102 protein-coding genes, 1 tRNA gene and 1 riboswitch (1 of these 104 cut by a window edge) are annotated in these 103,992 nt (G+C 48.8%); of the genes, 23 read left to right on the forward strand and 80 right to left on the reverse strand.

Translation table 11 applies throughout. From position 1 onward, the window contains the following. The 6 genes from AC50Y3_RS15100 to AC50Y3_RS15125 all read right to left on the reverse strand — a co-directional run. On the reverse strand, positions 1-442 hold the 5' end (the start) of the coding sequence (locus AC50Y3_RS15100) for a DUF4430 domain-containing protein (protein ID WP_494819540.1). The gene continues 533 nt to the left of window position 1, outside the view; 442 of the gene's 975 nt are visible here — the first part of the coding sequence; it begins with the start codon at positions 440-442; its stop codon lies beyond the left edge, outside the window. 127 nt (positions 443-569) lie between these two features. Beyond that, positions 570-764: riboswitch (cobalamin riboswitch) on the reverse strand. Positions 765-855: 91 nt separating this feature from the next. After that, a complete protein-coding gene (locus tag AC50Y3_RS15105) occupies positions 856-2,418 on the reverse strand; it encodes a tetratricopeptide repeat protein (protein WP_494819541.1) in 1,563 nt (520 codons plus the stop codon). Positions 2,419-2,677: 259 nt separating this feature from the next. Then, complete coding sequence (locus AC50Y3_RS15110) at positions 2,678-3,910, reverse strand: MFS transporter (protein ID WP_494819542.1); 1,233 nt, start codon at positions 3,908-3,910, stop codon at positions 2,678-2,680. Positions 3,911-3,952: 42 nt separating this feature from the next. After that, positions 3,953-5,914, reverse strand: a complete 1,962-nt coding sequence (locus tag AC50Y3_RS15115; protein WP_494819543.1) for a GTP-binding protein — start codon at positions 5,912-5,914, stop codon at positions 3,953-3,955. Between the two features lie 180 nt (positions 5,915-6,094). Continuing rightward, positions 6,095-6,691 carry an ankyrin repeat domain-containing protein gene (locus tag AC50Y3_RS15120; protein WP_494819544.1) on the reverse strand — a complete coding sequence of 199 codons (597 nt, stop codon included), beginning with the start codon at positions 6,689-6,691 and terminating at the stop codon, positions 6,095-6,097. Next, on the reverse strand, positions 6,688-7,050 hold the full coding sequence (locus AC50Y3_RS15125) for a winged helix-turn-helix transcriptional regulator (protein WP_494819545.1): 363 nt from the start codon (positions 7,048-7,050) through the stop codon (positions 6,688-6,690). Before AC50Y3_RS15125 ends, AC50Y3_RS15120 begins: the two co-directional genes overlap by 4 nt. A gap of 145 nt (positions 7,051-7,195) precedes the next feature. Here AC50Y3_RS15125 and AC50Y3_RS15130 point away from each other — a divergent pair, with 145 nt between their 5' ends. Together AC50Y3_RS15130 and AC50Y3_RS15135 are read left to right on the forward strand one after the other, a co-directional pair. After that, on the forward strand, positions 7,196-7,837 hold the full coding sequence (locus AC50Y3_RS15130; RefSeq protein WP_494819546.1) for an NAD(P)-dependent oxidoreductase: 642 nt from the start codon (positions 7,196-7,198) through the stop codon (positions 7,835-7,837). 32 nt (positions 7,838-7,869) lie between these two features. After that, complete coding sequence (locus AC50Y3_RS15135; RefSeq protein WP_494819547.1) at positions 7,870-8,577, forward strand: DsbA family oxidoreductase; 708 nt, start codon at positions 7,870-7,872, stop codon at positions 8,575-8,577. Positions 8,578-8,776: 199 nt separating this feature from the next. Here AC50Y3_RS15135 and AC50Y3_RS15140 read toward each other — a convergent pair whose 3' ends face one another. The 23 genes from AC50Y3_RS15140 to katG form a co-directional block, all read right to left on the reverse strand. Continuing rightward, positions 8,777-9,163, reverse strand: a complete 387-nt coding sequence (locus AC50Y3_RS15140) for a hypothetical protein (RefSeq protein WP_494819548.1) — start codon at positions 9,161-9,163, stop codon at positions 8,777-8,779. Positions 9,164-9,190: 27 nt separating this feature from the next. Beyond that, a complete protein-coding gene (locus tag AC50Y3_RS15145) occupies positions 9,191-10,387 on the reverse strand; it encodes a ParM/StbA family protein (RefSeq protein WP_494819549.1) in 1,197 nt (398 codons plus the stop codon). A gap of 233 nt (positions 10,388-10,620) precedes the next feature. Beyond that, positions 10,621-11,487, reverse strand: coding sequence for a DUF5666 domain-containing protein (locus AC50Y3_RS15150; protein ID WP_494819550.1), 867 nt, complete (start codon positions 11,485-11,487; stop codon positions 10,621-10,623). After that, positions 11,468-11,965, reverse strand: coding sequence for an RNA polymerase sigma factor (locus AC50Y3_RS15155; RefSeq protein WP_494819551.1), 498 nt, complete (start codon positions 11,963-11,965; stop codon positions 11,468-11,470). Before AC50Y3_RS15155 ends, AC50Y3_RS15150 begins: the two co-directional genes overlap by 20 nt. Positions 11,966-12,119: 154 nt before the next feature. After that, on the reverse strand, positions 12,120-12,923 hold the full coding sequence (locus AC50Y3_RS15160) for a histidinol-phosphatase HisJ family protein (RefSeq protein WP_494819552.1): 804 nt from the start codon (positions 12,921-12,923) through the stop codon (positions 12,120-12,122). Between the two features lie 43 nt (positions 12,924-12,966). After that, entirely contained in the window at positions 12,967-13,725 is a 759-nt protein-coding gene (locus AC50Y3_RS15165; RefSeq protein WP_494819553.1) for a DeoR/GlpR family DNA-binding transcription regulator, read from the reverse strand. Positions 13,726-13,823: 98 nt separating this feature from the next. Further along, complete coding sequence (locus AC50Y3_RS15170; protein ID WP_494819554.1) at positions 13,824-14,774, reverse strand: CehA/McbA family metallohydrolase domain-containing protein; 951 nt, start codon at positions 14,772-14,774, stop codon at positions 13,824-13,826. A gap of 31 nt (positions 14,775-14,805) precedes the next feature. After that, positions 14,806-16,146, reverse strand: a complete 1,341-nt coding sequence (locus AC50Y3_RS15175) for an ABC transporter substrate-binding protein (protein WP_494819555.1) — start codon at positions 16,144-16,146, stop codon at positions 14,806-14,808. 36 nt (positions 16,147-16,182) lie between these two features. Next, the gene (locus tag AC50Y3_RS15180) at positions 16,183-17,001 is read right to left on the reverse strand and encodes a carbohydrate ABC transporter permease (protein ID WP_494819556.1); all 819 of its coding nucleotides are present in this window, start codon (positions 16,999-17,001) and stop codon (positions 16,183-16,185) included. 17 nt (positions 17,002-17,018) lie between these two features. Continuing rightward, the gene (locus tag AC50Y3_RS15185; RefSeq protein ID WP_494819557.1) at positions 17,019-17,891 is read right to left on the reverse strand and encodes a carbohydrate ABC transporter permease; all 873 of its coding nucleotides are present in this window, start codon (positions 17,889-17,891) and stop codon (positions 17,019-17,021) included. Continuing rightward, on the reverse strand, positions 17,884-18,969 hold the full coding sequence (locus tag AC50Y3_RS15190; protein ID WP_494819558.1) for an ABC transporter ATP-binding protein: 1,086 nt from the start codon (positions 18,967-18,969) through the stop codon (positions 17,884-17,886). Before AC50Y3_RS15190 ends, AC50Y3_RS15185 begins: the two co-directional genes overlap by 8 nt. Before the next feature lie 252 nt (positions 18,970-19,221). Continuing rightward, entirely contained in the window at positions 19,222-20,850 is a 1,629-nt protein-coding gene (locus AC50Y3_RS15195) for an ATP-binding protein (RefSeq protein ID WP_494819559.1), read from the reverse strand. A 150-nt stretch (positions 20,851-21,000) separates the two neighbouring features. Next, entirely contained in the window at positions 21,001-22,524 is a 1,524-nt protein-coding gene (locus AC50Y3_RS15200; protein ID WP_494819560.1) for an ABC transporter substrate-binding protein, read from the reverse strand. A gap of 7 nt (positions 22,525-22,531) precedes the next feature. Continuing rightward, positions 22,532-23,293 (reverse strand): response regulator transcription factor, encoded by a 762-nt coding sequence (locus AC50Y3_RS15205; RefSeq protein WP_494819561.1) that lies wholly within the window; start codon positions 23,291-23,293, stop codon positions 22,532-22,534. Beyond that, on the reverse strand, positions 23,268-25,028 hold the full coding sequence (locus tag AC50Y3_RS15210; RefSeq protein WP_494819562.1) for a sensor histidine kinase: 1,761 nt from the start codon (positions 25,026-25,028) through the stop codon (positions 23,268-23,270). Before AC50Y3_RS15210 ends, AC50Y3_RS15205 begins: the two co-directional genes overlap by 26 nt. 160 nt (positions 25,029-25,188) lie before the next feature. Then, entirely contained in the window at positions 25,189-26,703 is a 1,515-nt protein-coding gene (locus AC50Y3_RS15215; protein WP_494819563.1) for an ABC transporter substrate-binding protein, read from the reverse strand. 85 nt (positions 26,704-26,788) lie between these two features. Then, the gene (locus tag AC50Y3_RS15220) at positions 26,789-27,718 is read right to left on the reverse strand and encodes a carbohydrate ABC transporter permease (protein WP_210663901.1); all 930 of its coding nucleotides are present in this window, start codon (positions 27,716-27,718) and stop codon (positions 26,789-26,791) included. A gap of 14 nt (positions 27,719-27,732) precedes the next feature. Further along, a complete protein-coding gene (locus AC50Y3_RS15225; RefSeq protein ID WP_475783238.1) occupies positions 27,733-28,677 on the reverse strand; it encodes an ABC transporter permease in 945 nt (314 codons plus the stop codon). A 222-nt stretch (positions 28,678-28,899) separates the two neighbouring features. After that, positions 28,900-29,262, reverse strand: coding sequence for a DUF1304 domain-containing protein (locus tag AC50Y3_RS15230; RefSeq protein ID WP_494819564.1), 363 nt, complete (start codon positions 29,260-29,262; stop codon positions 28,900-28,902). Positions 29,263-29,429: 167 nt separating this feature from the next. Next, on the reverse strand, positions 29,430-30,905 hold the full coding sequence (locus tag AC50Y3_RS15235; protein ID WP_494819565.1) for an S-layer homology domain-containing protein: 1,476 nt from the start codon (positions 30,903-30,905) through the stop codon (positions 29,430-29,432). Positions 30,906-31,135: 230 nt separating this feature from the next. Then, the gene (gene helD, locus AC50Y3_RS15240) at positions 31,136-33,550 is read right to left on the reverse strand and encodes an RNA polymerase recycling motor HelD (RefSeq protein WP_494819566.1); all 2,415 of its coding nucleotides are present in this window, start codon (positions 33,548-33,550) and stop codon (positions 31,136-31,138) included. A 274-nt stretch (positions 33,551-33,824) separates the two neighbouring features. After that, complete coding sequence (locus AC50Y3_RS15245) at positions 33,825-35,168, reverse strand: sensor histidine kinase (protein ID WP_494819567.1); 1,344 nt, start codon at positions 35,166-35,168, stop codon at positions 33,825-33,827. Positions 35,169-35,401: 233 nt separating this feature from the next. Continuing rightward, positions 35,402-37,576: a catalase/peroxidase HPI gene (gene katG / locus AC50Y3_RS15250; protein ID WP_494819645.1), complete on the reverse strand. Its 2,175-nt coding sequence runs from the start codon at positions 37,574-37,576 to the stop codon at positions 35,402-35,404. 319 nt (positions 37,577-37,895) lie between these two features. On the opposite strand from katG, the gene AC50Y3_RS15255 reads away from it, so the two are divergent. The 5 genes from AC50Y3_RS15255 (at position 37,896) to AC50Y3_RS15275 (ending at position 41,967) form a co-directional block, all read left to right on the forward strand. Continuing rightward, on the forward strand, positions 37,896-38,249 hold the full coding sequence (locus AC50Y3_RS15255; RefSeq protein WP_494819568.1) for a DoxX family protein: 354 nt from the start codon (positions 37,896-37,898) through the stop codon (positions 38,247-38,249). Between the two features lie 182 nt (positions 38,250-38,431). After that, positions 38,432-39,496, forward strand: coding sequence for a zinc-dependent alcohol dehydrogenase (locus tag AC50Y3_RS15260; RefSeq protein WP_494819569.1), 1,065 nt, complete (start codon positions 38,432-38,434; stop codon positions 39,494-39,496). A 26-nt stretch (positions 39,497-39,522) separates the two neighbouring features. Further along, the gene (locus AC50Y3_RS15265) at positions 39,523-40,362 is read left to right on the forward strand and encodes a helix-turn-helix domain-containing protein (RefSeq protein WP_494819570.1); all 840 of its coding nucleotides are present in this window, start codon (positions 39,523-39,525) and stop codon (positions 40,360-40,362) included. Between the two features lie 40 nt (positions 40,363-40,402). Then, positions 40,403-41,176, forward strand: coding sequence for a hydroxypyruvate isomerase family protein (locus tag AC50Y3_RS15270; protein WP_494819571.1), 774 nt, complete (start codon positions 40,403-40,405; stop codon positions 41,174-41,176). Between the two features lie 161 nt (positions 41,177-41,337). Next, entirely contained in the window at positions 41,338-41,967 is a 630-nt protein-coding gene (locus AC50Y3_RS15275; RefSeq protein WP_494819572.1) for a YfbR-like 5'-deoxynucleotidase, read from the forward strand. Between the two features lie 91 nt (positions 41,968-42,058). On the opposite strand, the gene AC50Y3_RS15280 is transcribed toward AC50Y3_RS15275, so the two are convergent. From AC50Y3_RS15280 to AC50Y3_RS15305, 6 genes are all read right to left on the reverse strand, one after another. Then, positions 42,059-42,415 carry a VOC family protein gene (locus tag AC50Y3_RS15280; RefSeq protein ID WP_494819573.1) on the reverse strand — a complete coding sequence of 119 codons (357 nt, stop codon included), beginning with the start codon at positions 42,413-42,415 and terminating at the stop codon, positions 42,059-42,061. Positions 42,416-42,615: 200 nt separating this feature from the next. Beyond that, positions 42,616-43,191, reverse strand: a complete 576-nt coding sequence (locus AC50Y3_RS15285; protein ID WP_494819574.1) for a metal-dependent hydrolase — start codon at positions 43,189-43,191, stop codon at positions 42,616-42,618. 221 nt (positions 43,192-43,412) lie between these two features. After that, on the reverse strand, positions 43,413-43,877 hold the full coding sequence (locus AC50Y3_RS15290; protein WP_494819575.1) for a DUF8821 family protein: 465 nt from the start codon (positions 43,875-43,877) through the stop codon (positions 43,413-43,415). A 108-nt stretch (positions 43,878-43,985) separates the two neighbouring features. Further along, positions 43,986-45,296, reverse strand: a complete 1,311-nt coding sequence (locus AC50Y3_RS15295) for an ankyrin repeat domain-containing protein (protein WP_494819646.1) — start codon at positions 45,294-45,296, stop codon at positions 43,986-43,988. Positions 45,297-45,331: 35 nt separating this feature from the next. Continuing rightward, positions 45,332-45,598, reverse strand: coding sequence for a metal-sensitive transcriptional regulator (locus AC50Y3_RS15300; protein WP_494819576.1), 267 nt, complete (start codon positions 45,596-45,598; stop codon positions 45,332-45,334). A gap of 35 nt (positions 45,599-45,633) precedes the next feature. Further along, a complete protein-coding gene (locus AC50Y3_RS15305; protein ID WP_494819577.1) occupies positions 45,634-46,317 on the reverse strand; it encodes a TetR/AcrR family transcriptional regulator in 684 nt (227 codons plus the stop codon). A 140-nt stretch (positions 46,318-46,457) separates the two neighbouring features. On the opposite strand from AC50Y3_RS15305, the gene AC50Y3_RS15310 reads away from it, so the two are divergent. Continuing rightward, positions 46,458-47,810 carry an MATE family efflux transporter gene (locus AC50Y3_RS15310; RefSeq protein WP_494819578.1) on the forward strand — a complete coding sequence of 451 codons (1,353 nt, stop codon included), beginning with the start codon at positions 46,458-46,460 and terminating at the stop codon, positions 47,808-47,810. A gap of 66 nt (positions 47,811-47,876) precedes the next feature. On the opposite strand, the gene AC50Y3_RS15315 is transcribed toward AC50Y3_RS15310, so the two are convergent. Together AC50Y3_RS15315 and AC50Y3_RS15320 are read right to left on the reverse strand one after the other, a co-directional pair. After that, positions 47,877-49,202: an aminoglycoside phosphotransferase family protein gene (locus AC50Y3_RS15315; protein WP_494819579.1), complete on the reverse strand. Its 1,326-nt coding sequence runs from the start codon at positions 49,200-49,202 to the stop codon at positions 47,877-47,879. Positions 49,203-49,353: 151 nt separating this feature from the next. Next, complete coding sequence (locus tag AC50Y3_RS15320; RefSeq protein WP_494819580.1) at positions 49,354-49,830, reverse strand: DUF8821 family protein; 477 nt, start codon at positions 49,828-49,830, stop codon at positions 49,354-49,356. A gap of 217 nt (positions 49,831-50,047) precedes the next feature. On the opposite strand from AC50Y3_RS15320, the gene AC50Y3_RS15325 reads away from it, so the two are divergent. Continuing rightward, positions 50,048-50,779, forward strand: coding sequence for a YheC/YheD family protein (locus tag AC50Y3_RS15325; protein ID WP_494819581.1), 732 nt, complete (start codon positions 50,048-50,050; stop codon positions 50,777-50,779). An 87-nt stretch (positions 50,780-50,866) separates the two neighbouring features. Here AC50Y3_RS15325 and AC50Y3_RS15330 read toward each other — a convergent pair whose 3' ends face one another. Continuing rightward, on the reverse strand, positions 50,867-51,025 hold the full coding sequence (locus tag AC50Y3_RS15330) for a hypothetical protein (protein ID WP_494819582.1): 159 nt from the start codon (positions 51,023-51,025) through the stop codon (positions 50,867-50,869). A 313-nt stretch (positions 51,026-51,338) separates the two neighbouring features. Next, the gene (locus AC50Y3_RS15335; protein WP_494819583.1) at positions 51,339-51,959 is read right to left on the reverse strand and encodes an NADPH-dependent FMN reductase; all 621 of its coding nucleotides are present in this window, start codon (positions 51,957-51,959) and stop codon (positions 51,339-51,341) included. 362 nt (positions 51,960-52,321) lie between these two features. Here AC50Y3_RS15335 and AC50Y3_RS15340 point away from each other — a divergent pair, with 362 nt between their 5' ends. Beyond that, the gene (locus AC50Y3_RS15340; RefSeq protein ID WP_494819584.1) at positions 52,322-52,765 is read left to right on the forward strand and encodes a MarR family winged helix-turn-helix transcriptional regulator; all 444 of its coding nucleotides are present in this window, start codon (positions 52,322-52,324) and stop codon (positions 52,763-52,765) included. A gap of 109 nt (positions 52,766-52,874) precedes the next feature. Then, positions 52,875-53,963, forward strand: coding sequence for a sensor domain-containing diguanylate cyclase (locus AC50Y3_RS15345; RefSeq protein WP_494819585.1), 1,089 nt, complete (start codon positions 52,875-52,877; stop codon positions 53,961-53,963). A gap of 135 nt (positions 53,964-54,098) precedes the next feature. Here AC50Y3_RS15345 and AC50Y3_RS15350 read toward each other — a convergent pair whose 3' ends face one another. The 7 genes from AC50Y3_RS15350 to AC50Y3_RS15380 all read right to left on the reverse strand — a co-directional run bounded on the left by AC50Y3_RS15350 (position 54,099) and on the right by AC50Y3_RS15380 (position 59,911). Then, a complete protein-coding gene (locus tag AC50Y3_RS15350; protein ID WP_494819586.1) occupies positions 54,099-54,503 on the reverse strand; it encodes a YflT domain-containing protein in 405 nt (134 codons plus the stop codon). A gap of 64 nt (positions 54,504-54,567) precedes the next feature. After that, positions 54,568-54,729 carry a DUF1328 domain-containing protein gene (locus tag AC50Y3_RS15355; protein ID WP_494819587.1) on the reverse strand — a complete coding sequence of 54 codons (162 nt, stop codon included), beginning with the start codon at positions 54,727-54,729 and terminating at the stop codon, positions 54,568-54,570. A 286-nt stretch (positions 54,730-55,015) separates the two neighbouring features. After that, a complete protein-coding gene (locus AC50Y3_RS15360) occupies positions 55,016-56,755 on the reverse strand; it encodes an ABC-F family ATP-binding cassette domain-containing protein (protein ID WP_494819588.1) in 1,740 nt (579 codons plus the stop codon). A 211-nt stretch (positions 56,756-56,966) separates the two neighbouring features. Further along, positions 56,967-57,686: an SDR family NAD(P)-dependent oxidoreductase gene (locus AC50Y3_RS15365; protein ID WP_494819589.1), complete on the reverse strand. Its 720-nt coding sequence runs from the start codon at positions 57,684-57,686 to the stop codon at positions 56,967-56,969. A gap of 21 nt (positions 57,687-57,707) precedes the next feature. Beyond that, positions 57,708-58,187, reverse strand: a complete 480-nt coding sequence (rlmH, locus tag AC50Y3_RS15370) for a 23S rRNA (pseudouridine(1915)-N(3))-methyltransferase RlmH (RefSeq protein WP_494819590.1) — start codon at positions 58,185-58,187, stop codon at positions 57,708-57,710. Between the two features lie 3 nt (positions 58,188-58,190). Beyond that, positions 58,191-58,358, reverse strand: a complete 168-nt coding sequence (locus AC50Y3_RS15375) for a CxxH/CxxC protein (protein ID WP_090980575.1) — start codon at positions 58,356-58,358, stop codon at positions 58,191-58,193. Positions 58,359-58,504: 146 nt separating this feature from the next. After that, positions 58,505-59,911, reverse strand: a complete 1,407-nt coding sequence (locus tag AC50Y3_RS15380) for a S1C family serine protease (protein ID WP_494819591.1) — start codon at positions 59,909-59,911, stop codon at positions 58,505-58,507. A gap of 183 nt (positions 59,912-60,094) precedes the next feature. On the opposite strand from AC50Y3_RS15380, the gene AC50Y3_RS15385 reads away from it, so the two are divergent. After that, the gene (locus tag AC50Y3_RS15385; protein WP_494819592.1) at positions 60,095-60,316 is read left to right on the forward strand and encodes a hypothetical protein; all 222 of its coding nucleotides are present in this window, start codon (positions 60,095-60,097) and stop codon (positions 60,314-60,316) included. Here AC50Y3_RS15385 and AC50Y3_RS15390 read toward each other — a convergent pair. The 14 genes from AC50Y3_RS15390 to AC50Y3_RS15455 form a co-directional block, all read right to left on the reverse strand. Then, complete coding sequence (locus AC50Y3_RS15390) at positions 60,285-61,091, reverse strand: MBL fold metallo-hydrolase (RefSeq protein ID WP_494819593.1); 807 nt, start codon at positions 61,089-61,091, stop codon at positions 60,285-60,287. The genes AC50Y3_RS15385 and AC50Y3_RS15390 overlap by 32 nt on opposite strands. Before the next feature lie 74 nt (positions 61,092-61,165). Next, a complete protein-coding gene (yycI, locus tag AC50Y3_RS15395; RefSeq protein WP_494819594.1) occupies positions 61,166-61,882 on the reverse strand; it encodes a two-component system regulatory protein YycI in 717 nt (238 codons plus the stop codon). Positions 61,883-61,939: 57 nt separating this feature from the next. Continuing rightward, positions 61,940-63,610 (reverse strand): YycH family regulatory protein, encoded by a 1,671-nt coding sequence (locus AC50Y3_RS15400; RefSeq protein ID WP_494819595.1) that lies wholly within the window; start codon positions 63,608-63,610, stop codon positions 61,940-61,942. Continuing rightward, positions 63,607-65,442, reverse strand: coding sequence for a cell wall metabolism sensor histidine kinase WalK (gene walK, locus AC50Y3_RS15405; RefSeq protein ID WP_494819596.1), 1,836 nt, complete (start codon positions 65,440-65,442; stop codon positions 63,607-63,609). The genes AC50Y3_RS15400 and walK overlap by 4 nt, the downstream gene beginning before the upstream one ends. Further along, the gene (yycF, locus tag AC50Y3_RS15410; RefSeq protein ID WP_494819597.1) at positions 65,439-66,194 is read right to left on the reverse strand and encodes a response regulator YycF; all 756 of its coding nucleotides are present in this window, start codon (positions 66,192-66,194) and stop codon (positions 65,439-65,441) included. The genes walK and yycF overlap by 4 nt, the downstream gene beginning before the upstream one ends. A 194-nt stretch (positions 66,195-66,388) precedes the next feature. Then, positions 66,389-67,894: a peptidoglycan DD-metalloendopeptidase family protein gene (locus AC50Y3_RS15415; RefSeq protein ID WP_494819598.1), complete on the reverse strand. Its 1,506-nt coding sequence runs from the start codon at positions 67,892-67,894 to the stop codon at positions 66,389-66,391. 134 nt (positions 67,895-68,028) lie between these two features. After that, positions 68,029-68,727, reverse strand: a complete 699-nt coding sequence (locus tag AC50Y3_RS15420; RefSeq protein WP_494819599.1) for a hypothetical protein — start codon at positions 68,725-68,727, stop codon at positions 68,029-68,031. Between the two features lie 146 nt (positions 68,728-68,873). Further along, positions 68,874-70,160: an adenylosuccinate synthase gene (locus AC50Y3_RS15425; protein WP_494819600.1), complete on the reverse strand. Its 1,287-nt coding sequence runs from the start codon at positions 70,158-70,160 to the stop codon at positions 68,874-68,876. A gap of 183 nt (positions 70,161-70,343) precedes the next feature. Then, positions 70,344-71,705 carry a replicative DNA helicase gene (dnaB, locus tag AC50Y3_RS15430; RefSeq protein ID WP_494819601.1) on the reverse strand — a complete coding sequence of 454 codons (1,362 nt, stop codon included), beginning with the start codon at positions 71,703-71,705 and terminating at the stop codon, positions 70,344-70,346. A 30-nt stretch (positions 71,706-71,735) separates the two neighbouring features. Next, a complete protein-coding gene (rplI, locus tag AC50Y3_RS15435; RefSeq protein ID WP_494819602.1) occupies positions 71,736-72,179 on the reverse strand; it encodes a 50S ribosomal protein L9 in 444 nt (147 codons plus the stop codon). After that, the gene (locus AC50Y3_RS15440) at positions 72,176-74,137 is read right to left on the reverse strand and encodes a DHH family phosphoesterase (protein ID WP_494819603.1); all 1,962 of its coding nucleotides are present in this window, start codon (positions 74,135-74,137) and stop codon (positions 72,176-72,178) included. Before AC50Y3_RS15440 ends, rplI begins: the two co-directional genes overlap by 4 nt. A 19-nt stretch (positions 74,138-74,156) precedes the next feature. Continuing rightward, a complete protein-coding gene (locus AC50Y3_RS15445; protein ID WP_494819604.1) occupies positions 74,157-75,059 on the reverse strand; it encodes a DUF2232 domain-containing protein in 903 nt (300 codons plus the stop codon). A 166-nt stretch (positions 75,060-75,225) separates the two neighbouring features. Further along, complete coding sequence (locus AC50Y3_RS15450) at positions 75,226-75,666, reverse strand: CBS domain-containing protein (RefSeq protein WP_494819605.1); 441 nt, start codon at positions 75,664-75,666, stop codon at positions 75,226-75,228. 108 nt (positions 75,667-75,774) lie between these two features. Next, the gene (locus tag AC50Y3_RS15455) at positions 75,775-76,860 is read right to left on the reverse strand and encodes an LCP family protein (RefSeq protein ID WP_494819606.1); all 1,086 of its coding nucleotides are present in this window, start codon (positions 76,858-76,860) and stop codon (positions 75,775-75,777) included. Positions 76,861-77,040: 180 nt separating this feature from the next. Between AC50Y3_RS15455 and AC50Y3_RS15460 the strand changes: the two genes are divergently transcribed. Beyond that, positions 77,041-77,394 carry a DUF4870 domain-containing protein gene (locus AC50Y3_RS15460; RefSeq protein WP_494819607.1) on the forward strand — a complete coding sequence of 118 codons (354 nt, stop codon included), beginning with the start codon at positions 77,041-77,043 and terminating at the stop codon, positions 77,392-77,394. 62 nt (positions 77,395-77,456) lie between these two features. On the opposite strand, the gene rpsR is transcribed toward AC50Y3_RS15460, so the two are convergent. From rpsR to rpsF, 3 genes are read right to left on the reverse strand one after another with little or no spacing between them, the layout of a single operon-like run. Further along, a complete protein-coding gene (gene rpsR / locus AC50Y3_RS15465) occupies positions 77,457-77,735 on the reverse strand; it encodes a 30S ribosomal protein S18 (protein ID WP_090574546.1) in 279 nt (92 codons plus the stop codon). 18 nt (positions 77,736-77,753) lie between these two features. Continuing rightward, a complete protein-coding gene (locus AC50Y3_RS15470) occupies positions 77,754-78,287 on the reverse strand; it encodes a single-stranded DNA-binding protein (protein WP_091224676.1) in 534 nt (177 codons plus the stop codon). 41 nt (positions 78,288-78,328) lie between these two features. Continuing rightward, positions 78,329-78,613, reverse strand: a complete 285-nt coding sequence (rpsF, locus tag AC50Y3_RS15475; protein ID WP_210664068.1) for a 30S ribosomal protein S6 — start codon at positions 78,611-78,613, stop codon at positions 78,329-78,331. Between the two features lie 239 nt (positions 78,614-78,852). On the opposite strand from rpsF, the gene AC50Y3_RS15480 reads away from it, so the two are divergent. Continuing rightward, positions 78,853-79,032 (forward strand): YjzC family protein, encoded by a 180-nt coding sequence (locus AC50Y3_RS15480; protein ID WP_494819608.1) that lies wholly within the window; start codon positions 78,853-78,855, stop codon positions 79,030-79,032. A 490-nt stretch (positions 79,033-79,522) separates the two neighbouring features. On the opposite strand, the gene AC50Y3_RS15485 is transcribed toward AC50Y3_RS15480, so the two are convergent. The 3 genes from AC50Y3_RS15485 to AC50Y3_RS15495 form a co-directional block, all read right to left on the reverse strand. Next, a tRNA-Ser gene (locus AC50Y3_RS15485) sits at positions 79,523-79,613 on the reverse strand. 60 nt (positions 79,614-79,673) lie between these two features. Continuing rightward, positions 79,674-79,916 carry a DUF951 domain-containing protein gene (locus AC50Y3_RS15490; protein ID WP_494819609.1) on the reverse strand — a complete coding sequence of 81 codons (243 nt, stop codon included), beginning with the start codon at positions 79,914-79,916 and terminating at the stop codon, positions 79,674-79,676. Positions 79,917-79,975: 59 nt separating this feature from the next. Then, the gene (locus AC50Y3_RS15495; protein WP_494819610.1) at positions 79,976-80,215 is read right to left on the reverse strand and encodes a putative Se/S carrier protein; all 240 of its coding nucleotides are present in this window, start codon (positions 80,213-80,215) and stop codon (positions 79,976-79,978) included. A 152-nt stretch (positions 80,216-80,367) separates the two neighbouring features. Between AC50Y3_RS15495 and yyaC the strand changes: the two genes are divergently transcribed. After that, positions 80,368-80,961, forward strand: a complete 594-nt coding sequence (yyaC, locus tag AC50Y3_RS15500; RefSeq protein ID WP_494819611.1) for a spore protease YyaC — start codon at positions 80,368-80,370, stop codon at positions 80,959-80,961. On the opposite strand, the gene AC50Y3_RS15505 is transcribed toward yyaC, so the two are convergent. The 12 genes from AC50Y3_RS15505 to rpmH all read right to left on the reverse strand — a co-directional run bounded on the left by AC50Y3_RS15505 (position 80,930) and on the right by rpmH (position 91,789). Next, positions 80,930-81,427: a DUF4446 family protein gene (locus AC50Y3_RS15505; protein ID WP_494819612.1), complete on the reverse strand. Its 498-nt coding sequence runs from the start codon at positions 81,425-81,427 to the stop codon at positions 80,930-80,932. The two genes, yyaC and AC50Y3_RS15505, sit on opposite strands and share 32 nt — an antisense overlap. A 30-nt stretch (positions 81,428-81,457) precedes the next feature. After that, on the reverse strand, positions 81,458-82,630 hold the full coding sequence (locus tag AC50Y3_RS15510) for an aminotransferase class V-fold PLP-dependent enzyme (protein ID WP_494819647.1): 1,173 nt from the start codon (positions 82,628-82,630) through the stop codon (positions 81,458-81,460). Positions 82,631-82,751: 121 nt separating this feature from the next. Further along, positions 82,752-83,603, reverse strand: coding sequence for a ParB/RepB/Spo0J family partition protein (locus AC50Y3_RS15515; protein WP_494819613.1), 852 nt, complete (start codon positions 83,601-83,603; stop codon positions 82,752-82,754). Further along, positions 83,584-84,357 (reverse strand): ParA family protein, encoded by a 774-nt coding sequence (locus AC50Y3_RS15520; RefSeq protein WP_091224667.1) that lies wholly within the window; start codon positions 84,355-84,357, stop codon positions 83,584-83,586. Before AC50Y3_RS15520 ends, AC50Y3_RS15515 begins: the two co-directional genes overlap by 20 nt. Positions 84,358-84,457: 100 nt before the next feature. Next, the gene (gene noc / locus AC50Y3_RS15525) at positions 84,458-85,279 is read right to left on the reverse strand and encodes a nucleoid occlusion protein (protein WP_494819614.1); all 822 of its coding nucleotides are present in this window, start codon (positions 85,277-85,279) and stop codon (positions 84,458-84,460) included. A 158-nt stretch (positions 85,280-85,437) separates the two neighbouring features. Continuing rightward, on the reverse strand, positions 85,438-86,160 hold the full coding sequence (gene rsmG / locus AC50Y3_RS15530; protein ID WP_494819615.1) for a 16S rRNA (guanine(527)-N(7))-methyltransferase RsmG: 723 nt from the start codon (positions 86,158-86,160) through the stop codon (positions 85,438-85,440). Positions 86,161-86,162: 2 nt separating this feature from the next. Then, positions 86,163-88,052 carry a tRNA uridine-5-carboxymethylaminomethyl(34) synthesis enzyme MnmG gene (mnmG, locus tag AC50Y3_RS15535; protein ID WP_494819616.1) on the reverse strand — a complete coding sequence of 630 codons (1,890 nt, stop codon included), beginning with the start codon at positions 88,050-88,052 and terminating at the stop codon, positions 86,163-86,165. 31 nt (positions 88,053-88,083) lie between these two features. Beyond that, positions 88,084-89,463 (reverse strand): tRNA uridine-5-carboxymethylaminomethyl(34) synthesis GTPase MnmE, encoded by a 1,380-nt coding sequence (gene mnmE, locus AC50Y3_RS15540; protein WP_494819648.1) that lies wholly within the window; start codon positions 89,461-89,463, stop codon positions 88,084-88,086. Between the two features lie 77 nt (positions 89,464-89,540). Beyond that, complete coding sequence (gene jag / locus AC50Y3_RS15545) at positions 89,541-90,209, reverse strand: RNA-binding cell elongation regulator Jag/EloR (RefSeq protein ID WP_494819617.1); 669 nt, start codon at positions 90,207-90,209, stop codon at positions 89,541-89,543. Continuing rightward, complete coding sequence (locus AC50Y3_RS15550; RefSeq protein WP_494819618.1) at positions 90,206-90,982, reverse strand: YidC/Oxa1 family membrane protein insertase; 777 nt, start codon at positions 90,980-90,982, stop codon at positions 90,206-90,208. The genes jag and AC50Y3_RS15550 overlap by 4 nt, the downstream gene beginning before the upstream one ends. A 138-nt stretch (positions 90,983-91,120) precedes the next feature. Beyond that, positions 91,121-91,468 (reverse strand): ribonuclease P protein component, encoded by a 348-nt coding sequence (gene rnpA / locus AC50Y3_RS15555; RefSeq protein WP_091224661.1) that lies wholly within the window; start codon positions 91,466-91,468, stop codon positions 91,121-91,123. Between the two features lie 186 nt (positions 91,469-91,654). After that, on the reverse strand, positions 91,655-91,789 hold the full coding sequence (rpmH, locus tag AC50Y3_RS15560) for a 50S ribosomal protein L34 (RefSeq protein WP_090574515.1): 135 nt from the start codon (positions 91,787-91,789) through the stop codon (positions 91,655-91,657). A 638-nt stretch (positions 91,790-92,427) separates the two neighbouring features. On the opposite strand from rpmH, the gene dnaA reads away from it, so the two are divergent. From dnaA to gyrB, 6 genes are all read left to right on the forward strand, one after another. After that, positions 92,428-93,780, forward strand: coding sequence for a chromosomal replication initiator protein DnaA (gene dnaA, locus AC50Y3_RS15565; protein ID WP_091224660.1), 1,353 nt, complete (start codon positions 92,428-92,430; stop codon positions 93,778-93,780). A 244-nt stretch (positions 93,781-94,024) separates the two neighbouring features. Further along, the gene (gene dnaN, locus AC50Y3_RS15570) at positions 94,025-95,167 is read left to right on the forward strand and encodes a DNA polymerase III subunit beta (protein WP_494819619.1); all 1,143 of its coding nucleotides are present in this window, start codon (positions 94,025-94,027) and stop codon (positions 95,165-95,167) included. 17 nt (positions 95,168-95,184) lie between these two features. Then, positions 95,185-95,400 (forward strand): S4 domain-containing protein YaaA, encoded by a 216-nt coding sequence (yaaA, locus tag AC50Y3_RS15575; protein WP_090980644.1) that lies wholly within the window; start codon positions 95,185-95,187, stop codon positions 95,398-95,400. Between the two features lie 46 nt (positions 95,401-95,446). Then, positions 95,447-96,556 (forward strand): DNA replication/repair protein RecF, encoded by a 1,110-nt coding sequence (gene recF / locus AC50Y3_RS15580; protein WP_494819620.1) that lies wholly within the window; start codon positions 95,447-95,449, stop codon positions 96,554-96,556. A gap of 33 nt (positions 96,557-96,589) precedes the next feature. After that, on the forward strand, positions 96,590-96,838 hold the full coding sequence (gene remB, locus AC50Y3_RS15585) for an extracellular matrix regulator RemB (protein ID WP_090980648.1): 249 nt from the start codon (positions 96,590-96,592) through the stop codon (positions 96,836-96,838). Positions 96,839-96,911: 73 nt separating this feature from the next. Further along, on the forward strand, positions 96,912-98,822 hold the full coding sequence (gene gyrB / locus AC50Y3_RS15590; RefSeq protein ID WP_494819621.1) for a DNA topoisomerase (ATP-hydrolyzing) subunit B: 1,911 nt from the start codon (positions 96,912-96,914) through the stop codon (positions 98,820-98,822). A 45-nt stretch (positions 98,823-98,867) separates the two neighbouring features. Here the strand turns inward: gyrB and AC50Y3_RS15595 are convergent, their stop codons facing one another. Then, positions 98,868-99,620: a YheC/YheD family protein gene (locus AC50Y3_RS15595; protein WP_494819622.1), complete on the reverse strand. Its 753-nt coding sequence runs from the start codon at positions 99,618-99,620 to the stop codon at positions 98,868-98,870. Positions 99,621-100,014: 394 nt separating this feature from the next. Here AC50Y3_RS15595 and gyrA point away from each other — a divergent pair, with 394 nt between their 5' ends. Further along, entirely contained in the window at positions 100,015-102,513 is a 2,499-nt protein-coding gene (gyrA, locus tag AC50Y3_RS15600; protein ID WP_494819623.1) for a DNA gyrase subunit A, read from the forward strand. Between the two features lie 37 nt (positions 102,514-102,550). Next, on the forward strand, positions 102,551-103,636 hold the full coding sequence (locus AC50Y3_RS15605) for an HD-GYP domain-containing protein (RefSeq protein ID WP_494819624.1): 1,086 nt from the start codon (positions 102,551-102,553) through the stop codon (positions 103,634-103,636). Positions 103,637-103,756: 120 nt separating this feature from the next. On the opposite strand, the gene AC50Y3_RS15610 is transcribed toward AC50Y3_RS15605, so the two are convergent. Next, a partial coding sequence (locus tag AC50Y3_RS15610; RefSeq protein ID WP_494819625.1) for a hypothetical protein occupies positions 103,757-103,992 on the reverse strand: 236 nt, incomplete at its 5' end.

Raw genomic sequence — 103,992 nt, forward strand, 5'->3', positions numbered from 1 at the left:
CCTTCGTGTCCGTTGAAGGAGGTTTGGCTGTTCCTTTTGCAGGCGTAGACGGCTTCGCCTGGGATGCGGTTGAGGAGGTGTTTGGCTTAGAAGGCTTCACCGATTGTTCGGTCTTAGGCGACGTTTCTATTCCTTCCTCGGAAGCAGCCGGCTCCTCCGATTCTTGTGCGGTCTCTTCGGAGATCGCGGGCGGCTTCCCCCCTGTCGAAGCTGGCTCTGACAGGTTCGCAGAAGGTCCTGTTGCAGGCTCGGATTCGGCGGTAGATGCCGGCGGTGCAAGCACGGGCGACTCCTCCGTAGTCTGATCCGTCACTTCCGCCGCTGTTTGCACGGTATTAGACTCACTCGTCTTGGTGGAAGTAGGCCCCCTGCTATAAAAAGCAATAATGAGGACGACTGCAACGATGGCTGCCGCTATAAATTTAGTCCTGATTGACTTCATGTCCATGCGTCTCCTTCTCTGTTCGGAACAACAAAAAGCCCCTGATTCATAAGAATCAAGGGGCAGCCGGCGTCGTCAACTACAAATAAAGACAACAAAAAAGCACCGCCTCCATCATCCGTAGAGTCTGTGAAATCCAATCAAGGCAGGTCTCCTGGCTATGCGTCAACGCTTCTCTATACCTTCCCGGCTCGTGGGGGCCAGTGGCAAATCCTAGATCAGCTCTTCATTTACAGTGGCGGGACCGCGCCGGATTCTCACCGGACTTCCCTATTAAGCAGCGCCTATCTACTAAGCGTGCACCTTGATTGTTCTATTCAATTGCTATTCATACTATAGAAGATCCATGCTTTTGTCCATCAAGCCAAACAAAAGGGCAACCGCAAGGGCTGCCCTTCTACTTTCAACTCGACTTACTCTTCTGCTGTCAGAGCTTGCAACAGCGCCAAGGCATCCTCATGCTCCGGCTCCAGAACGAGCGCCTCGCGCAAGTAGGTCATCGCCGCTTCCTTATCTCCCAGTTCATAGCTGCATATAGCCAGACAGAATAAGACAGTCGGGACAGACTCCTCTTCATCGGTCTCAATCGATAAGCTCAGGAACTCCTTCGCGTCATCGTAGAACTCCATCTCGAACAGCAACAACCCGGCATCAAGCGCCAAATCATAACGCTGCTCCATCACATAGAATGACGACCACATGATGTGTATGCCATTTTGAATATCCATCAGTTCTTCTTCGCCTGCCTCAGGCAGCAGAGCCGAAATCCGTTTCGTGCTCTGGATAAAGAACTCCGCGTCGTATCCGCCGAGCCGCCAGAAAGCCAAAATTTGCTGCAGCCCCATCGTGCCCAAATGCGGATCGACCCACTCCTTCAAGCTGAAGAACTCGTCCGGTCCAAAGCGATCAACAAACCGCCGAAAAGCCAATCTCGTATTGGCATACCGCGTTGGCGATTCCAGCATGAGAATACAGCCGACATTAATCGCGTTATAATGATGCTCCTTCGTAAAGAGCGACAATGCGCCTCGCTGCTCCAGCACATGTTGAATCGCATGATAGTTTGCCGTTAACGAGAAGCTGCCGTGATGAAAGAATTCCGGCGGCTCCGCAAGGTCCCAGTGCTCCAGCCGGTGATCGCCTTTATCCGCCGTGATCAGCAGAAACCCTGCCTGTGACAGCCGTTGGAGCCGATCCAAGCAGGTCAGACCGGCTACCGGGAACAGGATATATGAATCATCAAGCTCCTTCACGTACATCCGGATCAGATCGTGATACGGGTACGTTTCTGCTTGGTACTCCGGAGCCGGGCGATTCACGTAATTCAGCTTCATATGTTTGATGGTTTCTGACGTTGTAAGCTCTTTGAGATTATCCGGAAACTCGACACTGATATCGCACTCATAGACCTCGCCATCGCTGACATAAATCAACTCTTGCGGGATGACATCGAAGAAATAATTCGCGACGATCAGCAGCGGCTGCTTCAGGTCACCCGGACGTATCGTAGTTTGCGCTACAGCCAGATGCACCTCAGTATCCTGTACCGCGTCAAACCTTGCGAAGTCCAGCACGCCCTCTTGAATGAACGGCTGCATAGCGGGATGGTTCTGCCAAGCCAGTACGTTCTTCGCTGCCAGGTCGGTCATCACGTACCGGAAAGGCGGCAGCTCAATACCGGCATAATCGCGCAGCTCGCACAGTTTATGCAGGGTGTGAAATGCGAGGCGACCCGCACCCGCACCTAGTTCAATGATCGTAACCGGTTCAGTAAGATCCCCTGTGCCGGCCCGGTCTTGAAGAAAACCGAATATCATCTCCGCGTAAGAAGTAGCCATCATCGGATTACTCGATATATATTGCGGGACTTGGTCATTGTTCCAAGCCTTCATGCCTTCTTCTTCATAATAGTTGCGCTGCAGCTCCCATATCGGTGCTTCGCTGAAACGAAACTGTTGTCGTTTATTGTCTGCCATTCCGTGTAAACCTGCTTTCTGTGTCACCACTCGAGAATGATTATGGACGAAAGTATAGTCTCATTCACCTTGTCTCATCATAAGGCTTCCGAGGGAGGAGTACCAACAAATGTCGGATTTTAACCGGATACTAAGAAATTTGCTCCCATTACAATGCCCATACGCATGCGGAATATGTAGCTGCCCCTTACGAAATTAGCGAAAAGGACGCCGCAATAGGCGCCCTCCTCCCTGTAATCAGTATGTCGACGTAATGCCATTAGGCATGCAGCTTCTCGTCCTTCGGCAGGAAGATCGCGAGAATGCCGAGCAGCGGCAAGTACGCGCATAGCTTCATCATATATTCGATGCTCGTAGCATCGGCAATCCAGCCAAGAACGGCCGACCCCAAGCCACCGATACCAAACGCCAGCCCGAAGAACAATCCGGACACGAGACCCACTTTGCCGGGCAGCAGCTCCTGCGCGAACACGACAATGATGGAGAACGCCGATGACAGCACGAAGCCCGCACAGATACACATCACACAGGTCCAAAATAAGTCGCAATACGGCAGCAGGAGTGAGAACGGCGCCGTACCCAGAATCGAGAACCAAATGATATTTTTCCGGCCGTAGCGGTCGGCAAGCGGTCCGCCAAAGAATGTCCCTGCCGCAGCTGCGGCCAGAAATGCAAATAGAAATAACTGCGCATGCTGCACGGAAACCCCGAACGTATCCATGAGATAAAAGCTATAATAGCTGCTCAAGCTGGACATATAAATATGCTTCGATACCACCAGAAAAACAAGGATAACGATGGCCCACGTAATTTGTTTTTGCGATAATCCAATTCTCGAGGCAGCAGCTTTCTTCACGCTCGATGCCGCTTTCGACTTGGCTCCTGCGGGACGTAATTGCGGTGCATTATCCCTGTACCAACGCGCGACATAGCTCTGAATCAGAATGGCTGCGATTGCCGCGATGGAGAACCACAAGACGCTGATTTGTCCGAGCGGCACGAAGATCGCGGCACTCATAATCGGTCCAAGCGCACCGCCAATATTGCCGCCAACCTGGAAGATCGATTGTGCCAGCCCTCTTTGACCGCCTGCAGCCATATAGGCTACGCGCGAAGATTCGGGATGAAAGATAGCCGACCCGATACCAATCATCATAACCGCAAGCACAATATACGCATACTCAGGAGCTAATGCGAGCGCAACAACGCCCACCAGCGTAAAGCACACTCCGATCGGCAATATATAAGGCCGCGGGCGCTTATCCGCGTACATGCCGACCATTGGCTGGATAACCGCGGCTGTAATGTTCATCGCGAAGGCGATAAACCCGATCTGTTTATAGCTTAAATGCAGCGAGTCGCGCAAGATCGGAAACAGCGCCGTTACGGTGGATTGCATCGTATCGTTCAATAAGTGAACGATGCTGATCGCAAATATAATCGGAAAAACGGTAGCACCCACCGGAATCGCTTTGGTTAATGCTTTTGCCACGTTGAAGTCCCTCCCCTAATCAAGCTTAAGCCATCTAGCCGCTTATAATAAATGCATCTTCGCTTCTGCTTCATCCCAAGCGACCGTATACCCATGCCCCTTCGCGCAAAATATCGATGACGAGCTGTACAGCGGGTCCGCATCCTTGCGGTAATTCTTCCGCTCGATGACCGCTTGTTCATTATGACAACGATCATAACCGCCGAAGACGAAGTGCGCAATCCCTCTGCCATGCGTAAAAGAAGCCAGTTCCGTGCTGTAATCCATGAAAGTAGCGACGGGCACTCTGCCCGTTATGACCGCATGCGCAGCTGTTGTCACAGGCGGCTCGAACACGCCCGAAGCCCGCTGAATATCGGATAACACGCGGCCCATGTAGTCGATTTCCACTTTGATTTTATACTCGTAATAAGGCTCAAGCAGGATGTTCTCCGCCTTCTCCAAACCTTGCCTAAGGGCACGGAAGGTCGCCTCGCGAAAATCCCCGCCGTGCGTATGCTCATTATGGCCGGCGCCCGTCAGCAGCGTCACCCGTAAATCGGTGAGCGGCATGCCTGTTAACAGTCCATGGTGGTCGCGCTCATAGAGATGGGTTTTCACGAGATTTTGATTGCCGATGCTTAGATCGTTCGCATGACATTCGTTCATAAACGTCAATCCGCTGCCCCGCTCCCCCGGCTCCAGGCGCAAATGCACTTCGGCGTAATGCTTGAGCGGCTCGAAATGGCCATATCCGTTCACGGTCGACGTAATCGTCTCTTTATACAGAATCTCCGGACTGCCGAAGGAGACGGCGAATTGGAATCGTTCCTTAACGAGCTGCTCCAGCACTTCAAGCTGGATGAGCCCCATCACATGAATGTGGATCTCCTGCAAGCTTTCCTCCCAGATGACATTCAAGGACGGATCCTCGGCATTCAGCACCTGGAAGGCTTTGAGCACATCCTTCACATTCAACGACTCTGCCGCGAAAATCACCTTTGCCGTAAGCGTAGGTACCATATCATAGACCAGCTTATCCGAGTAGATGCCCAAGCCTTGCCCCGCCTCGGCGCTTGAAAGTCCGGTCACCGCAAACAAATCACCTGCCGAAATCTGGTCGACCGCTTGCGACTTGCTCCCGCTAATAAGAAGGAGCCGCGTCACTTTCTCGCAAATCTGATCTTCTCCATTCCCATAACAGAGCTCATCGCGCACCTTCAGCGTACCGCTCAAGGCCTTGATGTAAGTTAATCGCACGCCGTTAGGGTCATGACGGATTTTATAGACACGTCCCCCGAAAGGCGCTTGCTCATCATAATTCACTGTAGTCAGCTGATGCAGTTGATCCAGAAATTCGATAACGCCTGTGTCCTGCAAGGCCGATCCGCTTGCACATGGAAAAAGGCGGTGGCTGCCTATCTGATCCTGCAGCGTTCGCAGCCAGAATCCATTGTCCTCCGAACCGGCCAGGAACGTGTCCAATAACGTTTCATCCCGCTCCGCCATCCACTCCAGCAGGGATTCTCCGACTTGGCCGTCTTCCGCGAAATGCCCCGTGATCCTACACGCATCCGGCGTCAGATGCATGCGAATCTCCTCGAAGACGCGATCTACATCTGCGCCGACCCGATCGGTTTTGTTAATAAACAAGAACGTCGGAATGCGATGCTTATGAAGCAGCTGCCACACCGTTTCTGTATGGCCCTGAATGCCTTCAACCGCGCTGATGACGAGGATCGCAGCGTCCATTACCTGAACCGCCCGCTCCATCTCCGGCGAGAAATCGACATGCCCCGGCGTATCGATTAGGTAGTAGGTGGCGCCCTTGTAGGTCATGATCGCTTGGTCTGCGAACACCGTGATTCCTCTTGCCCGTTCGATGTCGTGGCTGTCGAGATAGGCATCCTTATGATCGACTCTGCCGCGCTCCCGAATGCTATGCGTATGGTACAGCAGCTGCTCGGCTAATGTGGTTTTGCCTGCATCCACGTGAGCGAACATACCGATTGTTTTTCGATTCATCGTATCTATCACCTTGATTTCACTGTGGGATTACTTCTTCCGGTCGGTCATGCCTGCCCATTATCATATCACACCACGCAAGGTGGCGAGCCGAATTTCGGTTGCTTTTGCAAAAGAAAAACCTCTAAGACCATTGGTCCTAGAGGTACTTTGCGCGCCATCACGATCGTATCGTAACGATTAACGCGCTCCCGCCTGCAGCAGCATCTGTTCAATTTCCTTAAAACGATGGTTATTTCTAGCGTGCTGCAGCGGCGTAATCCCGTCGCGGTCGGCGATATTTACGTCAGCTCCGTGATCGAGGAGCAGTCTCGCAATCTGCTGGTACTTCGGCCCGCCGTTTGTCAGAATGACCACTTCCAGCAGCGCAGTCCAGCCGAGATTGTTGATGTGGTTGACATTCGAATCCGTCGTCGTAAGCAGTACTCTTACATTCTCCACATGGCCTTTCTCTGAAGCAGGAATGAGTGCAATTCCGCCATATCGATTGGTCAGCTTGGTATCGGCACCAGCTGCAATCAGGAGCTTAAGAATCTCGAGCAGCCCTTCGGCGCCCGCATAGAGGAAGGGATTATCGCGCATATTGTCTTGCAGGTTTATATCCGCCCCGGCTTCAATCAATAATCGGACCACATCCGGCTTGTTCGCATGCGTCGCGGCCATTATCGCCGTTCTTCCTCTGCCATCCTGCTCATTGAGGTTCGCTCCTTCGCTTAGCAGCCGAGCTACCTTCGACGTATCGCCTCGTTCAGCAGCAACAATCATCTCTTTGCTCATATGCCGTCGCCTCTTCTCTTCCCTTTGGTGTATTTCTTGCCCCACTCGCCCATGCTCTCCAGAATCGGAATGAAGCTTTTCCCTGCTTCCGTCAGGGAATACTCCACTTTGGGAGGGACCTCCTGATACACTTTTCTGTGAATCATCTGATCTTTCTCGAGCTCCCTGAGCTGGTTGGTCAGAATGCCTTTGGAAATGCCGGGTACCAGACGCTGCAGCTCTCCGAAGCGCCTTGTCTCTCTCAGATGCCACAACATAATAATTTTCCATTTGCCCGCAATCACGTTCTGCGTCTCCGTTACCGGGCAAACCTCAATTTGTTCCTCGGGGATGCTTCCCTCGAATAAGGTCCGGGCCATTGTAAAACCCCCTCCGCTCTCATGGTCCTATTTATGTGACTAGGTTATATAAATGTGCCTACTACCGAAAATCGAATTATCCCTATAATATTGGACTATACAGCAAAACACAACTACTATTCGTGAGAAAGCGGAGGAATTACCCATGAAAATCGCCATCATCGGCGCCACAGGCAAGGCCGGAAGTCTTATTTTGAAAGAAGCAACGGATCGCGGCCATGAAGTTACGGCTATCGTAAGAAATGCTGCGAGAATCACCGACACGAACGTTAGCGTGTTAGAGAAAGACATTTTCGCCCTCACAGGGTCCGATCTGGTATCCTTCGACGTCGTAGTAAATACGTATAAAGCGCCGGATGGCGAGGAACATCTGTACATCGACGCCGGCAGAGCGTTGGTGCAAGCCCTTAAAGCAACGCCGAGCACCAAATTAATCGTCGTGGGCGGTGCCGGCAGCCTCTTCGTCGACGAGACGAACACAACTAAGCTTATGGACACGCCGGGCTTCCCGGATTTCGTGTATCCGACTGCTTCCAATGCGGGGAAACAGCTGGATGAATTAAGAAATACGGCTTCGATTACTTGGACGTATATCAGCCCCGCTGCTTTCTTCAATCCCGATGGTAAACGCACAGGCGCTTATACTTTAGGCAAAGATCATGTTATCTTAAATAGTCAGGGTCAAAGCTATATCAGCTACGCCGACTATGCCATCGCCGTGCTCGACGAAATCGAACAGCCGAAGCATGTAAACGAGCGATTTACGCTTGTAGGCGAAGCCGAATAAAGAATAATGAATTCCGATTGGAGGCAATTGTGATGCAAGTAGAAATTTGGTCGGACTTTGCATGTCCGTTCTGTTATATCGGTAAACGCCGCTTTGAGAAAGCGCTGGCCGCGTTCGAGCATCGCGATCAGGTTCAAGTGATCTATCGCAGCTTCGAATTGGACCCTCACTCGCCGAAACATGTGCCGCATGACGTGTACGACATGTTATCCGGCCGATACGGCATGAGCCGACAAGAAGCGATCAAGATGAATCGCAATTTGGCGCAGCAAGCAGCCGCAGATGGATTGGATTTTCGATTCGACGGCTTGGTGCTGACGAATACGTTCGATGCGCACCGTTTAAGACACTTCGCCGAGAAAGCCGGTAAAGGTGCCGAGGTATCCGAATTGTTATTCCGAGCTTATTTCAGCGACAATAAAAATGTAAGCCATCACGATACGCTCGCCGACATTGCGGCGGAAGTTGGTCTTGATCGTAATGAGACGCTGTCCATGCTAGCGGGAGAGCAGTTCTCCGACCGCGTACGCGCTGAAGAGGCGGATGGCCGCTCGCTCGGCATTCGCGGCGTGCCTTACTACATCATCGACCGCAAGCAGACGTTGTCCGGCGCCCAGCAGGAGACCATGTTTCTGCAAGCCCTGCAGCAAGCATGGGGCGACCGGCAGCCGCCCGAGGCTTCAGAGGTGGACGGCGACGGTTGCATCGATGGGATATGCGCCGTTCCGGACCACAAGTAACCTCGTTTAGCAAAATGTAGAGCCCCTTCCTCAGTTAATGGAAGGGGCTTTCTTCGTCGTACAAAGTATTACCCTGTAATGCTAAGTGTTATGCGGTAATACACGGTAATACTTCGCGTCACTCGGCGTTACCCCGATTACTCGGTATTGCTTATGGTGTTGCTCGGTAACACTCCGCATTGCTTCGTAATATCAGGCACTAACTCCACGCCTCGATATCTCCATCATCGATTTCTTCCATATCCATATCCGTCTCCGACTCCGACTCGGAAGAAGCATCGAGCTCAGAACTTCCTGCTTCCTCTTCCTCCTCCTCGATCGCCGCCGCAAGCTGCTGCCGATCTGTCGTAATCTGGCGATACATGCCTGCTGCCAGTGCCTCCGGAGAGTCCTGCAAATTCGTTCTCTCCATAGGGATATAGGCCTGCAAATTACGAACCCCGTTCAGCATGATTTCCTTCTCCACCAAGTAACGAAAGGAATCCATTAGGTTTGACTGCGCATTCAGCCACGCCATGACAAGCGGGTCCTCCGTCTTCTTCGTTTTGAGGCTGATATTGCCGCCGGGAAGCTTCGTTTTCTTCATCAAAGTCACCTCAATCGATCGGGCTCACTATGCCGGCTGCTCGGCTTTACTCTTCAGTGCTTCATAGATCTTGCCCCGTACGAAAGCATCCAGTCCCGCCGCATTGAGCTCAACCGCGTAGTCGGAAGGAATATAGAGCAGCTTGATCTCCCGCTCATCGCAAGCCTCTTTCAAATACGGATATAGGACAGTGCGCATCAGAATGCTGCCGCCGCCGTATACACAGATGAGATCGACCTCATTGCGCGCTTTGGTCAGCTGCTTCTTCACATGCTGCACGATTTGCTTCACTTGGCTTTCCAACGGCCTGCGTAACGTTTTGAGTGCCCGCGCATGGTACTTATGCTTCGGATTCTTGAGCACATCGCTGAAGAACTGCCTCGGACTATCCGGCAAATGAATCAGGCGGTTAAACTCCTGCAGCGCTTCCTCAATCGCATATCCCGCGCCATGATGGCTGCCGTGAATGAATTGGCGCAGAAACTTATTCCCCTCAGTAATCGGATATTCCGTCGAACCATCGCCAATATCGACATGAAGGATCCGTTTATCTTTGAAATAGCTGCCGTTGAATTTCTTCTCATTGCCATACGTCGCGGCGAAATCCGCAAAGATATCCCCTTCTCTCCAGTTGCCCGCCGCATCCTTCTGCAGCGTGAAGATAACCGGGGTCGCCTCGGGGACAACCTTCACGAATGCGAAGCTGATCTTCACCGCCACGCGCTGCACGCCTAAATGCACCGTCACATGATGCATGTCGGAAGTAAACCTTCTCTCGAACTTGGCTGAAGTCTCGTCCGTATGCTGCGTGACAGGCAGTGCGGTCGCCATATCGACTTCGACATCAATTTGCGCCGGTATTTTCTTCTCTTCCTCGAATGCCTTCTGCACGGCCAACGCGGCGATCTGAGCCAGCGTATTAATGATCGGCAAATCCATCTCGCTCTTCGAATCGATGCCAATCTGAATCGTATCAATAATTTCGCCGCTCTCCAGCGCAAACTTCCCGACGTAGTACATCCCCGGCCTTGCCGCAGGCGAATCCACCGTGACGACTAGTTGATCCTGCAGGTTCTTCACAAAGCTCTCCGGTGCTTGCTCCTCGCTCCATGGCAGCTCATCCACTCTACAATTCACATTAGGCTGCTGAATCAATTTGCCGTCAATGATCAGATCATGCTCACTGTTCCCGTTATCGTTGCCTACAAAGAAATGATAGTTCATTATCGATTTCCTCCTCAGGTGAAATGCATCCCTCGGTATTACTTTGACACACCAAGTAATAGTTAGCATCTAGCTAGAGTCCCAGCCTTCATTAGTCTTCTCTCATTTGAATTTGTCGGAAATTGGGGGCTGACGTATCCGCACTGCTCGTCGCCTTATCTAGGAGCATAAAAAAAAGCGCCTCTCCATTTCCGGAGAGGCGAAATATAGAATGGATGGCAAAGCCGGATCGCTTATTTCTGTGGAACCATGTTGTTGTAGATGCGTGTAGCGTTCACTTTGCCTGTGCTTACATCTTCGGATGTAAATCCGGATACGATATTACCGACTTTGAATTCTTTCGCCAGCAGCTCTTCAGATGGTGCGGCAGCAGTTGGGCCATCGATGCCCAGTTGCGTTTCCGGTGTTACGGTTACCCACAGATCGCCTACTTTGAAGCTTTTGCCGTCTGCGCTTACTTCGGTAATCACGCCATCGATATTCGCCATCATTTTGCCTGTAGTAGCCGGTTTTGTTGACCCTCCTGCCTCTCCTGTCTGCGGAGCCATGTTGTTGTAGATCACGGTTGCTTTCACTTTACCTGTGCTTACATCGTCGGATGTGAAGCCCGATACGATATTGCCGACTTTAAACTCTTTCGAAAGCAGATCCTCGGACGGCGCTGTAGCAGTAGGTTCATTGCTGCCCCATTGGGTTTGATCCGTTACTTCAACCCACAGATCGCCTACTTTGAAGCTTTTGCCGTCTGCGCTCACTTCAGAGATTACGCCATCGATATTCACTCTTACTTTGCCCATGATCGGCGGCTTCGCTGTATCTACAATTGCAGTCTGAGGAGGAGTAGTAGGTGTCGCATCATTGTTCAATGTGAAGATACTAACCGCCAACACCGCGCATGCTGCAATACCAACTGTCCAACCTGTTACTTTTTTCGTCATTACTTTTTCCATTTTCACTCGCCCCTTTGGGTTAATTGTATTGGTTTGTGTTTCCTTATCCATGTGCTGCATCTCTTGCATCAACTTCTTATATGTTGCTTCTTTGAAATCCTCGCTTGTTTTCACGTGGGACATCGCAGACTTATAAACAGATTTCTTCACTCTCCAGACCTCCAATCTTCTCTTTTAAGATTAAGCGTCCTCTTGCAAGCCAGGTTCCGACCGTCGCCGGCTTGGCTTGCATAATAGCTGCGATTTCCTGAATGGAATAGCCCTCGTAGTAATGCAGATGAATCGGAATACGGTACTTCTTGTCCAAAGCCAGAACAGCCATTAGAACGTCGTTTTCTTCCTTCGGGAGGTAGCTTAGGTCTTCTGGGACGGGATTCCTGTTTCTAAACCACCCTGCTTTAAGCATGTTCTTGCTTTTATTAATGGTTGTTCGAATCAGCCACGCCTTCTCATGTTCACTGGAATCAAATACAGGACGCTTTTGCAAATAGGTGAGAAACACCTCCTGCGTCACTTCTTCTGCATCCGCTATATTTTTCAAGTAGGCAAAAGCAATTTTGATCATGCTTTGCGAATATAGATCCAAGGCCTGTCGCACAGATTCATTGAGCTCATATGAATCGTACACCTCAGCACCTCCTTTCACTTGTAATACAACTGAGCACGCTCAAATTTTTCATTGGGGCGAATTTTTTTTTTAGCATGCGGCTAATTCGATAAAATAATGTCGAAAACCTAAACAAAAAAGGGCACCCTAATGGGTACCCTTTACTTATATAACTTTACAAAAGCACCAGCTGCGGAATGCGATTGCGGAACTGCACGACCTCATGAATATCATAGGATTTCAATAATGCGATCGCCTCGCCGAACCCTTGCTCCATGCTGCCGAGTCGATGCGCGTCAGAACCAAGCGAGAACAATGTACCGCCAAGCTCCAAGTACATTTCAATTAAATACGTATGCGGATGAATCCAGCCTTGCCGGAACAGTCCGGTCGTATTCAGCTCGAGCACTTTCTCCTTGCGAATGATCGTTTTCAACAAATCGTATAGAAGCGAGCTGCATCGCTCGTAATCCGCACGGCTTACCATGGACTTCGTATAACGGGCGACATAATCGAGATGGGCAACCACGTCGTAATTATCCATCCGATCGACGGCATCGCGTACATGCGTGAAATAATCCGTCAAAATCAAATCCATGGGCTGATTGTGAAAGGCCTCCTCGGCAAAATCGAGTACTCCGTTATTGTGCGCGGAAAGCAGCACCAAATCGAACGAGTAACCCTCCAGATAACGGTTGATTTCGTCATGATAATCTTTGCGATAGCCGACCTCGATACCCTTTCGAATCTCGATATCATACTGCTGACGCAGTGCATCAACTTCGCGTTCATAGCTGTCCATATCGATCAGAACATCTTTTTTAAAGTACTTGCAGTCATAATCAAAATGATCCGTCGTCACAACGGCCTGCTTGCCCCGCTTTACCGCGTTAACAACAATATGGTCCAGCGTTTCTTCTGAATCCGGTGAATAATAGGAGTGCACATGCTGATCCACAATCGTTTGGGGTACTTGCATACAGGTTAACCTTCCTTCGTGATTTCGTGATGACAGCCTCGAATTAGGCGATTACCCAGCCAACGCTTTCTTGGGCCAGCTTTTCTTTCCACTCTTGAGGCGGATCTTCATTGCATATCACAACATCGACATCATTATATTCCGCGTATTTGTACATGGATTTCACATTGATCTTCGAATGATCAATGACGACATGCACTTTATTGGAGCGTTGAAGCATCTTTTTCAGAAAATTGCCTTCATCAATGTCATAAGTCGTAATGCCATCGGCGATCGAATAGCCATTAGCCCCAATGAAGGCTTTATCGATATGGAATTTCTCCAGCAATTCGATGGTCAGCGAGCCGGAAGCAAACATTTGATCGGTATCGATTTCACCGCCGAGAAAAATCAGCTTACCCGTGAAATACCCGGACTTCTTGCGTTCGATAAGACTATTCAAGACTTGAATACAACCTGTGATGATGGTCAGGTTCTTTTTATTAAATAAGTGGTTGGCGATTTGAATGGTCGTCGTACCTACGCCAAGCGCAATCACATCGTAATCATGGATCAGCTCAACCGCCTTCACACCGACGCGCTGCTTCTCTTGAATATAGATCGAGTTGCGCTGGCTATAAGGCGCCTCGTACAGCGTGAAGTTTGGCTTGATGCCTCCCCCGTGTACGATGACCAGCTTGTTCTCTCGACTTAACGCATCCAAATCCCGGCGAATCGTCACCTTGGATACATTCAATTGCTCGGCCAGTTCATTGACCGTTACTCTGCCCTTCGCATTCAATTCCGCCACGATCATGCTCATTCTTTCAACCTGCAGCATCATGCTCCACCTACTCTATTCATATAATCAACCCGAAATACAGCCGATCTGCATTCCGGGTTGATCTACAGATCGAGCTATTAATCTAAGTAAATAGGATTGGTAAACGCGAATTTACCATACTTATCATAACATTCGATCCGAATAAATTTCTCGTCTCCGCGTAACTTTTTGCGAAGGGATGTGATGTCGTCGCCCAGTTCAATTTGATACTGACGAAGATCGCCATTCATATAAATGCGCTCTACCGGTGAGCACTCGAAGATCACTTCGCCGTCCTCGATGCGGAAATCATAAATTTCCGGTCCGGTCGAGGAGTAGAAGCTGCCTTCGACCAAGGCTTGGACAACGGCGTTACGCGTCAATTCAGCCGCTTTGACCACAACCCAACCGCCGAAGGAATCGCAGTACTTGGAATCAAGCGGATAGCGGTTGTGATTATCGTCGGTCGCGGTGCCCCACAGCTTCTTGCCTTTGCGCAGCAGCGTCTCCCACATCACGCGGGAATTTCCCATATTCTCCATCCACTCCGAGCAGTGATTGTAGACTTCGAGCGCGAACAGGTTCTCCAGCGCATAGACGTCCTCCCACTCTACCGTGGACCAATGCGGATGGTTGAACATGACGATATTGCCGCGTGCCACCATATCATCGATGAATGCCTGCGCCGTCTCGAAGCTTACGAAATCCGGCCAACGGATCGGTTCCATATGCTTAAATTGCTCTTTCGTTGCTGCAGCCAGGTGCGCATCCGTTCCCATGATGACATGGAGGTGGAAAATTCGGATATCGCCTGCCGGCATCGTAATCCCGACTTCGCTCGATGGCAGCGTGATGAAATTCGGCTCATTCTCGCTCTCGAAGTTCGAGAAGAAATCATGCTCCGAATGGGCAAAGAAGTGATAGCCTTTCTCCTTGTATGCTGCCCGCAGTTGATCTGTCGTCAGCGCACCGTCGGATAGTGTAGAGTGTCCGTGCAAGTTGCCTTTATACCAGCTGCCGCCATTCATGAAAATACTTTTCGTTACCATGTTCATTTATGCTCCTTTCGCGAATTCGCGCTTATTTGTTCTCGTCGATAATTTGCTGCGCTGCCAGTGCGGCATGATGCACGACTTCCTTCGGATCCTTGGACGTATCGATCAATGCGCCTTTCAGATCATCAAGAATAGCGGTGTACATGGCTTTCCAGTTCTTCTGCCAAGGGCGGCTGTGCGCGAATTGCAATTGATCGATCGCCACTTGGTATTGCGGCTTTTCTTGCAGCCATTGCTTCATTTCCGGTGTTTCGAGCGAAGACTTCGTCGTTGGCAAGTAACCTGTCGTTTGGAAGAAGTTTGTTACATTGTCGTCTTGCGCCAAGAAATCAAGGAACTTGCCTGCCGCTTTCTTCTGCGCTTCCGTCGCATTGTCGAGAACGATCATGTTCGCGCCGCCGGTTACGACGACATTCTTACCGCCTTCTTGCGGCTGGAAAGCCACTGCAACGTTGAACTTGGCGTTCTTGGTCAGCTCGCCCATGGATCCGATTGAATCCAAATCCATCGCAACCTTGCCGTCAAAGAAGTTTTGCTTGATGAGATCGGATTGATTGTCTTGCGCGCTATAGGCGTTGAGCATCGATTTATCATGGATCATATCTTGGAACAGCTTGATGATGCCGGTTCCCTTCTCGTTATCAAACACGACCTGCGTACCGTCTTTGTTCACCATTTCGCCGCCGTAGGAATATACCGCAGACTCCCAGTACCATGCATCTGAATCCCAATAGCCGGAGAAGCCATATACGCCTTTAGCCGGATCGCTTAGCTTTTTGGCATACTCATGCAGCTCTGTCCATGTTTTTGGCCCTTTCGGATCCAGTCCGGCTGCCTTCAACAAATCGGCATTCATATACAGAATCGGCGTACTGCGGTTCATAGGAGCTGCTTTGAACACGCCATCTACATAGCTGGAGCGAGTCAAGCCTTCGTTATAGTTCGCAATCGTATCTGCCGACATATATTTGCCTAAATCCGCCGCAATCGGATTGTAGCGAGCCAAGAAGGACTCTTCGATTTGGACGATAACCGGTGTATTCTTAGCGACGAGTGCAGCTTCCAGCTTCTCGGCTACGCCGTCATAGCCGCCTTGGCCCGACATGACGATTTCAATATCCGGGTTTTGCTCATTGAACTTCACAATTTCGTCTGCGATCAGCTTGCCGTTGCCATTGGTCGGATCCCAGATCGACCAGAAGTCGACTTTCACTTTCTCACCGGCTGCCGCGGTTTCATTCGTATTGGCATTGGTGCTTGCTTGTGCATTGATCGCGTTGTTCGTTGTGCTCGAAGAACAGCCAGTTACCGTGATTGTCGTTGCCAAGATCCCCATCATTGCAGCATGTTTCGCATTCCATTTCATTTGTCTCTAGCCTCCACTCGATTTTTATATTAAGGGTTACTTAATACCGTATACAAAAGCAGTCTTAATGAAGCGGTTCGCCGCCAGATAGAGCGCCAATACCGGGAGGATCAACATCATATTGCCTGCCATGACTTCATTCCAATGCGTTACGCCGCGGGTATCGGCAACCAAGGTTTTGACCGTCATCGGCAAGGTTCGCACCGCCTCCGAATTGGTTAAGACGAGCGGCCAGAAGTAGTCATTCCATTTGCCAATACAGGTAAACAATAGAGTAGTCAACAGGAATGGCTTCGAGATTGGCACCATGAGCCCGGTAATGATTTGCAGCTCCGAGGCTTGATCGAGCTTAGCGGCATCCAGCAATTCTTCTGGAATTTGCTTGAACGCCTGCGTCAGGAAGAAGATGGTGAAGGATGAGAAAACAAACGGAATGATTAGGCCCCAGTAGGTATCGAGCCAGTTCAAGTCGCTGATCAGCACGTACATCGGGACGAAGCTCACTTGGGTGGGCAGCACCAGGTCGACCAGCACCAGCGCGAAGAGAATCCCGGAAAACCTGAACTTCTTCTTGGCAAAAGCATAAGCAGCCGGCACGCAGACGAGCAATTGTCCGAATGCAACGGAGAGCGTAATAATGACCGAGTTCGTCGCATAGTGGAAGAAGTTAATATGTACCCATGCCGTCTTATAGTTGATAAATTGCGGGATGTTCGGAATCAGGTCCGGCGGGAATTGGATCGATTCCACGTACGTTTTCAACGACGTACTCACTACCCAAGCGAACGGGAAGGCAAACATGAGGACTAATGCAATGAGCAAGAGGATACGCATGACTTTGGCCGTATATCTCATCGTTCTATAATCCTCCTTTATTGATAGTGAACTTTCTTAGCGAAATAGTAATAGTTAGCCACGGCGATGATGCTCACGAGCAGCATGAATAGGACCGAACCCGCGCTTGCTTTGCCGATATTGAACTGCAGGAAGCCAATTTGATATATCCAATACACGACCAAATTCGTTGAATTCTCCGGTCCGCCCTTGGTCATCAAGCTCACGATATCGAATGAACTGAAGGACGCGATGGTCGCGGTAATGAACATGAAGAAGAGCGTCGGAGACAGCAGCGGAAGCGTAATGCGGAACAGCCTTGTCCATCTCCCTGCATTGTCAAGCTTAGCGGCTTCATAGATGTAGCCCGGTATGGACTGCAGACCGGCAATAACGATCATTACGCTATAGCCAAGCGCTTTCCAAATGGAGACGATAATGATAGACATCAGTGCCGTGTCAGCACTCATCATCCATTTCAATGTTGGCAGTCCAAGCTCATGCAGCACATAGTTGAGAATCCCCCTGCCCGGATCCATCAGCCACATCCACATCACGGTAATGGAGACGCTCGATAGAATATGCGGCGTAAAGATGATGCTCTGCACGAGATTATCGACCCACTTGTTCTCCTGAAAGAAAATCCCAAGCAGGAAAGCCAGTATGATCCCGATTACAACGGTAAAGAAGCTGTAGTAAAGCGTATTACGCAGCACCTTCCAGAACACGGGATCGTGAAAAATGTTGATGTAATTCTTAAATCCGACAAAGCTCTTTGTCCCTAACACGGTATCCCAGGTGAGGAAGCTGACCTTGATCGCGAAGAAGGCGGGATACAAGGAAAATACACATACGAGAATGACAGCCGGTGCAATAAGTACATAGGGGTTACGTAAGATTTTATTAACCATAGACATTGCCTACCAACTGATTATTCGTCATGGTGACACCATCCATCGCCTTGACCTGACTCATCACGGCATCGATGAGCGCTGCATCTGCTGTTCGCTGTTCCTTGCTGTCGAAGAAATATAAATCCTGTTCGGCTATGTAGAGCTGGACGGCATCGTCGACGCTTAAGTCCGCCTCTGTTTTCATAATGATTGTGCCAAGGCCGGTGGCCACATGATACAAGTGATCCATCCCCAGCATTTCCTTGGTCATGACCACCCCAGCCACCTTCGTGCCTTGAAAATCAGCCTGCATCGTTAATTTCACTTTCTGAGGACGGAAACCAATCGTACCGATTGTCGGCAAGTGAATCGTATTCATGCCCGGATCGCCGATAAATGTCGCCACGAACAGGTTGGCCGGATTCTCGTACACTTCCTTGGGTGTCCCCTGCTGCATAATACGTCCATGATTGAAAATGACAATATCCGTAGCCATCGTCATCGCCTCGATCTGATCATGGGTAACGAATACGAACGTTGACTTCAGACTGCGATGCAGCTCGATGAGCTCACTCCGCATTTGATTGCGCAGCTTGGCGTCCAAATTGGATAACGGTTCATCCATTAGAAACACTTCCGGTTTCTTCGAGATCGCCCGTGCCAGCGCAATTCGCTGCCGCTGCCCTCCGGATAAGGTTGAAGGCCTCGCATTCACATATTCCTGAAGCCCCACCATTCCCACCACTTGCTTAATACGCTTCTCGATCTCTTCCTTGAGATATTTCATATTCTTCAAACCAAATTCGATATTTCGGCGCACCGTCATATGAGGGTAGATCGCGTAGTTTTGGAAGACCATCGCGATGCCCCGTTCCCCCGGTTCCTTCTTTGTGACATTCTGCTCGCCAATGTACAGCTGCCCGGCACTAACCTCTTCAAGTCCCGCAATCATGCGTAAAGCCGTCGTTTTACCGCAGCCGGAAGGACCTAACAACACCGTGAAAGAACGATCTTTAATTTCCAGATTCAAGTTCTCGATAACGGTTTTTCCATTGGAATATGTTTTTGCGATGTCTTTCAAGTGAATTGCAGCCATAGCTCTCATTCCCTCCCATTCCCAAACACACCTTATCTTTACAACCTGTTCTACACTTCAAATCATAAGCATGCTATGTAAAATGGAGATCAATTACGAATGAATATATTGTTAATTTTATTTTTAGTAACCTTTTATGTTCTTTTATGTTCCTTTAGTCGGATATGGACAGCAAAAAAAGAGGCATATGCCCCATCTGCGTGCAGAATCGGGCATTGCCTCTATGTTTTAAAAACTATTCTTGAACCTTTCCTAACTTAACCTTCGGACCGGCAGCCTAATTTCAATCAAGGTTCCGTCATTGCCATTGCTCTGGTAGGCAATATTGCCTTGATGTTGTTTAATTATGCGATGACTGATCATAAGGCCGAGCCCTGTTCCCTTTTCCTTCAAGCTGTAGAAAGGCTGTCCCAATTGAGGCAATAGCTCCTCCGGAATCCCGCAGCCATGGTCTTTAATCGAAATGAGATACTCTTCTGCTGCTTCTACTCTTAAGTTGATGTGAATCTCACCGCCATTTGGCATGGATTCAATCGCGTTCTTTAATATATTGAGAAATACCTGCTTAAGCTGATTTTTCTCGCAGGTAATAGGAAAATGAGTGCCTTCATAGCCACGGATAAATTCAATATTGTTTAGAAGAGCTTGAGGAGAAAGAAACTCAACCGTATACTCAATCAGATCTTTGACGTCTGTATAGGCAAGCTGAATGGATTGCGGTTTGGCCAAAGAAAGAAATTCATTCGTGATGGTTTCGATCCGCTCCAGCTCACTTAAGAGCAAATCGCTATTCTTTATCAAAGGATTCTCTCTTTTGTAAATCTGCAGGAACCCTTTCATGGTTGTCAGCGGATTTCGGATTTCATGAGCCACGCCGGCAGCCAATTTCCCGACAACGGACAGCTTCTCCGATTGCAGAAGAAACTCCTCCGCTTTCTTTCGTTCGCTAATATCCCGGCTAATAATAACGACGTGATCAATACTTCCCGCCTCGCCCACCACGGGTCTGCAGCGGGACTCAAATTCGATCCATCGCCCTTCCTTGTGCCGCAGCCGAAATTCCATGGAATGTGACTCACTATGTTCAAACATCTTCTTGATCGCGCTTCGGAACATGACCACGTCGTCGGCATGCACGAACGAACACAGTTCAACCCCTTCTAATTCAGATCGTGCAAACCCTAAGATGTGCTCATGGGAGGGTGAGAAATAACTGACGGAATAATCCTTGTCCATCAGGGCAATGAGATCCGATGTGTTCTCCGCGATTAACCGGTATTGGGTTTCACTGACTTCCAGTGTTTTCTCCATATATTCCTTCTCTGCAATGATTCTACGGAGTCTCTCATTGGATTCAATAAGCAGCCCTCCAATAACTACGCCTAAAAACACAAATAACAAATACTGCAGGTGAAAGAGAGGTAAAGCGACGAGAATTTGAAAAGTGAACACGGTGCACAAATAGCCGACAATATAGCCCCCGAATAACACCGCGCTTTTCTTAAGCGGCGTAAGGCGAGGCATATACAGATATAACCCGGTAAAAATCGCGATGTTAATCAACCAGCCTATGATGGCCGGCATCCAATTGCCACCGGATAGCAGTCTTGTAATTAATGAAAATGAGCCTGCAATGATACCCGGCACAGGCCCAAGATAGGCATATACCAGCATTACAGGCGCATATCGGATGTCGTAGGAATAGCCTTGTTGTTTGACAGAGAGGATGACGAGAATCACAGATACAAGCCCTGCATATACACCGATCCACAGGCGCAGCTGCTTCAGCGATCGACGAATAATAAACGAACGGATGACTAAGGGAGTACTGACCATGAGTGAGAAAATAGAAAGATTAACAAAGTAATCAAAAACGATCAATTCGCACCACCCTTATTGTGTCATTGATGTCCGTGACATGATGGCTGCTTGCTCTAGCATTCTCGTAATCCATACCTAAATTTTTACATAGCGTTGCTCTTCCTGAAGTATAAACAATCTCAAAATCAGAATCAACACCTTATATTCGGGCTAGGAATGGGCAGCTCTCCACGCATCAAGCTGCCTTTGCACTTCCAACCGTACCTCCTCAATTCCTGCTTGCCGAAGCTCCTGATTGAATTTGGGCAGCACCGCATCCACGTTCACACTGCCGGTCATCAGGCTGGGAAAGTACTTTTCCCACACCATCTGGATGTTCTGCACTTGAATCGGCACGCGGGACAAATCCGGGGTAAAGCCGAGCGTGCTCGAATTGACGGCTTCCTTGTTGCTGGCGCGGAACTGACTCCATTTATCCAAGGGATCCGGGTATTCCCCGCCCATCGTTTTCAAAATAAACCAATTGCCCTGGGTGTACTGCACGCCTCCATAGCTTGGCTGCGCGCCCGGAATCGGCGTACCGTCGCTGTCCTCGGGAGGCTTCGGTACGACTTGGCCGTTGCTATCCAGCGTGTAGTGGACACCTTCAATGCCGAAGTTAAACAGGTTGCGCACCTCGGGATCCGTGTTCAGCAGATTGAGAAATTTCACGCTCTCGACGGGATGTTTCGTATCCCTACTTACGGCCATGACTCCGCCGCGCATGGACTCCGTTGTGATCAGCGCCGGTGTTACCGGGTAAGCCACAAGCTTGTAACCCCGATCCTTGCTCCAGCTATTCTCGGACAGCGGTCCGCCTCCGGCCTCTTTCCAGAATACCTTGACGCCCCGCTTCAACCCTTGGCTCTCGCGCATGGCGGCATCTTCATTGATATACCCCTTCACATAATAACGCCGAAGAATATCGAGCACGTTCCGGGCTTCCTTCGTTTCGAAAATATTCACAACCGGGGAGCTGGGATCCAGCACGCGCACCATTAGCGGCAGCGTCTTCTCCGATACGTATTCATAGCCGTCTAAGGCAAAGAAGTTCTGTGAGTCCTTGTCGAGCTCCATCGGCTGATAGTCGGGCTCCTTCTCCTTGATCATCTGGAACAACGGTTCAAGAGAAGCCAGCGTGGTGTATTTGGAAATATCAATGTTGTACTTCTTCACCAGCGCATCCGGGTACATCCACTGGTCCCGCACCGCTAATTCCTTATTGGTCGGCACGCCGTAGATGCTGCCGTCATCCATCCGCACGCCTTGCCAGAATTTCGAATCAATGGCATCATACATATCCTTACCCACATTTGATAAATAATCATTCAGCTTCAGCCATGCGCCGCGCTGCGCATAGGTCGTGTATTCGGGCGCAAAAGCAATATCAAACGGCGTGCCTGCAGACACGAGCGTATTCAGCCGATCTTCATACTCCTGCCAGCCCACCTTAATATAGGTGATCGTAACGCCGATTTTCTTGGCCAGCACTTCGTTGATCTTATCGTTGACCATCTGAAGGTCCGCATCCGGATCGCCGATTGTGTAATAAATCAAATTCACCGTGTTACCGGGTAATGCCGCATTCTTGCCATTGCCGGATGTGGAGAAACAGCCGGATACAAGAAGCGTCAGCATGATGACGAGCACAAAGGTTGCAACGTAGCGACTTGGATTCCGTTGTTGTCGGCGCATCGCGGCACTATTCCTTTCTGCGCAAATCCGACGGAGATTTGTCGAAATAAGCGTGAAAATGGGAGTAGAAATAGTTCAGGTTCGGATATCCGACAGAAAGCGCGATGCTGACAATTTTCTCGTCCGTAGACTGAATGCGCTCCTGGGCGCGAAGCATCCGATAGGCCATCAGATACTCCGAGAACTTCTTCTGCGTCTCCTTAAGAAACAGCTGCCCCAGATACGTGCCATTCATGCGAAAACGTTCTGCAACCGATTTCAAATTCAGGTTCTGCGCATACTCCGCCTTGACGATCAACAGGATACGATTCGTCAGCTTGGACAAGCTATCATAGCGCACGCCGAGCACGGGATCGATATCCAGATCGTCGCGATCCGACCCTTCGATCGTTCCGTGCAGGTCCTCTACAATAATCTTCTCGACCAATTGCTGCAGCTTCGTACGGTCGACAGGTTTGAGCAGATAATCCTTCGCGCCGCAGCGGATGGCCTCCAGTGCATACTGAAATTCGCCATAGCCGCTCATCATAATATATTTTGAAGGAAGACGCAGTTCATTGAGCTTGTGGATCGCATCATAACCACGCTGTTTGCCGATGCATACATCGAAAATAGCCAGGTCAGGTAAGAAATCCACTGCTTTCGAGATTGCGCCTTCATACGTTTCGCTTGTCTCTATTTGGCCAAAGCCGTACTTCTCCCAATCCAGCGTTCGTTTCACGCCCTCCAGAATCTGCGGCTCGTCATCTACGATCAGTAGCTTGTACATCGAAAGTAGCCTCCTTGGATAGGAATACACATATTTTAACGCCGGCTTCCTCATTGTTGTCGATAGTCATCGAGAATCCAACCCCATAGAAGAAGTGCAGTCTTGTATACACGTTACGTAAGCCAATATGGTCCGTCTCGGCGTCATCGCCTCTGGCGAGCTTATTTCGGATTTCAGCCAAACGCTCCTCCGGGATCTTGTTGCCATTGTCCATGATCTCCAGCACGAAACGCTCCTCTTCCTCCCAGCCATTCACGATTAGCAGGTTGAACTCGCTCTCGGGGTTGAAGCCATGGATGAAGAAGTTTTCTGCCAGCGGCTGCAGCCAGAATTTCACGGTAGGTAAAGCTAATAGCGGCGGTTCCACATTAAGCTGATAATAGAAACGCTCCGGGTATTTAAATTCCATGATTTTCAAATACTTCTGAAGCAAGTTTAGCTCGCTGCCGAGCGGAATGATATTCTCGTTCTTCACAATATCCCGGTACAGCGCCCCCAAAGTGGCGATAGCATCGGAGGTGTGGTCCGCACGATTCATTAGTGCAGAAGAACGGATAACCTCGAGCGTATTATAGAGAAAATGCGGATTGATTTGATGCTGAAGCGCTTTCATTTCGGTTTCTTGCTGCTTAAGCTTGAGCAAATAATTCGTTTGGATATGTCGATCGAGCTGTTGGATCATATCGTCCAATTCTCGTGCAATCATACCATATTCGTTCCTTCGGTAACGCGCCGGGTTAACGAGCGTAAAGTCCGCCGTCTTCGCGCGTCCGATGGACAGAATAATCCGCCGCAGGAAGTTCGCATCCTCGCGCAGATTATAAACGATGAGCAGCAATACGCTGATCATCGCAACGAGCACGATCAGAAACACAATGAGCAATACGCTTGCTTTCTGCCGAATCAGCGGCGCCATATCTACTATACTGACAAACCGATAATCGAACTCCGTGGAATTGAAGGATATGAAGTACACCGCATCTGCAAATCCCGTCTTCAGAAAACCATGGCTGCGTCCGTCCGCCACGATTCTGCGAACGAGCTCCTCTGTGTTTCGGCCGCTGCCGGCGATCTGGTAGACGTCTCCGGATGCGCTGACTGCCGCAGCCTCGCTCAGATGATAGTTCTGCACCGTCTTAAATATGCGGTTGCTGCTGACCAAGAAGCGGAATTCGCCCAGCTGGCGAGCGATCTGGTTCGGATCGGAAAGCTTCTTATGATAGACAAACCCTCTTTGGATGGTCTCGCGGAACATCGGGTCCGTATTGGGCAGACGGAATTGAAAACTCGTATTGCCGTTGCTGTCGAAGCTCACCACATTGCCCTCTAGTGCGGTATGCAGGCTAATTTGAGTGATGTCGCCCTTTCCCCCGTTGCTCAGAAAGGACTTAATATCCTCGGGAAAGGAGACGAGCGGTCGATTATAATGGCTGTTCTGCAGCCTGCTCGTTAGATAACCTTCTGCGGTATTTCCTAAGAAGCTGCGCACATCCGATACCAGCCCGCTATTGGAATAAACCCGCTGCATGAAGGCTTCGATTCGGTCGGCATCATTTTGAAGGGTGTTTTCCACGCGGGTAAACGCGCCATCCGCTTCATTTTGAGCATTTTTCACCCATTGATCCAGCAGTACCGCGCAAGTGAGCGCGCCGATCGTCAGGCCAATGAACACCACAAACACCGCATATGCAATGAATTTGCCGCGATAGATCTTAATTTGCATAAATGAAAGCATGCGGCATCTCCTTTGCAAGTAGGCTTTTGTCGTACCCTACTCTCAACCTTATAACGTTGTTGCCTTGAAAAGCAATCAGGTATTTCGTGGCAGAAAACCCGAACGGCTATCTCCGTTCGGGTTTTCTGTATGCCTTTTACCATAGATTACTTGCTGTGGCTTATTTGAAGTAGCTGTCGATTTGTTCTTGCGCGGCAGCCGTAATGGCATCCAGTCCGGCAGCTTTTAATTCCGCCACGATCTTCGGTACCATCACTTCAGGATCGGAAGCACCCGTCATCAGCTCATAACGATATTTGTCCCATACCGCTTTCGTGTTGGACACTTCCGTGCCAAGCTTGCTGATGTCCAGAGCAAAGCCCAGGTTCGTGGACGAAGTTGCTTGATCGTTCAGTTTGCGTACTTGATCCCATTGATCAACAGGAGCGCCTTTGGTTACAGCCAGGTCGAAGAACGTACCTTGTGTATAGGCAGCCAGCGGCCAAGTATCTGTTTTACGCTCAACCACTTTCTCGCCGTCTACGTTGTCGTAGTCGACGCCCAGCTCACCAAACGCCAGCATGTTGCGCAGCTTTGGATCTGTATTCACCAATTGCAAATATTTCAAAGCTTCTGCTTTGTATTTGGAGTTGGCCGAAATGGCATTCAGAGAGCCTTGGATCGTGCTCGTTGTGTAAATTGGGCCGAAGATTTGGAACATGTCGTACTTCGCAACGCCCTCTGTGATCTGCCAGCCTGCTTCCGCACCCGGGAATGCCTGGGCCGCGAAGAATGGACGCGCCTTGTCCGCTTCCGTCTTCGTTGGTGCATCCGGATTGATGATGCCGTCCTTGTACCATGCGTGCAGCTGCTTCAGACCTTCCATAACGTCCGGCTGCTCGAGCACGGAGACAACTTTGCGGGAAGCATCGTCAACTTTAACGCCGATTGGCGGAAGACCCAGCGTCATATCATCGTAGCCGTTGAAGAATCCGTTAAATCCGTCGCCTTGCGTGAGTGACAGCGGGTAGAAGCTTTTGCCTTCACCGGCCTTCATGTCATGGAAAGGTTTGTCGAGATCTTTCAACGTCTTGATGCTGGCGCCGTCGATTTTATATTTCTGTACATACTTATCGTCGAACACCCAGTATTGAGTCAAAGAAGAGTCCTTATACGTCGGCACGGCATAAATTTTGCCGCCGATCTTCGTTCCATCCCAAACTTTCTCAGGGATGAGCTTGTAGAGATCAGCCGAATCGCTCTGTACGGAATCGGTCAGATCGGCAAATGCACCTAAGTTAACTTGCTGACTGTACTTGCTGTTGTTCGTAAACATAATATCGAACGGTTCGCCGGTGTTTACGATTGTGTTGATTTTCGTATCCCAGTCGCCCCAGCTTGCTACCTTGATGTCGACCTTCACACCGATTTTCTCAGCCGTGTATTCGTTCATCGCATCGAGCGCTTTGTCGAAATTGGCAGGCGTTTGTCCACCAATTGTCCACCATACCAGTGTAGGCACTTCCCCTGATTCAGCAGGTTTGTTGGCCTCCGTTTGTGTGTTTGTAGCTGTGTTAGAAGGCGTGTTGTTACTCGACTCGGAATTGGAATTCGAGTTTCCGCAGCCCGCTAGTGCGGTTGTAGTCAAGACCGCCGCGGCCCCGATTGCAAGCAATTGCTTCTTTGTCTTTTTCATACCCATTTCCTCCTTTTGATATCTTTCTCTTGCCCACCGGAATGGTGGATATAATAAACCGGAGCAATCCAGGTTTATTGCCTTATTAGCCTTTAACGGCGCCTACGGTCAGACCGGAAATAAAATATTTCTGGAAAAACGGATAGGCAACGGCCACGGGAACCACAATGACGATGGCCACGGCCATGCGCGCGGATTCCTTAGGCATGGTGGCGACAAGCTCCGCATAGCTGATGCCCATGCTGGAAGCATTCTTCGCCAGGGCGTCTACGTTACTCATCAAGCTGTTCAGCAGCGCTTGCAGCGAGTACAAGTTCTGATTGTTGATGTACAGCATGGATTGGAACCAATCGTTCCAATAAGAGAAGCACAGGAACAATCCGATGGTGGCCAGAACCGGCAGCGAAATCGGCAGCACGATGGAGAAGAAGATGCGCAGCTGGCTCGAGCCGTCGATCTCGGCGGATTCAATCAGAGCGTCCGGAATGGTGCTTCTGAAGAACGTTTTGCAAATAATAACGTTGAAGGAGGAGACGGCCAAGGGCAGAATGAGCGCCCACACCGTATCTTTCAGGCCCAGCAAATTCGAGTTGATATAGTAACTGGATACCAAACCTCCGTTGAACACCATCGGGATAAATACGATCCAAGTCAACAGCCCGTTAAGCTTGTAATTCGGCCTCGAAAGAACATACCCCATCGAAGTCGTAAGCATCACGCCAAGCACCGTACCGACGACGGTAACGAGCACGGAGATGCCGAGCGCCTGACTAATCATCTTCCCTTGCTTCACGATATAGTGATAAGCCTCTCCGGAAAAAGCGGTCGGAATGAGATGATAACCATCGTTGCGGATGGAATCCTCGCTGGCCAGCGATACGGACAGCACCACTAGGACAGGCACGAGGCAAACCAGCGCCAATACAATAAAAATCAAATTGAAACTTATGTTAGTGGCGGTCCCGATTCGGTTAAACTTGTCGAGACCGCTTTCATATTTCACTCTTGTTTTCATTTCCCGCTCCTCCTTTACATCATTGCGCTCTCTCGGTCTACACGACGAACGACCCAGTTGGCAATCAGAATGGTCACACAACCCATCACGGATTGTACGAAAGCGGAAGCAGAAGCCATACCTACCGTAGCGGTCTTAAGCTGCTTATAGACGAGAACGTCGATGGTAGTCGCTACATTGAAGAGCGAGTTGGAATCCCGCGGTACCTGGAAGAACAATCCGAAATCCGTATAGAAGATTCGCCCTACAGCCAGAATGAACATCATCACGATAACAAGCTTCATAAGCGGCAAAGTAATAAATCGCGCTTGCTGCCATTTGGATGCTCCATCGATTACGGCGGCCTCATAATACGTGCTGTCAATGCCGGTGATCGTGGCCAAGTAGACAACCATGCCGTAGCCCAGACCCTTCCACACATTCATGAAAACGAGGAAGTACGGCCAATATTTAGGCTCCATATACCAGTTCACGGGATCCTTGCCGAGGTCCGCCAGGAATTGATTGGCGATCCCTTTATCGAAGCTTAGAAACGCCCAAACAATGGCGGATACAACGACCCAAGATAAGAAATAAGGCAAGAACATCATCGTTTGATAGATTTTGCCGGCCTTGCTGCTGTGCAGTTGACCGATCATGAGCGCCAAAGTGACGGGTACCGCAATGCTCAGGATGATGAATATCAAATTGTATCCCAGCGTATTGCGCATCACGACCCAAGCATCGTTCGACTTGAACAGAAACTCAAAGTTTTTGAAACCGGACCAATCACTGTTTATGACGTTGCTGAGAAAGCCACCGTGTATCTTGAAATCTTTAAAGGCAATAATGAGACCGAACATCGGCAAGAAACAAAACAAGATATACCAAATGGTCGTCGGCAGAGCCAGAAACGTCAGTTCCGTATCCTGCGTGCGCCAGCGTGTTCGTAAGCGTTTACGCCCGCTTTTCATGTCCATGTTAGCCACTCCTTCCGTTTGTTCATGTTCAGCGTGAACGCGCTTTCAAACTAACTGATGTCATTGTATAGAATATTGGAGGCCCCATTCCAGACAACAAACATGAGACCGCAGTCAACAAACGTTAGTTTTTGGGGGGAATGTGCCAAAATAAAAAAAGCCTTCAACCGTCGCGATGCTGCGGATTGAAAGCTTCTTCATATTTTGGTAAGACTAGCTAACTTAAGACATGAGCACGAACACCAGCGCTGCAGCTGCAGGTAACCCTTGTATAAGTAAGATGGATTTCTTGGCCGTTATGCCTCCATAGATAGCGGCAACGAGTACGCAGCAGAGAAAGAAAAGTTGGATTTGGTGACCTACCGCGGCATCGGGATGGAACAAACCCCAGAACAGACCCGCCGCCAAAAATCCGTTGTACAGCCCTTGGTTGGCGGCCAGGGATTTCGATGCTTCCGCGAACACCTTCGTTGTACCGAATGCCTTCATTGCTCTAGATGTAGTCCACATAAACATCTCCAGGATTAAGATATAAATGTGCTCCACGGCGACAAGTGCGACCAGTACAGCAGCTATAATTGTCATTGCAATCTCTCCTCAGCCCTTATGGCGTTTATACCCTATATATACATCTTACCGCACTGGGGAACAAGCTTTAAATTGCAAGAAGCCACGGCCCGTTACACTTCCCGTGCAACATGAAAAGAGCGCCACCTAAAAAGGTGCGCGCTCTTTCTGCATCATCAAATAAATTAAGCGACTACGTTCCAAGTGAACGTGAGCGTAACGGTACGGGAATTGCCCGCAGCGTCTGTTAATGTACCCGATACAACCAGTTGATTCGGATCGCCGGCGAGAAGCTTCAAATAGCTGACGGATACCCCGTCACCTTGTTGATCCAAGCTGCCCAGGCGCGTGATCAGATTCAAGGATGCCTCAGTTCCTCCGGTGAGCTGCTGCGAGAAGTTCAGCGACGGATAGCTCGCCAAGTTTACGTTTTGAACGGAAGTGACTGTCAATGTAGCGTCTTCGTCCGATGTGATTGTACCCGAAGTCAGGTAACCGCCGAGTATCGTGATATTGCCATTGCTGCTCGCGATAGTTACAGGATTACCGTTGACAGTAGCTGCTGTCAAACTCGGCGCAGTATCGTCTGCTTTAATTGTTAATTGAACAGTGCGGGAGTTGCTTGAACCATCGCGGAGTGTACCAGTAATGACTAGTCCATCATGGTTCGTATCCAGCTGACTGAGCAGCGACACGGATACACCGTCATGTTGGGAATCGAGCACGCCAAGCTTGCTAATCAGATCAAGCGTGTTCGAACCGGAAGTGAGCGACTGCGTGAACGATAAGGACGGGTAATCAGACAGCGTAATGCCTTCAATTGCAGTGATGGACAATGTCGAAGCTTCGCTTACGCTAAGCGTTCCCGCTGTCAGATATGCACTGCTCTTAAAGCTAATTGTACCTGTCGCGCCACCGGATACCGTTACGTCCCTGCCGTTAACTGTAGCTGCGGTGATGCTCGGTGCGGTCGTATCGCCGGACGGCGTTGGTGACGTTGGTGTTGTTGGCTTATTCGCTTCTTCAGCCGCTTTCTTAATCACTTCAAAAGCTTGCTGTCCGCCAAATGCACCTACTACTAGATCAGAACGGGTAGCGAGGTCCTTTCCATTGCTTCCTGCCGGAAGGATCTTATTGGCCACTGCTTTGCTAATGGCATCCGCATACCAAGGTGTACCGGTTGTGCTTACAGGTAGACCTAAACCTTTCACTAAACCTGTAGCTAATTGCCCCAAGGTCGCATTACCGGCGGGAGAGAAGGTGTTGTCTCCCATTCCCTCGAGTATTCCGGCTTTCTTCGCTGCTTCAATAAAGGGAATAGCCCACCCGTTCGTACCATTGTCCCCGCCCACGTCACTAAAAGACGAAGTATGGACACTGTTATCAACCGGGATATTATAAATTTTAGTCAACACTTTGGCGAATTGCGCCCGCGTCATGTTCTGATCGATTCCAAAGGTATCATTACCAACACCATCAAATATACCTTTAGCCAATAACGCGTCGATTTTAGCCTGGAGAGCTGCATCCAATCCCGCCAAATCCGTAAAATCTTTCGACGTCTTTGGAGCTGGACTCTCTGCTGCATGAGCAGCTACACCCGGCACAAGCAAGCTTATTCCAAGTGGAAGAAGCAGCCATTTCGAAACCTTCTTTTTCATTAACAAACGCTCCTTTTAATAATAATTAGTAAATTATTCTAGAAATTATTTCGGCAAATAGACCTATTTTGTTTAGCTTAAATACAAAGATTGATTACAAAAGATGGAGTATCTTTTGAACTAGAATGGAATTAAATAAAATGGAAATAAAAAAGACACGGCACCCAAACCGGATACCGTGTCTTTTGTGCTTATTAATTGGACATACCGCCTCTTCCGTTCCAGCCCGCTTACACCTCATACATAGAAGCGTCCAACGCCTGAATATAGGGTGTCCATTCTCCAGTCGTATAAATCAGAAGCCGGTGCATGGCGCGTGTACATGCCGTATAGAACAGCTTGCGCTCGCTTTCCCGATGGTACACCGAGGCTGAAGCATCATAGATAAGCACGGCTTCGAATTCCACGCCCTTCGCGAGGTAAGAAGGAATCACCATAATGCCCTTCTCGAAGATAGGCGTCTCCTTCGTCACAAGCCGCAGCCCCTGACAGCCAAGCGAAGCAAGGCGCTCGTAGGCTTCCCTGCTCTCGGCTGCTGTCTTCGTAATAATGGCAATGGAGCCGAAGTCCTCCGCTTGAAGAGCTGCCAGATCAGCTGCAATTCGCAGCGACCTTGCCTCCTCGCTGCCCAGCTGAACAAGAAGAGGCTTGTTTCCTCTCCTTTCGAAAGGCACAATGCCCTCTTCTCCGCCCGGCAGCAGCGACCTCGTGAACTCCACAATTTCGCGCGTTGAACGGTAACTGCGGGACAGCAGAATTCGGCTCGTTTCGCCATCTCCGTAAAGCCTGCGCAGCGGCGATTCGGCAGCATGTAAATTCGTTGCCTGCGTGAAGATCGCCTGACCGAAATCGCCAAGCACCGTCATGCGGGCACGCGGGAACAGGTTCTTGAGAAACTGATATTGGAACATCGAGTAATCTTGACCTTCGTCAATGAAGATATACCGAACCAACGTGTTCACCCGAGAACCCTCGATGAGCTCTTTTAAATACAAATACGGTGTCGCATCTTCATAATACAGCTCATACCGACTCAGCTTCTCCATCGTCTGCTCACAGATTTGCGGCCAATACTCGGGGACTTCGGCCGTATTCGTCATTTCAAGGTAATCAGCCTGCTCGCGGAACAATTGGGTGTATATGCCCAGCACATCGATAAATGACATACTCTTGACGCTCCGTCTTAGCGGCTTGAAGGACTCCTTCACGACCATGCGGCAGAGCAGCTCTTCCTCTTGTTCGGCGAAGTTAAAGTCAGCCTCGTCTCCACGGCGCTTCTTCGTTACGAATTCTTGCACCACAGCATATTGCTCGGCAAAGTCAAACACGCCGCGATCCTTATGCAGCTCACTAAAAGCCTCCGCATACTGCTCATTGTCGAGATAGTTCAGTTCCTCCTGAACCCACGCAGCAGCCTGCTCTATTTTCTCCAACCGGTTCAGTTCCTTCATTAACCATTCCTGCAGCAATGCAATGCGATTGGTCAGGCGAATCGAGACGTCGTAACTATAAAATTTCGCTTTGATTTGATCCCCGGTAATTAAATCCCGATCGCGGAATCGAATACTGTTAAACAGCATCCCTTTCTGCCCTAACCTTAACGCATAGCCGTGGAGAGCTTGAAGGAACATTTCCGACGACTTATATTGAATGCCGCTCAGGCGGGACGCATAGCCGGGAGCCGAAGCTTCCGAAAGCACATACTCCAGCTGGTCGAACGGATCCTCCAGTTGAAATTTCGATCCCAGCCAATAATCGAGATATTCTTGGAAGGTCGTCTGCTGCATGTTCTCCTCGCCAAGCTCGGGAAGAACCGTGGATACATAGCTGTTAAACATCGGATTAGGCGAGAAGAGGACAATCTGATCGGCCGTCAACTTATCGCGATGTTTGTACAGTAAGTACGCCACCCGCTGCAGGGCCGCAGAGGTTTTTCCGCTTCCGGCCACCCCTTGGACAATGAGCATCCGGCTTTTATCGTCACGTATGATGGCGTTTTGCTCCTTCTGGATCGTCGCCACGATACTCTTCATCTGATTATCCGCTCCCTTGCCGAGCACCTGCTGCAGCAATTCGTCGCCGATCGTAATGCTGGAGTCGAACAAGTTCTGAATCCGCCCGTCACGGATCTGGTATTGCCGCTTCTGCGTCATCGCTCCCGTAATCGAGCCCCCTGGCGTTTCAAAGGCAACTTCGCCGGGAGAGTAATCGTAATACAAACTCGCAATTGGCGTACGCCAGTCATACACCAAGAAATTCATGCCATCCGGTTCTACGAATGAGGACACACCTATATAAACCTGCTCGATCAGATCCTGACCAGCCTCTTGAAAATCAATACGCCCGAAATACGGAGATTGCAGCAGTCGTTTCACGCTATTCCATTTCTGCTGCAGCTGCCGGTGGCTGCGCTCCCGTTCGGATAACACGGCTGCCTGCTGCTGAATGGTGAAGAAGGTCTCTTCGAAATCTTCATGGGTACTCGTATTTACCGTAACTTCTTCCCAGAATCGCTTACGGATGTCCGCCGCTTGATGACCCAACTGATCCACTTTAGGCTCCAGCTCAACGATTGCTTCTTTGAGCTTATTCATCGTCAGTTCCAATCGCCCTTGTTCGTTCTCCCATTCCTTTGCGTGTATCATCCTTCTTAACACACTCCTTTTAAAAATATAAATTTGGAGAAGCAAAAGAACATTTGACAACCCGCAATCCCCTGTGCTAAAATTAAGGTATAATTAAGATGCAATAACTTTGACTTAATACATAAATTCGCAGAGAATTCTTTCATTATAGCATGCTGGTTTTTCGAGCACAATTGGTATTTACGAAAAACACCCCGGGAATTTTTCCCGGGGTGTTTTTTTATTTTTACTATCATTACCAGCGCCCCATATAACAATACTGGGCTGCGGCGCCTTAGCCTGTCACGAACTGATCATAATCAACAAATGGAATGGAAACTTTAATTTCCGTTCCGGACTCATCGCTTTTCAGTAGTTCAATATATCCACCGTGTGAATTTAAAATTCGCTGCGAAATCGATAATCCGAGCCCCATGCCCGCTTCCTTCGTCGTATGGAATGGCGTGAATATACGATCCCTTTCCTCACGGGCAATCCCCGAGCCCGTATCCGAGAATATAATCGTGCTGTCATTATTTTTACTCGAGATTGTAATTTTAATGATTTTCCGCTCTTTGCCTTCCATGGCCTCGATACTGTTATTGATTAGATTCGTAAACACTTGTCTCATTTTATCTTTATCGATGTTGACGACCATCCGTTTCTGCTCGTTCAAATCAATCTGAATGTTCTTTTCTTGGATTCGAATTGAAGTTAGCACTAACGATTCTTGCACCACTTCCATGATGTCGGCGTCTACTCTATTAATTTTGCCGCTTTTAATAAATTGATCGTAATTTGCAATAATGCTGCTCATATGGGAACCGGCAATCGTAATTTGGCTAACCATCCCTTTCGCTCTTGGGTCGAGCTGCTCGTTCTGTGTTAATAGCGCTGAATAGCCATTCACAACGGTTAGCGGATTTCCAATCTCATGGATTAAACCGGACGTGTTCATCTCCACTTGCGCTTCTTTCTCTTTGCGCTTTAGGATTTGGGCCGTTTCTCTAATAATCTTTGTACTCAGCCGGACAAAAATAAAGAAGATCAGAATCGAGAAAAACATAACGGCAATTTGGCTTGAATAAATGAAGGTTCCCGCCTGCAGGTTGAGCACGCCAATCATATAGGTAAACAGAAACGTCAGACTAAATGCAGTCAGAAAGCTTTTCACAAATTTATCCGGTACTTTTCTGCTGGCAATGAGCGTTAGTAAAATACTAATAATCAATAGTTTGATATGATTGACAAACAAAGCGCCCCATTCCCCGTATACGGGATAGAGCACGGTTGTCGTACTGGCGGCAATTGTTTTCAAGCCCGTTACGCCATAGGTCGTCCAATTGACCGCGTAAATAAATAAAGACCATATGCCATAAATGCCTAACGTGTATTTATTGATAATCCAGTTCATCCACTTTACGTTCTCTTTAATTTGATACTTTAGCGTGACGTAGCCAACATATAAGAAAGCCACCGGAAGCATAATAGATCCGATTCGCAATAGCTTGAACAGAACCAGTATGCTGGTTTGGTCCAGTATATCGAGGCTGTATAACACACTTACATCCAATTGCCACAAACACATGAAAACCATAAAGATTAACATGGCGTTCGTTAGTTTTGTTTTAAACAACATTTTGCAGGCGATTCCTAGGAATAACGGCACTAAAGACATCGCTGCCATGAGGATGAAATTCATATCTGAAACGAACCCACTTTCGATGCCTGATGATGTTGGTACAATACCCGGAGTTATTGCCATAATAGCATACTAGCCAGGCAAAAAATAAGAGCGCCACCTAAATAGGTTGGCGCTCTTTACTTTCTATTATAGGAATCCAATAAGTGCTTTGCCTGCTTTAGCCCGCCTTATGCAAGATCGTAACGGTCGGCATTCATCACTTTCACCCAAGCTGCGATGAAGTCACGCACAAACTTTTCTTTGTTATCATCTTGCGCATAGACCTCTGCAATGGCACGCAGGACGGAGTTGGAGCCGAATACGAGGTCAACGATTGTCGCAGTACGCGCAACCTCACCTGTCTTCCGGTCACGCCCTTCGTAGACGACCGAGTTCACCGGCTTCCACTGTAGGCTCATATCAAGCAGGTTCACGAAGAAGTCATTCGTGAGCGTGCCTTCACGATCGGTGAATACGCCATGCTCGGTATTTCCAAAGTTGGTGCCCAGCACGCGCATGCCGCCCACAAGTACCGTCATTTCCGGCGCGGTAAGGTTCAGCAGATGCGCCTTATCCACCAGAAGCTCGGCCGGGCTAATGCTGTACTGCTTCTTCTGGTAGTTACGGAACCCATCGGCAACCGGCTCCAGTACCGCGAAGCTCTCTACATCCGTTTGCTCTTGCGTTGCATCGCCGCGTCCGGAGGTGAACGGTACCGTCACATCAAAGCCCGCATCACGAGCGGCTTTCTCTACTGCGGCGCTTCCACCCAGTACGATTAAGTCAGCCAAGCTTACTTGCTTATCGAGACCGCTCTGAATCGCTTCCAGTGCAGAAATAACCTTCGCCAGCTGTTCCGGCTGGTTCACTTCCCAATCTTTCTGTGGAGCAAGACGGATCCGGGCGCCATTCGCGCCGCCGCGCATATCGGAGCCGCGGAATGTACTCGCCGAAGCCCAGGCTGTCGATACCAGTTCGCCGACCGTAAGTCCTGCGCTCAGGATCTTCAATTTCAGTTCCTCTACTTCAGCATCGGTCAGCTCCGTTTCAGCAGCCGGTACAGGATCCTGCCAGATCAGTACTTCTTCCGGCACTTCCGGACCTAGATATCTTGCACGAGGCCCCATGTCGCGGTGCGTAAGTTTGAACCAGGCGCGCGCAAAAGCATCCGCAAACTCTTCCGGATTCTCGTAGTAGCGGCGAGAAATTTGCTCGTATGCCGGATCTGTGCGCAGCGCCATGTCCGCGGTGGTCATGATCGTCGGAACACGAACCGACGCATCTTCCGCGTCCGGTGCAAGATGCTCCTCTGCAGGGTTTACCGGTGTCCATTGATTCGCGCCTGCCGGGCTCTTCGTAAGCTTCCATTCATACCCGAGCAGCAGCTCGAAGAATCCATTGTCCCATTGCGTTGGGTTCGCCGTCCAAGCGCCTTCAATACCGCTGGTGATGGTATCGCGGCCTTTGCCTGAGCCATGCGTGCTCAACCAGCCCAAGCCTTGCGCTTCAATAGAAGCGCCTTCCGGCTCCGCTCCCACGAGCGCAGCATCTCCCGCGCCGTGTGCTTTTCCGAAGGTATGCCCGCCCGCTACGAGAGCGACGGTCTCTTCATCGTCCATGCCCATCCGTTTGAACGTCTCACGAATGTCGCGAGCGCTTGCAAGCGGGTCCGGCTTGCCGTTCGGGCCTTCTGGATTGACATAAATAAGGCCCATTTGAACAGCGGCTAACGGGTTATCCAGCTCACGATCGCCTTTGTAGCGGTTGTCGCCCAGCCATTCCGTTTCAGCACCCCAGTAGATATCCTCTTCCGGATGCCAGACGTCCTCACGGCCGCCGCCGAAACCGAATGTTTTGCCGCCCATAGATTCAATGGCAACGTTGCCCGTTAGGATGAACAAGTCCGCCCATGAAATCTTATTGCCATATTTCTGTTTAATCGGCCATAGCAATCGGCGCGCTTTATCCAGGTTGCCGTTATCGGGCCAGCTGTTAAGAGGAGCAAAACGCTGCGTACCGGTTCCAGCCCCGCCGCGCCCGTCACCCGTACGATACGTACCTGCCGAGTGCCAAGCCATGCGGATAAAGAATGGGCCATAATGTCCGTAGTCAGCCGGCCACCACTCCTGACTCGTTGTCATCAGATCGCGCAGATCCTGTTTGAGAGCGGGATAGTCGAGCTTCGCGAATTCCTCTGCATAGTTAAAAGTTGCGCCCATCGGATTCGTTTTCTGATCATGCTGATGAAGAATGTTCAAATTCAATTGGTTCGGCCACCAGTTTCTATTCGACGTTCCGCTAGCTACCGGACTAGTAGCGCTTCCATGATTGAACGGACATTTCCCTGCGTTAGCATTATCCATATTCAATGTTATCACCCCTAAAACTAAAATTAGTACTAAATAATAATTATTCTAATTATAGTTATAAAGCCAATCGCAGCAGAAATCAATTGTTTTTTTCAAGCATTCATCACGGCAAGACTCTACCTAATTTATATGTCCCACCTCACAACCCTATGTCCAAAGCTGCCAAATACGGACAATCCCGCTTCCCCCCATTACCCGATCAAGGTCACTTATAAATACTAGGTTTAAAAAAAGTGCCTACTTCCTACCGTCGACCCCAGGGGCTATTATACGTATAGCAGTCAGCCAATCCGTAATCAGGGGAGAGATCAATATGAACATCGCATTATGGATCGTACAAGGCATTGCAGCATTGGGTTTCGTTTATTCAGGCTGGTTAAAGGCATTTCAGTTTGAGAAAGCGAAGGCGTCTTGGGGCTGGGTCAAAGACGTTCCGCAGGCCTTCGTAGCCTTTATCGGGGTAGCAGAATTACTCGGTGCAGTCGCACTCATCCTGCCGCAAGCATTGGATATCGCACCTGTTTTAACCCCGGTTGCCGCAACCGCTCTTGCCGCGGTCGTCCTCTGCGGTGCCCTGTTTCATATTGCGCGGAAGGAATATCGGGAAGTCGGCGTGAACATCGTGTTCATCGCGCTGGCTTTAATTGTTGCGATTGGGCGGTTTTAGCTCCTCATATCTGGGGAGTTTTTTTAATTTGCTGAAAACCTGTAGAAATGATAAGTATCTATCGGTTTTGGATAACGGCTAATGGAAGAACATGCTATATAATCGAACTGTAAGCGATAACAATGCGATCATGTTCTTATTCATAAGTGATTAGTATCATCTACAAATCAGGAGGATGAAGCATGCCTAAACAATTGATCGCGTCCGCCCCGCGTAAAGCGGCGATTACTACTTATGAGGATCGTGCTATTTTGCCGAATGAAGTGAAGGTGCGCGTCGACCACGCTTCGCCCAAGCACGGCACCGATCTTGCAGGCTTCCGCGGGGAAAGCCCGCATACGGCTGATTACTTCGATGATAAAGAAGGTTGGAATCTGTTCTTGCCGCGAGATCCAAAGGACATCCATACAGACGGCGGGTTCGGACGTTGGAACCTCGGCAACATCTGGGTAGGTGTCATTACAGAGGCGGGTTCGGAAGTAACGGACTATCAAGTAGGCGACCGTGTATCTTGCTACGGCGGCATTCGTGAAACGCATATCGTGAACGCGGTTAACAACTATTATTTGAAAAAAATGCCCGAGGGCATGTCGTGGAAAAACGCGGTGTGCTTTGATCCCGCTCAGTTTGCGCTTGGCGGCATTCGCGACGCCCACGTTAGAGCTGGCGACCGGGTCGCAGTCTTCGGCCTCGGCGCGATCGGCCAAATCGCTGCACAGCTGGCGAAGCTGGCCGGCGCAAGCTGGGTGGCCGTTATCGATCCGATCGCGGGACGGCGCGAAGTCGCGCTTAAGAACGGTGCGGATGCGGCATTCGATCCCACCACGGATGACGTGGGTCTTGAGCTTAAGAAGGCGACCGGCAAGCTCGGCGTCGATGTCATCTTGGAGACAAGCGCCAACGAATTCGCGCTTCAGCAAGGGCTCCGCGGGCTAGCTTACGGCGGCACGATCGCTTTCCTCGGCTGGGCAAGAGCGTTCAAAGGCGGGCTGGATCTGGGCCGCGAAGCGCATTTCAACAATGCCAAAATCGTCTTCTCCCGGGCGTGCAGCGAGCCGAACCCGGACTACCCGCGCTGGAGCTGGCGCCGCATCGAAGACGTATGCTGGGATATCCTCTCGAATGGCCGCATCAATTGCGAGAGTATCATTTACCCGGTCATCCCTTTCGAGGAATCCGCGGAGGGCTATGAGACATACGTTGATCAAAGTCCGGAGCAAAGCATTAAGCTCGGCGTCACGTTTTAATCCGCAACAAGGAAAGGGGAAGTGGTATGAGCGATAGTTTGAGCGATCTCTTAAGGCATGCCGAGCTGCTCATTGTCCAATTCGACGTGCATCGCCGCAGCGAGATGAAGACGCTGAACCGTACGCTTCCTTTCTACGTCATGTCGTACTTGAAGTCGGGCAGCGCCAAGCTCCGAATCGATGGCCAAGAGATGGCGCTCGAACCGGGGACCGTAGCCTTCATTCCACCGAACGTGCCGCACGATCATTATAAAGAGACCTCCGACCAAACCGAGTTTCTTTGGTGGCACTTCACCTTTGAAATCGAGGGCGTCATGGACGTCATGAAGATGTTCCGCATCCCCTTCGTGTTTCAGCTGCAAGATCACGTGTATTTCGAGAACGTGTTCATGCAATTCATGGATTCGGCTGATGCCCGCATGCCCTCCTTGCCGCGTTCGATCTTAACGCGAGCGAAGTCGCTCGAGCTCTTGTACATTATTTTGAACAGCGCACTCCGTCAGAAAGACGCCCAGAAGCACGTCGCCAAATCCGATGTGTTTCTGGATATGCTGTCACGCGTCGTACAATCGCCCGAAGAACCACTCACGCTGCAGCAGATGGCCGATGAGCTTCACATGCATCCCACTTATGTAAGCAACCGGTTCAAGGAGCTATTCGGCAAGTCCCCGCTCCAAGTCCAACGCGAAATGCGGATCCAGAAGGCGAAGACATGGCTGGAGACATCCGATCTGTCCGTGACGGAAATTTCGCAGCGGTTAGGCTATAGCGAATTACAGAACTTTACGAGACTATTCAAGTCCTACGTTGGCATATCTCCGACCCAATTTCGCGAGCTCAATCGCAAGTGGCGGGTTTCAAAGTAAGTGCATGAATCATACATGTTCAGGGGAGCGGATTGGCAGCATGAAATATTCATTGTGTATCGGGGCTTATCAAGGCAAAGACGCCGTCTATCATCTGGAGAAAATCAAGGAACATGGCTTTCATGGCCTCGAATACTACAAGTGGTGGGAGCTGGGCGATGACCTGAAGTCGTTTGCTGCGGAACAAGAGCGTATTGGCGTCGGCATCAGCGCGACGTGCACGCATTTCATCAGCTTAGTCGACGAATCGCAGCGGGAGGCTTACATCGAAGGCGTAAGGCAGACAATCGAAGCTTGCCGGACTCTGAACGTGAAGTCCATCATTTCGCAGACAGGCAACGAAATAGATGGCGTCCCTCGCGGCGTTCAGCGTGCGACGATGGTTGAGACACTGAAGCGCTGCGCACCCATGCTCGAGAAAGCCGGCATCGTCCTGGAGCTCGAGCCGCTTAATGGACTCGTCGATCATAAAGGCCATTTCTTGCAGCGCTCGGACGAATCCGTGGATGTGGTCGATCAAGTTGGCAGCCCGAACGTGAAGCTCGTGTTCGACGTCTACCATCAGCAGATTACGGAAGGCAACGTCATCCGCAACGCGACCGGCTATCTGGAGCGGATCAATCATTATCACATCGCAGACAACCCTGGCCGCAAACAGCCGGGCACCGGTGAACTGAATTACGTGAACATCCTGAAGGCTATCCAAGATACCGGCTTCTCCGGATTTGTCGGCCTGGAATGCGGCTATACGATCGACACGGATGCCGCTATTCAACAGTTTAAAGATGAGATCTTGTCTCGGGTAGTAGTGTAACGCGACGCGGGAAGGACGGAGCTTATGAAGCTCCGTCCTTTTTGGTTGTCGCAGCCCATCGATTGCCAATTCCGAATTAATGATCCGCTAACAATCCGCCTTTATACTGGACCTACGACGGCAGCAAACCAACACTCTATCGAAGAAAGGAATCTGATCCTATGGGCATTCATGCGTATTTCCAGTCGTTGACCGACTTGGAGCGAATCATTCGTTGTCCCGGCAAATTCAAATTCCAAGAACATAGCGTTGCCGAACATTCGTGGAAAGTGCTCCAGTATGCCAAAACGCTGGCCGATATCGAAGAAAGCCATGGCGTCGCTGTTGACTGGAAGAAGCTCTACGAGATCACCAGCAGTCACGACTATGGTGAAATTTTCATTGGCGATATCAAGACGCCCGTCAAGCACTACTCCATGGAGCTGCGCTCCTTGTTACAGCAAGTTGAAGAAGGAATGGTGGCCCATTTCATCGAGGAGCATATCCCTGAAGAATTCAAAGCAATCTTCCGCAGACAACTGCGAGAAGGGAAAGATGATTCCGTGGAAGGACAAATTCTCGAAGTAGCCGATAAAATGGATCAAATCTATGAAGCGTTCGCCGAGCTCCAGAAAGGGAATTCCGAGCACGAATTTATTGTCATGTACCGACATGCGCTAATTAAGATCAAAGGCATCCGCCTGCACTGCGTCGATTATTTCCTGCAGCACATTCTGCCGGACCTTGTAAGCGAAGGAGCCCGCTCTCAAATCGACATCGAGCAGATCACGAAGGAAGCATTGGCTGCCTAACGCTGCGTCAATCCCAGTGTTTAATAACGGATACTTTTTAAGGCCATCCTTATAGAAGGAAGGCCTTTAACTTTTTGTATGAACTCAAGGCTCAGCTCTCCAGGTCGTAAGCTACGGGATGGAGCGGCTGGTAAATCGGAAGATCAGCGCCGCTTGGAAGCTTAATGGAAGCCAGTCTGCCCCAGCCTTGTTCACGAATTGGCTCCGAAATCGTAACGCCCTTCGCGGATAAATCCATAAGCGTTTTCTCGATATCATCGCACATAAAATAGAATTCTTGCTTGGTTGGTCCATCTGTCGGATGAACAGCCAGCTCGGCAGGGGGAAGTTTGAATATCAGCCAACCGCCGCCGGCATCAACGCCTGCCAATCCGAGTACGTCTCGGATGAAGACCCGATCCGCTTCCGCATCCGTGCTATACAAAATAATATGAGCCGCGTTGATCATAGGTTATTTCCACCCTTCCATTATTAATATTGCCCTTTAATAACGAATAACAAGCCCCGAATGGTTCTCCTGTTATCATCCGATATTACGCCAAAAATGATGTACGATCTCAACCTTTTTTCATGATTCGGGCGTCCAGCCAACCGCATAAGGCCATGAACACAAACAGATAGATAATAAAGCTCATTTATCGTCCCTCCTTAGAACCATCCTGTCACGGACGTGACGAGAGCTAGTCCGAGCACGCAGCCGAGCACCGAGATGGAGATAATCGCCGCCGCTCTACCGCCGCCGCGCCCCTTCTCGAGCGCCGACCGGGCGTACATCCATAATCCTCCCGCGATCAGGACAAGTTCCAGTGACGCGGATAAGCCCGGAGATTTCCACGCACCCAACCCCAGGAGCGGTAGATCCATAGCGTTCCCCGGCAGAATAGGCATATCGGAGCGATGCACGACAAGATCGAGCAGCCAATGGCTGAATACGACTCCCGCGAGGATACCGCTTGCCCGTCTCCCCCAGAATAGCCATGCGGCAAGCCCCGCTATTAGCGCGATTACCAATGCGCCGGCAAGTGAATGCGTATAATCCGCATGGATGATCGCTTCCCCGTAGCCGCCTCCGGGACGGGTCTCTTCGATTGTCTCTGCTCCGCTGAGCAGCATCGGAATGAACGCAATGTCCAGAAGCTGCGTGCCTGCCATCAAAGCCCATAGCGGAATTTCCGGCGCCTTAGCCTTAATGCCTGCCGCCAAACCGAAATGTCCTGCAAACATAATCTCACTCCCCATCTCAAAACCATTGGTTACTTACCGTTGGTAATAATATAACCATTGGTTACAAGCGTGTCAACACCGAAAATCACACATTATGGTGAACTACTTCTGATGCGTATCCTTGCACCCAGTATTTCGCTGATTTATCTATTTGGTGAACGCAAAAAAGGAAGAACCCCTTTTATATGGGCTCTTCCCTTTTTATCATACGACTACTGTTCTTAATATTCGCCTTTAATCACAAAGAACGAGCCCCGAATGGTGCCGGCCAGCTTAGACTTCTGCCTGGCGAACTTAAACTTCGGTTCTAATTCCTTTGGAATCTCCATCCCCTCAGACAGCTTAAAGCCAACAGCCCGCTTCTTAGAATCATCCACCGTATACATAACGTTGATCGAAAGACCGTCTTCATAGAAGACGTAAGTAAATTGAATATTTTCCACTTGGAAACGCGACGTTTCTAACGGTTTTGCCGCAAACTCAATACCGCGTTCTTCTTTCAAAATCCGGTTCGCATAATCAAGGCTTTCCTGGCTTTCGCTAGCAGGTACAGTCGTAAATACATGCTCGTATTTGTTCATGAAATAACGGGCTTCGTTCGCACGCAAGCCGGCAAGCGCATCCGCTACCGGTGAGGATTCTAAACCGACCGTAGACACATCTTTAAAATCAACGATATACGACATTGTCATCCCTCATTTTCTATCCATATAATCCTAGTATCTCCCGATATTATACCAAAAATCATCCAAGAGAAAACTTTCAAAATAGATCCCTTGAGAAATGGTTGGAGGTTAACCTTTCGCGCCGGGCCCCCCGTGCCGAATAAGAACTTCCTTCACCGTCTCACTGCCCATGACTTGGTCGGGCAGCTTGACCCCTGCCTTAATGAGGCTATCCGCAACCGCGGCATAATCGCCTTGTGGATTTTGAATATGAAGGGATCCCCAGATACAGCTGTTCATTGGCGTTCCGCCGAACTCATTCCGAATGTCCACAGAGGCACCGTTGCGGATTAGCAGCCGAACGACTTCATTGTTTCCTTGTACGGCAGCACCATGAAGGGCTGTCATCGAACGGTCATTGCGGCGTGCATCTACGTTAAAGCCAACCTCCAGCATGAGCCCTACTGCATCTGCTTGATCCTCCCATGCTGCTTCAACAAGTACACTCTGATCTTCCGGCTCCAGCGCTTGGACAAGATCCGCATGTTCGCTTAACATGCTATGGACAGTTTCTGTATCCGCCCGCATGCAAGCCAGCAGGAATTTCTGCTCGAGCGAGCTGTGCGACAGCATCAAATCTGTCATAGCCTCAAGACCCAACCGTTCCGCTAAAAAAACCGGCTTCGCCGCCGCACCGATATTGTACTCATAAATATGCCCACCTGCGCCGGTGAACTCCCCTCTGCCCACCTGGGCTTGAAGAGCATTTGGATCCTCCAATAGCATTTGACGGACAAGCTCGACATCCCCCAGCTTACAGGCCATGAAGATATCCGCCTTGGCACCGCGTTTAAGTAAATACCGGCATTTGTCCGGGTTGTTGACTGCATATTGAGCTGGCGTACTATTATGATCCACATCCCGCTTATCAATATCCGCCCCGTGATCCAGCAGAAAATCAATAATCTCAGATGAAACGGCATAGTGGAGAGGAACCTGCCCATCCGGGCCGCGCAGATTAACGGCTTCCGGATCCTTCTCCGCCATCATTCGCAGACGATCCAGCATGCCCAATGAAGCCGCAGCATGTGGATCGACATCGGCGCCCCGCTCAATGAGATAACGGGACAAGTCATGATGATCGTGATGCAGTACGCCGAATCCTCCCGCCCACCAGCTGCTTTTGGCATTGATATCGGCCCCGTACTCTAGCAGTATATCAACCATCTCGCGTCTTCCCCTGCTTGCACTAATCACAATCGCCGGTGTATCAAAAGCAAACCATGGTTCGTCGATCCGCGGAACAAATGTTGGATGGGTTTGCAGCAACTGCCTTACTGCTTCCGAATCGTTATCATCCACCGCCTGTTTGAATTGTGCGATGACCATGGCTTCTGGCTCATTCTTCGAGATATACGAGTTGTTGCTCGATTCCGTCATCACGATCGTTCCTCCTTGTTCTGGATCCCGCTAGTCTATCTACTCTTTACAAGCAGCTCCACAGCTTCTCTAACCAGCTTGTCCGTATCGTTGCCGGCTGCCAGTTCTTCCACGAGACATTGCTGCAGGTTTTCCGCCACAATGTGAGCGATTGCCTTATCCGAGGCATTACGAACCGCGGATAATTGACTCACAACCTCCTTGCACGGCTTGCCTTCCTCCATCAATCGAAGCACGCCGCGAATCTGACCTTCGATTCTTCTAAGCCTAGTTTTCATATCGTCTGTGTAATTATAGGTCATTCATGCCCCTACCCTTCAACTTTCTAGTTTACAGTCTACTTCTCCTGCTCCTTTATCACTTGCTCAATCCCGAGCAAAATCAGCTTCAAGCCGAACTCAAACGACGCATCGGTCCCCATCACCTGGAACAACCCGGTCGTGAACATCCTCCGGAACAGTCCCGCTTCCGTCTCGCTCATGGAATCCAGAAGGCGAATCATCTCTTCACCCGGTTGAGGCGCTCCCTGTTCCTTTAGGATAGCGGAGACATTACGCTCATGCTGATAAATGTCTAGAACGAAATAGAAGACATAGTTCACAAGCGTATTCACCACTTGTAATTTCTGCTCTTGGTCAAGCGGCGTCGCTTCCACGCAGAGCAGCATCCGGTTCGTGAACCGGATAATGTCCGGCTCGTGGGGGAGCGTCATCATCATGAGCTGCGTTGAGCAAGGATACCGGCTAAGCACGCGCCGCTGCGTTACCGCAAGCCCCGTCAGCTGTTCCTTCCAGTCTCCTTCGGAGCCGAACTCCTCCAGAATGACTTTAGAGACCTGGTTGGCCAGACGCTGGTACAGATTCTGCTTGCTCTTAAAGTACCAGTACAGGGAAGGAGCCTGAATCCCCAGCTTATCGGCCAATCGTCTCAGACTGAATTTCTCGATGCCCTCTTCGCCAAGAAGCATCCACGAGGCTTCCAAAATCTTATCCTCCGAAATCTGAGGCTGCTGTTTTTTCATCGCTATCCGTCCTTTTATCTAACAGTGTAAGTTTGTGCTTTACAGGTTTATACGTTCATGATATCATCTAACACTGTAAGGTTCAAACTAACACCGTTAGATTGACGTTGTCCAAATAAATGAAGAAAGAAGTGAATTCTATGGATGCAGAAAACCTCCATTACTTTGAAAAAGCACCGGTCGCCAAAGCCGTCGCTCATTTCGCCGTACCGATGATGCTTGGCATGTCGATGAGCGTCATCTACTCGATCTTGAATGCCTTTTTCCTTGGTACACTCGGCAATACGGCCATGTTAACCGCACTCGCACTCACCCTGCCGTTATTCGCGGCCATTATGGCGCTCGGCAACTTGATTGGCATCGGCAGCAGTGCATTCATCTCCCGTTTGCTTGGGGAGAAAAGATATGATGACGCAAAGCACGTGTCTTCATTCGCTTTTTACAGCAGTTTAGTTCTCGGTCTTATCTTGATGGCCGTCGGCCTCCCGTTGATCGATTCAATCGTCCATGGTTTGGGTGCGACGCCTGACTCCTTCGGCTTCACGAAGGACTATGTCACAATTATGATTACGGGATCGCCATTTATCGTCTTATTCTTCACCCTGGAAAATATCGTGCGCTCCGAAGGTGCGGCCATCACATCGATGATCGGTATGATTCTTAGTGTTGTGGTCAATATTATTCTCGATACGCTGGTCATTTTTGTCTTCCACTGGGACGTCATTGGCGTTGCGTCTGCTACGGTCATTGCGAACTTGGTTGCGAGCAGCTTCTATGCCATCCATATCGGATATAAGAGCCCCTTCTTAACCATCTCGTTAAAATGGTTCAAGGTCACCAAGGAGATTGCCAGCAATGTATTCAAAATCGGAGTTCCCGTCTTTGTTATGAGTGTCTTCTTGGGTGCGATGTCGCTCATCTTTAACCGTTATTTGGTCGAATATGGGGAGCAAGCCGTTGCGGCTTTCGGCATTTCATCGCGTTTATTGCAATTTCCTGAGGTTATTCTGATGGGTTTATGCGAAGGAGTCGTGCCGCTGATTGCCTTTTCTTTTACAGCGAATAAATTACGCATGAAGCATACCATCGCCTTCACGATCAAAGCGATTATGGCGTTAGCCGTCGTGTTCGGCGTCATCGTCTGTCTGATTTCGGACCACTTAATTGGCCTATTTACGAATGACCCGAAATTAATTGAAATGGGCAGCTACATTTTGCATGTAACATTCTTACCCTTGTTCATTACAGGAATGACCGCGTTGTTTACAGGGATCTTTCAAGCCACAGCGCAAGGAACCGCCGCATTTATTATGTCCATCATTCAAGGAATCACGCTGATTCCTGTTTTGTATATCGCCAATCGAATGAACGGCTTCCACGGGGTGGTCTGGTCACTCGTCATTGCGGATGCCGTCACGTTCCTTGTTGGTGCCATCATGCTGTATGTGCTGCGGAACAAATTGCAGCCGGATCTGGAGAGCTTAGTGCATTAGAGGACAAACATAAAAGGCAAGGTACGGGGGTACTCCCGGACCCTGCCTTTTAGTTTATTGCTCACTTTAATCTTGAAGGAATCGCAATGCCTTACGAAGGTAGAATGGCGGACCATCGTCCAACTCGGCTCGGGACCTTTCCTCGGTATGGTGCAGAATGGATTGATAGCTTATTGCGTGATGGATGGCATGCATGACCTCGCATAGCGACCAAAGTTCAAGTAGACGATGCATGGGCTCGAAGTCGCTCCACATTTCCAAATAAACATCCCGCAGTTGAGCCTGTAGCGCTAAATCGCTTTCGTCAAAGATGAGGAACATATCCATGAAGGGATGGCCCACGGAGGCGTCCGTCCAATCGATGAAGCTCAGTTCGCCGTTCGAGCTTGTGACATTCCCTAGGTTAAGGTCACCATGTAAGAGCGTGGATGGAACTGCGTACTCGGAGAGCTTCGAGCACATCTCCACCATTTTGGGCATTTGCTTTCGAAGCTCGCAGATTTCTTCCGATGTAAGTTGAGCTATCATCAGATCGTCATCCACAAGCGGCGCAATTAAGGAGAGATGTCGATGCGGTCTACGATCGGCACAGCCTAACTCCAGCAACTCATCTACGTGGTGAATGGAATCGAGCTGGATGCCCGCGAATATCCGCAGCAACTCGATCTTCTGTTCTATTGAAACGCTATTTCTTATACTGTTTCCGCTATCACTTGATAACATCCATCCGTAACGGGGTTCAGTTCCAAGGACAACCGGTACACGTCCCGGGACAAGCTTACCTATGCGTTGGAGAAACGCAGCTTCATCCACAAACAACGGTTGTTCTGCATTTACCTTGAAGTAGACATTTCCGTGTGTGGTCGGTACCCGGAGGACGCACGACAGACTCCACCATTTCAGGGGTTCCGGTCGAGCCACAACCTCCATACCCATTGGTCCGAGTACTTCTTTTATCCAAGACGTGACTTGAGAAAACCACCCGCTGCTCTCCCATGGCCTGCGGAACTTGGGTTGAATAACGTTCTCCGATTCGGAACAATAATTGTATATAGCCTCGAGATGGTCCAATCGTTTGAATTGCAAATTGGGCAGGTCATCCCTGCTTACCCATCTCCCCGCTTGTGCTAGTTCGTCACTGCCAAGATTGTCTAATAAGAAGATTCCCTCTGTTCGACCCAATTGCTTGTTTTCCAAGATCGATATGTATCTATACGCAACCACGGGCTGACCGAACATGTGCGACATCTCTTGTGTAGCCAAAATCGAGGAGATTTGCCCTTCTGTTCGCATACCTGGGAGACACCACTCGTCATTTTCTAATCGTACAAATACATGCCCCGTGAGGGTAGGATGCGGCAGTATCCCATAGATTACATTACCATTTTCCATATGTAACTCCTTTGGTCTCGCGAGTTCAGAACGTAGACCTTATTTACTTCTGTTAGACTTCATTTTATCAAGTTCATGATACTTATGATACGGCGCACCCTGACATCTAATGAGCGAAAACTAAGGGGCACCAGATTAGGCGCCCCTTTAGTTAAATCGACTGCTGCTCATATTCTCCTTTAATGACAAAAAACGAACCGCGAATCGTTCCGGCCAGCTTGGATTTCTGCCTGGCAAATTTGAATTTCCCTAGCTCTGCCGGAACCTCCATCCCCTCGGATAGCTTAAATCCGACGGCCCGCTTCTTAGGATCATCAACTGTGTACAAGACGTTAATGCCAAGACCATCCTCGTAAAAGACAAAGGCCCATCTAATGTTCTCCACTTGGAAAAACGACGTTTCCAACGGTTTCGCAGCAAACACGATATTTCGCTCTTCTTTTAATACGCGATTGACATAATCCAGCGTTTCTTGGCTCTCGCTCGCCGGTACAACCGTGAAATCATGCTTGTATTTGTTCATGAAATAACGGGCTTCATTTGCGCGCAGGCCGGCAAGCGCCTCCGCTACAGGCGAAGTTTCTAACCCTGCAGTAGACACGTTTTTGAAATCAACGATAGTGGACATCTCCATCTCTCCTCTTCTCATTTAAAGTTTACGGTTATTCGGTCGCAGTGCCCACTATAATAGGACACCTTTTAGTGTCATATTTATTATAAGACACTGAATGGTGTCTAGTCAAGTGCTGTTAACCTAAATGTCTCCGCTCCTAAATATAGACGATTGGTGACTTATGCTGATCACTAATTTGACTTAGAATTACCGTAAAAGATGGATAAAGGCTGTGATTCCAATCGTAATGAAAAGAGACAAATGGCTGCAATATCGTCTCCTTCGCAATGGGTCTTCGCTCGCAGGGCGATTGCCAGAAACAAAGTTGCTTAAGAAGAACGTTTTATCGAAAATGCTGCTTCGCTATAAAAGCGTCGTACTGAAACCGCGCGATGGAAGTTACGGAAGGGATATCGTATTCATTAAACGGAACGGCGCGAACGCCTATCGTATTCAAAACGAGAATAATGCGGTCACCATGAGAAACACCGCTAAGTTACTCCAATGGGTCCGCAAAAAAAACAAAGGCCGTGGTTATATTGTCCAGAGGCGTCTGCAGCTTGCTCAAGTTCAACGCAAGCCTTTCGACATGCGGATCATGGCTCAACGAAAACGAGGCTCTTCATCCCCTTGGAACGTAACAGGCTCATACGCGAAAGTGGCGGCGAAAGGATATCTAGTTACAAATGTGACTAGTCGCACCATTCCAGTGCTTGAGGCGTTCAAACTGGCCCGAATCGGAGATCGCAGATTGCTTGTCAAAGTGGAACGGATCGCACTATTGGCTGCCAACCGACTGGGAGAGCGTTACCCCAAGCTTAGACAAGTCGGGTTCGATATAGGCATCGACAAGAACCGCCGGATTTGGATCATTGAGGGCAATTATCAACCTGACTTGCGCCCTTTCCGGCTCTTGAAAGATTCCTCGATGTATCGCAGAATACTGTGGTATAGGAAACATTAATGCGAAAAAAGACGACCGGCCTTGTATCTTTGGCCAGTCGTCTTTTCATGTTAGGTGCTTCTACTTAATCATGCTCCGCTTGAGACTTTACTTACGTCTTTTGGCACTTACAACGCGTGTCACTTGGAATTTATTTTCCCCTACCTGTATGATGGCAAATTGGCTGAAAGAAGTACCGGAAGAAGTATAAGGTTCCGCTTGAATATTTCCACTCGGCGTTTGAACGACTGCGGTGATTTTAGTCACCAAACAAACTCCACGGCTAGAAGCTGTCCAAGTCGAGTTTCGCGCAACTCTGTAGTCATCGTTACTACAAAAGAAGGATGCATATTCAACTGTCCCAAACGCGTTAAACGAAGTGGAGTTAAAGATCTGAACGGGGGCATAACCGCTAGTTCCTCTATTTCCCATTCTCAAAACCTCCTTTACTTGGATATAGTCTATTAAATGCAATTGCATCGTTTTGGTAAGGTATAAATGTGGACAAGGTTAAAAAAAATATGATGCTGTACTTCAAACATAAAAAAACCACCTCATAGTTAAAAGGTGGTTTGAATACTTAGGAAAGGACAGCTAACATTACCTTCCATTTACGACGCAGCCATGCCAGCACGCTTTCTTGGCCCTCGAGCTGGTCCGCTAGTTCCGAAAATGCTTGTCGAACCTTTGGCGCAAAATCGCCAAAATCACGATCCGGATTTAGCTCGGCTCCCTCGCGGATAACCGCATCCGATAACCTGAGTGCAGGAGAAGTCGGCACAATTCGCATCCTCAGCCGAACCGCAACCCTCCTTAGCTGCTTGCCGCATCGACCGCCGCCATGGCCGCCGTAGGTAACGATCATAACCGGCTTTTCCGCCCACTCATGGTAAAGATGATCGATCGCGTTCTTGAGAGCCGCCGGATAACCCCAGTTAAACTGCGGCGTGACGAAAATCACGCCACTCGCACTCTTGATCTTTTCGCTCCATGCGTACGTGTGCGGCTGGCTGTAGCTATTCAGTGCTGGAATCCCCGGTTCATCGTCCATTGGCAACGGCCATTTGGCCAAATCGATAATTTCATACTCATAATTTGAGTTCTCTCGGCCGACGGACTCGACCCAGGACGTAATTTTGGGACAGTTTCTTCCTGCTCGTATGCTCCCCATAACCAGGAGGACGGTCTTCTTCTCATCCATTGTTACACCTTCATATCTTGTATTGGTATTCATTTATCGACGCATAGCCGTTTATTGCGACTCGTCGTTCGAATTTGACTTCGCCTTCTCAAGCATGTTAACCAGAAGCACTGCTGGTAATAGCAAAAATAACCCAAAAAGAGCACGGCCATGCCTACAGCAATAATTGAAGGGATCCAGACCCGTTTACTTCTACTCATGCGATATCTAACCACAGCCTCTTGAAGTCAAAAAATTAGTACGTGATACAAACAATATAGTTTGTGCCACGTACAATGTCAATGGCTTTTATGATAAAATAAAAACCGACACTGACTTTCAGACTGTTTGCGAATATCTGAGCTTATCTGGAGTGAATAATTGTGAACGACAAAGCTGCTAATTTTAAAGAGAATCTCTCCATTATGGATAGTTTGATCCAGTTATCCTTCCTTGTTCAAGGCATCCTTACCCGAATCGGAGCCGAATACGACGTCTCCATCATACAAATTCGGTTGTTCGGCATTTTACGTGATCGCGAATTAAGCATGTTACAACTGGCACAGTATCTCGACCTCGACAAATCCAGTATTACCGGGTTGATAAATCGCGCGGAACGCAGGGGTTTAGTCGAACGCAGCAATTCCCCCTACGATCGTCGTGTAGTGAATGTAAAAGTGACCGCCGAGGGACAAAAAATCATTCAGATCGTAAGCAGTAAGATTGAGCAACAAATTAAATCCCTAACAGATTCCCTTAATGAAAAGGAACGCTCGGAATTCATTGCTCTTGCCTCCAAAATGATGCTTTCTTTAAGTCAACAGTAAGGCCTTTGCGGCCCACGCAGCTGGGCTGACAAACCTATTTAAAAGTGCTAGCATGTTAGCTAATAATGTCCGACAAATTTCTACGCAAGCCTGGAGGGGAATAGGGACGATGATGGAGAACCGTCGCCTGAAAGTCATCATGGAAGTCCAGCAGCAGATGCTGTTATCTAACTTTGATTTAAAGCTGTTTATGCAGACGATATGCGATCGGATGTGCCTATTAACCGATGCAGACGGTTCAACAATCGAGATGCTGGCAGGCGATGAAATGGTTTATGCCGCCGTCAGCGGCACATTGAAGCCTCATATTGGAATTCGGCTCCATAAGAACGGCAGTTTGTCGGGCTTGTGCGTGACAGAGGAGGAAATCTTGTATTCGCCGGATACGCAGCAGGACGATCGCGTCAACAAGGAAGCGACGATGAAAGTCGGCGCGCGGAGCATGGTCTGCGTTCCCCTGTTCGAATCTAGCAACGCTGTCGGCGTGCTGAAGGTCATCTCCGGCCGTCCTAATGCGTTCTCCAACCGCGATATCGAGACGTTGCAATTGTTATCGCTCGCTCTAGGTTCAGAGCTTGGCAAACAACTCAATTACGACGACAAAATTCGGATTCTGAACGATTACGAGCAATTATTGATTCAATTAAGATCCGAAATTGAAAGACGAGAGAAACTAGAGCATGAGCTTATTCAATTAACAGAGCGCGACATTCTGACGGGATTGCTGAATCGCAGGGGCTTTAGCGTTCGAATCCAAAGCTGGATTAATCGCGCCGAACGAGAAGAAGGCTTATTCGGGGTATTCTACCTCGACTTAAACAAATTCAAGCAATGCAACGATACTTTCGGACATGAGGTCGGTGATCTCGTGCTTGTAGAATTCGCGAATCGCATCAAGAATGCAATTCAAGAATCCGATCTGGTCGCGCGCGTGGGCGGCGATGAGTTCGTGGTGGCGGCATGGCTGCAGAGCGGCTACGACGACTTGATGCAGGTTGCCAACCGGTTGATCGTGCAATTGGAGTCGCCGATGCAGATCAAGGAGCTCCATCTTCCGATGACCACCAGCGTCGGCTGTACGCTATGGGCAGAGGGCATGACGGAGCTCGATCTCATACGTGCGGCGGATCAAGCGATGTATCTTGCCAAGTCCAACGGCACCAATCGGATTGCGGTTAATGGGGAGCTCGCCGTCTAATAGCCCCATCAGCTCCTTCCAAGGCCCGCCCGATCAACTGCAAAGTAACTCGCGTTTCAACTCTTCTATATAGAGATCAAAGACCTACCCCTCTGGGGTAGGTCTTTGATCTCTATATGTGTAGTTTATTAGCGCTTAAAAAGCGCCGAATGTCGGGTAGTAGTAAATTGTATCGTCATACTCATCGTTGTTGTATTCCCTGCCGCCCCAGGCGATGACGAGGATTTTGTCCTCGTCCATCTCTCTTTCGAGATACTCGGCATATGGATTGGAAATCCCAAGAGACCTCATCTTGGCACGAAGCTCATTACCGGTCGAGCGAAACACATTGGCAATCGCCGTGCCGACTCCTTCATCAGATACACCAATCTGCTCGGCATCCGTGTTCTTGGCGATTCTGGCCGTCCTGTCCTTATCATGGGTCAGTACGAAGATGTTGTTCGAATCGTAGCCTTCGCCGCGGAAGCGATTGACCTCTCGTTGAACCTCGTTCAGGTTGCCAACTGTGTGTACCTTCGTTGTCATCGTTTGGATTGTCATTGTAATTCCTCCTCGTTAATGATTGTTTAGATTTGGTTGAGACTTGAGACTAGCAGCTTGTACCCTATACTCGTCGTCTTCCGAATATCAATGAAGCCAAGAACATAACCAGGAAGATTACGAATAATATCTTCGCGAGGCCGGCTAAAGCGGATGCGATGCCAAGAAAGCCGAATATGCCAGCGATGATTGCGAAGATGAAAAACATCAGTGCCCATCCTAACATAAGAATCACCTCTGCTTCCAACTTGTTTCCCTTGCTTGATACTGCATTAACCTAATTGGTTAGGATTGAAGCAACTGAATGACATATAAATTTCCATTCCTCGAGCGCTATTCGGCTATTAATGAAAGGATTTTTTAGAAGAATTTTACGTTTACATTAGCCTGTTTCAGATCCGCCCAAGCTGTGTAAGAATGCTCACGGTTGCAGCACAAAGAGAGCTGCAACAGGTCACCATCCAGCACCTGTCATAGCCCTCAAACTTAATCCCGCTCCATTTTGTTGCCATTTAAAGCAACTTAATCAGCTCTTCCAGCTCAACAACCAATACTTTTGCAAGTTCAAAATCAGTATCTTTTAAAGCCAATTCTATTTTCATTTCAACTGATCTTTTATTTTGTTCCGTTTCTAAATAGTCCTTATCAAAATGACTAGCATAAATCATCTGTCTAAATTTTGTCATACTCATTTTTTTAATCGTTTTATCTTCAATGATTAAAACATAATCCATTCCGTTTACAACAGAATAGAAATCATGAGAAATCATGAGAATGGCGCCTTTATAGTCTTCTATGGCTTTCTCCAGTGCTAGCTGTGTATAGGTGTCTAAATGGCTTGTCGGTTCATCAAGAAGCAATACGTTTGCTTTACTGACAGCAACTTTAGCCAATTGAAGCATGTTTTTTTCTCCACCAGATAAAGATTGTATCTTTTGATTAACGATTTCTCCTTCAAAGCCGTAGTTTGAAAGATACGATCTAGCCTCATCATAAGTGTTAAACCCGGCATCGATGAATTCTTCTAGGATTGTATTAGAATCCTTTAGCACTTCGCCTTGCATCTGAGATAAATAAGCCACTTTAGCATCCGCATTTATTGCAATGGAATCATGATTATTAGTAAAGATTTCTCGGAGTAATGTCGTTTTTCCGGTACCATTCGCACCGATAAGAGCTACTTTATCCGTAGATTTTATCTCGAAGTTAACATTGTCTAACAGCAACTCATCAAAGGCTACACGATAATGATTGACACTTATAACAGCGGTGTCTTCAATTTCCTTATCAATACCGAAACGGATCGTCGGCTGCTTAATATCTACGAATGGCGCTTTAATTCTACGCGCTTCCAATCTTTCTTGAAACCTCACTCTAGCTTTTAACGCTCTACCTCTAGAGGCTTCTGAATTATAAGTTGCGATAACTCTTAGATTATTGATGATGTGGTCATTTCTCTCAATTTCTTCTTGCTCAGCGACTGTGAGTTCTTGTAACTCCATTTTAGTTTGAAGCAATGAGAAATTATAATCCATATATCGCCCATCAAATTCTTCGATCTCCATGTTTTCAAGGTGCAAAATTTTGTTAAAACAATGATTCAATAGATATCGGTTGTGCGTAACAACCAGCAGTATTCCTTTGTGAGCATTAATAAGTTTTTTAAGCGCATTTAGGTTTTCAAAGTCTAAAAATACATCTGGTTCGTCCATAATCATGAAGTCTGGACTACTAAGCATTTCCTTCATCACTTGAATGAGTTTGAATTCCCCACCACTTAGGTCGGATACCTTAAGATCTTTTAGCTTCATGAGGTTTGCTAGATTTAGTTTCTTATTTATGTTGCTTTCAAAATCTTCTCCACCGATTGAATCAAATGCGTCTAAAGCTAATTGATACTTTTCGAGCAACGGCTCAATATCCGATGATGTTTCCATTTCAGTACAAATCGATTGTATTTCATTTTGTATCTTAATAAACTCGTCTGCGATATATTCAAAAACAGTTGTTTCTTTAGTTCTGTCTAACTGAGAGAACTGACTTACATACCCTATTTTGCAGGCTGGGTCTATCTCTAACTTGCCCTCGTACAAATATCTTTCCGGATCCATCAATATATCGATCAATGTACTTTTCCCACTGCCGCTTGTTCCTATAAAAGCGCAATGTTGTGCCTCTTCAAGCGTAAAGGAAATGTTTTTATATAGTTCTTTTTGCGGAAATGAGAAGGATAAATGTTCAACTTTTATCATAGTATTACCTTTCATAGTGACTATTATTGGGTGTATTGAAAAACATTGATTTTGAGTTTACCGTTGTTAGACTAACACTGTTTACAGACAACTTCAATCATTTCTAACTTGCCAATACTTGTGGTACAGCTCCCCGTCACGGGAACCACACTTGCGCAATGGCAAATAAAAAAGGCCATCCCGAATGGGGATGCCTTTTTTTGCGATGAAGCTATGCATTTGTATCCAACATTGCTGGAATATTTATTTCTTTTACACATGAGGCTTTGGAGAGATTCATTACGCATTTTACTAAAGAAACCATGTCTTGAAGAGGGATTTGTGTGCCGTTATATGCTGACAAGACTTTCTCAATTCCATCTTCCAATGGAATTTGGGTTGCAATTTCACCGGGATTTATACAAGTCACACCGATCCCATATTTCTTTACATGCTCCCGTATAGCGTTTCCAATACCACGCAAACCGAACTTCGAAGCTACGAAAGAAACTTGCGCGAAATCATTATGTTCAAGACCTGCCGTAGATCCGATTAAGAAAATTTTCGCGTTATCTGACCTTTTCAGATTCGGTAGAAGCTTCTGTATGCAGGTAATAGCGGAAGTCACATTTATATGAATGATGTTGGCCATCTCAGCTGGATCATCGTTCTCAAAATCATAGTCATCTCTGAATCCTTTGCTCTCCCATATCCCAACGTTATATATCAAGATGTCTATCGTAACGTCCTTTAGTGTATTCGCAATCAGATCGCTAGCATCCGATTTCGCTAAATCAGCCTCAATCCAATATTTCTGAACACCATCTTCAAGATCTATACTGCTAGGATAAGTTCTGGAAACCGCCCAAACACGATCACCTTTTTCCGGCAATCCTTTGACAAATGCCTCGCCCAATCCTCTACTTGCTCCGAAGATAATAAAAATTCTCATGAGTGATCCTTTCGATTCGCCTTACTTGTGGTAAGGTTCCCCCCGGTTAATCTTCACCGCCCGGTACACCTGCTCCAGCAGCACCAATCGCATGAGCTGGTGCGGCAAGGTCATGCGCCCGAAGCTGAGCTTCTGCTGGGCGCGCTTCAGCACGGCGGGCGCGAGGCCGTTGCTCCCGCCAATAACAAAAGCCACGTGGCTCCGCCCATACGTGGCTAAAGAATCGAGCTGGCCGGCGAGGTCCTCGCTCGACCATAGCTCCCCATCCAGCGCCAGCGCGACAACATGCGCGTCTGGCTTAATAACCGCGAGCAAGCGCTCACCCTCGCGCTCGCGAACAATGGCTTCCTCGGCGGCGCTCATCGTCTCGGGCGCCCGCTCGTCCGGCACTTCCGTGAGCGTGAGCCTCACGTACGGGCCAAGACGCTTCGCGTATTCGGCGATGCCGAGCACGAGATATTTTTCCTTCAGCTTTCCGACAGCAGCGATCTGAATATGCACCGGCTACACCACCAAATACTCGGCAATGTGATCGCACAGCTCGCAAGTGGCTGGCGCTTCCCATTCCGTGAACTTTGTCGTCACCAAATCCACGATATCCGGTGCATCCTCGTATTCATCCACAAACTTATCAATCGCCAGCTCCACATGCTCTTTACACACACAATACATCTGCCAGATCCCCCAATAGTAGGCTGTATCCTTTTATGCCTTGTTCCACCGTTTAACCCCATATCCACGCAAAGAGATCAGCTCGTCGTATCGCATGCCCGTACCCTACGAGCTTGCACGAGCTGATCCGCTTCGCGACTATACCGTTATTCTTCCGTCTTCTCCGCCAGCTTAAACGTTGTAGTTTGCTTCTTACCGTCGCGGTAGAAGGTCACTTCAATCTCATCGCCGATCGTCTTCTTGCCGTACAAATATTTGCGCAGCTCCATCGTGCTGCTGATGGACTCATTGTCGAGCTTCACGATGACATCGTTGAACGCAAGACCCGCTTCCTCGGCCGGACCGACCGCCTGAAGCACGATTACGCCCTGCTTCACTTCATCGGGCAGCTTCAGATCGCCTTGCGGCATCATCACGCCTTCGTCTTCCCCGCCCACAGCAGCACCGTCGCCGGATTCAGGACCTTCCGTAGACTGCTCCTGATCCGCGCCGCCTGCGCCGCCACCGTCGCCGTTCCCTTGAGCGGCTGCCGACTGTTGTGCCATATACAAGCCCAGATCCATCGTATACACGCCTAGATAAGGACGCTTCACTTTGCCGTACTCCAGTAAGCTTTGCACAATTGGCATGGCAATATGCGAAGGAATCGCAAAACCTACGCCTTCCACGCCGTACTCGGCAATCTTCATGCTGTTGATGCCGACCACGTTGCCGTCCAGATCGATCAGCGGACCGCCGCTGTTGCCCTGGTTAATGGACGCATCGATTTGAATCACTTCCTGTTCCCAGTCGTAATTGCCGTCTTGGCTGAGCGACACCGGAATGATCCGTTTCGTCTTGCTCACAATGCCCATCGTCAACGAATCGCTGAGTCCAAGCGGATTACCAATCGCCATGACCCATTGACCGGCACGCAAGCCTTCGGATTCCCCGAAGCTCGCTACCGTATCGATACCATCTGCATCGATCTCCAGCACGGCCAGATCCGTAATCGCATCGGTACCGACAACCTTTGCATTCCGCGTCTCGCCATTGCTCAGCACTGCTTTTACGGCAACGGCATCTTCAATAACGTGATTGTTGGTAATGATATGCGCCTTGCCTTTGACCTTTTCGAAAATAAACCCAGAACCCAGTGCCGCTTGCTGCAGCGGAGCAGAGCCATCTCCACCATCTGCGCCTGCCTCATTATCGCCATCTGCAGTCCCGCCGGTAGCATCACTTTCAGGCTGCGCCTGCTCATTGATAATACTAACGACAGCCGGACGCATCTTCGCCGCTGCGGAGATCGTCTTCTCAAGCGGATCATTGCTCATGCCCACATTCGTTACGCCTGCAACAGCGGACACGGAACCTTCATTGCGGTCAAAGCCGGTGAACAAACCAAACACCAGCACTGCAGCCAGTGCGCTAACCACCGAAGAAGCTACAGCCATACGCACAGGTGTCCAGCGAATGCCGCTCCCGCGCTTGCTAAACGAAACGTCGCGGCCCGTAGACCGAATACGACGCGATACACGCGTTGAATAGAAATCATCATCAAATAAGCTCATCTATAATCGCTCCTCTCGATGTCAGGCTGACATCAAGACCATTATTTTACGAATCTAGGAATGATATCGGTAGAACGGTCTACAATAATTAATAGAACTGGAAGAAAAGTCTGCCGGCGTCCTGTTGGAGGGGCAGTAAGTCTCTTCCCTTAGAATAAACAAATAGATGAAGGAGCGAATCCCATGAAATCCAGAAGTTCCTTAGCCCTTGACCATCTCAATTTGGTGGCCAAGCTTGCCGACCTCAAGGAGGATCATTACCGCACCCTGCTTACCCTCAGCGCGATGACAGAGCTGCTCATTGATAAAGGAATTCTTACCCAAGACGAACTTGAACGCAAAATCACTTCGCTCGATTCCGAGCTGGACGAGCTTATCGTCGGCGCACTTCATCCCATGCCGTAGGCCGGTCATGGTACGTTTCGCGCAGCGGATGCTCATCGCGTTTGAAGAAGAAGCCGTTATTCTCCAAGATGCCGTTTACCGTCAGCTTAGCGAGGTCCATCAAATTGTGATCCAAGCTAAGATGCGCCAGATAAACCCGCTTCGTTCGATCCGTCATCAGCTGGCATAACGCTTCTCCCGCCGCTTCATTGGACAAATGCCCGATATCGCTGAGAATTCGTCGCTTAATGTTCCACGGGTAACGCCCCATCCGCAGCATGTTGACATCATGATTCGACTCTAGCACTAGTACATCGGAATCTTCTATCATCCGCCTTACTTTATCGCTGACATAGCCAAGGTCTGTTGCCAGACTCAGCTTGACATCATCATCTTCAAAAACATACCCGACCGGCTCGGCCGCATCATGCGAAATCGCATACGATGTCGTCCGCATAGCGCCGAACTTCGCTGTTTCCCCTGTCTCCATAATGACACGCTGCTCGCTTGTTATGGTGCCGACATGGCGCTCAAGAGCCCCCCATGTCGCTTCATTCGCATAGATCGGCACATTGTGCTTCCTTGCAAACGCACCAAGCCCTTTTATATGATCGGAATGCTCATGCGTAACGAGAATCGCATCGATTTCATGACCGGCGACACCTCGCTCGCGCATGAGCTCCTCGAGCTTCTTCGCACTTAAACCTGCATCAATGAGCACGGTAGAATCATCGCATTGCACAATCGTGGCATTTCCTGTCGAACCGCTCCCAAGAACCGTAAATCGAAGTCCCATACTTCTTCTAACCCTGTCCTTTCCCCTGCTCCCCAAACCCGCCGAACATGCGACGAGGCACTGCGAAACCCCACTTATTCCGTCACAACTTCCCCACTGATTGCATTCATGTAGTATTGTCCGCCATCTTCCAGCAGCACGCGCCAAGTCGGCGCCGAAACCTGTGTATTGGAGTCAAAAATCTGACCGTGATAGCCCAGCTTGATCTCCTCAATGACGGCTCCGTTATGCAGCTGATTCTCAATTAAGCTTGTCACCACTTTAGTGGCCGACAAAACCGACTGTGAAGTCGAATTCTGTGGCGGCAGCAGCTCGACAAGGTCCTGCCTGTACGCCGTGATCTTCTGATTGCTAAAGTAAAGCTCAAGCTTCGCATCGAACATAGGGCGTCCATCAACCATCCGGTAAAAAACAAACTCATCTTCATAAACAGGGCCAAGCGCGTAGTCCTTCAGCTCCGGAATGATGCCTCCCAGACTCGCTTGCAGCTCTTTCTCATCGAAGACGACCTTACTGTCTACCGGCTTCTTTAATTCATGGCGCTCACCTTTGCCGAGCTTTGTTTTGATCCGATAAGTCAAATCCCGCAGCTCAGGTGTTTCGGAAGGGATGCTGGTTCCAAGCTTAATCTTCTTCTCTTCCATAAGCGCCTGCGTTTCCGGCCGCAAATCGCTCACATCCGCGCTCGTCCGAAGCCCCTCTCGGATGTTGGACCAGAGCTGGTATCCAAGCACGAGATTCAGCAGCAAAAATGCAAAAATCAGCACACTCTTCGCCCTGCCCCAGTCCATCCTTTCATCTCCTTCAACTACGATCCTGATAAGCTTCTAAGACGACCCTCGCCCCGCTTACGGGTGCTCCGTTGGACTGCCGGCATTACCGGCGGCACCACTGCTCGCATTCCCTCCGCCGCTGGCCGTATTATCCGCAGCACCAGGCATGCCTGCTATATCTCCATCCGCGGGGACGGCATTGCCGATTGCCGCACTTGATTCCGTGTCTTCATCGGCGCCGTGTCCCACTTCACTTCCATTCTTCCCATCGCTTGCATGCGTACCTGCAAGGCTGATTAAGCTGCTGATGTGTCCGGTTAGTGTCCCGCCGCTCAGCTGAGCAACTCCGCCTGATGCCGCATTATTACCCTGCTCATCCATTTTACTCCCACCGGTATTGCTCGTCTTCTGGAGCGGCGCACCGCCCGGCTCGCCGGGCATCGGCTTATAACCGCCCGGAATGGCTTGAAGCAGGTTCTCCTGCGTGCCATCCACGAGACGGACAGCCCAGATTGGCTCCAGCTTCATCACATTCTTCTCGGTCGATACCGCCAATAGCGCAGGATAGATCGCAGTCACTTCCAGTCTGCGTTTGTAGTTCTTAAACGCATTCTCCAGCATATCGCCGCCGGGCAGCCAGCGGATGTCCCGCTGTTGAGCTTTCTTCTGCAGTGTGAGCAGCGAGCGCTCATACTCCGAAACAACACCCTGCTGCAAACGCAGCCTCATGCTGCCGAACATAAACGGCTCCTGCGGGATAATCGGATAAGAGCCGTAATACTGCTGGAATCGCAGTACTTGAACACTCTCGAACGTCCCCGCATGGGTGAAGCGATGCATGCCATCCCAGCCGCCATGCTTGTTAATGAACTGAATGGCCGCGTATACGTTCTGACTCTCGTTATCGTCTTGGCCTTGCACCGATACGGGGTCCGTAAAGCTGATCCAGCGTCCATTCTGCTCCACCTGCAGCCCGCGTTTGCCATCCGTATAGATCTGCGAGCCGCCCTGATCACTGATTACCCGCGTAACGCCGGGATCAAAGAACAAGTAACGCTGCATCTGCTCCGGCGTATAGGTCTCATACCCCACGGTCAACTGCATCGATTCCACAGGTCCATCCGGCGTATAGAGATCTTCGCCGACCTTCCGGTAGTTCGTCTGATACTCGCCGTAACCGACATACATCTGAACGTCTTGCGCCGTTAAATCCGCTTTCACCGATTCATAGACGGTCAAGTTATCGCTGCTGAAGAAATACGTTCGGATTTCATCCCGATCACTGCTTTTATAGATCCAAATCCGGTTTACGACATCATCCATGAACGTCGCATCGCCTTCTAGCTTCAATACCTTACTTAACAGCTCCACCGGTACGCCGCGCCCAAACCGCAGCTCAAGCCCTTCATCGCGATCGCGAATTTCATTCCAATCGACAACAACGGCCGCACTCCGCTGGAACCCTTTAAACTCACGGCTCTTGATCTTACCGAAGATCAAATTATAGAAATTCGAGGCGGGGTACAGAAGCGTGTGTTTCCCTTTGCCCAGGTGCAGAACCATGTCCTCCGGAAAAATAACGTTCTCGATCTTCTCCTCTTGTCCGAGCGGCTCAGACGGCACATAATCCTGCTGCGGTGTAGTCGTTACACCGAGCCCCGGCATGCTGTATGCGAGCAGATAGCTTTGAATCAGACTAAGAATAACGAGCGCTGTGAGCACCGCGGTCTTCAGCTTGTCCATCATGCGCTCTCACCTCCGCCGACCTGCACGGGCAGAATGACTGTTACCGTCGTCCCTTCATTAAGCTCGGAATCGAGCGCAATGGAGCCGCCATGTGCCTTCACAATTTCCCGGGCAATGGACAAGCCCAGACCGGTACCGCCCATGTTCCGCGAGCGGGCTTTATCGACACGATAGAACCGATCGAAGATTCGGCCAAGGTCCCTTTTCGGAATACCGATTCCCGTATCCTTCACGCTAATAGCGACTGAAGCCGGCTCAAGCCGGCGTGCCGCAATTTCAATGCGCCCACCGTCGAGCGTGTACTTAATCGCGTTCGAGACGAGATTATCAAGCACTTGATCGATCTGATCGCGATCGAGCCAGATCGACGTAATCGCGTCTTCTACGCGTACCGAAGCCCGAATGGCTTTCTTCCGCAGCTGGAAGGAGAAGCGGTCGGCCACTTCCTCCAGCATATCCGGCACATTCGTCTGCTGCCGTCTTAGCGGAGCTTGATTGGAATCCAGCCGCGATAGGTGCAGCAGGTCTGTAACGAGACGAATCATCCGCTCTGTCTCATTGCGGATAACGCCGACGAATCGCTGACCGAGCTCTCGCTCATCCAGCGCGCCATCGTCGAGCGCTTCTGCATAGCTCTTGATCGTCGTGAGCGGCGTGCGCAGCTCATGCGATACGTTCGCAACGAACTCGCGCCGCGATTGTTCAAGACGCTCCTGCTCGGTGACGTCCTGCAGCACCGCGATCGTACCGCTTATGCCTTGATCCCTGCGATGGATCGGCGTCAGCGTCACACGCATCAGCTCTTCCTCATCGCCTTCGGTCTCCAGATGATAGAGAATAGCCGACGGCTCATTCCCCTTCTGCAAGCCCGTAAGCTGCGCTTCGTCCATGCCGAACAAGTCGGTCAGGCGAATGCCTTCGCAATCATCCCTGCGAAGCATTTCCTGTGCGCGCCGGTTCGTAATAATAACGACACCGCGCTCGTCAGCGGCCACGACCCCGTCGCTCATATTGGCCAGAATGGAAGAGATCTTCTCTTTCTCTTCTTCCGTTGCCGATAGCGCATCGCGCAAGCGCATCGTCATATCGTTAAACACTTCGCTTAGTCGGCCGATTTCATCATTGCCGAGTACAGGCACCTGCTGATCGAACCGACCTTCCGCAACGGCAGCAGCCTGGCGGGTCAGTGCTTTAATCGGATTCGTAATCGTGTGGGCGAGCAGAATGCCGAGCACGCCGGTCAATCCCAGCGCGAAGAGCATCCCGGACATGAAGATCCGGTTAATCCGGTCAACGGTCGAATAGAGCTCCTTCATCGAGGCGACCAGATAGATCGCGCCTACTGTTTTCTCCCCATCTACGATGGGCTTGGCAATAATCTTCTTGCGCAAGCCATCCTCGTCGATTATTTCCTCTTCGTTATCGCGAATGCCCTGCAGCGCGCGGCTTACGGCAAGCGATGTATTCTTCTTGCCGATATAGGACTGATGCGACTGCAGGGAGGTGGCTAGCACCTTTCCGCTCGCGTCTAATATTTGAATCTCAGCCTCGCTAATGCTGAACAAGCTGCTAACAAGCACGCTGAGATACTCCTCTGTTGAGTTCTCATCGGAGGTGCCGGTCTGGTCCAATCGATTGGACAGCGTTTGTGCCGATAATTTCGAGAGCAGATTCGCCTGCTCGTTCATGTTATTCGTGAACGTCGATGTCAGCGAAGTCTTCATCGTACTGATGAAATAGACGCCGATCAGCTGCATCGCGATTAGAATCAGCAGCACATAAATAATAATCAGCTTAACTTGAATGGTTCGGAAAAACCGTATCCCGTTCATCCGTACCCGAACCCTCCGGATTTCGGATTACGCATCAAGTACCCCAGCCCGCGGCGGGTCAAAATATATTCCGGCCGGCTCGGATCATCTTCGATTTTCTCGCGAAGTCTCCGAATCGTGACATCCACCGTGCGGACGTCGCCGAAATACTCGAATCCCCATACCGCCTGAAGCAAATGCTCGCGCGTCATTACCTTCCCGCAGTTCCGGGCCAGATAATAAACGAGCTCGTACTCCCGGTGCGTCAAGTCGAGCGGCTCATTGTCTTTATAGACCACATACATGTCTGTATCGATGAATAAATTGAAAATCCCAAGCCCCTGCTTGTCCTCCGCAGCCGGCGAAGTGCCGTTACCAGCCGAAGCGGCAGCTGAAGAGTTAGCGTCATTCTTCTGGCGACGCAAATGCGCTTTCACGCGGGCAAGCAGCTCGCGGGTACTGAACGGCTTCGTTACATAATCGTCCGCCCCAAGCTCTAAGCCAAGTACCTTATCAAGCTCGGTGTCTTTGGCTGTCAGCATAATGATGGGCGTTTGCAAACGCGCGCGTACTTCTCTGCACACGTCCATGCCATCCTTTACCGGCAGCATCAGATCGAGCAATATTAAATCCGGAAGCTCTTCAAATGCGAGCCTTACCGCTTCACCACCGTCGAAGGCGCAAATGACTTGATAGCCTTCCTTCTCGAGGTTAAATTTTATAATGTCCGCAATCGGTTGTTCATCGTCTACGACTAATATTTTTCCGTGCATCGCTACACCGCCTGTCGCTTAGCAATCTCCCTCTATTCTACCATAGGAAGTGTCTGAGTTCCCAATGAAAGTTCCCTCATATGAGGGGAGAATTGGTCGATTTTCCGCGGATTTTGTGACTTTCCTCTGAACGCAAAAACACTGCCGGGCCATGAAGGCCGGGCAGTGTTTCGTAGGGTCTGCAATTGCTTCGCTTACAGGTACTTAAGCGGGTTTTGCAAAACGCCATTCTTATGAACTTCGAAATGCAAATGCGTGCCGAAAGAGTGACCGGTATTACCCATAATGCCGATCCGTTGCCCCTTCTCAACCGTCTGACCACGCTTGACGGAAATTTTGCTAAGATGGCCGTAAACTGTTTCATAGCCGTTATGGTGATTGATAATGATACAGTTGCCAAGCCCCGGACGTTGACCGGTGAAGCTGACTGTACCGTTGTCGGCTGCCATAATATTATGGTTACCAACCATATCAACCCCGCGATGCAAGGCTCCCCATCGTTGACCGAAGCTGCTGGTGAGACGCGCGCCGGTTACCGGCCAGCTGAAGCGGCCGCTGCCCTCGCTTAATGTAACCTTCGTGCCTTTCATCACAATTGCCGGAACGGATGGCTTCAAAACGACCTCACTGATCAGCTCTTCGCTCATCAAGTAGCCATTCTGCTTCACCAATCGGTACACCAATTGTTTCTTCCCGCTTTGGCCTTGGCGAATAACCTTCGACTGGCCTGCTTTCATATTGCTGTTCTTCTGCACGACCGTAGCCGGATCGATCGATTCGGTTTCCGTCACGTTCTCGACCGTTTCCACGGTCACTTGCGGCTGAAGTACAGTAAGATCAAGCACGTCTCCGACTTTAATCATATCATCCTTGATCCATTTGTTTCGCTCATAGATGACCTGAGGTGAAATATCGAATTTGTGTGCGATACAGCCGACGCAGTCGCCTTCTTGAACCGTATACGAAGTTGGTTTCACAGTCCCTTTAATAAGCTTCAAATAGAGCTGCTCGGGATCCGCGATGTCCGTTGGCTGTACTTCTGCTTCTTTAGTCGCAACCTTCTCGACAAATTTCACGGATTTCAAGGCTGATTTGGACTTCAAGCTGCCGTCCGTTGAGTAGGACAGTGCAGTCACTTCCGCTTTACCGGCTTTTACCTTCGGCGAGTATTTGCCTTCGACCCGCTTCAATAGCGCAGTCGCCGTAGCCTTGTCTTTCACAACGCCGACCCGCTTGCCATCTACCACAAGCTCAACGCCTGTAGCGTGTGAAACAAGCAGTCCTTCAAGCTTCTGCAAAGTCGCAGTGGAGTCAGGATTGGCATTGTAAGCGCTTTTATCGCTGTATGTGATCGTACCTGCATCAAGCACCATATGTATGCCTGCGTTTTTCTCCTGAATCTGCTTCTCTTTGTTGCTAATCAACTCTTTAACCTGGGTCTCCGAGCTTACTTCTCCGATCAGCTTGCCATTATGATAAACTTCGACATAATCTACGGTGTGTGCTTGTACATAATGACTGCCGCTAAAACCTGCAATCGTCAATAAGGCTACTGCGCCTACCGCGAGAAATAACGGCTTCTTGCTCAGTAAGCGGTGCTTCGTATTGCCTTGCGTGCTATTTGGGTTGACGGTCCGAAAAGTCTGTCGGAATGAGTTCCATACCTTCCGGATGCGACCCCTCTCGTTAAAAAAGGCCATGATCGTCTCCTTTTCGCGTTATGGTTCATAACTTTGATGGGATCCGACAATGTAAAACCTACATTGTCAGGCTACGGTTTCTACTTTATCATAACGCTGCATTCCGATTCAACCAAACGACCCTGGGCTTGACATTAATATTTGCTCAGAATTGCCAGCATTGCGTCGTATTCTGTCCGATCTAGGTATTGCGCCATAAGCTGTTGGACCTGGGTCATTTCCGCGTCCGTCAGCCCTTCCTCCATTAGACCCGATATTTTCTGCCATGCATCCTGGGGGAGTTTGGTCATTGTATTGAACAGCTTCTCTTTGTCGGCGTCGCTTATTTGAGACTTGGCTGCATTGATTTCGTCCGTCGTCATAGCTTCCTCTTCATTTGAAGAAGATACAGCGCCGCTGCCTGCTTTAGGCCCGGTACCGCCTCCGATATCGCTTAGTTCGCCGTCCGGAGTCTGTTCAAAAGCATCAACCGACGCAGGCGAATCGCTATCCGTTTCCGCATCATTCTTCGTACTCGATGATTGCCCGTCGCCGCTGCCGTTCTTCGTCGCAGTCGAATCCCCATTCTGATCTGCGCCACTACCATCAGTACTCTCGTTCTTCGAGGACGAATCCGCCGAATCTCCTTTCTGCTTCACAACCGGGTCCGCCCCCCACAACCCGCCCCAAACACCGTTCAGTGCAAAAGGCTTCTGGTCGAGCGGCACATTAAATTGCTTCAGCAGCGTTTCGACATAGCTGTTGACGATGTAACCTGTCGTCCAGATCGATAGAAAACTGATCAGCAGTCCTGCTGCGATCGTTTTCGCCAGCCACCCTGTCATTTTCCACATGATAATCACCCTCCTATGCAAGGGCATTTTCGCCCATACTTCTTAGTATGGGCACGCGGCTTAGGAACCATTCATATTGGCAGCGACTTATATTGGCAAAAAAAGAAGAGGACCGCGATTTCTCGCAGTCCTCTAAATTCATACTATTACCCGTAGATTGGCACAACCGGATTCGTTTGCTCGCGGTTACGTCCAACGGAGAAGATCGCAATCGGAATTCCTGTAAGCTCGGATACCCGCTCCACGTAGCGGCGCGTGTTCTCCGGCAGATCCGCCAGCGTCTTCGCGTTAGAGATATCTTCGCTCCAGCCTGGCAATTCTTCGTACACTGCTTCGCACTCGGAGATCAGCTTCAAGCTCGCAGGATAATGCGTAATGATTTCGCCGCGCAGTTTGTAGCCTGTGCAAATTTTAACCGTTTCAAGACCCGAAAGCACGTCAAGCGAGTTCAAGGACAAGCCTGTAATCCCGCTAACGCGGCGTGCATGGCGGACAACAACCGTATCGAACCAGCCTACACGACGTGGACGTCCGGTAACCGTACCGTATTCAAAGCCTTTCTCGCGAATCCAATCGCCGGTCTCATTGCTGAGCTCCGTTGGGAATGGACCGTCACCAACGCGCGTCGTGTACGCTTTGGCAACACCGATAACTTGCTGGATCTTCGAAGGTCCAACGCCGGAACCGATACAAACGCCGCCCGCTGTCGGGTTCGAGGAAGTCACATACGGATATGTGCCTTGGTCGATATCAAGCATAACGCCTTGCGCGCCTTCGAACAGAATGCGCTTGCCCGCGTCGATTGCATCGTTCAGCACAACGGAAGTGTCCGTTACATAAGGACGAAGCGTTTCCGCATAACCCAGATACTCTGCAAGAATAGCGTCAGCATCCAGCTTCTCGCCGTTGTATACTTGCTCGATCATTTGGTTCTTCTCGACAATCATGCGGCGAAGCTTCGTTTCGAACTCTTCTGCATCAAGCAGGTCAGCGACACGAATACCGTTACGCGCTGCTTTGTCCATGTAGCAAGGGCCGATGCCTTTGCGAGTCGTACCGATTTTGTTATCGCCTTTACGCTCTTCTTCAAGGCCGTCAAGCACAAGGTGATACGGCATGATGAGATGCGCGCGGTCACTGATTTTCAGATTCTCCGAGGAGAAGCCATTGTCATGTATATAGTTAATTTCATCAATCAGAGCGGACGGATTGATAACCATACCGTTACCGATGACGCACACTTTATTTTCATTGAAAATGCCCGATGGAATCATCGTAAGCTTATATTTCTTATTGCCGATCATAATGGTATGACCTGCGTTGTTTCCCCCCTGGTACCGGGCTACAACATCAGCACCGTCCGCCAGAAAGTCGGTGATTTTTCCTTTGCCTTCGTCTCCCCACTGGGTTCCGACTACAACTACCGTTGACATGGATATACCCCCATTACAAGTTTTGCGCGCATTGCAAAATAAGCAACATAATAGCTACCAGCTTTAGACAGCATGATTAGTTTAGCAGTCTGCAGTGGTAAAGTCAACGAAAAGCGAACAATTGTAAGGTCGTATATCGCATTGTTCGGAATTTCGATAAATGTGGGACAGAACCTTCCCTTATTAGGAAGCGTGGCCCGGTTCTTGGTGCGATCGGTCTAAACCAACGAATTTATTGAAGTTCTTCAAGAAGGCAAGCTCAACGGTTCCTACGGGACCGTTACGCTGTTTAGCAATGATGATCTCGATGATATTCTTCTTCTCGGATTCCTTATCATAGTAGTCATCCCGGTATAGGAACGCTACGATATCGGCATCTTGCTCGATCGAACCGGATTCCCGAAGGTCAGACATCATCGGACGCTTGTCCTGCCGCTGCTCAACACCCCGGCTCAGCTGCGACAGTGCGATAACCGGCACTTCGAGCTCACGGGCAATCTGCTTCAGCGTACGGGAGATCTCAGACACTTCCTGTTGGCGATTCTCGCCGGCTTTACCGCGCCCTTGAATGAGCTGCAAGTAGTCGATCAGAATCATGCCAAGTCCGCGCTCTTTCTTAAGTCGGCGGCATTTCGCCCGAATATCCGATACGGTAATGCCCGGCGTATCATCAATGTAAATTTGCGCTTCAGACAACGAACCAATCGCCATCGTTAGCTTTTCCCAATCGTCGCCTTCCAAATACCCGGTACGCAATCGGCCCGCGTCCACGTTTGATTCCGCACAAATCATACGCTGCACCAGCTGGGCAGCCGACATCTCGAGACTGAAGATGGCGACGGTTTCCTTTGCCCGTACACCGACATTTTGCGCAATATTAAGCGCGAAGGCCGTCTTACCTACGGATGGCCGTGCAGCCACAATAATAAGGTCGTTTTTCTGGAAGCCCGCGGTCATTTTATCCAAGTCGGTAAACCCGGACGGAATGCCTGTGGAGCCACCTTTATTCGAATATAAATGCTCAACCTTCTCGAATACTTCCATGAGCACGTCGCGAATGGAGATGAATCCGGTGCTAGAACGGCGGTTCGACAGCTCCATGATGCGGGCTTCCGCTTCGCTAAGCATCGCTCCGACATCTTCAGCGGCGGCGTAACCGTCCGAAACGATGTTCGTGGCAGTCCGAATGAGACGGCGGAGCATCGATTTCTCTTCTACGATTTGCGCGTAGTAATCAATGTTGGCCGCTGTTGGAACGGCGTTACCGAGCTTGGCCAGGTAACTTACGCCGCCGATTTCCTCCAGCTGCTGGCGATCCTGCAAATAAGCAGTCAAGGTTACCAAGTCAATCGGCTGGCTCGCTTCACCAAGCTCCACCATCGCTTCAAACAGCAGCTGATGCGACGGCAAGTAGAAGTCCTCGCTGCGCAGCCGCTCCATTGCCGTTATTAAAGCTTCCGTTTGCAATAAGACAGCACCGAGCACCGCTTGCTCTGCTTCCATATTCTGCGGCGGTATTCGGTCAAAATTCATCTCATTACTCATTGGTCCCCATGACTCCCCTTTTGATTGCTTCTATTCCTCCGTAGCATGTACACTCAGCTTCGCTTTCACTTCTGGATGCAGCTTTACCAATACTTGCGTAACGCCAAGCGTTCGGATCGGCTCTTCCAGCTCGATTTTGCGTTTGTCGATTTTGACGCCTTGCGCCTCAAGCGACTCTGCGATTTGCTTGCTTGTGATGGCTCCGAACAAACGACCGCCTTCGCCGGCTTTCGTTTTCACAACTATTTTCATCGCTTCCAAACGTTCTGCAAGCGTCTTTGCGTCTTCTTTTTCTTTTTCCTTCTTCTTCTGCTCGGACGCCTTCTGCAAATCAAGCGTCTTTAGGTTGCCATCGGAAGCCGGCTTCGCCAAGTTCTTCGGGAATAGGAAGTTACGTACGTACCCTTCCGACACCTCTTTAACCTCACCCTTCTTACCTTGCCCCTTCACATCTTGCAAAAAGATTACCTTCATTCGAATAACCCCTCTTCCTTATCAAGTTCTTGCAGCACCTGCTTGAGGCGCTGTGCTACTTCTACAACCGTTCCTTCTTGCTGTGCGGCGGCATTGGTTAAATGTCCGCCTCCGCCCATACGCTCCATGACCACTTGCACGTTCATGTGGCCCAATGAGCGGGCACTAATGCCAATCAGACCATCCGGCCGCTCTCCAATGACGAAGGATGCGAGCACGTCGGTCATATTAAGCAGCGTATCCGCCGTCTGCGCGATAAGCAGCTGCGAATACTGCCGGCCTTGCTCCGTCATCGCGATCGCGATATGGTCATACACGATTTCAGCCTGCTTAATAATCTCTGCCTTCTTAATGTATTCGGCCAAGTCCTCTTTCAGCATCCGCTGAATCAAGGTCGAATCCGCCCCATTGCGGCGCAGGAACGATGCCGCTTCGAAAGTACGCGAGCCGGTGCGCAGCGAGAAGCTCTTCGTGTCCACGGTAATCCCCGCGAGCAGCGCTGTCGCTTCTCTGACGTCAAGCAGCACGCGATCGTTAATATATTGCAGCAGCTCAGTAATGAGCTCACAAGTCGAGGATGCGTAAGGCTCCATGTAGACCAGAATCGCATTCGCGATAAACTCTTCTCCGCGTCTGTGATGATCCACTACAACGATTTTGTCCGTTTGCGTCAGCAGCTTCGGTTCTTTCACCATCGATGCTTTATGCGTATCGACGACGACGACAAGCGTGTTGCCGCCGATCAGTTCCTTTGCCTGCTCAGGCGTTATGAACCTCTTCGCAATCCGCTCTTCTTCCCGCAGCATCTCCATCATTTTCTGAATCGAAGGATTAACGCCCTCCAGCACGATGTACGCCTCTTTATTAAAGAGCATAGCAGCCTTCAGTACGCCAATGGAAGCACCGATCGCATCCATATCCGGCATTTTATGCCCCATAATGACGACGCGGTCGCTGTCCTTGATCAAATCACGCAGCGCATGCGCGACAACCCTCGCCCGAACTCGGGTCCGCTTCTCCACGGCGTTCGACTTCCCGCCATAGAAAGACTGCCGCTGTCCGACCTTTACAGCAGCCTGGTCGCCGCCGCGTCCAAGTGCATAATCAAGACTAATCTGTGCCCAGTGGCCAAGCTCCACAACGCTCTCAGCGCCTGCAGCGAAGCCGATGCTGAGCGTCATTGGGATCTTGTTCTCGGCCGTAATTTCCCGCACCTCGTCGAGGAGAACAAACCGTGACAGCTCAAGCTGCTTGAGCGTACGCATGTCGGTAATCACCAAGTAACGGTCGGAAGTAAGTCGTTTCAAGTACACATGAAACTTATTCGCCCAATCGGTTATCTCGGCAGTCGCCTTCGAAAGCAGCGTGCTGCGCTGTTGATCGTCCATGCCTTGCGTAACCTCATCGAGGTTATCCATCATGACGATACCAAGCGCAAGCTTCTCTTCCTCATACCGCTTAGCCAGCTGCCAGCGCTGCGTCATATCCCGAATATAGAGCAGCCTTTCATCGAATCGGAACTGCAGCTCATAAACCGAGTTACCTACATGCGCTTCTACTGTGCCCTCGCGTTCTTTCGCCTGAGACAGTGTGGGGAACAGATCCTCCAGTGACTCCCCGACGACAGAATCCCGCTCCAGCATGTGCGTGACAAACGCATTATGCCACTCCACGGTCTTGTCTTCGTTATAGAGAATAATGCCGAATGGTAAATCACTGATAACCTCGTTGCCGGCTTTCTTCACTCGATACGACAGCGTCCCTAGATAAACCTTTAAATCGCGGCGGAAAGCCCGCTCCGCCATGACGGAGGAGAAGCCCACCGCACCGCAGAGCAGCAGCCCCAGCATGCCGAGCTTCCATTCATAGAAAGCCAGTGTAACCGTCAGTAGAATCATCAGCACGAATGCCCACAAATGGTGCATCCCATGCCAGCGATTAATTAAAAACTTTGGCATCGTTTCATTCGCCCCCGTATCACGATTTCTTAAACGCTTTACGGATTGGGAAAGCTGCGTCAATGACCCCAATCAAGCTAAACGGTTGGAATATCGCGACAACTATCGATAGAAGCACCGGGATCGCTTTGTTCCATTTACGTTCATGCGCCAGGAAGAAGAAGAAGCCCATTGCCTGAATGGAGAAAGCAAGCTGCATCAGCGGTACCAAGTTATGAAGCGTCACCGTCATGAAGGAGGAGCCCGTGTTCGGTGTAGCCATATCCGCTATGAGTACAATTAAGTAGTAAAACACAAATACCCGAGGCAATCTCCATTCACGTGCTGCTTGCAAACGCGAAATCGTTAATCCGTTTGAACGCAGAGAAGGCGCTGCAATCGCATGCGTAATAATCGTCAGCAGGAACGATACGGTAATAAGCGCCATCGGAATGGAATGAATCAAGCTTTGCACATACGATTCCGTTACGGTTGCCGTCCAAACGCTTGGCATAAGTCCTTGTTCCCGCAAGTTTTCCACTGTCTTCGTAATCATGTCGCGGATTTCATCCATTAAGGAGAAATCGAATACGAGGTCAAACACAACCAGCTCAAGCAGAAGCTGAGCAAGCACCGTTATGACGGTAGCCGTTATGACCTTCCGGGCTGGAGCCCCTTTCCGGTAGAAATGCCCCATAACAAGCGATGGAACTAAGAAAAACAGACCAACGATTAAGGCAGGAAGTCCCATAATTAATACGCCAATTCCATATACGGCTGTCATATGCAGTGTAAATGCTCGTTTTGACAAGGTCGTATAGAGGATTACCGTTGGCACCATTAATACTGCCGCAGCCAGCGCATTCAGGACGGGGACTGCTACCAAGAGCAGTAGAATTAACGCTGAGAAGCTCCATAGAATTGACTTTAAACCGGTTTTCAAACCGTTCACCTCTTGCTGATTTACTAGTACAGAACTAATGATTTACTCCCCATTATATCATAAAACAATTCCGGCAACACAGGGGGCCTTGTCCAGTGGGGCCTCTGCGATCTGGCGCAATAGGAACGACAAAACGCCGCCCTCTGAATTGAGGACGGCGTTTGATTTAGCCGGCAGCCATTTCTTTGCTGGCTTGTTTATGTTGATTTAAGATAAGTGCTTCACAGTAGTCGATAATGTCACTCCGACGCACGATGCCGATAAACCGGTTCATGTCATCCACGACAGGCACAAAGTTCTGAACCTTCGCCAGGGAGATTAAGTCTTCCATATTCGCGTCAATTTGGACGGCCTTGTTCGTCATGCGCATCTGTACATCTGTTAGCTTCACTTTATTCGTCTGATCAAATGTCACTTGCGGATTGTTCTTCATATACCACAGCAGATCGCCTTCAGTAAGTGTGCCTGCATATCCGCCCTGATTGTCGAGTATCGGTACAGCCGTGTAGCGATGATGCTCCATCTTCTCCAATGTTTGACGCAGCGTTGCATCGAGCGTCAACCATACTACCTCTTGCTTAGGCAGCAGAAAAAAAGCAATATTCATGTTGCGTTCCCATTCCCTTCTACTTTGTCTTCCCTGTTCGTGAAGAGCTCCGGGCCTAGCTGCAGCTTGACGTGCGCCTTCGAATTTCATCTAGGCGCCGCATTGCCGTTAATGCTTCTCTGATGCTGCTTTCGTTTTCGACGACAACGACTGCACAGGCTTCTGATCTTTAACCTGGTATTCCTCCGGAAGCGGCAGCTCTGCTTTCGTTTTCGCTGGATCCAGCCATGCCTTAATTAACTGTTGCGTTGCAGCCAAATCTTCTTCATCCGCAAAATAGTACCAAGCGCCGTGATTCACCTTACGATGTCCATTGCCCTTCAGCGTGTGGCTGTAAATGGTGCGGTTGTCGCTTTGCAGCATGCTCTTCGCCAAATCAATCATATGCTGCGGTGTTAAATCCGTCGTAAAATTCTCACCCATAATTGAAATAAGTTCAGGAATCTTCGTCCACTGCTGGACATGCGAAGCTTTAGCCATGATGGCGTTTAAGAACTGCTGGTGACGTCCTGCGCGGCTTGTATCGCCGCCTGCATCTTCACGGTACCGAACAAAGTTGAGCGCTTCAGTGCCATTGTAGAGCTCTTTACCGGCCTTAACGACGAACTTCTCGTGATCAGGATCGTCATTGACGAGATCCTCCGTAATCGGAAGTGCGATTCCGCCCATGGCGTCAATCACTTCACGGAAGCCGGTAAAGTTTATTGTAGCATAATGATCGATTGTGTTGTTGAACAACCTTTCGACCGTTTCAACCGACATTTTCGCGCCGCCAAAAGCATAGGCATGGGTGATCTTATCTTCCCATTGTTTGCCGGACTTCGTTGTTTTGCCTACGATTTCGACATACGTATCGCGGGGAATGGATACCATTAGAATGGCGCCATCCTTGGGTCTGATGACGGTATAGATCATCGTATCTGAGCGGCCTATCTCTTTGTCCCTCTGATCGACGCCGAGGAGCAGCATGGAGAATGGCTCCTCCGGCTTGTACGTTGTTTTGACCGGCTCATGGCCCTCTAATGGCTGATATGAATTCTCCAGCCTGTCCTTAACCGATCCGGATAAGAACGTATCAAAGCCCCACATCGCCAGCGCATTTCGATTGAAATAGCCGACTGTTCCTGCAAGTACGACAATAACGAGGATCGCTGCCAGCCATTTATACGTTCGTCGTGATTTTCTCGGTTGCATATTCGTTGTAACGCTCCATTCTCTACAAATCTATTTACACGCGATTTCCTTATTCTAAACGATTAGGCGAAACCGAAAGTTACAAATGGTTTACGATTTCCTTTGTCATTTATGGGGATTTCAACCAAGCATAGTTTGGCCAAAGCTCGAATACATACCTACAAAGGAGGGAGCGTCATTATGCAAGCACCGTTGTTTGGTCCTGATCCATCATCGACAGGCATTGACCCTAAGATCGTCGGGTTGCTTTGTTATTTGGGCAGCTTTGTAACCGGCATCTTGTTTCTTGTGCTGGAGAAGCGAAGCAGCTTCGTGAAATTTCATGCCATGCAATCGATCCTCGTCTCTGTCGTACTGGTTGTCCTTAATATTGTGCTCGGCTTTATCCCGTTTATCGGCTGGCTTCTTGGCATTTTACTTGCTCCGCTGTCATTTATATTATGGATTGCATTAATGCTCCTCGCCTTGCAGGGGAAAAGGTTTAAGCTTCCTTTTATCGGCGATTATGCTGAGCAGCAAGCAAGTAAGTTTTAACAGGTGACTGCTTATATGCACGCAAAAAAAGGCAGCCAAATTGGCTGCCTCTTGATTACGTCCTATTCCGTTGTGTAAGGCAACAACGCTACTTGACGGGAGCGTTTGATCGCTACAGTCAGAAGACGTTGATACTTTGCACTTGTTCCAGTTACACGACGTGGCAAAATTTTGCCGCGCTCGCTGATAAATTTACGAAGCAGGTCCGTATCTTTATAGTCAATGTGCGTAATTTTGTTAGCTGTGAAGAAACATACTTTACGGCGTTTGTTACGGCCTTTACGACCGCCGAATTTGCGTTCTGGACGCTCGTCGCCACCATCTCTTTGCTTAAAGCTCATGTTCATCCGTCCTTTCAGTTAGAATGGCAAATCATCTTCCGATATATCGATCGGGCGTCCGTCATCTGAGAACGGATCACGACTATTGTTGTTCCTTGGTGTGCCTCCCGAACGGCCTCCACCCTGTGGATTACCACCGCTGGTGCCACCTTGTGAGTTGCCTCCACCGTAGTTACCGTTTCCGCTGCCATAGCTTGCCGCACCCTCATCACGCGGACCATTCTCACGGTTACCGGATTCCAAGAAACGCACATTATCAGCAATAATTTCAGTCACGTAGACCCGCTTGCCTTCGTTGTTCTCGTAATTCCGAACCTGGATACGGCCTTCAACCGCTGTTAGGCGGCCTTTGCGTAAGTAGTTCGCACAAGTTTCAGCGAGCTGACGCCAAGTTACGATCGGAATAAAATCTGCTTCCCGTTCGTTCTGACCACCGCTCGTAAACGGACGATCCACCGCAAGTGTAAATTGCGTTACCGCAACACCTGCCGGCGTATAGCGCATTTCAGGATCCTTTGTTAATCTACCGATGAGAATAACACGGTTCAACATCGTTTATCGCCTCCAATCGAAACATCCTTGCGTTGATGAGACTAAGCTACATCTTTAACAACTAAGAAACGGATAACTTCATCCGTAATTTTCATGACGCGGTCAAGTTCAGCAACAACTTCTGGAGTTGCGTTGAAATGTACCAGTACGTAGATACCGTCACGAATCTTGTTGATTTCATACGCAAGGCGGCGTTTACCGATCACGTCATGCTTTGTGACCTCTCCACCGTTTCCGATGATTGCTTGGAACTTGTCAGTCAAAGCTTGTACCGACTCTTGTTCCACATCCGGACGAATGATGTACATCACTTCGTATTTGCGCATATGTTTCACCTCCTCTTGGACTATGCGGCCCCCTAAAAGGGAGCAAGGAGCGAGTTAATTTCTCGCATACCTGAATACTATACCAAACTTAGTCCCTTCTTGACAAGTGTTGATTCCGGTCATTCGCCTGCCTCTTTCTTCCGTTCATGTTCCTCCCTCATTTGTTGCATACTAATGATCAGGACGGAATCTCTGCGTCGTCCTCATTTGTGCAACCGCACTGGAGGTGTAATTCATTAATGGGTGAATGGACAGAATTTCGAGAAGGCGACCGTGCGCCAAACGACGGGTTGTATATTGAAATCGGTGAAGCATCTTTCCATATGGGTGTTAATCATCCGCAGAAGGTACGATTGGCGAAAGGTGACAAGTTTCCGGCCCTTTCGAACAAGGATCGCAAGTGGAAACGAATGTACTGATTTTTTGAATCTGTTGTATAGAAGAAAAACAAGCTGCGCATCATAGTTGTGACGGTGTAAAGAGAGGTGTGGTTCCGTTGAACCCATACATGTACGAACCTCAAGGAGATCTTGTCCACTCAGCATAGAAGCGGAGGGATGTGCCAAAGACCAGTGTCTGTAACACACGCACACCGACTAAAGATCGGTGAACCGAGGTTTCTTACGAAGAGCTTGTAGTGATGACTGTTTTCTAAATCAAACACCGTCGGAGAAGGGCTCGCAAGAGCCCTTTTTTCGTTGTGCCTACGATGCAGGAGAAAAGTGCTCGTGAGGACCCGCTTCTCCATTTTAGGCGCATCGAAATTTAGGCTCATCACTAATGACTCTATGTGGCCTGCTCAGTTCCATGGAATTGAGTTCCATTCACAAAGAACCCATATCGTCTTAGGGTGAAAACATTATTATAAACAAAAAAACGACCCGCTAAGGTCGTTGATTGATTGAAATATGGCGGAGAGGGTGGGATTCGAACCCACGCACGCTTTGACACGCCTAACTGATTTCGAGTCAGCCCCCTTGGGCCTCTTGGGTACCTCTCCATAAAGGTGAATCAGCAGAACAGAACTTATCTTAACACGGTGCTCGTCCAATTGCAAGCTTTAATTGGTTGATGTTCCATTGAAGCTTTCTCCCTCATTTAAGCCCTCTTCAGCCTTCGAACGAAGCACCTTTTTCAAGTTTTTCTCGAACTTCGCACGCGGTATGAGAACGCTGTGTTTGCAGCCGACGCATTTGATTCGGATATCCATCCCCATACGAATGATCTCCATCTCATTTGTTCCACATGGATGCTGCTTCTTCATCTGTACAACATCGCCCAGTTCAAACTGCTTCCTCTCCATAACAGTCCGCTCCCTTTCCCCTAAAGCTGTTTCTACTCTCTATCGTATCCCTTTAAGCGTCATAACTCAATGGGCTCGTACCGATCTTCAATTTGTCTAAATATTCCCCTAATCTCAACACTCTCTTGATTGATGACATCCTTCACGACTAGCAAATCACTCTCCGGAAAATGAATGGATAGTGCACAGCCCGCAGTAATTTGCTTCGGCGTCGGACAGATATCTATTTCAACCTCAGCATATTCTAATAGCATTTCCGCCCGCAGAGCCTGCTGGGTGGAGTCAAAAGCAATGAGCATGCATCTGCACCTCCTGATTGTTTTATTGAAGGTTCATTAGTTATACAAGTATAAAATGGTTGTCCCAACCATATACTAGTAACCAAGTGATAACAACTGTTTTTCTATCGATCAGGTTGTTGGAATTCATAGAGTTGGCGGGAGGAGAATCTATGAAATTGCCAGGAATGAAAGAAGCACCGCTCAAAGTACCGTACACAGAACCTAACATTACAGGACTACTGATGAACCGCATCACGTACCTTTTAGACAACGTCCCTGCTGATCGTAGGCTTGTTGTTGTATGTGTAGGCACTGACCGTTCCACAGGCGATTCACTCGGCCCGCTTGTCGGCACTTCTCTCAGCAAGTATCGGAGCCCTTTCTTCGATCTTTATGGCACCCTCGAGGAACCTGTCCATGCCATGAACCTGGACGAAACTTTGATCGACATTAACAAGTTTGTCCGCAAGCCTTTTGTCATCGGTATCGATGCCTGCTTGGGTCAAGCCGCTAGTGTCGGCTGTATTCAAGTCGGTTCTGGTCCGGTCCGTCCGGGTGCCGGTGTTAATAAAGATCTGCCGCCGGTTGGTGACATCCATATCACGGGCATCGTGAATGTCGGCGGATTTATGGAGTATTTTGTTTTGCAAAACACTCGGCTTCATCTTGTTATGCGGATGTCTGATATTATTGCGCATAGTCTCTTCTTATCGATTATGAAATGCGTGCGCCCTACTTCGATTCCCGCTGCGACGCAAGACTGATTGCTTCTTTTTCTTCCGGGGTTAGCGGATATTTCGATTGTCCTTCTTGCACCGGCTTGGCGTAGACGAAGGTGTTCTCTCGGCCGTGAATGCCGCTTAGTACCATACCGTCTTCAGCGTCATCAATCACTGCTATTGAGAAGCTCAGATCATTGCCTCGTTCTGCAAAAGCATTATAGCGATGAATACCGATGTTTCCTTTCTTCTTCTTCAATGTATCATTGAGCGTATGAACGTTTTGTTTTAGCTTGTTCTGTCCTTCTTCCTGAGCACTAAGACGCTGCTTCAGTTCCACAATGACGCTTTCAAGCTCTTCGACCCCTGCACCGCTCATAAACTGCGTGTAACTTTTACGCAGTCGCTTCAACTTGCTGCCGATGACAAAGCTGCGTATCAATAAGATCAGAACAACAACAAGCAGTCCAACTGTTATCCAATCGGACGGTCTTTCAATCAGTTCATTCATGATGTCTTACTCTCCCCCGTTTAAAGCACATTAGCTGTATTGCTGTTTTATTTCCTTCACAGCCGCTATAAGCGCATCAATCTCTTGTTTAGTCGTGAAGCATCCCACACTTGCGCGTATTGCCCCTGTTTCTTTCGTCCCTGCAATTGCATGTGCGAGCGGGGTACAATGGAATCCGGTTCGAACGGCAATCTGATAATGCTGATCCAGAATAAATCCAATCTCGGATGGATCTGCTCCGGACAATACAAAGGACACAATTCCGGTCCGAGGTTTGCCGAGTTCCGGACCAAGGATGTGAACTCCGTTCAAAGCATGAAGTCCCTCCATCAATTGCTGTGTCAGCATCCATTCTCTAGTATGGATGTTTTGCACCGTCTCATGCAGAATGTGCTGCACACCAGCCTTCAAACCATTAATTCCAGCAGCATTCTGAGTACCTGCTTCATACCTGTCAGGACGAACAGTTGGCTGTTCAATCGCCTCCGATTGACTGCCCGTACCACCGTGCAGGAGGGGCTCCAGCTCTACGTTGGGGTGAATATATAACCCACCCGTCCCCTGCGGTCCCAGAAGCCCTTTATGGCCCGGAAACGCGAGCATATCGATCCCCATTCTCTCCACGTTAATCTCCAATAGTCCGGCTGTTTGAGCAGCATCAACAAGCAGCTTTATTCCACGTTTTCGCGTGATCTCACCAATGTCTTCAACAGGTAGTATTGACCCTAACAAATTCGAGCTATGGTTCACAATAACAAGCTTTGTGTTCGGCTGAATTACAGCTTCAATTTGTTTCGCGTCCAATTCTCCTGCATCATTTGGTTCTACATAACTAACCTCAACACCATTTACTCGCTTTAGATATTCCAGTGGTCTCCGAACGGAATTATGTTCCACTGATGTGGCGATTACATGATCGCCGTTTCTCAGCATTCCTTTTATTGCGGTGTTGAGAGCCATTGTTGTATTTAAGGCAAATGCAATATCGTTCGGGTTAGATACCACGAACAGCTTTGCCAATGCTTTTCTCGTATTGAACAGAATTCTGCTTGCCCGAACAGCCATCGCATGACTGCCTCTTCCCGGGTTTGCACCATCATGTTCCATTGCTTCCACCACAGCCTCAATTACTCCAGCCGGTTTTGGCCATGACGTCGCCGCATGATCAAGATAGATTAATCCCTTATCCGTCGTCTGCTGCATCATTTCATTCCTCCTCTAACCAATACGCCGAAACCCTTATAATGCTAACAATAGCATACTCGATTGGCACCCCTACTTCAAACGGGGATTCCCAATCGAGTATGCTATTTGAGTTTTGGTATTAAGATAGTTGTTGCAGCAATTCCAATAACCGTTCTAAATCCTGTTTATTATAATAGAGGAGTTCAATACGACCTTTATCTTTCTGCTGTTTAATCTTTACCGTTGTCTTGAATTGTTCGCGAAGCGTTTCTTCAAGCTGATCGATGTAAGGATCACGTTTTTTAGAAGATTGCGGTTTGTTTTTCTCAGCTGTTGGCTGATCCAAGTTTTTGATCGCTTCTTCTAATTGACGTACACTCCACTCATTCGTAATGGTTAGTTCAGCAAGTTCTTTTTTGCGTGCATCTTCCTTCACACCCACAATTGCCCTTGCATGCCCCATTGAAATTGTTCCACGTGAAACATTATCTTTGATTTGTTCAGGCAAAGACAGCAAGCGCAGAAAGTTTGCGATGTGTGATCTCGACTTACCCACCTTCATGGAAAGTTCTTCTTGTGTCAGATCGAATTTATCCATGAGTGCTTGGTACGCAATTGCCAGCTCCATTGCATTGAGATCTTCGCGTTGAAGATTCTCGATCAATGCAATCTCCATTACCTGTTGATCCGAGAAGTTGCGGATTACCGCTGGAATTGTTGGGTTGCCACAAAGCTGTGATGCACGGAAACGTCTCTCACCGGCAATGATTTCATACCCTTTAAGTACGGTACGAACAATGATCGGTTGAATGACTCCGTGTTGTTTAATGGATTCTGCGAGTTCTTTAATCGCATCATCATCGAACGTTTTACGCGGTTGATATGGGTTGGGACGAAGCTGTGTTAACGAAACTTCAACAACTTTATCATCTTCGCTTACAGATAGCGATGGGATAAGCGCATCAAGTCCTCTACCTAGCCGCTTGCTCATACATAATCACTTCCTTCGCGAGTTCAAGATACACCTCTGCCCCTTTGGATCTTGGATCGTAAGTTATGATGGATTGCCCATGTGAAGGAGCTTCGCTTAAACGGACATTTCTCGGAATAATCGTTTGGTACACCTTTTGTTGAAAATACTTTTTAACTTCTTCGATTACTTGAATGCCTAGGTTTGTCCTAGCATCAAACATCGTAAGTAAGACACCTTCAATTTGAAGTGTAGTGTTCAGGTGTTTCTGAACTAGACGTACTGTATTTAATAGCTGGCTCAGACCCTCCAGCGCGTAATATTCACATTGAATAGGAATGATAACAGAATCAGAAGCCGTTAAAGAGTTAATTGTAAGAATACCCAATGAAGGAGGGCAATCAATAAGAATGTAATCATACTGGTTTTTAACCAGGGCAAGCGACTTCTTCAAGCGCTGCTCGCGTGATATCGTAGGAACAAGTTCAATCTCCGCACCGGCCAACTGAATCGTAGCTGGTATTATATTAAGTCCTTCAATATTAGTAGAACAAGTAGCATCTTTTGGGTGAACATCATTAATAAGCACATCATAAATACAATGTGCGACATCTGCTTTATTAATTCCAATTCCACTCGTCGTATTGCCTTGTGGGTCAATATCTACGAGCAATACTTTCTTGCCAAGCGATGCTAGACAAGCACCCAGATTAACGGACGTGGTCGTTTTCCCGACACCGCCCTTCTGGTTCGTTATTGCTATCGTTTTAGACAAACCGTTCACCTCTATGCTGATTACTTTAATGAAGCCTTATGAAACGATTAAATGACGATGCCGTCCCTAGTTCGGACGGCTGTTTGAATCGCAATCGCTATTATCGTTTCGGGATTTTAATTACGATCTCGTAGTGATCCTCGTAATCTTGTTCATTGGTCTTGATTTGCAAGCCCGATCCCGAAACCATATCAATGGATTGTCTTATTGTATTAAGCGCCAAACGTACATCCTTTGTAAATGAAACCCGCTTTGGCTTTTTTGACTTAGTAGCTTCTTTGTAGAACGCCACTCGAGCTTCCGTTTGTTTCACGTTCAGCTCTTTCGTAACGATGTCGTCCAATACTTTCAGTTGAAGCTCTTCTGTATCAAGTGATAGCAACGCCCTTGCATGACGCTCCGTAATTTTACGTTCCATTAGCGCATTCTTAATGGTATCACCAAGACCTAGGAGCCTAATCTTGTTTGCAATTGTCGATTGGCTTTTACCTAAACGTTGAGCTAGGCTTTCTTGCGTAAGATTGTGAAGATCAATGAGCTTCTGATAAGCGACCGCTTCCTCTATGGAAGTGAGTCCTTCACGCTGAAGGTTCTCGATCAGAGCAATAGAAGCAGCCTGAGAATCATTAAATTCACGTACGATTGCCGGAATCGTCTCAAGGCCGAGCTTTTTAACTGCACGATAGCGCCGTTCACCTGCAATGATTTCATATCTCCCACCGCGCACCCTGACAACGATCGGTTGAATAACGCCGTGTGTGCGAATGGTTTGACTGAGTTCATCAATACGATCATCGTCGAAGACAGTCCTCGGCTGATAAGGACTCGTGTCCACATCTTCAATTGGAAGCTGCTTCACTTCATCTTGGCTTACACTTTTGGAATCACTCAATCCGAATAAACGTGAGAATTGTTCTTTCATATCGTCAACTACCACCCGATTTCAAAGTGCCGAGTATTGTCGTTCCTACTATAATTCGCCGGCTGTAAGTTGATTTCCTGCTTGACAGACATTTATTATCGAAACAATTGTGACTGCCAGTAAAATGTTCCACGTGAAACAATATCAATCCATAATCACTATATAATAGGTTGTTTCAGCGGTAACCCTGCTTTTCTTGGATACTTCGCAGGTGTAGTCCCAAGCTTCTCCATAAGGAGGATATGGCGATCTGATTGCTCGAAGGGCAGCTTCAAATGTTCTACGGAAGTAAGCTTCGCCTTCAACTCAATCATACTGCGTTTTGATTCATTTACTTCCTCAGCAGGATCGGATCCTTTCATTGCAGCGAATACGCCACCCTTTCGTACAAAAGGAAGACATAACTCATTTAAGCCGCTGAGCCGTGCAACAGCTCTAGCGGTTACAACATCATAGGCATCACGATGATTAGCGAGGCGCGCGATATCTTCGGCACGACCATGAACACATTCCACGTTCTGAAGACCCAGCGTTTGCACGACATGCTGAAGGAATTGAATCCGCTTGTTTAAGGAGTCCACTATTGTAATTTTAAGATGCGGGAAGCAAATTTTCAATGGCAGGCTCGGAAACCCTGCACCTGAACCAATGTCCGCCAGTGATGACACTTTGTCCATTTTCACAAAGAAAGAGAGAGTGACGGAATCGTAGAAATGTTTCTCGTACACCGCTTCTCTCTCCGTAATGCCTGTTAAATTCATTTTTTCGTTCCATTCCACAAGCAGTTCATAATAGGTTTGGAACTGCTCCAGCTGGAGCGGCGAAACTGCCACTCCATGCTCTTGCAATAATTCAGTAAACCAAGCTTCAGTTGCGTTCATACTTACCCCCGTGCTGCAATAACCTTATTGTAGTGTTCTAAATAGACGAGAAGAATTGAAATGTCAGCCGGTGTTACCCCGCCAATTCGTGAAGCTTGCCCAATCGACAACGGACGAATATTAGATAAATTCGTTTTCGCTTCTTTGGAGAGATTGTTGACCGCCATGTAATCAATATCGTCTGGGATTCGCTTCTTCTCCATTTTAGCAAGACGCTCCACCTGTAATTGTTGTTTCTCGATATAACCGACGTATTTAATTTGAATTTCAACTTGCTCCTTCATATCATCGGTAAGCACTTCCGATGATGGGGAAAGTTGATCAATAATGTTATACGAAACTTCCGGACGTCTCAATAAAGAAAGACCATCTGTCGTTTGTTGAATCGGCGTAGACTGAGCTTCCTCCAGCAGTTGCAGCGTTAATTCGTCAGGACGAATCTTAACTGTTTTCAAACGCTCGATTTCTTGCTCCACTAATAGCTTTTTCTGTGTGAACTTCTGATACCGCGCTTCCGAGATCAAACCAATCTCATAACCGGTTGGAGTCAAACGAAGATCGGCATTGTCATGTCTCAACAACAAGCGGTATTCTGCGCGCGAAGTAAGCAAGCGGTACGGTTCTGTTGTACCTTTTGTCACCAAATCATCAATGAGCACGCCAATATAGCCTTGCGAGCGTTCAATGATAACCGGCGGTTTCCCTTGCGCTTTACGTGCTGCATTAATTCCAGCCATAACGCCTTGTCCCGCCGCTTCCTCATAACCGGATGTTCCGTTAATTTGTCCCGCTGTGAATAAACCCGGAACAACCTTCGTTTCTAATGATGGCCACAGTTGAGTCGGAACAACAGCGTCATACTCGATTGCATAACCCGTACGCATCATTTCAACTTTTTCCAATCCTGGAATAGAACGGAGAATACTCAACTGCACATCCTCAGGCATACTTGTGGAGAGTCCTTGTACATAATACTCCGACGTATTCTTCCCTTCCGGCTCTAGGAAGATTTGATGTTTTGGTTTATCGGCGAAGCGTACAATTTTATCTTCAATGGATGGACAATACCGCGGACCTGTTCCCTCAATAGCACCGGAGAACATAGGAGCCCGATGGAGATTATCGTTAATAATCTTATGCGTTTCCTCAGACGTGTACGTCAACCAGCAAGGAAGCTGCTCATTGTCGGAGTATTCGGTTTCATAGGAGAAAAACTTCGGTTTCTCGTCGCCGGGTTGAATCTCTGTTTTAGAGAAATCGATTGTGTCCTTATGCACGCGAGGCGGCGTGCCGGTTTTGAAGCGTACAAGCTGCAAGCCGAGTGAACGCAAGCTCTCGGACAGCTTAACCGAAGGCTGTTGATTGTTCGGCCCGCTCTCATACATCAGCTCACCCATAATCACTTTTCCGCGCAGATAGGTCCCCGTCGTTACAACTACGGTTTTCGCCCGATACTCTGCACCGGTCTTCGTAATAATCCCTACGCAGGCGCCATCCTCAATAATGAGTTCCTCCGCCATCCCTTGACGAAGAGTCAGATGATCGGTTTCTTCGATCGTTTGTTTCATGAAATGCTGATAAAGAAACTTATCCGCTTGTGCACGCAGCGCGTGAACAGCTGGTCCTTTACCCGTATTTAGCATCCTCATTTGGATAAACGTTTTATCAATGTTGCGTCCCATTTCCCCGCCAAGCGCATCAATTTCACGCACAACATGTCCTTTGGCCGGACCACCAATCGACGGATTACATGGCATGAACGCCACCATATCTAAGTTAATTGTAAGCAACAGCGTCTCACAGCCCATTCGCGCAGCCGCAAGTGCAGCTTCAACACCCGCATGACCGGCTCCAACCACAATGACATCAAAATCTCCTGCATGATATCCCATTACTTTATCCCTCCTTGCCTTACAACTAAAATTATTTACCTAAACAGAACTGAGAGAAAATTTGATCGATAAGCGAATCCGATACCGAATCACCTATTAATTCGCCTAATTGTTCCCATGCTGTACGTACATCAATTTGCACAATATCAATCGGAATCCCGATATCTGTCGCTTCCATTGCGTCTACAAGCGACTGACGGGCATGACCGAGTAACGTAATATGTCGAACATTGCTGACATAAGTCAAATCCGCAGACTCCAGTTCACCGCCGAAGAACATACGCTTAATGACATCTTCCAACGTTTCAAGACCCTGTTCGTGCAGAACCGACAAACGAACGATTTGCTCCTCGGAGAAAATCGCCTCAACCTCAGTAGTGTCCATCACAACAGGTAGATCCGTCTTGTTCAGTAACACAACAACAGGTCGATTTCGGAATTGCTCCATCAACAATCGATCATCCGGATGCAGCTCTTCATTCACATTCAGCACGAACAAGATCAGATCCGCTTCTTCGAGCGCCGAGCGCGATCGTTCAACCCCGATCCGTTCCACCACATCCGCAGTTTCGCGGATGCCGGCGGTATCCAACAATCGCAGCGGAATGCCGCCGAGCGTTACGTACTCTTCAATGACATCACGTGTAGTACCCGGTATGTCCGTCACAATCGCTTTATTTTCCTGTACAAGCGCATTCAGCAGCGAAGATTTGCCGACATTGGGCCGGCCAACAATTGCCGTCATAATGCCTTCTCTTAATATCTTGCCTTCGCTTGCCGTTTTTAACAATCGATCGATTTCGGCACATGCCTCACCGCATCGTTCAAGGATGTAGTCACTCGTCATTGAGGCCACATCATGCTCCGGATAATCGATATTCACTTCAATATGTGCAAGCAGCTCGATCAAATTATGACGAAGCGCTTTAACCTTCTTCGACAACATTCCTTCAGCTTGCTTCATCGCCACTGAGAATGCGCGGTCCGACTTTGAGCGGATCAGATCAATAACAGCCTCTGCCTGCGTCAAATCGATTCTCCCATTAAGGAAAGCACGCTTCGTGAACTCACCTGGCTCTGCGATCCGAACGTCGCCAGAACGAAGCAACAGCTCCAGGACACGTTTTACCGCGACAACACCGCCGTGCGTACTAAGTTCAACGACATCTTCCGCCGTAAATGAGCGCGGACCCCTCATAATCGTCAGCAAAATCTCTTCTACGACTTCGCCGCTGATGGGATCCACAATATGCCCATAGTGGACGGTATGCGAATCAGCTGTGACAATATTCGATTTGGATCGGAAATGTTTTGCACTTTCAGCAACCGCCTCAGGTCCACTTACCCGTATAACGGCAATGCCGCCCTCTCCGACAGCAGTCGAAATGGCGGCAATCGTGTCTTGAATCATCATGTTATTTTCCCTCATATTTAAAAAAATGAGCAATGACCATTAAAGAGCCATTGCTGAAAAAGAGCTGTATGCATCTACTTAAGCGTAATCACAACACGGCGATTAGGTTCATCGCCTTTACTAAATGTTTTAACCTTGGCGTGGTTCTGTAATTGCGAGTGAATGATCTTCCGCTCGTGCGGGGACATCGGTTCCAGTACAACTTCCTTACGAGTACGGATAACATGTCCCGCCAACCGATCGGATAAATCTTCAAGCGTCTTCCGTCGACGCTCGCGAAAATCTTCCGCATCAAGCACAATGCGAAGATGGCTGTTGGAATAACGGTTGGCCACGATATTGACCAGGTATTGCAATGCGTCAAGCGTTTGGCCTCGACGTCCGATCAGCATGCCAAGATCGCCGCTTCCCGATAACGCGAGGGTTAAACCGTCTTTCGAATCGTTACGAGCAATCGTAATGTCAAGCCCCATCGTTCTTGCCACTTCGGTGATGAATCGTTCCGTTTCAAGGAGCGGATCTTTGGCTGCTGCAGCAGTAACCGATGGCGTCTTCACCTGTTCAATCACAGGTACAAGAACGAGCTCCACTTTCGCAGCTCGTGCACCAATCAGGCCGAATAAACCTTTGGACGGTTTCTCCAGAACAGTTACATTAACGCGATCCACTGACACTTGCAATTCCGTTAAACCATTTTGTACAGCATCTTCGATCGTTTTGCCCGATGCTACGATTTTCTTCATTTCGCAGGTACACTCTCCTTGCCCTTAGGTGAGTTGCGTACATATAGGAAATAGTTTTGCACAATCGTGTAGATATTGCTGAATACCCAGTAAAGCGGCAATGCAGCCGGGAAGGACAACGCCATAACGAAGATCAATACCGGGAAAATCATCATAATCCCTTGCATTGCTGGCATTGTTTTCTGCTGGGACGACATCATCTTAGACTGAACGAACGTAGTGATGGCAGCCAAGATCGGCAACACATAAGTATGGTCCTTCTGTCCAAGTTCCAGCCACAGGAATGTATGCTCACGAATGTTTTCATTCATATAAATCGAATTGTACAGCGCAATGAAAATCGGCATTTGCACGAGCAGCGGTAAACAACCTGCAAGCGGGTTAACTTTGTGCTGTTGGAACAGCTTCATCGTTTCTTCCTGCTGCTTTTGTGGATTGTCCTTATGCTTCTCTTTCAATTTCGCAAGCTCCGGCTGCAATGCCTGCATCGCCTTCGAGCTGCGGTATTGTTTAATCGTAAGCGGGAGAATCAACGTTCTGACGATGACAACCATTAGCAAGATCGCAATGCCATATTCGCCGCCGAACCATTTGGCAAAATGCTCAAGTACTAATGAGAAATAGTACACTACATTTCTTTGCCAGAAGTTGCCGTGCTCCAGATCAGCCATGGATACTGGATGAGTGGCTGAAGAGCAACCGCTCAGAAAAAGCATGACCGCAATTAATGCAATTGCCGTCAGCCATGTTCGTTTCGAAATACGGGACAACATGTAAATCTCCTCTCTGCATACCGATAGCGTAAGGTCCATAAACAAGGACCACTTACATTTTCATATTCACGTAAACTATATCACATTTTATGGCACAAAGAAACAAGCCTCCTGCTCACGTAAAAGCGATTACACGCCTTAACGCGAAGTCTTCAGAAGCCCTGCTCGTTTCAATACGTGAAGCATGCTTTTTTCGAGTTCTTTCAACTCAAGACCTACTGCCGGCTTCCTCACAATGACGATCAAATCGAGCTGCCCAGTTATACGGTCCTTCTGCCCTCGGACAATTTCTTTCACAAGACGCCGCATTCGATTGCGAACGACGGCATTCCCGATCTTCTTGCTCGCCGATACGCCTAGTCGTAATGGATCCGCCTGCAGCTGGCGCGACCAATAAACGACAAACTGGCTGTTTGCGAATGATTTGCCGTTCCGATAAATCCGGCTGAAATCTTCGCGGTTACGCAATCGCAATTTTCTTTGCACGGGTACACCTTCACCGGACCTTTATTTATATATAAGAAAGCTAAGATTCTCTTGCCCACGCATCTTCCTCTATAAATGCTACGTGAACAATCGTCTCTCCCTCATTAAAGGAAGCGCACATTCGTTCTTCTTCCTCTATTCTTGCCGTAAAAAAGAAAAAAAGACCACGTAGTGTGGTCTTAAGGTTTACGCGCTCAATACTTTTCTTCCACGTTGACGGCGGGCGCTTAGCACTTTACGTCCGTTTGCGGAAGCCATGCGTTTACGGAAACCATGAACTTTCTTGCGTTTGCTTACGTTCGGTCTGAATGTCGGTCTCATTATCAATGCACCTCCTATACCTTACTCAAATCACCTTGCATATTTACTATTTCTATCGTCTGGCGCGATTAGCGATCATCAGTTTTTTCTTAGCGTGAACAGCTGCGCAGCCGAGATAGTCAAACCACGAGCGTCCATCGGTGAAAAAACGCCTTTTTCAATTAAACCATGTAGGTACCCAAAAGTCAACCAGAAACAGCTGTGGGAAGAGTCTCCAGAGCCAGGCTGTGGATAAAAGTATAAACAGGGCCTTTAGGTTGATAATTTAATAACATGTGGATGAATTTATCGGAGATTCCCGCATTATGTCGAATTGGTAACAAGATATAAACAATATCTAGTGTTGTCGATAACTCTTATACACAACCTATAGAATTTGTGGATAAAATCGGCGGAATCGTTGAATATCAAGGGTTATTTTGCTATGATGATTATGTTTTCTATGTGGATGACTCCAACTCCCCCTCAACATTATCAACACCCTGTGGATAACAATGTGAACAACATTCATCCCCTTTTGATAATTTTTATGCACCCATCCTTAATAATGTGGATGAAATTGATCAGAAAGCCCGATGTTTCGACATCAGTAGCACGACCGCGCCGTTTTCGGTGAATTGGATAAGGAGTGACAATCTGTGGATAGCCATACGCACGAAATGTGGCAACAGGTGCTGTCGATCATTCAAACGAAGCTCAGCAAGCCAAGTTTCGACACTTGGTTTAAAGCGACTAAGGCTTCGTTTAGTGGTGATTCTACTGTCATTGTGACAGCGCCGACGACTTTTGCAGCCGAATGGCTCGAAAGCCGGTATACAAAGCTTGTGCGGACCACACTGCAGGAATTTATGGGGCGCCAATATGACATTAAATTCGTCATTGAAGAGAATAAGCCGCCTGAGCCAGCAGAAATCCAACCAATCATAATGCCAACCGTGCATGTCGGGCCGGAAGAGCCCTACACGCATATGCTTAACCCCAAATATATGTTCGACACGTTCGTCATCGGCGCCAATAATCGGTTTGCCCATGCCGCCTCTTTAGCTGTGGCCGAAGCACCGGCGAAGGCTTACAATCCGCTGTTCTTATACGGCGGCGTCGGACTAGGCAAGACGCATTTAATGCATGCGATCGGGCATTATATTTTGGAACATAACCCTAATACACGGGTTCTTTATTTATCCTCCGAGAAATTTACGAATGAGTTCATCAATGCCATTCGGGACAACAAAGGCGAGAGTTTCCGCAACAAATACCGAAACATTGATGTGCTGCTCATTGATGATATACAGTTCCTGGCCGGCAAAGAACAAACGCAAGAAGAGTTTTTCCATACTTTTAACGCGCTGCATGAGGAACGTAAGCAAATCGTAATTTCGAGTGACCGACCGCCCAAAGAAATTCCAACCCTAGAGGAACGGCTTCGTTCCCGGTTTGAATGGGGCTTAATAACGGACATTCAGCCGCCCGACTTGGAGACGCGGATCGCGATCCTGCGTAAGAAAGCGAAAGCGGAGAACCTGGACATCCCGAATGAAGCCATGGTCTACATCGCCAGCCAAATCGACACGAACATTCGAGAGCTGGAAGGCGCATTAATCCGCGTCGTAGCTTATTCTTCACTCATTAATGAAGACATCTCGTCCCATTTGGCGGCAGAAGCACTTAAAGATATTATTCCATCAAGCCGGCCAAAAATGATCACGATGCAGGATATCCAGCAAAAAGTTGGGGAGCTTTATGGGCTCAAGCTGGAGGAGTTTAAAGCGCGTAAGCGTACGAAGGCAGTTGCGTTCCCGAGACAAATCGCGATGTATCTATCCCGAGAGTTAACGGATTACTCGCTGCCTAAGATCGGGGAAGCGTTCGGTGGACGTGACCATACAACCGTCATCCATGCGCACGAGAAAATTACGCAGCAGCTGAAAGTGGATTCGGAGCTCTACAAAATCGTTCAAACGTTAACGGATAAAATTAAAAATCACACGTAAATACGAAGACTGTGGATATAGCCCAAAAAGTTATACACTTCTTCAACATTTCATCAGCAAGCCTATGCACACGCTATACACATGTGGATAGGCTTGCTTTATCCGTGTTTGAACCACTTATCCACATATTCAGGGCCCCTACTACGACTTCTACTAATATCTTTAAATAAACATCATCAAATATAGGTGACAACGCAGCCTCCTCAATCGCCGCCTTGATCCCTGCAATATAGGAGTGACATTCATGAAATTAACCATTCGAAAAGATCAATTAAACGACGCAATTCAACAAGTTTCCAAAGCAACTTCCAGCAGACCGGCAATTCCGATTCTCGGCGGTATCAAAATCGACGTTACTCACCAAGGTGTAACACTTACCGCCAGCGATACCGATATTTCAATTCAAAGCTTTATTCCTGTTGAGAACGGTGAATTTGTAATCGCAAAAGTACAGAAACCGGGCAGCGTTGTACTCCCGGCTAAATTTTTTGTAGAAATCGTGAAGAAACTTCCGTCGGATGATCTCGAAATTGAAGTGAAAGACCACCACCAAACGATGATTCGTTCCGGCTCAACCGATATTCAAATGGTTGGCCTTGATCCCGAAGAATTCCCGATTCTTCCGACAATCGAACAAAGTGAGAATATCTCCGTTCCCGGCGATTTGCTGAAATCGATGATCCGCCAAACGGTTTTCGCAGCTTCTACGAGTGAACAAACGCCGATTTTGACCGGTGCGCTCTGGAATTTGCAAGAAGGCCAGCTAAAATTCGTTGCAACGGACCGTCATCGTCTAGCAAGCCGAACAGCCGTTGTCGAAACGCCTGAAAACTACCGTTTTTCCAATGTTGTTATTTCCGGTAAGACGCTAAACGAGTTATCCAAGCTCATTCCGGACGATCATACACATGTGGATATCGTTGTAGCGGATAATCAAGTGCTCTTCAAAGTCGGTAATGTGTTGTTCTACTCGCGTATTTTGGACGGGACCTATCCCGACACTTCTAAAATTATTCCGCAGCAGTTCAAAACAGAACTCGTTCTTCATACAAAAAAATTGACGGATGCGATCGATCGCGCCTATTTGATGTCGCGTGAAGAGAAAACCAACATTGTTCGCCTTATTTCGGATGAAGACGGCACAATCGAAATTTCCTCGAGCTCCACAGAACTCGGCCGCGTAACGGAGAAACTGGATGCGAAAGAAATGAATGGTGAGCAGCTACGCATCGCTTTTAACTCCAAATACATGCTTGATGCACTGAAAGTTATCGATAGCGAATATTTGTTTATCGGATTTAACGGCGCAATGAGTCCGATCATCATTAAGCCGACTGACCATCCGCATAGCCTGCACCTCATCTTGCCTTACCGGACGACAGGCTAAAGAAGGAGAATGAAACGATGAAAGAGATTGGGATTTCGACAGAGTATATTGCACTGGGACAGTTCCTCAAACTGTCGGATTGTATCGATTCCGGGGGGGCAGCGAAATTCTTCTTACAGGAGAACGAGGTGCTAATCAACGGAGAGCCGGACGACCGCCGCGGTCGCAAATTGTATACCGGCGATAAGATTGACGTGAAAGGATTCGGCAGCTTTACGATCGTGAAACGGTAATGCAGCAAGCAAATCGGCTTGTCAGCAGTAACCGGGGGGCATACAAGTGCGTTTAACAACTATTCAATTGCAGCATTATCGCAATTATGAGCATATTGAGCTTGCGACTGACAGCCAGGTCAACCTGTTTGTCGGTCGTAATGCACAAGGCAAAACCAACCTGCTGGAAGCGATATTTGTGCTAGCTTTGACGAAGTCTCACCGTACGAGCAAGGACAAGGAGTTAATCGGCTGGCAATCTTCTGAAGCGCGGATCCGGGGTGAAGTGGAGAAACGATACGGTCCGCTCACATTGGATCTGTCTTTGTCTACACAGGGGAAGAAAGCGAAGATTAACGGGCTTGAGCAGCGCAAACTAAGTGAATTTGTCGGCTCGCTTAATGTCGTGATGTTCGCGCCGGAGGATTTGGAAATCGTAAAAGGTACGCCGGGCATCCGAAGGCGGTTTCTGGATATGGAAATCGGCCAGGTTCAGCCCGGTTATTTGCATGCACTGGGTCAATACAGCAAAGTGCTTGTGCAGCGCAATAATTACTTGAAAACAGCATCGCCCGGCAATGCCAATCAGGCGATGATGGAAGTCTGGAATATGCAGCTTGCAGAGTACGGTGTTAAAATTGTGAAAAAAAGGCAAAACTTCATAGAGAAGCTGCAGAAGTGGGCACAGCACATTCATGCAGGCATAACAGCCGGCGCAGAAGAGCTGACAATCGTGTATCGTCCTTCTTTCGAAAGCGACTCAACCGAAGATGAATCTATATTATTTGAGCAATTTATGATAAAGTTAACACAAGTAAAGGAACAGGAGCTTCGTCGTGGTATGACGCTCGTTGGTCCTCATCGTGATGACATGGCCTTTTTTATAAATGGCAAAGAAGCCTCTGTATATGGGTCACAGGGCCAGCAGCGAACGACAGCTTTATCGCTCAAGTTAGCTGAGATTGAACTTATCCATGAAGAAATCGGCGAGTATCCTCTGCTGCTGCTCGATGATGTTTTATCTGAGCTCGACCAGCACAGGCAGACGCAGCTTATAGAGACTTTTCAAAGTAAAGTGCAGACCTTTATTACGACGACCGGGCTTGAAAGCGTCAATATTAGCAAGCTCCATGATTCCCGCGTGTACCAGGTGAAGGATGGTCGTGTCGAACAATAAGCCTTAAGGCGTTGCCTATGAGAGGTGGAGGCTATGTACATTCATTTGGGCGGAGAAAAAATTATTCGTGCTACAGAGCTCGTAGCTATATTTGATATCTCAATCGAGCAGTCCTCCAAGCTGTCCAAGCAATTCGTCGCACAGGCTCGGAAGCGCAAAGACGTTGAAGTTATAGGAGAAGAAGAAGCGAAATCCATTGTAGTGACCGAGCATAAGATCTACTATTCGCCGATTTCATCCTCAACGCTGAAGAAACGATCGCACCATTTTGCGACCAACTAGCGTCGCACAACGGGAATTGATATTGCAGCATTAGATGCGGCAAGAGTAGTTGAGAGGAGCAGTGAAATTGAGCATGTCGTCGAACCAGAATACGTATGATGAAAGTCAGATTCAGGTACTTGAAGGATTAGAGGCGGTACGTAAACGCCCCGGTATGTATATAGGCTCTACCAGCGGCAAAGGGCTTCACCATCTCGTATGGGAAGTCGTTGACAATAGTATTGACGAAGCACTAGCTGGATATTGTAATCGCATTGAAGTCACCATTCATGAAGATAACAGTATCACTGTCGTCGATAACGGCCGCGGTATCCCGGTCGGAGAGAACGTGAAACTGAAGAAATCGACTCTCGAAGTGGTTATGACCGTTCTTCATGCAGGCGGTAAGTTTGGCGGCGAGGGTTATAAAGTGTCCGGCGGTTTGCATGGCGTTGGTATTTCCGTCGTGAATGCGTTGTCTGAGCATGTAGAGGTGACCGTTAAGCGGGAAGGTCATATTCATAGACAAGAGTATCGTCGCGGCGTACCGCAGTACGATCTCAAAGTAATCGGCGATACCGATGAAACCGGTACAACGACTCGTTTCAAACCGGATCCGGAGATTTTCACAGAGACGTTAGTTTATGAGTATGAGATATTGCAATCTCGTATTCGCGAGCTTGCATTTTTGAATAAAGGAATTGAAATTGCGCTGCTTGATGAGCGGACAGGTGCAACCAATACGTACAAGTACGAAGGCGGGATTAACGAATTCGTTAAGTATTTGAACCGTAATCGTGAAGCATTGCATGAGCAGCCAATTTACGTAGAAGGCTCCAAGGACAACATCCACGTGGAAGTAGCTTTGCAGTATAACGATAGCTACACAGAGAACATCTACTCGTTCGCCAACAACATCAATACGCATGAGGGCGGTACGCACGAGTCCGGCTTCAAGAGTGCCCTGACTCGCATTATTAACGAGTATTCCCGCAAAATGAATGCAATTAAAGAAAGCGACTCCAATCTGTCCGGTGACGATGTTCGTGAAGGCTTGACTGCGATTATTTCCGTTAAGATTCCGGAGCCGCAGTTTGAAGGTCAAACGAAAACAAAGCTAGGCAACAGTGAAGTGCGGGGGATTGTCGAATCCTTCTTCGCGGAGAAGTTCCAAGAGTTCTTGAATGAGAATCCGGCTGTTTCGAAGAAAATCATCGAGAAGGGCCTTCAAGCAGCGCGTGCGCGTGAAGCAGCTCGTAAAGCCCGTGAATTAACTCGTCGTAAGAGTGCACTTGAAGTGAGCGCATTGCCGGGTAAATTGGCGGATTGCTCCTCGAAGGATGCTTCAATCAGTGAAATCTACATCGTAGAGGGTGACTCTGCGGGTGGATCGGCTAAACAAGGCCGTGATCGTCATTACCAAGCGATTTTGCCGCTCCGGGGTAAAATTTTGAACGTTGAGCGGGCGCGTCTGGACCGTATTTTATCCAATACGGAAATTCGTGCAATTATCACAGCGCTTGGTACGAGTATTGCCGATGATTTCGATATCTCCAAAGCTCGTTACCACAAAGTTATCATCATGACCGATGCTGATGTCGACGGTGCTCATATTCGTACATTGCTGCTCACCTTCTTCTTCCGCTACATGCGCAAAATTATCGAAGCCGGCTTCATCTACATCGCGCAGCCGCCGCTCTATAAGATCGAACGCAATAAAGTTGTTCGTTACGCGCAAAGTGAGAAAGAACGCGATGCCATCATCAGTGAATTCGGTGAAGGCGCGAAAGTCAATGTACAGCGTTATAAAGGTCTCGGAGAGATGAATGCATCGCAGCTGTGGGAGACGACTATGGATCCAGAGAGCCGTACGATGCTTCAGGTTACGATCGAGGATGCCATTGAGGCTGACAATATTTTCGAAACCCTTATGGGGGATAACGTCGAACCACGCCGTGAATTCATTCAAGAGTTCGCGAAGTATGTAAAGAACCTCGACGTATAGGATCTCATAAACAAACAAGCCGTCCGGCGTTTCGGGCGGCTTGTGTTATTTCTTTTTGCGATTATTTGCAGCGTGATAACGGTAAATGCGGCGGAAAATATCTTTATCCGGCAGTTTTCGGAAGATATAAGGATCAGGCATCGTGTTGACCTCAAGGATCCAAGGCCTGAAGGATTGATCAATGGCCAGATCCAGACCAATTTCTTTGATCCCGTTATATGAAGTCTCCATTTGCTGGGCAGTGATAACCCCAAGTTCAGCTAGCCATTCTTGATAGCTGGCAAGTTGCGCAATAGAAAGATGGGATCGCATCAGCTTCTCAAAAGGCATCGCAGTACCGCCATTATGACAGTTGGTTACGACTTTAGAGGGATCGCTGACTCTGCCGATGATACCGGTTGTTACCCATTGCTGCTTCAAGTTGCGCTGAACCATCACGCGGACGTCGAATCTTCTTTTGTCATAGGTAAGTAAATGAATGCCCTGCTGAATTAAATATTTGCGTCCGTGTATGACCTGCCCCAGTGATTGAGCCATGGCTTCGAATGAATGAAAACGTTGCAGCTTGGTTCCAAGCTGATAAGTGTACGTAGTATCACCTGTTTTCTCCACCCGAATGACGCCATTGCCGAATGTGCCGTGATCGGGTTTTACATAAACCATTTCAAATTCATCAAGCATTTGCTCAAGCTCAGACGTGCTCCATACTTGTGTCACCGGAATACGTTGACGCAATTCGTCCGAGTGCAGCAGTACTTTAGTTTTCTCCCATTTGCTTCTAACGCGTTGAATGGCCAACAAGGTCCCGCCTTCCAGAGGGATAATGGGTGGTGCATCGATGCCCCAGCATGCAGGAGACAGAGGCTGAAAACGATGTTATAATAGGGATAATGCCTATTTTTGCTTCTACGCAAGAAGCCCTAATAATCGCACGTTGATTCCCTCTTAGATTATGGTGGAGAACGGTGCATGGAGTGGGCGAATACCTACGTTTGCGAAAGTTTGTATTCAGGTGGATGCCTGAAGCAACTTTATTGCTGGTAAACGTTTAAGGTTGGCTGGATTGAGAAAAAACTATAATGGATTCTAGTATTCTGTTATACGAATTATCCCTGCTTTCGTGATGCGAACAACACTGTAATCGCATTCGAAGGCTCATGTTGATGTTATAAGCAACCCTAGGAGGTCAACGATGGCGGAAGAGAACAATCTGCAAGTAAGGGATCGCGATATCGGTACTGAGATGCGCGAATCGTTTATGGATTATGCAATGAGTATCATCGTTAGCCGCGCACTTCCGGATGTACGAGACGGACTGAAACCGGTTCACCGTCGGATTCTCTTTGCCATGTCCGAGCTTGGCATGTCTCCGGACAAGCCGTACAAGAAGTCGGCCAGAATCGTCGGCGAAGTAATCGGTAAGTACCATCCGCATGGTGACTCAGCAGTTTACGAGACCATGGTCCGGATGGCGCAGGATTTCTCGCTGCGTTATATGCTTATCGACGGTCATGGTAACTTCGGTTCCATTGACGGCGATATGGCTGCAGCTATGCGTTACACAGAGGCGCGTTTGTCCAAGATCGCGATGGAAATGCTTCGCGATATCAATAAAGAAACGGTCGATTACATTCCGAACTATGACGGCGAAGAGCATGAGCCGAAAGTACTTCCTGCCCGTTTCCCGAATCTCTTGGTAAATGGTTTGACGGGGATCGCAGTAGGTATGGCTACCAACATTCCGCCGCATAACTTGACTGAAGTTATCAATGGTGTACAGGCGCTTATTCAGAATCCTGATATCACTCCGATCGAACTGATGGATTATATCAAAGGTCCTGACTTCCCAACTGCCGGGTTCGTAATGGGACGCGAAGGGATGCGACAAGCTTATACAACAGGCCGCGGATCCGTTACCATGCGTGCACGCGCAACAATCGAGGAGAATGGTGGTAAAGCGCGGATTATCGTGCACGAGCTGCCTTACCAGGTTGTTAAAGCAAGACTTGTCGAGAAAATTGCAGAGCTTGTCCGCGAGAAGAAAATCGAGGGCATTACCGATCTGCGTGATGAGTCCGACCGTAACGGTATGCGTGTCGTTATTGAGCTTCGCCGTGATGTAACGCCTACAGTGGTACTAAACAATTTATACAAGCAAACGCAGATGCAGATGAACTTCGGGTTCAACATGCTTGCCCTTGTTAAAGGCGAACCGCGTACACTCAACTTGCGTGATATTTTGTATTACTATCTAGAGCATCAAATTGAAGTCATTCGCCGTCGTACGGAGTTTGACTTGAAGAAAGCAGAAGCTCGCGCTCACATTCTGGAAGGCTTGCGTATTGCACTTGATAATCTTGATGAAGTCATCAAGTTGATTCGTGCTTCGCAAACAACAGAAGAAGCAAGAGAAGGCTTGATTTCGCGCTTTAGCTTAAGCCTCGATCAAGCACAAGCCATTCTCGACATGCGTTTGCAGCGTCTGACAGGACTCGAGCGCGACAAGATCGAAGCCGAGTATGCTGAACTGCTTCGCAAAATTGCGGAATTCAAAGCGATTCTTGCTGATGAGCAGCTTGTTCTGCAAATCATCAACGAGGAACTTGAAGAAGTGAAAGAGAAATTCGGCGATGAGCGTCGTACGGAGCTAATGGCAAGCGAAGATGAGATCTTGGATGAAGATCTGATTCCGCGCGAAGATGTCATTATCTCGGTTACGCACTCCGGTTATGTGAAGCGTCTGCCGGTTACTACTTACCGCAGCCAGAAGCGGGGCGGCAAAGGCGTAATCGGAATGGATACGAAGGATACCGACTTTGTCGAGCATCTGTTTGTATCCAACACGCATCACTTCCTTCTCTTCTTTACGAATAAAGGAAAAGTGTACCGCCTGAAGGCTTATGAGATTCCGGATCTCAGCCGTACGGCACGTGGGACACCGATCATTAACCTGATTCAAATCGAGCAAGGAGAAACCGTTAATGCGGTTATCCCGGTTGAATCGTTCGAGCCGGATCGTTTCTTGTTCTTTGCAACGAAACAAGGCATCGTGAAGAAAACACCGCTCGATGACTATTCGAACATCCGTAAAGTTGGACTTATCGCGATTAATCTTCGCGATGATGATGATCTGATTGGCGTGAAGCTGACGGACGGAACGAAAGAAATCATCATGGGTACGAGCCAAGGGATGTCTATCCGATTCCCTGAGACTGATGTTCGTCCGATGGGGCGTTCGGCGACAGGGGTTAAAGGAATTAACTCGGATGACGACGACCAGGTAATCGGCATGGACGTTGTTGAGCCGGAGAACGAAGTATTGATCGTTACAGCCAATGGTTACGGTAAACGTACCCCAGTCAGTGAGTACCGGAGTCAGAGCCGTGGCGGTAAAGGGATCAAGACGCTTAATGTAACGGAGAGAAACGGATCGATTGTCAGCTTGAAAGTCGTGCAGAACGACGAAGATCTGATGATCATGACATCCGGAGGCACGCTCATTCGCATGAGCATGGCCGGCATCTCTACGATGGGCCGTAATACGCAAGGGGTTAGACTCATTAACATTCGGGATGATGACGCCGTTGCAACGGTTACTCGTGTAGCACGCAACGATGAGTCAGACAACAACGATGAAGAGTTAGAGGGCGAGGAGACAGAAGGCACGTCTTCCACCGAAGAAGAGTCATAAACCGGTACTATAATCGCAGGCATCGTGGAGGAGAACTATGGGGACAGTAGCGATTTCGCAAGTAAAGCTTGGGGACAAAATTGCACAAGACGTTCTCACCCCGCTTGGCAGTGTGCTTTTGCATAAAGGTAAAGTGGTAACTCCACGCGAGTATGATATATTGCATGCTTTCTTAGTACCCACTGTATGTATCGATACACCTGGGGAGAAGAAGGAAGCAGATGAATCCGCGCAAGAGAAAAGTCTGGAACAAGGCAAAGAAAGTTCTTCGAAATCGGGATTGATGGAGCAGTATGACCTAACGGTTGTGCTGCTCAAGAAAGTATTCAATCAGATGATGAGCGGAATGGCACTGCCGATTCTTGATTTGCGTAATCAGCTCGAAGCGCTGCTTGCACATAGTCATGAATATAAGATGATGACCTTCTCTCCGCAGAACGTCCCGAATGAGGATTATCTGTTTCATAAAAGCGTCATGTCGGCATTAAGCTGCTATATGCTCGCTCAGTGGAACAACCTCCCTAAGAAGGATTGGATGCAATCCGCGTTCGCCGGGCTGCTTCATGATATCGGCAACGCCAAGATAGACCGTAATATCCTCAATAAGCCGACGAAGCTGACAGCTGAGGAAGTAGAGGATATGAAACGGCATACCGTTCTCGGTTATCAGCTGCTTAAGAATGCTGCAGCTATCAATGAAGGTGTGAAGTTGGCAGCTCTTCAGCATCACGAACGCTATGACGGAAGCGGCTATCCGCTCGGTATCGGATCAGAGAAGATCCATCCTTATGCGAAGTTCGTAGCCATCTCTGATATCTTTAATGCCATGACGATGAAACGTGCCTACCGTAAAGCAACTTCGCCTTACTTAGTGCTCGAACAGCTGCTGCAGGACTCGTTTGGTAAGCTGGACCCTGCCTATGTACGGATCTTTATAGATAAGGCGACTCAGTTTAATAACGGAACAGTCGTACGCTTGAACGATGATCGTGTCGGTGAGATTGTTTTCTCAGACCGGAACCATCCGACAAGACCGTGGGTGTCTGTATCCGGATCGATCGTGAATCTGATCACCGAACGACAGCTCTATATAGAAGAAGTAATGTCGAGAAACAATAAATAAGATGATTTCGAAATAATGGTTGACCCGGTTTGTCGAACTGTGTTATATTACTCCTTGCCGCTTTTGAGGCAAAGAAATATAACACAGTTTTTTATTTGAAAGAATAAAAAAAGCTTGCAATCAGGTGAGCGAATGTGATATATTAATCAAGTCGCCGCTGAGAGATAGGCGCATAAAACACGAAGTATTTGTTCTTTGAAAACTGAACAATGAGCGACCAGTCAAATGGTCATAAATCGCGAAACGAACGTTTCGCAAAGCTAGTTTTTTGAATGAGCTAACAAGCGAATTCTTAAAAATGGCCAAGCCTTCGGGCTTACCACTTTTATGGAGAGTTTGATCCTGGCTCAGGACGA

It is taken from the genome of Paenibacillus sp. J22R98 (genome assembly GCF_059383835.1).

Bases quoted from the DNA above. Each gene is read 5' to 3' on its own strand.
- helD (WP_494819566.1), bottom strand. From the start codon at position 33,550: ATGATACACGCAAAGGAATGGGAGAACGAACAAGGGCGATTGGAACTG.
- AC50Y3_RS15390 (WP_494819593.1), bottom strand. From the start codon at position 61,091: ATGGGACTTCGATTTACGGTTCTTGGGAGCGGTTCGACAGGAAATGCC.
- AC50Y3_RS15165 (WP_494819553.1), bottom strand. From the start codon at position 13,725: ATGAGCATGATCGTGGCGGAATTGAATGCGAAGGGCAGAGTAACGGTC.
- walK (WP_494819596.1), bottom strand. From the start codon at position 65,442: ATGAACGGGATACGGTTTTTCCGAACCATTCAAGTTAAGCTGATTATT.
- rpmH (WP_090574515.1), bottom strand. From the start codon at position 91,789: ATGAGACCGACATTCAGACCGAACGTAAGCAAACGCAAGAAAGTTCAT.
- AC50Y3_RS15345 (WP_494819585.1), top strand. From the start codon at position 52,875: ATGATGGAGAACCGTCGCCTGAAAGTCATCATGGAAGTCCAGCAGCAG.
- AC50Y3_RS15460 (WP_494819607.1), top strand. From the start codon at position 77,041: ATGCAAGCACCGTTGTTTGGTCCTGATCCATCATCGACAGGCATTGAC.
- AC50Y3_RS15505 (WP_494819612.1), bottom strand. From the start codon at position 81,427: ATGAATGAACTGATTGAAAGACCGTCCGATTGGATAACAGTTGGACTG.
- yycF (WP_494819597.1), bottom strand. From the start codon at position 66,194: ATGCACGGAAAAATATTAGTCGTAGACGATGAACAACCGATTGCGGAC.
- AC50Y3_RS15135 (WP_494819547.1), top strand. From the start codon at position 7,870: ATGCAAGTAGAAATTTGGTCGGACTTTGCATGTCCGTTCTGTTATATC.
- yycI (WP_494819594.1), bottom strand. From the start codon at position 61,882: ATGGACTGGGGCAGGGCGAAGAGTGTGCTGATTTTTGCATTTTTGCTG.
- dnaB (WP_494819601.1), bottom strand. From the start codon at position 71,705: ATGAGTAATGAGATGAATTTTGACCGAATACCGCCGCAGAATATGGAA.
- AC50Y3_RS15120 (WP_494819544.1), bottom strand. From the start codon at position 6,691: ATGAGCAAAGAGATGATTGTTGCTGCTGAACGAGGCGATACGTCGAAG.
- AC50Y3_RS15605 (WP_494819624.1), top strand. From the start codon at position 102,551: ATGGGGACAGTAGCGATTTCGCAAGTAAAGCTTGGGGACAAAATTGCA.
- AC50Y3_RS15225 (WP_475783238.1), bottom strand. From the start codon at position 28,677: ATGGACATGAAAAGCGGGCGTAAACGCTTACGAACACGCTGGCGCACG.
- AC50Y3_RS15200 (WP_494819560.1), bottom strand. From the start codon at position 22,524: ATGCGCCGACAACAACGGAATCCAAGTCGCTACGTTGCAACCTTTGTG.
- remB (WP_090980648.1), top strand. From the start codon at position 96,590: ATGTACATTCATTTGGGCGGAGAAAAAATTATTCGTGCTACAGAGCTC.
- AC50Y3_RS15440 (WP_494819603.1), bottom strand. From the start codon at position 74,137: ATGCCAAAGTTTTTAATTAATCGCTGGCATGGGATGCACCATTTGTGG.
- AC50Y3_RS15420 (WP_494819599.1), bottom strand. From the start codon at position 68,727: ATGTGGAAAATGACAGGGTGGCTGGCGAAAACGATCGCAGCAGGACTG.
- AC50Y3_RS15515 (WP_494819613.1), bottom strand. From the start codon at position 83,603: ATGAGCAAGCGGCTAGGTAGAGGACTTGATGCGCTTATCCCATCGCTA.
- AC50Y3_RS15380 (WP_494819591.1), bottom strand. From the start codon at position 59,911: ATGAGCTTATTTGATGATGATTTCTATTCAACGCGTGTATCGCGTCGT.
- AC50Y3_RS15315 (WP_494819579.1), bottom strand. From the start codon at position 49,202: ATGGAAAATGGTAATGTAATCTATGGGATACTGCCGCATCCTACCCTC.
- AC50Y3_RS15205 (WP_494819561.1), bottom strand. From the start codon at position 23,293: ATGTACAAGCTACTGATCGTAGATGACGAGCCGCAGATTCTGGAGGGC.
- AC50Y3_RS15365 (WP_494819589.1), bottom strand. From the start codon at position 57,686: ATGAGAATTTTTATTATCTTCGGAGCAAGTAGAGGATTGGGCGAGGCA.
- rpsF (WP_210664068.1), bottom strand. From the start codon at position 78,613: ATGCGCAAATACGAAGTGATGTACATCATTCGTCCGGATGTGGAACAA.
- AC50Y3_RS15275 (WP_494819572.1), top strand. From the start codon at position 41,338: ATGGGCATTCATGCGTATTTCCAGTCGTTGACCGACTTGGAGCGAATC.
- yyaC (WP_494819611.1), top strand. From the start codon at position 80,368: ATGAAATTGCCAGGAATGAAAGAAGCACCGCTCAAAGTACCGTACACA.
- mnmG (WP_494819616.1), bottom strand. From the start codon at position 88,052: ATGGGATATCATGCAGGAGATTTTGATGTCATTGTGGTTGGAGCCGGT.
- AC50Y3_RS15355 (WP_494819587.1), bottom strand. From the start codon at position 54,729: ATGTTAGGATGGGCACTGATGTTTTTCATCTTCGCAATCATCGCTGGC.
- AC50Y3_RS15185 (WP_494819557.1), bottom strand. From the start codon at position 17,891: ATGGTTAATAAAATCTTACGTAACCCCTATGTACTTATTGCACCGGCT.
- AC50Y3_RS15350 (WP_494819586.1), bottom strand. From the start codon at position 54,503: ATGACAATCCAAACGATGACAACGAAGGTACACACAGTTGGCAACCTG.
- AC50Y3_RS15130 (WP_494819546.1), top strand. From the start codon at position 7,196: ATGAAAATCGCCATCATCGGCGCCACAGGCAAGGCCGGAAGTCTTATT.
- katG (WP_494819645.1), bottom strand. From the start codon at position 37,576: ATGGATAATGCTAACGCAGGGAAATGTCCGTTCAATCATGGAAGCGCT.
- AC50Y3_RS15140 (WP_494819548.1), bottom strand. From the start codon at position 9,163: ATGAAGAAAACGAAGCTTCCCGGCGGCAATATCAGCCTCAAAACGAAG.
- dnaN (WP_494819619.1), top strand. From the start codon at position 94,025: ATGAAATTAACCATTCGAAAAGATCAATTAAACGACGCAATTCAACAA.
- AC50Y3_RS15385 (WP_494819592.1), top strand. From the start codon at position 60,095: ATGAAATCCAGAAGTTCCTTAGCCCTTGACCATCTCAATTTGGTGGCC.
- AC50Y3_RS15245 (WP_494819567.1), bottom strand. From the start codon at position 35,168: ATGTTGTTTAAAACAAAACTAACGAACGCCATGTTAATCTTTATGGTT.
- AC50Y3_RS15235 (WP_494819565.1), bottom strand. From the start codon at position 30,905: ATGAAAAAGAAGGTTTCGAAATGGCTGCTTCTTCCACTTGGAATAAGC.
- AC50Y3_RS15265 (WP_494819570.1), top strand. From the start codon at position 39,523: ATGAGCGATAGTTTGAGCGATCTCTTAAGGCATGCCGAGCTGCTCATT.
- AC50Y3_RS15295 (WP_494819646.1), bottom strand. From the start codon at position 45,296: ATGACGGAATCGAGCAACAACTCGTATATCTCGAAGAATGAGCCAGAA.
- AC50Y3_RS15495 (WP_494819610.1), bottom strand. From the start codon at position 80,215: ATGCTCATTGCTTTTGACTCCACCCAGCAGGCTCTGCGGGCGGAAATG.
- noc (WP_494819614.1), bottom strand. From the start codon at position 85,279: ATGAAAGAACAATTCTCACGTTTATTCGGATTGAGTGATTCCAAAAGT.
- AC50Y3_RS15180 (WP_494819556.1), bottom strand. From the start codon at position 17,001: ATGAGATATACGGCCAAAGTCATGCGTATCCTCTTGCTCATTGCATTA.
- AC50Y3_RS15255 (WP_494819568.1), top strand. From the start codon at position 37,896: ATGAACATCGCATTATGGATCGTACAAGGCATTGCAGCATTGGGTTTC.
- AC50Y3_RS15175 (WP_494819555.1), bottom strand. From the start codon at position 16,146: ATGAAATGGAATGCGAAACATGCTGCAATGATGGGGATCTTGGCAACG.
- AC50Y3_RS15550 (WP_494819618.1), bottom strand. From the start codon at position 90,982: ATGTTGTCCCGTATTTCGAAACGAACATGGCTGACGGCAATTGCATTA.
- AC50Y3_RS15190 (WP_494819558.1), bottom strand. From the start codon at position 18,969: ATGGCTGCAATTCACTTGAAAGACATCGCAAAAACATATTCCAATGGA.
- AC50Y3_RS15455 (WP_494819606.1), bottom strand. From the start codon at position 76,860: ATGCAACCGAGAAAATCACGACGAACGTATAAATGGCTGGCAGCGATC.
- AC50Y3_RS15220 (WP_210663901.1), bottom strand. From the start codon at position 27,718: ATGAAAACAAGAGTGAAATATGAAAGCGGTCTCGACAAGTTTAACCGA.
- AC50Y3_RS15310 (WP_494819578.1), top strand. From the start codon at position 46,458: ATGGATGCAGAAAACCTCCATTACTTTGAAAAAGCACCGGTCGCCAAA.
- rplI (WP_494819602.1), bottom strand. From the start codon at position 72,179: ATGAAGGTAATCTTTTTGCAAGATGTGAAGGGGCAAGGTAAGAAGGGT.
- AC50Y3_RS15210 (WP_494819562.1), bottom strand. From the start codon at position 25,028: ATGCTTTCATTTATGCAAATTAAGATCTATCGCGGCAAATTCATTGCA.
- AC50Y3_RS15360 (WP_494819588.1), bottom strand. From the start codon at position 56,755: ATGATAAAAGTTGAACATTTATCCTTCTCATTTCCGCAAAAAGAACTA.
- AC50Y3_RS15400 (WP_494819595.1), bottom strand. From the start codon at position 63,610: ATGATGGACAAGCTGAAGACCGCGGTGCTCACAGCGCTCGTTATTCTT.
- gyrA (WP_494819623.1), top strand. From the start codon at position 100,015: ATGGCGGAAGAGAACAATCTGCAAGTAAGGGATCGCGATATCGGTACT.
- AC50Y3_RS15145 (WP_494819549.1), bottom strand. From the start codon at position 10,387: ATGAACTATCATTTCTTTGTAGGCAACGATAACGGGAACAGTGAGCAT.
- AC50Y3_RS15425 (WP_494819600.1), bottom strand. From the start codon at position 70,160: ATGTCAACGGTAGTTGTAGTCGGAACCCAGTGGGGAGACGAAGGCAAA.
- AC50Y3_RS15375 (WP_090980575.1), bottom strand. From the start codon at position 58,358: ATGTATTGTGTGTGTAAAGAGCATGTGGAGCTGGCGATTGATAAGTTT.
- AC50Y3_RS15450 (WP_494819605.1), bottom strand. From the start codon at position 75,666: ATGAATATTGCTTTTTTTCTGCTGCCTAAGCAAGAGGTAGTATGGTTG.
- AC50Y3_RS15160 (WP_494819552.1), bottom strand. From the start codon at position 12,923: ATGCAAGTACCCCAAACGATTGTGGATCAGCATGTGCACTCCTATTAT.
- rsmG (WP_494819615.1), bottom strand. From the start codon at position 86,160: ATGAACGCAACTGAAGCTTGGTTTACTGAATTATTGCAAGAGCATGGA.
- AC50Y3_RS15320 (WP_494819580.1), bottom strand. From the start codon at position 49,830: ATGTCCACTATCGTTGATTTCAAAAACGTGTCTACTGCAGGGTTAGAA.
- AC50Y3_RS15415 (WP_494819598.1), bottom strand. From the start codon at position 67,894: ATGGCCTTTTTTAACGAGAGGGGTCGCATCCGGAAGGTATGGAACTCA.
- gyrB (WP_494819621.1), top strand. From the start codon at position 96,912: ATGTCGTCGAACCAGAATACGTATGATGAAAGTCAGATTCAGGTACTT.
- rpsR (WP_090574546.1), bottom strand. From the start codon at position 77,735: ATGAGCTTTAAGCAAAGAGATGGTGGCGACGAGCGTCCAGAACGCAAA.
- AC50Y3_RS15470 (WP_091224676.1), bottom strand. From the start codon at position 78,287: ATGTTGAACCGTGTTATTCTCATCGGTAGATTAACAAAGGATCCTGAA.
- AC50Y3_RS15125 (WP_494819545.1), bottom strand. From the start codon at position 7,050: ATGGCCCGGACCTTATTCGAGGGAAGCATCCCCGAGGAACAAATTGAG.
- AC50Y3_RS15335 (WP_494819583.1), bottom strand. From the start codon at position 51,959: ATGGATGAGAAGAAGACCGTCCTCCTGGTTATGGGGAGCATACGAGCA.
- AC50Y3_RS15490 (WP_494819609.1), bottom strand. From the start codon at position 79,916: ATGGAGAGGAAGCAGTTTGAACTGGGCGATGTTGTACAGATGAAGAAG.
- mnmE (WP_494819648.1), bottom strand. From the start codon at position 89,463: ATGATTCAAGACACGATTGCCGCCATTTCGACTGCTGTCGGAGAGGGC.
- AC50Y3_RS15480 (WP_494819608.1), top strand. From the start codon at position 78,853: ATGGGTGAATGGACAGAATTTCGAGAAGGCGACCGTGCGCCAAACGAC.
- AC50Y3_RS15170 (WP_494819554.1), bottom strand. From the start codon at position 14,774: ATGGTAACGAAAAGTATTTTCATGAATGGCGGCAGCTGGTATAAAGGC.
- AC50Y3_RS15230 (WP_494819564.1), bottom strand. From the start codon at position 29,262: ATGACAATTATAGCTGCTGTACTGGTCGCACTTGTCGCCGTGGAGCAC.
- jag (WP_494819617.1), bottom strand. From the start codon at position 90,209: ATGAAGAAAATCGTAGCATCGGGCAAAACGATCGAAGATGCTGTACAA.
- AC50Y3_RS15300 (WP_494819576.1), bottom strand. From the start codon at position 45,598: ATGACCTATAATTACACAGACGATATGAAAACTAGGCTTAGAAGAATC.
- yaaA (WP_090980644.1), top strand. From the start codon at position 95,185: ATGAAAGAGATTGGGATTTCGACAGAGTATATTGCACTGGGACAGTTC.
- AC50Y3_RS15215 (WP_494819563.1), bottom strand. From the start codon at position 26,703: ATGAAAAAGACAAAGAAGCAATTGCTTGCAATCGGGGCCGCGGCGGTC.
- AC50Y3_RS15115 (WP_494819543.1), bottom strand. From the start codon at position 5,914: ATGAATCGAAAAACAATCGGTATGTTCGCTCACGTGGATGCAGGCAAA.
- AC50Y3_RS15285 (WP_494819574.1), bottom strand. From the start codon at position 43,191: ATGTTTGCAGGACATTTCGGTTTGGCGGCAGGCATTAAGGCTAAGGCG.
- AC50Y3_RS15105 (WP_494819541.1), bottom strand. From the start codon at position 2,418: ATGGCAGACAATAAACGACAACAGTTTCGTTTCAGCGAAGCACCGATA.
- AC50Y3_RS15290 (WP_494819575.1), bottom strand. From the start codon at position 43,877: ATGTCGTATATCGTTGATTTTAAAGATGTGTCTACGGTCGGTTTAGAA.
- AC50Y3_RS15510 (WP_494819647.1), bottom strand. From the start codon at position 82,630: ATGCAGCAGACGACGGATAAGGGATTAATCTATCTTGATCATGCGGCG.
- AC50Y3_RS15305 (WP_494819577.1), bottom strand. From the start codon at position 46,317: ATGAAAAAACAGCAGCCTCAGATTTCGGAGGATAAGATTTTGGAAGCC.
- AC50Y3_RS15280 (WP_494819573.1), bottom strand. From the start codon at position 42,415: ATGATCAACGCGGCTCATATTATTTTGTATAGCACGGATGCGGAAGCG.
- AC50Y3_RS15270 (WP_494819571.1), top strand. From the start codon at position 40,403: ATGAAATATTCATTGTGTATCGGGGCTTATCAAGGCAAAGACGCCGTC.
- AC50Y3_RS15260 (WP_494819569.1), top strand. From the start codon at position 38,432: ATGCCTAAACAATTGATCGCGTCCGCCCCGCGTAAAGCGGCGATTACT.